Below are 112034 nucleotides of genomic sequence, written 5' to 3'. Positions count from 1 at the left end.
CCCGGTGCGTGCGCAGCCGTTGGCACGACCGGTCCGGGCGTGGCCGAAGGTGGCTTTGTTGAGCGCCGTGCTGGGCGACGAGGGAGAGCTTGCCGAGCTGGCCGTGCGAGCGGGTTATGAGGCCGTGGTGATCGCGGCGCAGGGCGCGGGCCACGTGTCGTTCGGCTTCGCCGAGCGTATCGGCGAGTTGACGCAAAAGGTCCCGGTGGTGATCGCGAGCCGGGCAGCGGGTGGCTCGACGGCGTCGCAAACTTACGGCTACGTGGGGGCGGAAATCGATCTGGTCCGACGCGGGGCCGTGATGTCCGGCTGGCTCTCAGGACTCAAGTCACGGCTGCTCGTGACGGCGCTCCTTGCCTCGGGCGTGGCACCCGGTGCAGTAACGGAGGCCCTGACGAATTGGAGTAAACTCACGCGTCGATAATCCTCACACCACACCGCTTTGAAAAGCACGTCCTCCGCATCTGCCAGCGTGTCCGGCACGTCTGGCCGCCGCCGTCTCACGGCATATCAATATGCCATCGAGACACTGCGCACCGAGATTCTGCAAGGCAAGCTCAAGGCGGGCGACCGCCTGCGGCAGGACGACCTCGCGCGCCGTCTGGAGATGTCGACCACGCCGGTGCGCGAAGCACTGCGCACGCTCGTCTCCGAGGGGCTGGTGTTCTTCGACGTTCATCGCGGCGCGGTGGTGCGTGGTCTGACGGTCGACGACGTCAACGAGCTCTACCGATTGCGAAAGACGCTCGAACCGATGATGGCCGAGCAGGCGATGGCCACGATCAGCGAAGCGGACCTCACGCACGCACAGGCGCTTCACGCGGAAATGCTCGCCACGCAGGATGTCGTGAAATGGACCGAGCTGAATCAGGCGTTTCACGCAGCACTGTGGGCATCGCAGGACGAATCCCGTCTGGCGCATCTCATCAAGACGTTACGCGATGCGTCCGGCCCTTACATTGCGCTGTCGCTGTACATGCGGCCGGTGCACGTCGAAGTCAGTAATCTCGAGCACCAGCAGATGCTCGACGAGTACCGTGCACGCGACGTGGCCGCCGCCAAGCGGCATACGGAAGATCACCTCGACGCCACGCTGCGCATCATCGTCAAGGCCATCGAGCAGAGCGAAGCCGAAGCGGCCGCCAACGACTGATCGCCTCATCGGCGGCCAGGCATCGCCTGCGGCGGTGCCGATCCCTGTTTTTGAAGTGACCTTTTAGCGGAAGATCACCGTCTTGTGGCCGTTCAGCAGAATGCGGTGCTCGGCGTGAAAACGCACGGCGCGCGCAAGTGCCACACACTCCACGTCGCGACCGATGGCGGTCAGTTGCTCCGGGTCCATCGTATGGTCGACGCGCTCGACTTCCTGCTCGATGATCGGACCTTCGTCGAGGTCGGACGTCACGTAATGCGCCGTCGCCCCGATCAGCTTCACACCACGGTCGAACGCCTGATAGTACGGCTTCGCGCCCTTGAAGCTCGGCAGGAACGAATGGTGGATGTTGATGGCGCGACCCGCGAGCTTCTTGCACAGGTCGCTGGAGAGCACCTGCATGTAACGGGCCAGCACCACCAGATCGATGTTGTTGTCTTCGACCAGCTCGAACACCTTGGCTTCCTGCGCAGCCTTCGACTCGGGCGTCGAATTCATGAGCGGCAGATAGTGGAACGGGATGTTGTAGCTCGCCGCCAGTTGGTAGAAATCTTTGTGGTTCGAGACGATCACCGGGATTTCGATGTTCAACTGACCGGTCTTGTAGCGGAACAGCAGATCGTTCAGGCAGTGGCCGATCTTCGAGACCATCAGCATGACGCGCGGCTTGATCGACGCGTCGACCAGTTCCCATTCCATCTCGAACTGCTCGGCCAGCGGCGCAAAGTCACGCTGAAGCGAAGCCAGATCGGTCTGGCCCGGCAGTTGCTGGAAATGCACGCGCATGAAGAAGCCGCCCGTAAAGCGATCGTTGAACTGCGCCGAATCGAGAATGTTGCCGCCGCGCTCGACCAGGAAACCGGCCACCGTGTGGACGATGCCGGGACGGTCCGGGCAGGACAACTTCAGAATGTAGCTATTTTCGATCGGTGCCATGATTGCTCCTGGGCAAAGGCTTGCAATGAGCGTTGCAGTGTTGAAATTCGGTGATGCTGTGATTCGATGCCGGTCGCGTGCGCACTCGGCATTCGGCGCGTTTCGGTACGTTCCGGCGCGGGCTTACTCGTCCGCCGGCTTGAACAGCGCCTCGATACCGGCGCAGTCCTTCACGCGGATCGCGCCTTCGCGCAGCAGGAAGTCGAGGCTCGCGAGGCTTGCGTCGACCGTCATCTTGCCGCGCGCGATCACGTCGCGTACGTCGCCGGCCGAGCACAGCCAGTGTGCGCTCGCCTCGCCGTCCTGATTCTCGGGGACGAACCCGCGCGGCAGCGCAAGATCGTAGACGAAAATCTGCTCGGACTGCACGCCTTCGGGAATTTCCGCGAGGATGTGCAGCGTACGGCCCGGACGCGCTTCGTTGGCCAGATAAGCCGGAATGCCTGCTTCTTCCCAGCACTCCTTGACCAGCGTGTCGCCCACGCCGATGCCGTTGCCGATGCCCCCGGCCGACAGGTTGTCGAGACAGCCCGGATCGGTGGCCTTGAGCACGCTGCGGCGTGCGATCCACATCTTCGGCGCTTCGCCGACGAAGCGAGCGGGCACATAGCCGTTCACATGCACGGCGAACGTGCGCGTACCGAAAAAGCGGGAGGCCGCACGTTCGATCCATGCCAGCGGTGTGTCGTACAGACGCTGCCGGATCGCGTAACGCTCGTTGCGCCAGCCGGTGATGTGTCCCTCGGCGGCGAGGGTTTCGATCACGGGTGCCAGCGCCGCCGTGCGCGCTTCGCACGTATCGTGACGCGGATGAATGCGCACGGCGAGCGAGCTGATCTCGAACACGTCGGGCCAGCGGCACAGCGACTCGACGTCGCTACGGCGAATCCATCCAAAACGCTGCGAACCGATCACGAGCGGCAGATGCGCTCGGTCGTCGAAGCGGCGCGCCGCCGCAATACAAGCAAAAGACATACGTCAGAGACCGGACGCGCGCCAGGCGTTGGCGCACGAAATCGAGGCAAAAGCGGCATTTTACAGAAGCGGCGACGAGTTCGCCCGAAGCGCGGGGTGATGGAGGGCGTTCAGCCCTTCACCCGCTCCCCCTTCGGGTCGTACAGCGCGCGCAGCTGCACCCGGGCATCGAGCAGTTCGCCCGCGAGATCGACCTGATAACGACCGGTCTCGATGTACTCGGTGGACACCGGGCCGTCCGGGTGCGTCAGATAGGCGAGGCCCACGGGGGCGTCGATGGTGTGACCGAAGGCCGCCGACGAGATGAACCCGACCGGCTGACCGTCACGCAACACCGCTTCGCCACCCCACAGCATCTTGTCGCTCGCGCCGTCGAGCGCGACGCTGACGAGACGGCGGCGCACACCCTTCGACTTCGCAAGCTCGACAGCCGTGCGTCCCGTAAAGGCGATGTCGCTCGCGAGCTTGCAGGCGAACGTCAGTCCAGCCTCGACCGGGTTCGCGTCCGGCGTCAGTTCGCGTCCCCACGCGCGATAGCCCTTCTCGATGCGCAATGAGTCGATGGCGTAGTAGCCCGCATCCTTCAACCCGAACGCTTCGCCCGCCGCGTGCAACGTCTCGTAGACACCGACCGCGAATTCGACCGGCACATACAACTCCCAGCCGAGTTCGCCCACGTAAGTCAGACGCGTTGCACGCACCGCCGCGTAGCCGAGATCGATCTCGCGGCTGGTGCCGAACGGGAACGCTTCGTTAGAGAAATCGGCTTTGGAGACCTGCTGCAACAACGCACGCGAGTTCGGTCCCATCAGCGCCAGCACAGCGTACTGGCCGGTGACGTCGACCACGGTACAGCGCGGATCGTCGGGCAGGCTGGCGATGCGTCGCTCCAGATAGTCCATGTCGCGTGTCGTCTGGGCCGAGCCGGTGACCATCAGATACTGGTCCGGGGCGAGGCGCGTGAGCGTGAAGTCCGATTCGTAGCCGCCGCGCTCGTTGAGCATCGCGGTGTAGACAGTGCGCCCCGGGGCGACGGCGACGTCGTTGCTGCATAACGTCTGCAACACGCGCTCAGTGTCGCGTCCCTTGATCAGCAGCTTCGAGAACGAACTCATGTCGAACAGCGCCACAGCGTCGCGGCACGCATGATGCTCCGCCGCGCTCCACGCGTGCCAGTTCTGCTGACCGAAGCTGTACTCGATGCTCGCCTCATCGGGCGACGGCGCGAAGAAGTTCGGCCGCTCCCAACCCATCTTGCTGCCGAAGCATGCGCCCTTCGCCAGCAACGTCGCATACAGCGGCGAGCGGCGGAACGGACGCGCCGTATCGAGTTCGCGATTCGGCCACGGCATGGCGTAATGCAGGCCGAGCGTCTCCTTCACGCGATCGTGCAGCCATGTGTCGTTGCCGTTGAAGCCCGCGAAGCGACGGATGTCGACGGGCCAGAGGTCCATCGTCGGCTCGCCCGCCACGATCCACTCGGCGAGCGCCATGCCCGCCCCACCCGCCGACGCAATGCCCATCGAGTTGAAGCCCGCACCGACGTAGAAATTCCGAAGCTCGGGCGCAACGCCTAGGATGAAGTTGTTGTCCGGCGTGAAGGATTCCGGCCCGTTGTAGAACTGGCGGATCTGAGCCGTCTCCAGCGCGGGCACTCGGATGAGTGCGTTCTCCATGAGGATTTCGAACTGGTCCCAGTCGTCGGGCAACAACTGGAACTCGAAATTCTCCGGAATGCCGTTCATCCCCCACGGCTTGGCGTTCGGCTCGAAACCGCCCATCACGAGACCGCCGACTTCTTCCTTGAAGTAGATGTAGCCGTCGGGGTCTCGCATGACCGGCAGATCGGTGTGCACGCCCGCGATACGGTCGGTGACGATGTAGTAGTGCTCGGCGGAATGCAGCGGTACGGTCACGCCGCACATGCGCCCCACTGCCTTGGCCCACTGACCTGCGCAGTTGACGACGATCTCGGCATCGATGCGGCCGCTCTCGCCGTCCTTGTTCTGCCACGACACCCCTGTCGCCGTACGAATGCCGTTGGGTGACGCCGTGTGAATCTGCGTGATGCGCGTGTTCTCCGCGATGCGCACGCCACGGCTGCGCGCCCCGCGCGCGAGCGCTTGCGTGAGGTCGGTCGGGTTGGCCTTGCCGTCGCCGGGCAGCCACACGGCGCCCACCAGATCGTCAGTACGCATGACCGGCCAGAGTTCGCCTGCTTCGCGCGGCGAAATCACGTCGCATTGCACGCCGTAGGCGCGCGCCACGGCGGCAGTGCGCTTGAGCTGCGTCATACGCTCGGCGCTGCGTGCCACCGACAGCGAACCGCACTGCTTCCATCCCGTGCCAAGCCCGGTTTCCGCCTCCAGCTCGCTGTAGAGCTTCGTGGAATAGCGGATGAGCTTGGTCATGCTTTCCTGCGAACGCAGTTGCCCCACCAGCCCGGCGGCATGCCATGTGGTGCCGCACGACAGTTGTCCCTGCTCCAGCAACACGACATCGGTCCAGCCGAGTTTGGCCAGGTGATAGGCAACGGAACAACCGACGATCCCGCCGCCGACGATGACGACACGGGCATGAGTGGGTAAGGCTGAAGGCATGGATGGACTCCGGAAAGACTTGCTTCGGCCGAAAAGCCGGGCAATGACATGAGCGATGACGCGAGACTACTGAAACTTCAAAATCATTGCAATAATTTGCAACATTACAACACATAATGCAACACAAAATTGACGGACACATTGTCGACATCAATGCGGCGATCACACGTGCGCCAGGCGTCCGCCGACATGCCAACGGCCGTACCACTTGTGTTTGGCGGTCATTTGCGAAAAAATATACGACGTATAAATAATGACGAACCACGCCATGACGACAGCGCACGCTTTCATCGCCACCAGCCTCGACGGCTTCATCGCCCGGCCCGATGGCGACATCGACTGGTTGCTGCAACGCGACGATCCCACCGAGGACCACGGCTACGCTGCCTTCATCGCCGACAAGGACGCCATCGTGATGGGGCGCGGTACGTATGAGAAGGTGCTGACGATGGGCCCCTGGGCCTACGATCTGCCCGTGACGGTGCTGTCGACGCAACTGGCGAACACACCGGTACCCGATGCACTCAAGGGAAAAGTGCGCTTCTCCGACCTGTTGCCGGGCGCGCTGATGCAGGCGTTGGCGCGGGAGAACGTGGGCCGGATCTATGTCGACGGGGGAAAGGTCGTGCAGTCGTTTTTGCGCGAAGGGTTGATCGCAGACATCGTCGTCACGACCGTGCCGGTGCTGATCGGCGCGGGGAGATCGCTGTTCGGCGCATTGTCGGATGACGTCGACTTGCAGTTGATCGACAGCCAGCGCTTTGCGTCGGGATTGGTGCAGTCCACTTATCGAGTCGTTGCGTGAGGCGGCCGCGCGGCAGGCCCGCTCAAGGCACCGGGGTCACGCGAGACGCCATCCTGACGACGGCGCTCACGCTGCTCGACGAGAGCGAAAGTGGTGGAAAGGGACTGAGCATGCGCGCGCTGGCCAATCGGCTCGGCGTCACACCCATGAGTCTTTACCATCACGTCGAGGATTACGCCGGGTTGTTGCGCGCACTGTCGGACACGGTGTATGCCGACGTGCTCAAAGACATCGAAGCGGGCCTCGCGTGTCATGAGGAGGTGCGCGAGATTCTGATCCGGTATCACGCGGCCGTGCGTCGCCATCCACAACTGACGCTCGCGATCTTCGCCACACCCGCGGCGTTTGCCGGTGTGACGCGCGAGATCACCGACCGTCTGACCGGACTGCTGCAAACCATGACGACGGAACCGCTTCTGTGGCGAGACATCCTGATCGATCATGCGCACGGCAGTGGCCTGCCCGTTGCGCGTGACGACGACGCGCCCGCCGCACCGCCACCGGACGATCACGACTATCGGCGAGCGCTCGACTGCCTGCTGTCAGCGCTCGGCCCGCGACGTCAATAAGGCGAGCAGCGAATCGCCCGCCGCTTCGAGCGCGCCGTCGTTGTCGACGACCGAAAGCGGGATGCCCTCGGGCGGCGTCCATGCCACGCTGTGCGCCACACGCTTGTCGAGTGCGTCGCCGGATTCGCGGCCACGCTTCGCCAGACGTTGCGCACGCACTTCCGGGTCGACGCGAATCTCCACCAGATGCAGACGTTCTGCATAGCGTGCGACGACCTGCGCCAGGAATGCACGCGAACCATTCACCACGACATTGGCACCGGCGTGCATCCACGCGTCGATTTCGACACCGATGCCGTAACGGTAATCGTGGCTTTCCCAGTCGAGCGCAAAGCAACCGAGCGAATGCCGCGCCGAAAATTCGGCGTGCGACAACGCGATGTGGTTCTCTCCGTCCGAGGGTGGGCGCGTAATGTAGCGATGCGCGAAGCACACCGGCAAAGCGGGGGACGAAGGAGCGGACGACACGTGATCGAGCTTCGCGCGCGCGTACGCAAGTAACGAATCCTTGCCCGCACCGGACGGCCCCATCACGTAAAACAGACGTGCGCGATTCATGCAGCTTCCCTGAAGGCAAAACGTTCGAACATGACGAAGGGCTCGCCCGGCGTCGGTTGCACGAAGATGGCAAGACTGTCGACGCGCATCGGCCCAAGTGCCTGCACGCGCGGCTGCCACCAGTCGCTGATGACCGTGGCGTCACCCGCCGTCACACGGTCGGAGAGCGTGACGTGAAAACGAAATTCGTCTAACACGTACGGATACCCCCACTGCGCCAGCCACTCGCGCTGACGCGACGTTAGCAGATGCGGATTTCGTTTGGCGAGTTCGGCCTCGTTCATCGGTGCACGCAACGGGTCGAACGCCTGCACGCAATCGGCCGCCAGCGCATTCACCGCCTTCTCGTCGGCAGTGCCTGCCTTGGGGCGCAACGCGACGAAGCCGGGCGACTTGCCACTGTCGGTGCCGATCACATCGGTATGGACCGTCAGATCGAACGGCACATGACGCGCCGCCACCGCCGTTGCGATGCCCGACAGATCGCTCAGTCGCGCTTGCGGCGCGAGCCGCATCGGCGCTTTGAGCGTGGCATGCAATCCGTAGCGTCGCGGATCGGCGGTGAGGTCGTGCAACGAACGCGACAACCCTTCGACTGTCGGCGCATGAAGCACGCGCGCTGCAATCGCATCGCGCCCCAGCCAGCGGCTGCCTTCGTGCCACCAGCACGAGCCGGACGGCGGCGCGTAGTAAATCGCAAAACGTGCCACCGACAAGTCGAGATGCTGTTGCTGCTTCTGCTGCTGTCGATCTGCTTCGTTCATTCTGTTGCCCCCTGCACCACAAGCTGCATACGGTCTGCCGGGAAGTAGGCAATGCCGTATTTGATCGGCTTGCCTGCTTCGTCCACATCCGTACTTTCTACGCTCAGCACAGGCTGCTGACGGTTGATCCCAAGGTGACGGGCAATATCGGCGTCCGGCATACGTGCACCGATGCGGCTCTCGAGACGCGTGTAGTCCTTCACGCCAAAGATAGCGAGCGTGGCGCTGATCGACTCGTGCTCGGCGAACACATCCGGAAAGTCGGGAAAGCGCGACGCCGGAAACCAGTTCTCGCTGTATGCCAGCGGCAGTTCGATGCCCTGAGGATCAAGGCTGCGTCGAGCCAGTTCCAGCCGATAGACCGCTGCGCCCGCACGCAACCCCAGCGCGTGCGCGACGCTGCCTTCGGCCTTGAGCTTGTGTGCGGAAATGATCTGCTGCGCGGTCTTCAGATTGTTCTGCGACAGGTTCTCGGTGAAGCGGGTACGGCGTCCAATCACGTAACCGATGGCGGCCGCTTGCACGAAGGTACCGCGTCCGTGCTCGACGTTCACGAGCCCCTGCTCGGCCAGACCGAGAATCGCGCGGCGCACCGTGTGACGGTTCACGCCGAAGCGCTGCGCGAGATCCGTCTCGCTCGGCAGACGGTCGTCCGGCGAGCCTTCGCCATAACGACGCTCGCCGATTTCCGTGGCCAGAATCTGCGCGATCTGCCGCCAGACCGCAACACCGCCGCCACGTTCGAGTTGTGCTGTCATCAAATTGACACCCCGGAAAGTTGTAATGAGGCCGCGAGCAGTACCCCATCTGAAGTTATTGCGATCATACACACGTCTATACGACTAGACAATTATGCCAATCACATCTCCCGACACCGCCCGTGACGAGGACGCCGCCGCCCAGCAGGAACGGGCGGATCGCGCCAAGTGGCTTGCGTTGTTTGCACGCGCCACGTGCGACGAACTCGACGACGCCATCGCCCGTTGCCCCGACGCCCCGCAATTCATCTGGCTGCGCGCTCCGCAGACCGGCCTCGTGCTGGTGCAGGGCCGTGTGGGTGGCAGCGGCGATCGCTTCAACCTTGGCGAGACGACCGTCACGCGCTGCACGTTGCGTCAGCAGGACGGTGTGGTCGGCACCGGCTATGTGTTGGGCCGCGATGCCGAGCGCGCCGTGCGTGTGGCGCGTCTGGACGCGCTGATGCAAATGCCGCAGCACCGCGGCGTGCTTGCTGCGGGTCCGCTCACCGCAATCTCCGAACGTCTGGCTGCCACCGCAGCGCAGAACGATGCCGACGTGGCCGCCAGCCGCGTCGAGTTCTTCACCATGGTCCGGGAGGCCTGAATGTTGACGGCAACCATGCCCGACTGGTCGGCACTGCAACCCGGTTTCGACGATCCGGTCCACGACGCGCAGGGCGTCTTCCGCGCAGTGCTCGATGCCCTCGCGCGCCCCGGCCAACTGCGTCAGGTCGGCCAGCGTCTCGGCCACAGCGACGAAGCCAGCATCGCTGCGCGCGCCACGCTGCTCGCGCTGGCCGACGCCACGACACCCGTCTGGCTGCAATCACCGCTCGGTGAAGTGGCCAGCGCCCTGCGCTTTCACACGGGGGCACCGTTGCTCAGCGGCGAAGCCGATCTCGCACAAGCGCAGTTCGCGCTGCTGACCGACCCCGCCAGTTGCCCGGCCCTTGAGCGCTTCGCGTTCGGCACGGCTGAATCGCCCGAGCACAGCGCCACGCTGATCGTCGACGTGCCCGCGCTGAGCGTCGGTCACACCGGCAACGGCCTGCATCTTCGTCTGCGCGGCCCGGGCATTCAGACCCACGCGGACGTCACCGTCGGCGGTCTGGACGCCGCCTTCTGGCAGGCACGCGCCGCACTCGCACCGCGCTTTCCCGCTGGCCTCGACCTGTTGATCGCCGCCGGCGACACGGTGCTCGGGCTGCCGCGCACCACGCATGTGGAGGTTTGCTGATGTACGTCGCAGTCAAAGGTGGCGAGCGCGCCATCGAACAATCCTGGGACCTGCTCGCCAAAGCGCGACGCGGCAATCCCGAAGTCCCCGCGCTCACCGTCACGCAGATTCGTGAACAGATGCGTCTCGCCGTCTCCCGTGTGATGAGCGAAGGCGCGTTGTACGACGAAACGCTCGCAGCACTGGCCATCAAGCAGGCCTCGGGCGATCTGGTCGAAGCGATCTTCCTGCTGCGTGCGTATCGCACGACGTTGCCGCGTCTGGGCACCACGAAACCGATCGATACGGCGTCGATGCGTCTGTCGCGCCGCATCTCGGCCACGTTCAAGGACGTGCCCGGCGGTCAGGTGCTGGGGGCCACGTACGACTACACGCAGCGTCTGTTGGACTTCGCGCTGCTGGCGGAAGGCCTTGAAGGCGAGACGTCCGACGCAACGACGCATGCACCGCTGGCTGGCGAAGTTCGTGCGAACGCCGCACCGGCCGCAGCATCGCAGACGTCCACCGTCGCCGAGATCCCGGACGTGCCGCCCATCGCGGCGACCACGCGCGTCACCGACATCATGAAGCGCGACGGTCTGCTCGAACCGCTGAACACCAACGGTGCCGATCCCGAGCCGCACGACCTCGTGCATTCGCCGCTCTTCACACCGGCGTCGCGCACGGCGCGGTTGCAAAACCTCGCACGCGGTGACGAAGGTTTTCTGCTCGCGCTCGGCTATTCGACGCAGCGCGGCTACGGCAACGATCACCCGTTCGCGGGCGAAATACGTCTGGGTCAGGTGTCCATCGAGATCGAACCGGAAGAACTCGGCTTCGCCATCGACATTGGCGAGATCGCGGTGACGGAGTGCCAGATGGTCACGCAGTTCGGTGGCAATCAGGACGTTCCGCCGCAGTTCACACAGGGCTACGGCCTGGCGTTCGGCCACAACGAGCGCAAGGCGATGGCGATGTCGCTCGTCGACCGCGCATTGCGCACGAACGAACTGGGCGACGAAGCCACCTCGCCCGCGCAGCAACAGGAATTCGTGCTGTACCACAGCGACAACGTCGAAGCGTCGGGCTTCGTGCAGCACTTGAAGCTGCCGCACTACGTCGACTTCCAGGCCGAGCTGGAACTGGTGCGCCGTCTGCGCGCCGAGCACGCCGCCAAATACGGCACGAACGGTACAAACGGCACACAGGGCACACAGGGCACGCAAGCAGACGACACCGCTGCACCCGCCGCCCAGAACACTCAGGAGGCTGCATGAACGACGCCGCCACGTTGCAAAACACCGCCCAAGCGTCTACGGCCAGCGCCGCCACGGCCGACGGCTATAACTTCGCGTTCCTCGACGAACACACCAAGCGCATGATCCGCCGCAGCCTGCTCAAGGCTGTGGCCATTCCCGGCTATCAGGTGCCGTTCGGCAGCCGCGAAATGCCGCTGCCGTATGGCTGGGGCACGGGCGGTATTCAGGTCAGCGCCGCCGTGATCGGGGCCGACGACACGCTCAAGGTCATCGATCAGGGCGCGGACGACACGACCAACGCCGTGAACATTCGTCGCTTCTTTGCGCGCACGGCCGGTGTCGCCACCACGACGAAAACGCTTGATGCGACCGTCATCCAGACCCGCCACCGCGTTCCCGAAGTCTCGCTGCACGAAGGCCAGATTCTCGTGTATCAGGTGCCGATGCCCGAACCGATGTTCCGTCTGGAGCCGCGCATCGTTGAGTCGCGCAAGCTGCATGCGCTCGGCGAATACGGCCTGATGCGCGTGCGTCTGTACGAAGACATCGTGCGTCACGGTGCGATCGCCACAACTTACGACTATCCGGTCATCGTCAACGGGCGCTATCTGATGTCGCCCTCCCCGATTCCGAAATTCGACAACCCCAAGCTGCATATGAACCCGGCGCTGCAACTTTTCGGCGCGGGACGCGAACGACGTCTGTACGCGATTCCGCCGTACACGTCGGTCGAGAGTCTCGACTTCGACGACCACCCGTTCGAGATCCAGAAGTGGGACGCGCATTGCGCGCTGTGCGGTGCGACCGACAGCTTCCTCGACGAAGTGATCACGGACGACGAAGGCACCCGCATGTACGTGTGTTCGGACAGCGATTACTGCGGCGACCGCACGTCGGCAAACATGGCAGATGTGGCGCACGCCGCGAAGGAGCGCGCATGAATGCGGTGATGGATTCCATGCAACCCGTCGAACGCCACTCGGCTCCCCTGGACGAACCGCTGCTGCGCGTGGCGGGACTGGGCAAACACTATGGCGAGCGCATCGGCTGCGCCGACGTGAGCTTCGATCTGTGGCCGGGCGAAGTCGTGTGCGTGGTCGGCGAGTCCGGCTCGGGCAAGTCGACGTTGCTTAACGCGTTGGCACTGCGTCATGAGATCGACGCCGGCTCACTCCACTATCGCGGCACCGACGGCGTGCTGCACGACCTGAGCGCACTGGACGAAGCGCACAAGCGTCGTCTGCTGCGTACCGAGTGGGGGTTCGTCGAGCAAAACCCGCGCGACGGGCTGCGCATGAACGTGTCGGCCGGCGGCAACATCGGAGACCGTCTGATGGCGGTCGGTGCGCGTCACTTCGGCGATATCCGCGAGAAGGCGCGTCACTGGATGGCGCAGGTCGAACTCGATCCGGCACGCGTCGATGAGATGCCCGGCGCGTTCTCCGGCGGCATGCAGCAACGTCTGCAAATCGCCCGCAACCTCGTGACCGAACCGCGTCTCGTATTCATGGACGAGCCGACCGCCGGTCTCGACGTCTCGGTGCAGGCGCGACTTCTGGACCTGCTGCGCTCGCTGGTGGAGCGCCTTCATCTTGCCGCCATCATCGTCACGCACGATATCGGGGTGGCGCGACTCATCGCGCATCGCCTGATCGTCATGCAGGCGGGGCGCGTGGTCGAAGCCGGGCTGACCGATCAGGTCCTCGACGATCCGCAACACCCCTACACGCAACTGCTGGTTTCCTCGGTACTGCCCGTATGAACTCCGGAACGAACCTTACTACGTCTGCAACGTCGCTCGGCGGCGCGGCACTCTCGCTCGGCACGCGCGAAGACGACGTCATGCTGCGCGCACAAGGTCTGCACAAGACCTTCCGTCTGCACGCGCAGGGCGGCGCGGCGATTCCGGCACTCGAAGGTGTCGATCTCACGGTGCGTCGCGGCGAATGCGTGGCGCTCGTCGGCCCTTCGGGCTCGGGCAAGAGCACGCTGCTGCGCTGCCTGTACGGCAACTATCTGGCGGGCGAAGGCCGTATCGAGATTCGTCACGATGCCGGTCATGGCGAGCGCTGGGTCGATCTGACGACCGCCGCCGCCCGCGAAGTGCTCTCCGTGCGTCGTACCACGCTCGGCTACGTCAGCCAGTTTCTGCGGGTGATTCCGCGCGTCACCACGCTCGACATCGTGGCGGAGCCGCTGCGACGTCTGGGTCACAGCGACGCCGACGCGGCAGGTCGTGCGCGCGATCTGCTCGCGCGGCTGAACATCCCCGAGCGCCTCTGGTCGCTCGCCCCGGCCACGTTCTCGGGCGGCGAACAGCAGCGCATCAACATCGCGCGCGGGCTGATTGCCGCAGCCCCTGTGCTGCTGCTCGACGAGCCGACGGCGTCGCTCGACGCGCAGAACCGCGCCGTGGTCTCGCAACTGATTACCGAAGCCCGTGCAGCGGGGAGCGCCATCGTGGGCATCTTCCACGACGAGGCGACCCGCGACGAGGTGGCGACGCGAACGCTCGCCATGCGCCCTGTGCTTCGTCCCGCACATTGATCCCCCGGAGTCTGTCCATGCTTATCAAGAACGCTCGCATCGTCACGCCCGACACCACCTTCACCGGGGTGGTCGAGGTCCGCGAGGGTCTCATCCATGCTGTGGAGGAAGGGACGACGCAGTCCACCGAAGCCATCGACTGGGAAGGCGACTATCTGGTGCCGGGGCTTGTCGAGTTGCATACCGACAATCTGGAGAAGCACCTTGCGCCGCGTCCCGGCGTGTACTGGAACACACACGCTGCATTCGCGATTCACGACGCGCAGGTGGCCGCTGCCGGTATCACGACGGTCTTCGACTCGCTGGTGATCGGCGAGCGCGACGCGTCGGGTCTGCGCAGTCGCAAGCTTCAGGCCGAGTGCGGACAAGCGCTGCTCGACACCATCGAAGCGGGGCTGTTCCGCGCGGATCACTTCCTGCATCTGCGCTGTGAAATCGCTACGCAGGACGCCGCCGACACGTTCGCCGATATGTGCGATCACCCGTTGCTGCGTCTCGTGTCGGTGATGGATCACACGCCGGGCCAGCGCCAGTGGCACGACCCGGTGTTGCACCGTCAGTATCACGAGCGCAACGGCAAGGTGCCGGACGCGCAATGGGACGCCATGCTCGCCGATCTGAAGGCGCAGCAGGAGCAGTATGCGATTCCGCATCGCCGCTCGATTGTGGAGATGAGCCGTGCGCGCGGCCTGCCGCTCGCGAGCCACGACGACACGTCGCTCGAGCACGTGGAGGAAGCGGCGCGCGATGGCGTGGCGCTGTCGGAATTCCCGACGACGCTGGTCGCTGCCCGTGCGGCACACGAGAAGTCGATTGGCGTGATCATGGGCGCACCGAACGTGGTGCGTGGCGGCTCGCATTCGGGCAATGTCGCGGCGGCGGATCTGGCACGCGCAGATGTGCTCGACATTCTGTCGTCGGACTATGTCCCGGCGAGCCTGCTGCAAGCGGCGTTCCAGTTGCACAACGACCACGCCGATTGCGGCTGGACGCTCTCGAAGGCCATGCGCACGGTGTCGTGGAATCCGGCGCAGTCGGCGGGTCTGACGGATCGCGGCGGCATCAAGCCGGGTCTGCGTGCCGACATGGTCCGCGTGGCCGTACGCCCCGGCATGCCGCCGATCCCGCGTGAGACGTACATGGTGGGACAGCGGATCGCTTGATGGTGTGAATCGCTGTTGTGGTTCGATGAAAGAAAGGGCGCTTCGGCGCCCTTTCCCTTTACCTCCGAGCGATAGGCAATCTGGTCGCACTTGTCAATGTCAAGGTTGACAGCTTGAAGCGGGCGCGATGCCGTTTCTACACTGAGGTGGCCGAGGTACCTCAACGGACGACGGTGACTGATATCGCGTTACGACGGCTTTCGGCGATCTGACAGGAGAATCGTCATGACATCTCGCAGAATCAGAGGAACGTTCTTATCGCGCTGGGACCGTTCGAACCATTGGAACAAACGAGATCCTCAGACCAAAGGTGATCCCAAGCTTCTAACGGCCCCCTTGATCTCTTACGCATTTGACCCGCCTGCTTTGCCGGACATTCTCATCGACGTACCGCCCTGGGGCATGTTGATGCCCGCCGAGAGTCTCGAAAATGGCGCGCCGTTTTACGCGATCGTCGATGCAACTCACGTACCCAGCGGTACTGAGTTCATCGTGCGCGCGGCCATCGAGAACGGGGCTACCCACGAGGCGCGTTATACCTACTTCGATGTCGTTCCGCCCGACGTCTATATCGAGATGCCTAACGGGTGGTTTTGGCCAGCCATCGGTAAGCACATCGTTGTGGACTTCGATGCCGTGTTTCCGGACGGTGAAACCTTCACAAGTCCACCGACCACGTTCCGCATCCATCCGTTTCTCGAAATCTCGCCGATCCTCTACGAAGGTCTCGGATTTGGGGAACCGCTGGACCCGGATGCGTTTCCAGATGGTCTTGTTGCCACGCTTGATCGCGTGAGAAACATGGAGACATTCCATGAAGCCAACGTCCGCTTTCTTGTTTTCGGGTACACCGAAAACGGAACCCGCAAAGTGATCGCCGCGCGTCAATTCAAAGCCGACGACCTGGGCGTAAATCCACTCAGAGCAACGCTCGAGCCCGCGTTCTACAGCGGGCACTATGAGAGCGGAGAACTCACCGACATCCACATCGAAGCAGAGCTTTACGCGCACATGATTCCGCGACCGGGTCCCTGGGCACAGATGAGATTCCTCCTTGGCACCACAGACATCCTCCCTCCCGGCAAATAACGAAAAAGGGCGCCGAAGCGCCCTTTCTCTTTTCCACAGCGTCCACACTGCGTACTGCTACTGCACCAACAGAGGTTTCGTCAGATCACCATCTTGCGCACGCGGGCCGAGAAGACGTCGATACACGTCACCACGATCACCATGATCACCATCACTGCGCACGTCTGCGCGTACTGGAAGCTGCGAATCACTTCGTAGAGCACCACGCCGATACCGCCCGCGCCCACCATACCCACCACCGACGCCGAACGCACGTTCGACTCGAAGCGGTACAGCGTGTACGAGATCCACAGCGGCATCACCTGCGGCAGCACGCCGTACAGGATTTCGTCGATGGCACGCGCGCCCGTCGCACGCACGCCTTCCACCGGACGCGGATCGATCGCTTCGACCGCCTCGGCGAACAGCTTCGAGAGCGTGCCCGTCGTGTGCACCCACAGTGCGAGCACACCGGCAAACGGACCCAAGCCCACTGCCACGATGAAGAGCATCGCGAAAACCATTTCGTTAATCGCTCGGCACGCGTCGAGCACGCGACGCACCGGCTGATACACCCACGCCGGCACCATGTTCGACGCCGAGAGCAAACCCATCGGAATCGAACAGATGACAGCGAGTGCCGTGCCCCACACCGCGATGTGAATCGTCACGAGCATCTCGTTGACGTACACGCGCCAGTCGCGGAAGTCGGGCGGGAAGAAATCGTGCGCGAACTGGCTCATGTTGCCGGAATCGCGAATCAGGTCGAGCGGGCGCATGTCGGCACCGCTCCACGACCACACCAGGACCAGAAAGAAGATGCCCCAACTGATCAGGGACAGCCACGAACGCTTGGGCGGCTCGCCCGGCAGACGGCCATTGGCAGTGATTGATGCGCTGGTGTTCATGTCGAGTACCACGTGTCATACCGGCGTTGCTGCCACCGGCGAAAATTCGGACCGCTTGGGAGATGGCAAACCCGACATCGGGTTCGCCATCGCTTGAATCGTCTTGCTTCGACCTGCTTCAACCTGCGCACGGGCCTCTGTGACGAAGCGACGCGTAGGTCGATGACTTCGGCTACGAACGACTTACTTCGTCTTGTTCAGCTCTTTGTCGAGCGCGGCCAGCTTGCCGTCGAGGTCAGCCAGTTGCGTCTTCTTCTTGGTGGCGTCGATGTTGGCGTCCGACTCAAGCTGCACCTTCTGCTTGAACAGTTCGAGCTGACGGATCGGCAGCAGCTGAGCATCCGACGACGCGCGGAAACCGCCGTAGTTGTAGATGTTCTTCAGCACTTCCTTCTCGTGCGCGTCCTTGCCGTAGGAGAGGAAGAAGTCGCGGATCTTCTTCTTCGTGCCGTCCGGCAGGTCCTTGCGCCACAGCAGCGGGTCCGACGGAATCAGCGGCGACTTCCAGATCACGTGCACCAGCTTGGCCTTCTCCGGCTGCGTGGCTTCGAGCTTGTTCAGCTCTTCCGTGTTGTTCGTCGCGACGTCGACCTGGTTGTTGATCACAGCCATCAGGTTCGCGCCGTGGTTCGAGCTACGTGCCGTCTTGAAGTACGTGCGCGGGTCGATGTTGTTCTTCGCGAACACGTAGTAACCCGGCACCAGCGTGCCCGACGTCGACGTCGGATCGCCCAGACCGAAGTTGATCTTCTTGCCGTTCTTGATCACGTCGTCGAGCGTCTTGTACGGGCTCGATGCGTTCGAGATCAGCAGCGAGTAGTAGCCTTCGGTGCCGTCGGCGTACATGATCTTCGCGAAGACTTCGCCTTGCGAGCGGTCCACGGCTTCCATCGCGCCCTTGTTGCCCATCCATGCGAGCTGGACCTTATTGAAGCGCATGCCTTCGATCACGCCGGCATAGTCGGTGGCGAAGAACGGCGTCACCTTGATGCCCGTTTGCTTCTCCATATCGTCGATCAGCGGTTGCCAGCGTTGGCGCAGGGCTGCGCTGGAGTCCGTCGAGATGATGCCGAAGTTGATTTCCTGCGCGTGTGCCGCCGCTACCGAGGCGATCATGGCCGCGCCGGCCAGCAGGGTTTTCCACAGTTTCATGAGAGCAAGCTCCTGGTCAGATAAGACTTAAGTGAGGCTTAGGGACATCGAGGTGAGGAATGGGGCTTCCGCGTCGGCCGGTCTTGCTTCGCCAGTCGCCGAGGCTTCGGAGTCTTCCGAGGTTTCGTTCAGCAGTTCGCCTGCTTGCACGCCGTACAGACGACGTAGCAGATCCGGCGTGAGCGCCGAGGACGGGCCGTCGTACACCACGCGGCCCTGATGCAGCGCCACCGTGCGCACGCAGTAGCGCATGGCAACGTCCACCTGGTGCAGCGAGACGACCACCGTCAGCTTGTGATCGCGGTTCATGCGCGCGAGCATGTCCATGACCTTGCGTGCCGACTCCGGATCGAGCGATGCAATCGGCTCGTCCGCGAGAATAATCTTGGCGCCCTGCACGAGCGTGCGGGCGAGTGCTGCGCGCTGCTGTTGACCGCCCGAGAGCGTGCTGGCGCGCTGGAAGGCGAAATCGGCGATGCCGACTTCGGCCAGTGCCGTGAGGGCGGCCTGACGCTCAGCGGTCGTGAAACGGAACATCAGGCTGCGCCACAGCGGCACGCGGGCCAGCAGACCGGTGAGCACGTTGGTGATGACCGGCAGGCGGCCCACCAGGTTGAATTGCTGGAAGACGAAACCGATGTCGCGACGAATCTGACGCACTTCGCGCACGATGCGGCCGTCACGCTGGATCGGACGACCGAGAATTTCGATGCTGCCGGGCTGCTGGTCCGCCGGCACGAAGCCTGCGATGTGACGCATCAGCGTCGACTTGCCCGAGCCGGAGGCCCCGATCAGGGCGATCATTTCGCCCGGCATGACTTTGAGCGCCACTTCGTCGAGTGCACGGCGGCTCCCGAAGGTCTTGGTCAGTCGCTCGATTCGAATCGCTTCGTCCACGGTTCACCTGTGAGTCAGTTCGCCCGTCGGCCCCGATGCTCTGTGACTCGCGACGTCCTCCGTGAGGAGTTGTCGCCCGCATCGCTCGACTAGCTGTTTTGTGGCAATTTGTGCCAAAAGTGAACGCAGTCTAAAAAGCCCCGATGACAAGACAGTGACAATCGATCAGCTTTTTTCCGAACGCCCAAAACCCTTATGCGCTCAATGGCTTGGCAACGTTTTCGGGGCGACGCAATGTGTCGGAGAAAAGCTGACGACGTCAGGATGGGTGACATGATGCAGGGGCGTCGCCGCTGACGTCCGCCAACTTTGTCTACATATTTTTGGCATCCTGACGAACACGTATCGGCAGGAAAAACCACCGCGCAAGGCCGTACGACAAGCCCTTCGCCGTGCGCTCGGTGGCAAAGATTTTCAGGGAGCGAAACGGAGCTTGGCGACGTGTGGCGTGCTGTGGCGACCTAAGGCACACGTGTGCAAACGTCTCGACGAATTGCCGTCGGGGTGACAAGCGGGATGAGGGATGTGAGGAAGACGAGAGACGACCTGTCCGGGCGGACGGATCGGTGATCTCATCGATCCGGCAGGCGCGGATCGATGAGATCGTGGCGTCGGGTCAGGCGATCAGCAACTCCGGACCGCGCGCGCGGAGCTGGGCCAGCATGCTCTTGTGCGGGGCGGCGTCGCTGATGAGATAGCGGGCCGCTTCGAAGTGACGGATACGTACAGGTGTCACGCGACCGAACTTGGTGTGGTCTGCAACGACGGCCGACACGTTCGCACACAGCAGCATACGCGCGCGCAGCTCTGCCGCAGCGCGATTGAAATCGGTGATGCCGCCGTCTTCCGTCACGCCGCCCACTCCGATGAATGCGAAGTCGGCGTGATATTGCGAGATCTGGTTGATGGCATCCCAGCCCTGCACGGCGTCTTCGTTGTCTTGCAACTCGCCGCCGAGCAGCGTCACGCGGTTGTCGTGATGGCGTCCGAGCAGACGCGCGATCTGCCAGTCGTTGGTGTAGATGCGAAGACGGTGTTTGGAGAGCAGCGCCTGCGCCACGGCGCGCGTGGTCGTGCCGTAGTCGATGATGACCGACGCGCCATCGGGCACCAGCTCTGCGGCGCGCACGCCGATGGCGCGCTTGCCAACGGCGTTGACGTTCTCACGCAGCGTCCAGTCGGGCTCACTCCGGTCGGCGGCCAGCGCGCCGCCGTGGGTCATGAGCAGCAGGCCGCGCGCGGCGAGCGTGTTGAGGTCGCGTCGCACGGTCTCGCGCGACACACCCAGCTCCCGCACCAGATCGCTGATCGCCAGCGCCCCGGTCTTGGCAAGTTGTTCGAGCACGTATTGTTGGCGTTGTTCGGCAAGCATGATCGAGCAATATCAGTTGGACTACGAATGACGGGACGACGTCCGCGAAACCGCGAACATCACGTGTCGTGCATTACCCCTGTAACGCGACACGCAATCCCAGACCGATGAAGATCGCACCGGCCACGCGATCGAGCCAGCGCCCCGTCGCCGGACGGCGCTTGAGCCACGTTCCCAGCACGCCCGCAAACCAGCCGTACGCGCTGAACACGACGATGGTCTGCGCCATGAACACGAGGCCGAGGAGCACCATCTGCCAGCCCGGATGGGCGGCGTCGGCACTCACGAACTGCGGCAGGAAGACGAGGAAGAACAGCGTGACCTTCGGGTTGAGCATGTTCGCGAACACGCTCTGACGGAAGACGGCACCGAGCGACTGCGGCCCGGTGTCGTTCGCCAGTGTCAGTGCGCCGCGCGCGCGCAGCGCCTTGATGCCGATCCAGATGAGATAGGCCGCACCGAGCAGCTTGATCGTCTCGAACGCCCACGGCGACGAGCGCAGCACGGCCGCGAGACCCACTGCGGCAATCGTCGTATGGAAAAGACAGCCGAAGGTGAAACCAGCGGCAGCAGCGAGTCCCGCGCGGCGACCCTGCGCAATACCGCGTGCGATCACCTGCATGTTGTCGGGCCCGGGCGCAAGCGTGATCGCCACCGAGGTCAGCAGGAACAGCCAGAGATTGGGCATCGGTGCGTCCGGGTCGGAAAGTCAGAAATGGTTCGGTGCGCTTGGTGGGCTTGGTGGGCCTAGTGGACTCGGAGCGCTCAATGCGCTCAGTGCCCTTCGAACGAGCACAGCAGGAAGAGGTCCAGGCCCGCATCGCGAATCAGCTTCGATCCGCCCAGCTCCGGCAGGTCGACGATGGCCGCGCCCTCGATGACCGTCGCGCCAAGGCGCTCCAGCAGCTTCTTGCCCGCGAGCATCGTGCCGCCGGTGGCGACGAGATCGTCGATCAGCAGCACGCGGTCGCCGGGACCGCAGGCGTCGGCGTGAATCTCGACCGTCGCACTGCCGTATTCCAGCTCGTACTCTTCGGCGACCGTCTGATACGGCAGCTTGCCCTTCTTGCGAATGGGGATGAAGCCGATGTTCAGCTCGTACGCGAGGATCGAGCCGAGGATGAAGCCGCGCGCATCCAGACCTGCAATGTAGTCAGGGCGTTGCGCCATGTAGCGATGCACGAACACATCGATGAGCACCCGCAAAGTGCGCGGGTTCTTGAGCAACGGGGTGATGTCGCGGAACTGCACGCCGGGTGCGGGCCAGTCCGGCACGGTGCGGATCTGGCTTTTGATATAGGCGGCAGGGGACTCGTCGATCTGCACGGGGATCCTTCTTTCGGTACTGATAGGGAACACGCCACATTATGCCAAAAAGGCCCGGCCTCCCTGTGACGGTCGGACTTTGCGTCCGGTTTGGCGTCCGCTGGTGCCTCGCGGGTGCCCTATTCGTGCGCTATTCGTGCCCCAGCAACCGCGTTTCCGCCGCCACCAGCTTTTCGGGCAAGCCGCGCAACACGACAATGTCCTCGGCCATCAGACGCGTCTCCGCCACCGGCTCCACGCCGCGAATGCCGTGTCGGCGGATGGCCGTCACCGTCACCCCGAGTTTGTCCAGCCGAAGCTCGCCGAGCGTGCGTCCCACGGCCGCCGCATTGAGCGTGAGCGGCACCGATTGCAGACGCACCTGCTCGCGCTCGCCCCCTTCGTCCTCGTCGTCCAGCCCGTGGAAGTAGCCGCGCAACAGGCTGTAGCGCTCGTTTCGGGCCTGCGCCACCCGACGCAACACCCGGCGCATCGGCACGCCCATCAGTACCAGCGCGTGCGAGGCGAGCATCAGGCTGCCCTCCACGATTTCCGGAACGACTTCGGTGGCCCCCGCGGCGATGAGGTCGTCGATATGCGTGTCGTCGACGGTGCGAACGACCACAGGCAGCGTCGGCTCCAGCGCCTGCACCTGTGCGAGCACCTTGAGCGCCGCCGGCGTGCTGTCGTAGGTCACCACAATGCCCGCCGCCCGGTGAATCCCCGCCGCGACGAGCGCTTCGCGCCGGGCCGCGTCGCCGAACACCACGGTCTCGCCGGAGCTTGCGGCCTCCATCACGCGATCGGGATCGAGGTCGAGCGCCACGTAGCCGATGCCCTCCTGCTCCAGCATGCGCGCGAGGTTCTGGCCGCATCGGCCGTAGCCGCAGATGATCACGTGTCCCGATGTCTTGATGCTCTGCGTCGCAATCTTCGTCATCTGCAACGACTGCATCATCCATTCGTTGGCGACGAAGCGCAGCGCAATGCGGTCGGCGTTGATGATGAGGAACGGCGCGCACAGCATCGAGAGCAACATGCCCGCGAGCACCGCCTGCGAGAGCGACGGGTCGAGCAGACTCCGGTCGATCACGAGATTGAGCAGCACGAAGCCGAATTCGCCCGCTTGCGCCAGCCCCAGCCCGGTGCGGATCGCCGTGCCCGGCGGGCTGCCGAACAGACGCGCCAGCCCCGCGATGAGCGTGAACTTGACGACCAGCGGCCCCACGAAGAACAGCAAGACCAGCAACGGCTGCTTGAGCACGATCTCCGGATTGAGCAGCATGCCGGTCGTGATGAAGAACAGGCCGAGCAGCACGTCGCGGAACGGCTTGATGTCGTCTTCCACCTGATGGCGAAACGGCGTCTCGGCAATCAGCATGCCCGCAATGAACGCGCCCAGCGCCATCGACAGCCCCAGATGCTCGGTGATGTAAGCGAGGCCCAGCGTGAGCAACAGCAGGTTGAGCATGAAGAGCTCTTGCGAGCGTCGCGCAGCCACGATGTGGAACCAGCGCCCGACCAGCTTCTGCCCAATCCACAACAGCAACGCCAGCGCGCCGGTAATCTTGAGCGCCGCCAGCGAGAGCGCCAGCACGAGCGCCTTCGAGTTACCGCCGAGCGCGGAGATCACAATCAGCAACGGCACCACGGCCAGATCCTGGAACAGCAGCACGCCCATGATGTTGCGCCCGTGCTCCGTCTCCAGTTCGAGCCGCTCGGCGAGCATCTTGGTGACAATGGCTGTCGAGGACATGGCCAGCGCACCGCCCAACGCCACCGAGGCCTGCCACGAGAAGGACCAGAACAGGTTGACGAGTGCACCCAGCCCGACGGCGACGAGCAACGTCCCCAAGACCTGTGAGACGCCGAGCCCGAGCACCACCCGTCTCATGCTCTTGAGCTTGGGCAGTGAGAATTCGATGCCGATGGAGAACATCAGGAAAACGACGCCGAACTCCGCGAGGTACTGCACGCGCTGCGAATCGGCCGCCAGCCCCAGCGCATGCGGGCCGATGACGATGCCCACGCTGAGATAGCCCAGCATCGGCGGCAGGTGGAGCATGCGAAACAGCACCACCCCGACGCAGGCGGCAAACAACAAGACGAGAGTGAGTTCGAGCGGCGATGCCATCAGCTAGAGTCGGTTTCCTGAGTGATTCCGGGTGAGCGGGGTGCGTTGTCTTGCCAATGTCATGCAAGGGCCGTGCCAGATTACGTCCGGGCAACGGCACAGGGCGGGAAACCGAACCGGTTCAGGCGATGTCCCGAATGGCGCTGAGCGGGGCGCGGGGCCAGACGTGGCGCGGCTGTCCTTCGGCGCTACGTCCGTTTTGATATACTCCGCGCATGATAGCGAAAATCAATCCAGGCCGGGCACTAGAGGTCGCCCGGGAGGTGTTGCGCACTGAAGCCGACGCCATCGAACGCGTGTCCGCGCACCTCGACGACAGCTTCTTCGAAGCGGTCTCGCTGCTGCTTGCCTGCCGCGGGCGTGTGGTCGTCACCGGGATGGGCAAGTCCGGCCACATCGGCCGCAAACTCGCCGCCACGTTCGCCAGCACCGGTACCCCCGCATTCTTCGTTCACCCTGCAGAAGCCAGCCACGGCGATTTGGGCATGATCACGGCCGACGACGTCGTCGTCGCCCTGTCCAATTCCGGCGAAACGGGTGAGCTGGTCAGCATCCTGCCGATGATCAAGCGCATCGGCGCGAAGCTCATCGCCATGACCGGCAACGCCGCATCGAGCCTTGGCCGTCTGTCCGACGTGCATCTCGACGCGCACGTCGAGAAGGAAGCCTGCCCGCTGGGCCTCGCGCCCACCGCCAGCACCACGGCTGCCCTCGCGCTCGGCGACGCGCTTGCCGTCACGCTGCTCGACGCACGCGGTTTCGGCGCAGAAGACTTCGCCCGCTCGCATCCGGGTGGCGCATTGGGCCGCCGGTTGCTGACCTTCGTGCGCGATGTCATGCGCACTGGCGACGCCGTGCCGCGCGTGCGCTCCGACGCCAATCTCTCCGACGCCCTGATCGAGATGACCGCCAAGGGTCTCGGCATGACCGCCATCGTAGATGCCGACGATCGCGTCGTTGGTATCTTTACGGACGGCGACTTGCGTCGTTTGTTCAAGCGTACACTCGATTTCACCTCGCTGAAGCTGGCCGACGTGATGAAGGCCGATCCACGCACCATCGACCCGGACAAGCTCGCCGCAGAAGCCGCCGAACTGATGGAACGCTTCGGCATCATGCAGTTGCTCGTGACGGAAAACGGCCGCCTGGTCGGCGCGCTGAACGTCCACGACCTGTTCGCCGCCAAGGTCGTGTGAGTTGTCTGCCCAGAGCCGTCCGCCAATGAGTCATCAGAGTCAAACGAATTCCCCTAATCCCTCCGGCATCGTCTCCTTCGACGCAGCGGCCGCCACGCTTCGCGCGGCGCGTCTGCGCGTCATGGTGTTCGACGTCGATGGCGTGCTGACCGACGGCGGTCTGCGCTATGGCCCGGTGGGTGAAGTCATCAAGACCTTCGATTCGCTCGATGGTCATGGTCTGAAGCTGTTGGGCGAAGCCGGCATCGTCACCGCCATCATCACGGGACGCCAGTCGGATATCGTCGCCAAGCGCGCGGCGGATCTGCGCGTCGCACACGTCTATCAGGGCGTGCACGACAAGCGCACCGCGTTCGAAGACCTGTGCGCCAAAGTGGGCGTGACGGCCGACGTCTGCGGGCATATCGGCGACGACTGGCCCGACCTGCCGGTGCTCACGCGCGTGGGCTTTGCCGCCTGCCCGGCCAATGCGCACATCGAAGTGAAGACACGCTGTCACTGGATCGCGAGCACGCGCGGCGGCGAAGGTGCCGCACGCGAGTTGTGCGACTTCATCTTGCGTGCGCAGGGACGTTACGACGCCCTGCTCGCCGAAGCCATTGCCTGACGCGCCGGGAGAGTCGATCCACCCATGGCCATCCAACGCGTCTCGCCCGCTTCGCTGATCGCGATTGCTGTCCTGGCAAGCCTCGCAGCCGGCACGTACTGGCTCGTGCAGCGCACGCTGCCGTCCGACGCTGACCGCGCGCCGTACGTGAAGCAGCACATTCCCGATTACTACGCCGACGACATGGTGATCTCCATGCTCGCGCCCAACGGGGTGACGCAGTACCGCGTCAACGCCGTTCACATGACGCACTTCGAAGACGACCAGACCACGGCCATGACGATGCCGGCCGTGCGCGCCTTCACGCCCGATCAGCCCGAAGTGACCGCGACGAGCAAGCGCGGTACGCTCAACGCCGATATGTCGATCGTCGATCTGTACGACGACGCGGTCGTGGTGCGTCAGCCGGGGCCGCGCGATCCGGAAATGCGCGCCCTGTCCGAGCACTTCCAGGTGCTCGTGAACGAAGACATCGTACGCACCGAACTGCCGGTTCAGCTGTTCCGCGGATCGTCCGTGATGTATGGCGACGGCATGATTTTCAATAACATCTCGCGCGCCGTACAATTGCTCGGCAATGTTCACGGCACGATCCAGCCGGCGGAACTGGGCGCCAAGCGTCCGACGCCGTCCGGCCAGACCGCAGCGCCTACGGCTCCACGCGCGCCATCTCAGACTCCACAGGGCTCCAAGACCCCATGACCGATCGCCTTTCACTGCGACCCGCCTCTGTATCGCTGCGTGCGCTTCGCGCGCTGGCCGCCGCCTTCGCCGTTCTCGGTGCGCTGGCCGCGCCGCTGGCCCACGCCGAACGCGCCGACCGCGACAAGCCGCTCAACATCGAGTCGGACCACATGAGCTATGACGACCTCAAGCAGGTCAACATCTTCACCGGCAACGTGACGATGACCAAGGGGACGATCCTCCTCAAGGCCGATCGCGTCGAAGTGACTCAGGATCCGGAGGGCTATCAGTACGCCACCGCTTACTACAAGCCGGGCGGCCCGCTCGCGTACATGCGTCAGAAGCGCGACGGCATGGACGAGTACATCGACGGCTGGGGCCAGACCATCTATTACAACGGCAAGACCGAAGTCGCCACGCTCACCACGCAAGCCACGCTCAAGCGTCTGGCCGGCGGCACGAAGGTGCTCGACGAGATTCACGGCAGCGTGATCACGTACGACACCTACAATGAGGTCTACACCGCCAACAGCGGGGCCGATCAGGTCAACCCCAACAATCCGAACGGCCGCGTACGCGCCACGCTCGCACCGCGCAATGCCACGGGCGCCCAAGCACAGGCCCCGGGCGCGGCCAGCAAGCCGGCCGCGGCGCCCAAGGGCGACCTGCCGCCGCTGTCGCCTTCCAAGAACATCGGGAATCCGCGTGAGTAATTCTGCCAATAGCAACGCCTCGACCATCAACCCGGGCGCCGGCCCGGTGGGCAAGCCCAGCGCGCTCGTCGTGCGCTCGCTCAAGAAGCAGTACGGCGCGCGTACCGTCGTCAAGGATGTATCGCTCGACGTGAAGAGCGGCGAGGTCGTGGGTCTGCTCGGCCCGAACGGCGCGGGCAAGACGACGTCGTTCTACATGATCGTGGGTCTGGTGCCCGCCGACGACGGCGAAATCCAGCTCGACGGCAACCTCATCAGCGAACTGCCGATCCACGAGCGCGCCCGCATGGGTGTGTCGTATCTGCCGCAGGAAGCGTCGGTATTCCGCAAGCTCACGGTCGAAGACAACATTCGCGCCGTGCTCGAATTGCAGGTCGATGCGCAGGGCAAGCCCCTCAAGCGCGACGAAATCGAACGCCGCATCGAAGCCCTGCTCGATGAGCTTCAGGTGGGCCATCTGCGCGAGAATCCGGCGATGTCGCTCTCGGGCGGTGAGCGTCGTCGCGTGGAAATCGCGCGCGCCCTGGCTACGCAGCCGCGCTTTATTTTGCTCGACGAACCGTTCGCGGGCGTCGACCCGATCGCCGTGCTGGAAATTCAGCGGATCGTGCGCTTTCTCAAGGACCGAGGCATCGGTGTCCTGATTACCGACCACAACGTGCGCGAGACGCTGGGTATCTGCGATCACGCGTACATCATCAGCGAAGGCTCGGTGCTCGCCGCCGGCACGCCTGACCAGATCGTCGCCGACGAAAGCGTCCGCCGCGTCTATCTGGGCGAAAATTTCCGGATGTAAAGCAGATTTTTCGCATGTAAACCCTGCCTCCGATAGGAGTCAGGGACGGTTCCGTTGGCGTGACAAAGCCTCTACAATGAAGGCGAGACCGCTATGAAACCGACTCTTCAACTCCGCACCTCGCAGCACCTGACCCTCACGCCGCAGTTGCAGCAATCGATCCGATTGTTGCAACTGTCGACGCTCGAACTTCAACAGGAAGTCGAGCACGCCCTCACCCAGAACCCGATGCTCGAGCGCGAGGACGATTGGCTCGCCGGTTCGGTGCGTGTGGGCACGGACGGGTCGCTGCGCAACGAGCGGAGTTCGTCGTCGAGCAGTTCGAACGACAGCGGTCCCGAGGCCGCCAACGGCCACGACGACGCGCGCGAACTCGACGGCGAGACCCGCTTCGACGACAACGCGTCGGATAACGGCAGCGACTGGAGCCTGAACGACTTCGCCCGCTCCGGCAGCGCATCGGACGACGACGACAATGCGCGTCCGCAACTGCACGTCGACCATCCCAACCTCCGCGAACATCTGCTGGCCCAGCTGCGCCTGACCAAGGCCGCGCCGCGCGACCGCGCGTTGGTGGAGTTCCTGATCGAATCGCTGGACGAAGACGGCTACCTCGGCAGCCTGCTCGACGAAATTCAGGCCGAAATGCCCGAAGAGCTGGCGCTCGAAACGGAAGAAATCAACGCGGCACTGGCGCTGCTGCAAAGCTTCGACCCCGCGGGCGTGGGCGCTCGCAGCCCGGCCGAGTGCCTGCGTCTACAGCTCCAGCGACTGCCCGCAAGCGGTGTGCGCACGCTCTCGCTGCGCATCGTCACCGATCACCTGGAACTGCTGGCCGCGCGCGATTACACGCGTCTGCGCCGTCTGCTGGGTGTCGGCGAAGACGGCCTGCGCGCCGCACATCAACTGATTCGCTCGCTGGATCCCTTCCCGGGCGCGGCGTACGGCTCACCTCAGGCCGACTATGTCGTGCCGGACGTGCTGGTACGCAAGCAGGGTAGCGGGTGGACGGCGGAGCTGAATCCGGAAGTGATGCCGCGCCTGCGCATCAACGAGATGTATGCGCGCATTCTCCGAAATAACCGGAACGATCCGGGAACCGGCAACCTCCAACAGCAGTTGCAGGAAGCACGCTGGCTGATCAAGAACATCCAGCAACGCTTCGACACGATCCTGCGGGTGGCGCAGGCCATTGTCGAGCGTCAAAAGAACTTCTTCACGCATGGCGAAATCGGCATGCGGCCCTTGGTTTTACGCGAGATTGCTGATACGCTGGGTTTACATGAATCCACGATTTCACGGGTGACGACGAGTAAGTACATGCTCACTCCATTTGGAACCTTCGAGCTCAAGTACTTCTTCGGATCGCACGTGGCAACGGAAGCCGGAGGCGCTGCGTCATCGACCGCTATCCGCGCACTCATCAAGCAACTGATAGGAGCAGAAGACCCGCAGAGCCCCCTTTCCGATAGCCGTATCGCGGAACTGCTGGCAGAGCAAGGTTTTGTGGTGGCGCGGCGTACTGTCGCGAAGTACCGCGAGGCCATGCGAATCCCCGCAGTGAACTTGCGCAAATCTTTGTAGGACAGTCCTGGTGCGCCATGTTGGCCGCTGGGGCATCACGCCGCAGTGCGACATTGCGTCACGTCAATGGCTCGCACCCTCGCTAGCCAGCGTCAACGTTGACGCGGCCTGCACTTCGGCATTTCAGCAAGGAGAGCAGCTATGAATCTGAAGATCAGTGGACACCATCTCGAACTCACGCCCTCGCTGCGCGAATTTGTCGTCAACAAGCTTAACCGCGTGTTGAATCATTTCGATCAGCTAATCGGTGCCGAGGTGATCCTCTCTGTCGACAAGACCAAGGAGAAGAGCGGACGCCAGATCGCCAGCGTCACGGTGTTTCTCAAGGGCAAGGAAATTTTCGTCGAAAAGTGTGACGAGAATATGTATGCCGCCATCGACAAGCTGATCGACATGCTCGACCGCAAGGTAATGCAGTACAAGGACAAGGTTCAGGATCACGGTCGCGAGGCCATCAAGCACCACGAACTTCCCCCTGAGGCGGAACCGCTGCAATAGCATCGTTCAGGCGTGGTAATCGCATTGGCTGATACTGACGAAAACCCGCAAGGAACCACCCGAGCGCAGATCCGTCTGTTGTAAGTCTGGCATCACCCACCGCGGGGCCGTTGAACGGCCCCTTTTGTATGGTTCGCCCCACTTCCGTGACTTGCCGCGAGCGCGGCGGCGAGTGGTCTATAATGCGAGGTCAATCGGGGGTTGGAGGGCGACTAAACGTTCGCCCGCATTACAAGATGAACCGTTTAGCCAAACTCATACTCGAGTCCAACATCCTGCTTGGACTGTCCGTTACCAGCAAGAAGCGCCTGTTCGAACAGGTCGGCCTCCTCTTCGAGAACAATGCCGGGCTTTCTCGCGCAGTGGTAACCGACAATCTGTTCGCCCGTGAGCGTCTCGGCTCGACGGGTCTTGGCGAAGGCGTGGCGATTCCGCATGGACGCATCAAGGGCCTGAAGGTCCCGGCCGCCGCGTTCATCCGCCTGGAAGAAGCCATTCCGTTCGAAGCCCCCGACGGTCAGCCCGTCTCCCTCCTGTTCGTGTTGCTCGTGCCCGAGCAGGCGACGCAGCAGCATCTCGAAATCCTGTCCGAAATTGCTCAGTTGCTCTCGGACCCCGAGATGCGCAGTATCCTGATCAATGCGCCCAGCGCCAAGGATGTGCATACCGCGCTGACGAACTGGAAGCCCTGAGTCGTCCCGAGTCGTCTGCCCACAGGTACGAATCGCCGCGAACACACACGAATTCCGTAGCTCCCATACCCAACCGAACGAGGCGACGCGGTGGAACTGACCGGCATCAACGCGCAAAGCATTTTCGACGACAACGCCGCGACGTTGCGTCTGTCGTGGCTCACGGGCCATGAAGGTTGGGAGCGCGGCTTCACGCCGGAAAGCGTGGCCACGGCGACTTCCAGCGCCGACCTCGTAGGCCACCTGAACCTCATCCACCCAAACCGGATTCAGGTGCTCGGCGAAGCCGAGCTGCGCTACTACCAGCGTCTCACGGACGAAAACCGCAAGCGCCACATGGGCGAAGTCATCGCGCTGGAACCGCCGTTCCTCGTGGTGGCCGACGGCCTCGAAGCGCCGCCCGATCTGGTGCTGCGCTGTACGCGCTCTTCCACCCCGCTGTTCACCACGCCGCTGTCGACCGCCTCGGTCATCGACAGCCTGCGTCTGTACATTTCTCGTGTTTTCGCACCGCGTTGCACGATGCACGGCGTTTTCATCGACATTCTGGGCATGGGCGTGCTGCTCACCGGCGACTCCGGCCTCGGCAAGAGCGAACTCGGTCTGGAGCTGATCAGCCGTGGGCACGGCCTGGTGGCCGACGATGCAGTCGATTTCGTGCGCCTCGGGCCTGATTTCGTCGAAGGCCGCTGCCCGCCGCTGCTGCAAAACCTGCTGGAAGTGCGGGGTCTCGGTCTGCTCGACATCAAGACGATCTTCGGTGAGACGGCCGTGCGCCGGAAGATGAAGCTCAAGCTGATCGTGCAACTGGTGCGCCGTCCCGATGGCGAATTCCAGCGTCTGCCGCTCGAAGCGCAGACGGTCGACGTGCTGGGCCTGCCGATCAACAAGGTGATTCTGCAAGTGGCCGCCGGGCGAAACCTCGCCGTGCTGGTCGAAGCGGCCGTGCGAAACACGATTCTGCAACTGCGCGGGATCGATACGCTCAAGGACTTCATGGAGCGTCAGCGCCAGGCCATGCAGGACCCGGACGGCATGCAGGGCAAATTGCTCTGAGCGTGCGCCGTCGGTGAATCAGCGGCCTGAAAGCGCTGAAACCGCCGAAACCTTCCGGGTATACCGCTACTTTTGCGTTTTTCTGTCAACGCCGCGCGATTGCGGCGCGTTTTCTAACATGTTGTAATCGCAACGCGGTTCATCCCCGTGCCCGTGCGTCACGACCTTTTGGAGAGACGATCATGAAAAAAGCACTCGCTGCACTGCTTCTGGTATCCCCGCTGCTCGCATCGCCCGTGTTCGCTCAAACGGCCGCCGCCCCGGCATCTGCCCCCAAGGCGACCAACTCCCAACAAGACAAGATGAAGGCTTGCAACTCGCAAGCGACCGGCAAGAAGGGTGACGACCGCAAGGCCTTCATGAAGCAGTGTCTGTCCGCCGGCGGGGCCGCACCGGCCGCCAAGCAGACGCAGCAGGAAAAGATGAAGACCTGCAATACGCAAGCCAGCGGCAAGAAGGGCGACGATCGCAAAGCGTTCATGAAGTCGTGCCTCTCGAACGCGCCGGCAGCCTAAGTTTTACGCCCAGCGTTGACCCGACGGCGCCCCATGCGGGCGCCGTTTTCGCTTGCGGATCGGGATTCTCGAAAACGCAGCGAAAGCAGCAGAAGCGCCCGCGTTTTTGCGCACGCGACACCCGTACGACACAATCGCTTACCATGATGGTTGTATTCGGGAAATGTCATGAAGATCGTACTGATTACCGGCGTATCCGGCTCGGGCAAATCGCTCGCCCTGAACGTCCTCGAGGATGCGGGTTACTACTGCGTCGACAATCTGCCGTCGCGCTTTCTGCCTGAACTCGCCGTCTACCTCGGAACACAGCATTACACGCGCCTCGCGGTCGCCATCGACGCGCGCAGCGGCGGCTCGCTCGCCGAACTGCCGCCGATCATTGGCGGCCTGCGCCGTTTCGGCCACGACGTGCGTGTGCTGTTTCTCAATGCGACCACGCAAACGCTGGTGCAGCGCTTCTCGGAGACGCGCCGCCGTCACCCGCTTTCTGCCGCCAGCGACGACACGCTCTCGGCCACCGGCTCGCTCGTCGAAGCCATCGAGAAAGAGCGCGAGATGCTCAGCAGCGTCACCGAGCTAGGTCACCAGATCGACACCAGCAATCTGCGCGCGAGTGCCTTGCGCCGCTGGATTCGCGAATTCGTCCAGCACGATCAGACCGGCCTCACGCTGATGTTCGAATCGTTCGGATTCAAGCATGGCGTGCCGCTCGACGCCGACCTCGTCTTCGATGTCCGCTCTCTGCCCAATCCGTACTACGACATGCAATTGCGCCCGCTGACCGGACGCGATCAGCCCGTGATCGATTTCCTGTCCGCCATTCCCGAAGTGGACGAGATGATCAACGACATCGGCGCGTATCTGGAAAAGTGGTTGCCGAGCTTCATGCGCGACAACCGCAGCTATCTGACGGTCGCCATCGGATGTACGGGCGGACAGCATCGCTCCGTGTTCATCTCCGAGACGCTCGGCGCGCGCTTTCGCGACGAAGCGAGCGTGCTCGTGCGTCACCGCGAACTCGCCCCCATCGACACGAAGTAAAGGGTCGCCGGCGCGCTCAGGCCGGCAGCGACAACTGACCGTCGCTCACACCGTGCAGCGACAGCGCGTCCGCGATCTTGCGAATCGGTGACGGCAACCCGGCGGCCGCGACACCCTCCCCATCCAGCCATGCACGGTTGGCTTCGTTGATCGATGCCGTCGCTGTTGCCGACGTCGCCGATGACGCGGACAACGTCACCATCCACGGTCGCAAATGCAGTTTGAAGTGCGTGAAGACGTGCGTGAGGCCATGCAGCGGCATGAGCGACTGCACCGCACCGACCTTCGCGCCCAGCGCGGCCGCATGCCCTGTCAGACGCTCGCGCAGTAACGCGTCGTCGGCGTCGCGCGCATCGGTCGGCGGCGTGAGTTCCGGCAGGCTCCACAGCCCCCCCCAGATACCGCTATCGGGACGTCGCTCGAACAACACGCGATCACCTGCGCGGATGACCAGCACGTCGACATAACGCTCCGGCTGCGCCTTTTTCGGTTTGGAGGTCGGCAAGGTCCGCTCGCGTCCCGTCGCATGGGCGACGCAATCGCTGTCGAACGGGCACTCGCCGCAACGCGGCTTGCCGCGCGCACACAGCGTGGCCCCGAGGTCCATCATCCCCTGCGTGTAGGCCGGCAAGTCGCTTTGCGGCAACAGCGATTCCGCCAGCGTCCACATCTCACGCTCGATCTTCGGCGTGCCCGGAAAGCCTTCGATACCGAACACGCGCGCGAGCACCCGTTTGACGTTGCCATCGAGGATGGCGGCGTGTGCGTCGTACGCAAACGCGGCAATGGCCGCCGCAGTGGAACGGCCGATGCCCGGTAGCGTGGCGAGCGTTTCAGGATCTGAGGGAAAACGTCCGCCATGGGTCTCGACGACGACCTGTGCGCAGCGATGCAGGTTGCGCGCGCGCGAGTAGTAGCCAAGGCCGCTCCAGAGCGCCATCACGTCGTCCTGCGGCGCGCTCGCCAGCGCAGCGACATCGGGGAAGCGCTCGAGAAACCGGCCGTAATACGGAATCACCGTGGCGACCTGCGTCTGTTGAAGCATGATCTCCGACAGCCAGATGCGGTAGGCGTCGCGCGTGTTCTGCCACGGCAGATCGTGACGGCCGTGCTCGGCCTGCCAGGCGATCAGGCGCTGCGCGAAAGTGTCCGCGAGCGTGCCTGCGGTGATGTCGTTGGGGGCGTCTTTCATAGCGTTTTCGGGGGAAGCTTTGTGTGCTGCGTTCGAGCGTAGATGAGGATGCCCTTCGTCAAACCAATGTCCAAGCCATCTCCATCCGACATCGACTCAACCTGCGGTGAACACATGCGTTATTTCTGACATTTCGGGCAGAAGAAGGTCGAGCGCTGTCCCTGCACGATCTGCCGGATCGTCGTGCCACACGCGCGACACGGTTGGCCCGCGCGATCGTAGACGAAATACTCCTGCTGGAAATAGCCGCTCTGGCCGTCGCTGCCGACGAAGTCTCGCAACGTGCTACCGCCCTTCTCGATGGCTGCGGCAAGCACCGTCTTGACGGCTTGCGCGAGCTTCTCGGCACGCGGGCGCGACAGCTTGCCCGCCGCCATGCGGGGATGGATGCCTGCGCGAAACAGGCTCTCCGAAGCGTAGATGTTGCCCACCCCCACGACGATGCTGCCCGCGAGCAGCGCCTGTTTGATGGAGACGGTGCGTCCGCGCGTGCCCGCGTAAAGCCATGTGCCGTCGAAGTCGTCGGTCAACGGCTCGACGCCGAGACTGGCGAGCAGCGGATGCAGCAGAACATCGCCCGACGCACGTGGATGGAAGAGGACTGCCCCGAAGCGGCGCGGGTCGCGATAGCGCAGCGCACATCGTTCGAAGACGAGATCGATGTGGTCGTGAATGCCGGCACTCGGCAGCGACTGCGGTTCCGGCATGACGCGCAACGTCCCGGTCATGCCCAGATGCACGAGCAACCAGCCGGGCGCGTATTCGAGCAGCAGGTACTTGCCGCGACGGGTGACACCGATGAGCGTTTCGCCGCGCAGGAGGGCGTCGAGCCCGTCGGGCACCGGCCAGCGCAACGACCCGTTGCGCACATCGATGCGCGCGATACGCGTGCCGGCGACGTGCGGCGCGATACCGCGGCGGGTGACTTCGACTTCTGGGAGTTCAGGCATGCCTGCGAACGTTTGCTGAGGATTTAGACTCTATTGTATCGGGCGCGCTACAATCGCTCGAAACCTGCCGTGGATCCCTATGCCGAACACCCGATTCCAGTCCATTCCCGCCGCTGACCGTACTGCGGAAACCGTGGCACCCGTGGTTTTGCGCCTGCGCGGCGCCCTGGCTCGCGGGGCCTGGGCCGGAGCCACGGCGCTTGGCGTGACCTGCGCCAGCGCAATCATGGCATTCCTGCCATCTTCGAACGCCTTCGCCCAGTCCGGGCCGGCGGCACAGACCGCCCCCAAGGCACCCGCCGCCCCCGCCAGTGCACCGGCCGCCGCGCCCGCCAAGGCGAGCGCACCGGGTGCCGCGAGCGGTGCGAATGCAGACGTCGACAGTGAAGACGTGGCACCGAACGCGAACGTCCCGCGCGAGAAGCTGCCGAACGTTGCACTCAGCAGCGAGATCGTCTTCGAAGTGATGGCCGCCGAATTGAGCCTGCAACAAGGCAATCTGGCCCCCGCTTTCAATACCTACGTCGCCCTTGCCAACCGCACGAAGGATCCGCGCATGGCACGCCGCGCCGTAGAGATCGCACTCGGCGCACGCCAGCTCGGCGACGCGCTGATTGCCGCCAAGCTGTGGCATCAGCTCGACCCGTCGTGGCGTCCGGCGACCCAACTGCTGGCGAGCCTCGAAGTCGGCACCGGCCATCTGGCCGAAGCCGAACCGCTGCTGGTCGACGAACTGAATAAGGTGCCCGAAGCGCGTCGCGGTCAGGCCATTCTCGAATTGCAGCAGATGATAGCCCGCAGTCCGGAGCGCGCCACCGGCATCGACTCGCTCAAGCGCATGCTGGCGAACGACATGCAGCGTCCGGAAGCGCAACTGGCCATCGCCCGCTCGCAGCTCGACGCAGGCGACACCGCCGGCGCACGCACGTCGCTCGAAACCGCACTCAAGCTCAAGCCCGATTACGAAGCTGCGGCCTTGCTCTACGGTCAGATGGGTCCGGCGGAGCGCACCGGCGCGATCGCCAGCCTGAAGTCGTTCCTCGACCGGAATCCGAACGCCAAGGAAGCCCGCTTCGCCTACGCCAAGCTGCTGCTCGCCGACAATCAGCTCGACGCAGCGCAAAAGCAGTTCGAAACGCTGGAAAAGCGTTACCCGCATGAACTGTCGACGCTCATGGCGCTCGCGCTGCTGAACCTGCACGCGAACCATCCGGAACAGGCCGAACAGTATTTGCAGAAGTACGCGACGGAAGCCGAGCAGCAGAACACCGACGGCGCGCAGGCTTACGTCTACCTCGCGCAGATCGCGCAGGACCGCAAGGACTACCCGGCCGCCGACAAGTGGCTCTCGAAGATTCGCGAAGACAGCAACGCCTATCTGCCGGCGCAAATCGGCCGCGCGCAGCTGCTGGCCGATCAGGGCAAGCTCGATGAAGGCCGTGCGCTGCTGCATGGCATCAAGTCGAGCGAGCCGCGTGAGCAGCTTGCGCTCAAGCGTGCCGAATCGGATCTGCTCGTCAAATCGAAGCGTTACGACGATGCGGAGAAGTTGCTCGCCGTCGAAGTCAAAAACCATCCGGACGATGCCGATCTGCTCTATCAGTACGGCATGGTGGCCGAACTGAACAAGCACTACGACGTGATGGAAAAAGCGATGCGTCGCGTGATGGCGTCGCAGCCGGATAACGCGCAGGCATACAACGCCCTGGGCTACTCGCTCACGGAGCGCAATACGCGCCTGCCGGAAGCGCTCAAGCTGCTGCAAAAGGCGTCGTCGCTCTCGCCGGAAGATCCGTACATCATGGACAGCCTCGGCTGGGTGAAGTATCGCCTTGGCGACAAGTCGCAGGCGCTCGAACTGCTGCGCCGTGCCTACGGCATTCAGGCGCAAGCGGAAATCGGCGCGCACCTGGGCGAAGTGCTGTGGGAATCGGGTCAGCAAGACGAAGCGCGCAAGACCTGGCGCGAAGCGCTGAAGCTCGACGGCGACGATGACACGCTGCGCTCGACGATGAAGCGTTACAACGTCGCGCCGTAATGACCGTAATGACGTTAGCGCGCATGGTTGAGAAGGCTCAATTTGCGTCGCGCCCGGCGACACGCCGCGCCGACGCTTCCAGGTTCGTTCGTACAGCCGCCGTCGTGGTGGCTTGCGCGGCGAGCGTCATTGCAACGGGATGCGCCAGCCTCGCGCCGCCGACGCCCATCGAGCCGACCGCCGGCACGAGCGTCGAACACTATCGCGGCCGCTTCTCGGTGCGCTACGAGCAAAACGGCGAAGCGCGCAACACGTACGGCAATTTCGACTGGCAGCAAAACGGCGAGAGCGCCACCGTCCAACTGCTCGACCCGCTGGGTCAGACGCAAGCGATCGTGCGCGAAAATCCGCGCAGTGCATCGCTGGAACTACCGGGCAAGGCACCGCTCACCGGGTCTCGTCTCGAAGATGTCATGCACGATGCGCTCGGTTTCGCACTGCCGGTGGGCGGTCTGCGTTACTGGTTGCGCATGCAGAGCGCGCCGGGGTCGCAAGCGAGCATCGAACGCGATCCGCAGACGCAGCGTCCCACCCATCTGAAGCAGGACGGCTGGACCATCGACTATCAGGCGTATTTCGACGGCACGCCGCTGCGCGTCAAACGTGTCGATCTTTCGCGCGATATCGACGGCTCCCCGCTCGCCGTGCGACTCGTGATCGACGAGTAAGCCGTTCCCCGCCCCTCCCATTCAAAGTCTTCGTTTTTTGCCTTGCCATGTACGAAATCCTGCGTGACTGCCCGGCCCCGGCCAAGCTGAACCTGTTCCTGCACATCGTGGGACGCCGGCCCAACGGGTATCACGAACTGCAAACCGTCTTCCAGCTGATCGACTGGGCCGACACGCTGCACTTCGAGCGCCGCGACGACGGCCAGATCGTTCACACGAATCCGCTGCCCGGCGTGCCGCCTGAGACCGATCTGACGGTGCGCGCTGCGCGCCTGCTGCAAGAACACTGCGGCGTGCGCTTCGGCGTAGATATCGGCATCGAGAAGCGTCTGCCGGCCGGTGGCGGCATTGGTGGCGGCAGTTCGGACGCCGCGACGACGCTGCTCGCGCTCAATCGCATGTGGCAACTCGATCTGCCCCGCGAAACCCTCCAGACACTGGCCCTGAAACTCGGTGCGGACGTGCCGTTTTTCGTTTTCGGCCGTAATGCCTTTGCAGAAGGCCTCGGCGAAGAACTACACGCCGTGGATTTGCCGCAGCACCACTTCCTCGTGGTGAACCCGCGCGTGCACGTCGCGACCAACAAAATATTTACGGATCCCCTGTTGACAAGGGATACGAAGATCGTCACAATGGCGTTCTTTCTTGAGCACGCCAACAAAAACGTGTTCGAAACGGATGAAATCTTCCGTAACGACATGCAGGCGGTTGTCACTCGAGAATACGCGGAAGTCGCTGCTGTGATTGACTGGTTCAGAACCTTCACCACAGCACGTATGACGGGATCCGGTGCTAGCGTGTTTGGTGTATTCGACACGAAAGCAGATGCGGAAGCGGCATGCAAGCGATTGCCAGAGCGCTGGATAGGTCAAGTGACCACTAGCCTGGCCGAGCATCCAATGTTCGCCTTCGCGTAAAAGGGTTTTACTTTGTTGCGTTTCCTACAACGCAGCGAAGGCATCGGTTAGTGTAGGGGAGTCGCCAAGTTGGTTAAGGCACCGGATTTTGATTCCGGCATACGAGGGTTCGAGTCCTTCCTCCCCTGCCAATTTCTTCTGTCGTAAAGTCTCAGCATCCAAACGTCCCGCAGGTAGCCAGATGAGTAGTGATAACCTGATGGTATTCACCGGGAACGCCAATCCCGCCTTGGCCCAAGCGGTCGTCGATACTCTCGGTATCCCTCTCGGCAAAGCCATGGCCAGCCGGTTCTCGGATGGTGAGATTCAAGTCGAAATTCAGGAAAACGTGCGCGGCAAGGACGTCTTCGTCCTCCAGTCGACGTGCGCTCCGACCAACGACAATCTGATGGAACTGATGATCATGGTCGACGCGCTCAAACGCGCTTCTGCCGGCCGGATCACCGCTGCCATCCCATATTTCGGCTATGCCCGTCAGGATCGTCGCCCCCGCTCGGCGCGCGTGGCGATCTCGGCGAAGGTCGTAGCCAACATGCTGCAAATCGCAGGCGTCGAACGCATCATCACGATGGACCTGCACGCCGACCAGATTCAGGGCTTCTTCGATATCCCGGTCGACAACATCTACGCTTCGCCGCTGCTGCTGCAAGACGTGCGCGCGCAGAACCACGAAAACCTGCTGGTGGTGTCGCCGGACGTCGGCGGTGTGGTCCGTGCCCGTGCCCTCGCCAAGCAGCTGCATTGCGATCTGGCCATCATCGACAAGCGTCGTCCGAAGGCCAACGTCGCTGAAGTGATGAACATCATCGGTGAAGTCGAAGGCCGTACCTGCGTCATCATGGACGATATGGTCGACACCGCCGGTACGCTGTGCAAAGCCGCACAAGTGCTGAAGGAACGTGGCGCGAAGAAGGTGTATGCCTACTGTACGCACCCTGTGCTTTCGGGCGGTGCCGCAGCGCGCATCAACGCCTCGGAGCTGGATGAAGTGGTCGTCACCGACACGATCCCGCTGCGCGACGATTCGAAGGGCGGCAAGATTCGCCAACTGAGCTGCGCGAACCTGCTGGCCGAGACGTTCTCGCGTATCCGTCGCGGCGACTCGGTGATGTCGCTGTTCGCGGAATAAGCGTTCGGTAAAATTTTGCGACGGCGCCTGTGTGGCGCCGTTGTTATGTCGGCGGGGAGCCTATCCCCGCCTTTGTCGTTCCTGAAACCCGTGTTTTTCGACGGGAAATTCAGGAAGAAATCGCTGCCTGGTCGCGGGCAGTTCAAGGAGTTGTTATGAAAGTCGTCGCTTTTGAGCGTAATCTGCAAGGTACGGGTGCGAGCCGCCGCCTGCGCAATGCCGGTAAGACCGCAGGCATCGTGTACGGTGGTGAAGCTGCTCCGCAACTGATCGAACTCGATCACAACGCGCTGTGGCACGCCCTGCGTAAAGAAGCTTTCCACTCGTCGATTCTCGAGCTGGAAGTTGCCGGCAAGACCGAACAAGTGCTGCTGCGCGATGTGCAGTACCACCCGTTCAAGCAACTGGTTCTGCACGTTGACTTCCAACGTGTCGACGCGAACAAGCCGATCCACGTCAAGGTGCCGCTGCACTTCCTGGGCGCAGAAAACGCTCCGGCCGTGAAGCTGGCTTCGAACGTGATCAGCCACACGCTGAACGACCTGGACGTTAGCTGCCTGCCGGGCAAGCTGCCGGAATTCCTGGAAGTCGACCTGTCGACGCTGGAAGCTGGCAAGACGGTTCACGCTAAGGACGTCAAGCTGCCCGCCGGCGTGACGCTGACGCTGCACGTCGAGCAGGAAAACCCGGTGGTCGCACAAGCCGTTCAACCGGCTGGCGCTGCTGCTGACGAAGCGGCTGCTTCGGCTGAAGGCGAAACGCCGGCTGCTTAAGCCTCGTTCGCTAGCTTTCAGCGGCGACGCTGGACGCAAGACCCGCCGCGACATCATGTCCGGCGGGTTTTTTTATGGCGGCGCGCATGCCACGATGGCACGTGCCAAGATCCTGATACCGAAATGATCAAGCTGATCGTAGGGCTCGGCAATCCGGGCGCCGAATACACAGCGACGCGTCACAACGCGGGCTTCTGGTTCGTCGACGCGCTGGCGCAGCAATGCGGCGCATCGCTCACCAACCAAAAGAACTTTCACGGCTTCGCCGCGCGTACGCGTGTGGCCGGACAGGAATTGTGGCTGCTTGAGCCGCAGACCTTCATGAACCGCTCGGGGCAGTCGGTCGTCGCACTCGCTCGCTTCTACAAGATCCTGCCGGACGAGATCCTCGTGGTGCACGACGAACTCGATATGCTGCCCGGTACCGCCAAGCTCAAGCGTGGCGGTGGCAGCGGTGGACACAACGGCCTCAAGGACATTGCCGCGCATCTGACGACGCCCGAATTCTGGCGTCTGCGTCTGGGCATCGGGCATCCGCGCACGTTGCAACCGGCGGGCAGCCAGCAGCAAGTCGCGGATTTCGTGCTCAAGCCGCCGCGCAAGGAAGAGCAGGCGCAAATCGACGACGCGATGTCGCGATCGCTCGACATCGTCGACCTGGTCGTCAAGGGTGAGATGGAAAAGGCGATGATGCGCCTTCACGCAACGCCGGGGAAATAACCCGGCGGGTGAGACGTCGAATCGGAAGCGGTACAAGATGAGCGGCCGGGTGCCGCTCATGTCTGGCTAAGTCCGTGGCAAGCCCACGATCAGTCTGAGGCCCTCAGGCCGATTTAGCCGCTTGCAGATGGGTGTACTTCTCCAGCAGCTGCGTGGGCGTTTCGACATGCTCCGGATTGATGGGAATACACTCCACCGGACACACCTGCACACACTGCGGTTCGTCGAAGTGTCCGACACACTCCGTGCATTTGTTCGGATCGATCTCGTAGATCTCGACCCCCATCGAAATTGCGTCGTTCGGGCACTCAGGCTCGCACACGTCGCAATTGATGCATTCGTCGGTAATCATCAGTGCCACTGTTGACTCGCTTTCCTCTGGCCGTTCATTGACTTGCGTGAACCCCGGCGAACGGCAGCCGTCACGGTTCCTGGAACAATTCCTCGATTATACGAAAGTTAGCGGGTATCCACTTGCCGTCGCCGCGCCGGATGCCGCGACGCACCCCGCCCCATGCACCGGTTCGTCCGCCGACCGGCTCACTTTGGTGCACGACGCACCGCCGCGCGGAATGCCTATCAGCGCATTAGCGTGCATTTGCGCACGTCAGTCTCGCGCGCCGCCCCATTTCGACTTCAAGGCCATTGCCAACAACGCGCCCGACCGGCTGGCACGGTTAGTGCTTTATCACTGAGCATCACTGGTCGTACCAGTTCGACCGCTGTGACCTGCGTGCGCTAGTACGTGAGTGCGTCAGTACGTTGTCGCGCGCGCAAGCCCCTTTCACGTCATCGTCGTTGCCTAAAAGCCAAGGAGTTCGAGTCATGCCTGCGTTCCTTCATCAAGCCGGTCGTCGCCGGATGCTGCAAGCGGTTGTCGTTGCGTCGCTGGGAGGTCTCGCGGGCCTCGCACATGCCGATGCCCTCCAGACCATCGCCAAGACCGGTGTCATCCGCATTGCCATCCCGCAGGACTTCCCGCCGTTCGGCTCGATCGGCACCGACCTCAAGGTGCACGGCTACGACATCGACATGGCAGAGCTGATCGGCAAGGAGATCGGTGCCAAGGTCGAACTCGTACCGGTCATCAGCACGAACCGTATCGCGTATCTGACGACGGGCAAGGTCGATGTTGTCATTTCGTCCCTCGGCAAGAATGCCGAACGCGAGAAGGCCATCGATTTCACGAAGGCGTACGCGCCGTTCCCGAAGAGCGTCTATGGTCCGCAAGACATCGCGATCAAGGTGCCCGCCGACCTCGCCAACAAAACCATTGCGGTGACGCGCGGCTCGACGGAAGACCTCGCGCTGACCGCTGTCGCCCCGCCGAGCGCGAACATCAAACGATACGAGGACAACAACGCCACGGCGGCGTCGTATCTCGCCGGTCAGGTGCAGCTCGTGACGCTGGGCAACATCGTGGCGAACGCCGTGCGCGAGAAGAGCAAACAGCGCGCCTTCGATCTGAAATTCCCGGTGGAAGAAACGCCCTGCTACATCGGTGTAGGCAAAGGCGAAACGGCGATGGTGGCGAAGCTGAATGCGATCATCGATAAGGCGAAGGCCGATGGTCGTCTGAACGCCATGTCCGTCAAATGGATGCAGGCACCGCTGCCGAAGGGCTTCTGATGCACATCGCGAACGAATGCGCGCTCAGACAGTCGCTTCGATTCGCGACCTGAACCGCGGCGCGATGCGCCGCTTAAGTAATCGGACTTAAGTAATTACGCTTAAACATGTCCGCAACAAAAAACCCCGCAGTGTCGAGACACGCTGCGGGGTTTTTGCTGACGTCACGCGAAACAACCGGTAACGACGTACGCCTGCTCAGCTCTTCGGCGTCATCTCGCCGACTTTCGTGACCAGCCACTTTTCGACGGACGGGAACACGAACTTGCTGACGTCGCCACCCAGTTGGGCGATCTCGCGCACGATGGTGCCCGAGATGAACTGGTACTGGTCGGACGGTGTCATGAACATCGTCTCGACGTCGGGCAACAGGTAGCGGTTCATACCCGCCATCTGGAACTCGTACTCGAAGTCGGACACGGCGCGCAGCCCGCGCACGATCACGCGCGCCTGATGCTTGCGCACGAAGTCCTTGAGCAGGCCGGAGAAGCCTTCGACGCTCACGTTCGGATAGTGCCCGAGCACTTCACGCGCGATGTCGATCCGCTCTTCGAGCGAAAAGAACGGCTTCTTGTTTCGGCTGTCGGCCACCCCGACCACGAGCTTGTCGAAGATGCCCGCCGCACGGCGGACCAGATCCTCATGGCCTCGGGTCAACGGGTCGAACGTCCCCGGATAGATCGCCACTACCATGCCAACGTCTCCTCGCGGCGGGGGACCGCTGCTGCGTACTTATTCATTGTGGTCTCTAGGTTTTCGGAATCGATTCAAGCAAATGATAATGCACCGCTCCGGCTTTCGCCCGGCGCAGGCACACGAGGCCCAGCTCGGCGAGTGCATCGTCCTCCAGAGGGACATCCGACTCGGCGTAGATCACGCCGTTCGGCGCGAGCAGACGGGCGGCGGGCGCCAGCAGATCGTTCAGCCAGCCACTCGTGAACGGCGGATCGAGGAAAATGACGTCGAAAACCCCGGGCGAGAGTGTGGTTATCAGGCGTCTGGCATCCGCCTGCACGATCTCGATCTGATTGGCATCGAGTTTGGCCTGATTGGCGCGCAACTGACGAATGGCCGCCGCAGCGGACTCGACCAGCAACACCCGCTGTGCGCCGCGCGAAGCGGCCTCGAAGCCGAGCGCACCGCTGCCGGCGAAGGCGTCGAGGCACTGCATGCCCGTCAGGTCCTGTCCGAGCCAGTTGAACAGCGTCTCCCGCACGCGATCAGGGGTCGGCCGCAGACCGTCGCCCGGCGGCACCGGCAGCGGCGTGCGCTTCCACTGACCGCCGATGATGCGGACCTGCTGCGGCGCGCCGCGCGCCACGTTACCTGCACCGGACTTCATGGCGTCCTCCGCAATACGGCTTGACTGGGGGCACCGCTGACGGTGGAAAAATGGGGTCGCGCGCGTCGTTGTGCACGCAGAGAATCCAAAATCATGGCAATTCACGCTACATTGTTGAGGCGAAACATACCACATCGCCCGAGCCTTATGACCCATAGGCCATACCCCATAAGGGACAGCGGCGCGCGGCGGTGCACAAATCCCGGCCGATGAACGTCTGGCTTCGCGACGCAGTCCCAACGTTGATCCACCGTTGTTGCCCGGCCACGCGACAGGAGACCGCAGATCCGCCATGACCGATGCCGCCATCGAGGTAACCGAGCTATGCAAGGCCTATGACGGCCGCCCCGTGGTCGATCACCTGTCGCTACGCGTCGCACCGGGTGAATGCTTCGGCCTGCTGGGCCCCAACGGTGCGGGCAAGACGACCACGTTACGCATGCTGCTGGGCCTCGTTACGCCCGACGCCGGCGAGATCCGGCTCGGCGGCCTGTCCGTCCCGAAGCTGGCACCGCAAGCGCGACGTCGCGTCGGCGTCGTGCCTCAGTTCGACAATCTGGACCCCGACTTCACGGTGCGCGAAAACCTGGCTGTCTTCGGACGTTATTTCGGACTCGCCTCGGCCGATATCAAGGAACGCGTTCCCGCACTGCTGGCGTTCGCCCGTCTCGAATCGAAGGCGGATGCCCGCGTCGCCCAGCTCTCGGGCGGCATGAAGCGACGCCTCACGCTCGCCCGCGCCCTCATCAACAATCCCGACGTGCTCGTGCTCGACGAGCCGACGACCGGGCTCGACCCGCAGGCCCGGCATCTGATCTGGGAGCGACTGAAATCGCTGATGAACGAGGGCAAGACGATTCTGCTCACCACCCACTTCATGGAGGAAGCCGAGCGTCTGTGCCACCGGCTGTGCGTGATCGACGCCGGACGCAAGATCGCAGAAGGCACACCGCCGGAACTCGTAGCGCGCGAAATCGGGTGCGATGTCGTAGAAGTCTTCGGTGACGTTCCGCATGCCCTCCTCGCCAGCCTCGCGCCGTTCGCCGAACGCATCGAGACCAGTGGCGAGACCCACTTCTGCTACGTTCGCGACGCCGTGCCGGTCGTGAATGCCTTGCAGGACCAGCCGGGGGTGCGGTATCTGCATCGCCGGGCCAATCTGGAGGATGTCTTTCTCAAGCTCACGGGACGGGAGATGCGCGATGACTGAGCACGACCCGCGCGACGACACGAACGCCGGGGCTACGACACCCCAGGCAGCCCGCCCTGCCGAAGCGTCGCCCCACGCCACAACTGCGCGCGGGCACCTACCCGTGCAGCCGCCCGACGCGCCTCGCTACCTGCCGGGCGTCACGCCGTGGATGGGTGTCTGGCGACGCAACTTTCTGGTGTGGCGCAAGCTCGCGATTGCCTCGATGTTCGGCAATCTCGCAGACCCGATGATCTACCTCTTCGGCCTGGGCTTCGGTCTCGGCATGATGGTCGGCAACGTCGACGGTACCTCGTATATCGCGTTTCTCGCCGCGGGCACCGTCGGCTCCAGCGTAATGTTCTCCGCGAGCTTCGAGTCGATGTATTCGGGCTTCTCGCGCATGCACGTACAGCGCACCTGGGAGGCGCTGATGCATACCCCGCTGACGCTGGGCGACATCGTGCTCGGCGAGGTCGTCTGGGCCGCCAGCAAAGCCGTGCTCTCGGGCGTTGCGATCCTGCTGGTGGCGAGCGTGCTCGGATACGCGCGCATCGACAGTCTCGCCGTGGTGCTGCCTGCCGTTTTGCTCGCGGGGTTGGCGTTCGCCAGTCTCGCCATGGTAATGACGGCACTCGCGCCGAGCTACGACTTCTTCATGTTCTACCAGACGCTCGTGATGACACCGATGCTGCTGCTCTCCGGGGTGTTCTTCCCGTTGTCGCAACTCCCGGCAGCAGCGCGTCATGTGACGGAGTGGCTACCGCTCGCGCACGCCGTCGCGCTGATTCGCCCCGCCATGCTCGGGCGCGCCATCGACTTGCCGTGGCTGCATGTGGGCGCACTTGTCGCCTACACCGTCGTCGGCTTCTCTGTTGCGCTGGTGCTGTTGCGTCGCCGGATACTTCGATAGCGTTCGTTGGCGTTCATTAGCGTTCGATAGCGAATCCGACACGTCGGCCACAAAGAAAAACGGCACCGGAAATCCCGGTGCCGTTTTTCGTCGAACGTGATCAGACGTGTGAACTACACGCTGTCGTCACTTCACGGGCTTGCTGGCTGCCGGTGTGGCGCTCGGCACCGCTGCGCCGGCGCTTGCCGCACCGAACACATCGCTCGGTCCGACGACGACGGTTGCGAGACGATCCGGCTGCACGTGACGCGCAAACGCGTCCTTCACCTGCGCTGCCGTCACGGCCTCGACCTTGGCGGTCCACGTGTCGAGGTAGTCGAGCGGCAGGTTGTAGAAGCCGATGGCCGCCACGTTCGCCAGCAGTTTGCGGTTGCTGTCCAGACGCAGCGGGAAACCATTGGTCAGGTTGTCCTTCGCTGCCTGCATTTCCTCCGCCGTGGGTCCATCCTGAACGAATCGGGCCAGCGTCTCACGCACGACCTTGAGCGCTTCGGGCGCTTGCTCACGACGTGTCTGCAAGTTGATCTCGAACGGCCCCTCCTGCAACTGCGGCACGAAACCACTCGATACGCCGTACGTCAGACCGCGCTTCTCGCGCACTTCCGCCGTCAAACGCGACACGAAGCCACCGCCGCCCAGCACGTAGTTCCCCACGAGCAACGGGAAGTAGTCGGGATCGCTGCGCGCCATCGACGCCTGCCCGGCCGCAATATGCGCCTGCTCGGCCGGATGCGGCAGATCGAGCTGCACCGCGCTGCGCAGCGCCGCCACCGGCGGCATCGTGGGCGGCGTAACGCCAGCAGGCATGGCGTCCGTCAACTGCGCGACAAGCTTCTCGGCCTGTGCACGGTCAATGTCGCCAACGATGGAGACGACCGCCCGCTTCGGGCTGTACATATCGCGATAGAAGCGCATCAGATCGTCGCGCTTCACGGCGTTGACGCTCGCCACCGTCGGCGTCACGCCATACGGATGGCTGCCGTAGATCGCGCTGCGAAACGCCTTCTCGACAATCGCCTCGGGCTTCGTATCCGACTCGGCAATCGCCGACGACAGACGCGCCGTCTCACGTTTGAGCACGACATCGGGGAACGTGGGATGTTGCAGAAATTGCGCGAGCGTACTCACGGCCGCATCACGTTCGGCCGCCGACGATAGCGTGCGGATGGTGACGGTCGCGGCGTCGCGCCCGGCGCTCGTCGCTTCCATCGCACCCACGTCGGCGAAACGGTCGGCAATCTGCGCCTCGCTCAGCGCGGGATGCCCGCCTGCGGCCGCTGCGCCAGCGTCGAGCAACCCGGCCGTCAGCAACGCCAGCCCGGATTTGCCTTTCGGGTCGTAACGGCTGCCCGCATCGAAATCGATGTTCACGTCGATCATCGGGATCGAGCGGCTCTCCACGAGCATCACCTTGGCACCGGACGGCGCGACCCAGGTCTGGATCGGCAGCGCTGCGCTGGCCGTGAGCGGCAGACCGGCCGCCAGCACGCCAGCGGCTGCGCAAGCCATGACACCCGTTCGCGCGGGCACGGAGAACGCACGCATCAGTGCGGAAATTTTCATCATCGTGTGTGGCCCTCTCAGCGCATGTTCTTCAGGTCTTGCGCCCCTTGGGCGCGGCGCTTGCGTGTCGCCTCGTCGATCGGCTGCGGCACGAGCGTGGCAACCGTCAGCGATTCGTCGCCGAAGTACTTGCCAGCGACCGCCTGCACCTGCGCGGGCGTGACTGCCTTCACCTTTTCAAGCATGCGATCGATCTGACGCCACGAAATGCCCGACATCTCGTTCAGTCCGATTTCCATCGCCTGACCGAACACCGAGTCGCGCTTGTAGATCTGCGACGCCACCACCTGCGCCTTCACGCGCTTGAGCTCCGCTTCCGTTACACCGTGTGCCGCGATGTCGGCGATCTGTGCACGCAGGGCCTTCTCGATCTGCTCCGGCGTCTTCCCCTGCGCAGGGGTCGCGTCCATGATGAAGAACTGCGGGCCGCGCCCCACACCGTCGTAGCTCGCGCCGACGTCGTTCGCAATGCGCTGCTCGCGCACGAGGCGGCTCGTCAGACGCGCGTTACCGTAGCCGTCGAGCACGGCGGAGAGCACCTGCAATGCGTAGACGTCGTCATCCTTCTCGACGTCGTTCAGACGCGGCGCACGCCACGCGAGCATTACGTTCGGGTTCTCGGCCGGCGCTTTCACGAACACGCGGCGCACGCCCAACTGCGCCGGCTCGTTCTGCGGACGGCGCTCCGGCAGCGCATGCGACTTGATGGGGCCGTAGTACTTCTCGGCGAGCGCCTTGACCTGCGCGGGATCGACGTCGCCGCTCACCACGACCACGGCGTTGTTCGGCGCGTACCAGCGCTCGTACCAGTCGCGCGTGTCCTGCACGGTCATGTGCTGGAGATCGTCCATCCAGCCGACGATCGGGCGACGATACGGATTTGCCACGAGCGCGGTGGCCATCAGTTGTTCGTAGAGCAGTGCGCGCGGCTGGTCGTCCGTGCGCAGACGACGCTCCTCCATCACCACCTGAATCTCTTTGGCGAATTCGTCGGCGGAGAGCGTCAGGTTGGCCATGCGATCGGCTTCGAGACGCATCATTTCCGGCAGACGCGACTTCTCCGTCTGCTCGAAGTAGCCGGTGTAGTCCTTGCTCGTGAAGGCGTTCTCGCGGCCGCCGAGGGCAGCGACCTGACGGGAGAACTGGCCCGCGCCGACGGTCTTGGTGCCCTTGAACATCATGTGTTCAAGCGCGTGGGCGACGCCGGTGGTGCCGTTGAACTCGTCGAGCGACCCGGCGCGATACCAGACCACATGGGCGACCGTCGGTGCCCGATGGTCTTCGCGTACGATCAGCCGCAGACCGTTCGAGAGCGTGAATTCCGAAGTGTTATCCGTTGTCTTGCTGCCGCCGGTGTCAGCGGCGTGGCTCAGGCTCATCACACCCGCCAGTGCCAGTCCGGCCAAGGCGTGTCGCCAGCGCATGGTTCCCGTCATGGATCCCCTTTCGCCCATCATGGACGTCGATTCGCGTCTGATAAAATACGTCGCATTTCCCGCGTCGGAAACAACGACCTGCCCATTGTAGGGGGTTTTGTGCGACGCGAATGGCAGGACAAATCATAGTCGCACGCCGATAGCGCGCCCCCACGTCGAGTTCCTCACCCCATGTTCAGTTTCTTCAAGCGCTTCAAGTCGGGCGGCAACAAGGCCGCCGAAACGAGCCCCGCACCGACCGAATCGCCCGAATCCGAAGCGCCTTCCGCAGACGTTTCGCAGACGCAAATTCCGCAGACGTCCGCAGCGCCGCAGCAGCCCGTAAGCCCGCAGGCACACGGCGACACGGCATCGCCGGCACCTGTCACGCCTGCCGCAACCGTCGCGCCTGTTGCACCTGTTGCACCGGCACCTGTCGCGCCGTCCGCCCCCGCAGCCGCGCCGACGCAAGCAGTCCAGCCCACGCAACCGACCACCAGCGCTGCCGAAAATTCGGCGCATTCCGAGCCGACGCGGGTCAATGTCCCAACGGCCCCCACGCCGGTTGCGGCGGCACCAACGCCTGCCCCGCAGCCGACGCCCGCAGCCCCCGTCGTTCAGAGCGCGCCCCTTGAGCCCACCAAGCCCATCGAGCCCGCCAAGCCCGTTGAACCGATCACCCCGGTAGCCCCGCCGCCCGCCCCGGTCGTTGTGACGGACGCGCAAGGCGAAGCCATCGGCGAAATCGTCTCGGCACCGGCCCCCGAACCGGCCGCCAAGCGTTCATGGCTCACCCGCCTGAAGGCCGGGCTGTCGAAGACGAGCGCAGGCATCACGGGCATCTTCGTCGGCGTCAAGGTCGACGAGAACCTGTTCCAGGAGCTCGAAGACGCCCTCCTGATGAGCGACGCAGGCGTGGACGCCACGACCTACCTGATCGACGCCCTGCGCAAGAAGGTCAAGGCCGAGCGCCTGACCGAAGGCGAACAGGTCAAGCGCGCGCTGCACGACCTGCTCGTCGACCTGCTGCAACCGCTCGAACAGAGTCTCGTGCTGGGCCGCGAAGCGCCGATGGTCGTGATGATCGCGGGCGTGAACGGTGCAGGCAAAACGACCAGCATCGGCAAGCTCGCCAAGCACTTCCAGCACTACGGCCAGTCCGTGCTGCTCGCGGCGGGCGATACGTTCCGCGCCGCGGCCCGTGAGCAACTGGCGATCTGGGGTGAACGTAACAACGTCGCCGTCGTCGCGCAGGAAAGCGGCGATCCGGCCGCCGTGGTGTTCGACGCCGTGAGCGCCGCACGCGCCCGCAAGATCGACATCGTGATGGCGGACACGGCAGGCCGTTTGCCTACGCAGTTGCATCTGATGGAAGAGCTCAAGAAGATCAAGCGTGTGCTGGGCAAAGCGGCCGACGGCGCCCCGCACGAGGTGTTGCTCGTCATCGACGCCAACACCGGTCAGAACGCGCTCACGCAGGTCAAGGCCTTCGACGACGCCCTTCAGCTCACCGGTCTCATCGTGACCAAGCTCGACGGCACGGCCAAGGGCGGCATTCTGGCGGCCATCGCCCGTCAGCGCCCGGTCCCGGTGTACTTCATCGGCGTGGGCGAGAAGGTGGAAGACCTGCAACCGTTCTCGGCCCGCGAGTTCGCCGACGCCCTGCTGGGCTAAGCGGCGAACCACGTCGCGAACAACACCGCGAAGCCAACGCATCAAGTCAAACGGCCCGCACACTAACGTGGCGGGCCGTTTGTTTTTCATCTCAGTTGCAGCGTCACATCTGTTGCGCGACGAGTCCCGCGCAAAGCCCCCACATCATGAGGCCGACCACGCCGTCGAGAATCTGCCACGCACGGGCGCGCGAGAAAAGTGGTGCGAGCAGACGTGCGCCGTAGCCGAGCGCCGTGAACCAGAGGACGGACGCGATCATCGCCCCGCCCGCGAACCACATATTGCCGGGCGACGGCTCGCGTGCGCCGATGCCGCCGAGCAGAATCACCGTGTCGAGATAGACGTGCGGGTTCAGTAGCGAGAGCATCAGCACGAGACCGATGGCGCGCTGCCACGACATCTCCTGCATCGCCGCGCGACTACCGTCCGCTTGCAACGCGCCTGCGCCGCGAAACGCCGCACGCCATGCCCGCAAGCCGTAGAGGAACAGGAACGCCGCGCCACCCCACGTCACGATCGTGATGAAACGTGGATAGGCGGCGATCAGACCGCCCATGCCCGCCACGCCTGCGGCAATCAGCGCCATGTCGCAGATCGCGCAGACCGTCACGACGATGCCGACGTGACGTCGCAAAATCCCCTGACGCAAGACGAACGCGTTCTGCGCGCCAATTGCCATGATGAGGCTGGCGCCAAGCGCCATGCCCCGCCAGAAAGCCGGATCGATCATCTAAGGACTTACTCTGCGTCGGGTTGCGCTTCGGGTGCGGCGCGCTGGAACGCTTCGAGCGTCTGGCAATGCGCGTGGATGGCGGCGATGTGCGGGAATTGCGTCATGTCGACCTTGAAGCGATTGGCGTTGTAGATCTGCGGCACGAGGCAGCAGTCGGCCAGTGTCGGCGTGTCGCCAACGACGAACTTGCCGGGCGACGTCTGTGCGGCGAGACGCGCTTCGAGCGCCTTGAACCCTTCCACGATCCAATGCACGTACCACGCGTTCTTCTGTTCTTCCGTCACGCCCATGTCGCGCTTGAGGAAACGCAGCACGCGCAGGTTGTCGATCGGGTGAATGTCGGCCGCGATGTCCAGCGCCAGTGCACGGACCTGCGCACGCGTTGCCGGGTCGGACGGCAGTAGCGCGGGCGTCGGATGCACGTCTTCCAGATACTCGATGATGGCGAGCGACTGATGGATGTTGACGTCGCCGTCAATGAACGTCGGCACCAGCGCATTCGCGTTGAGCGCACGGTAGGCCGGCTTGAGATGTTCGCCACCGTCGCGCACCAGGTGCACCGGCACGATGTCGTAGTCGAGTCCCTTGAGGTTCAGGGCGATACGCACTCGATAGGCCGCAGAACTGCGGAAATAGCTGTACAGCGTGAGCGTGGACATGGGGCTGACCTCGAAATCGAAAATGCGGGAAAACCGAAGATTTGGGGGAGACGCGGCGACCGGGGATCGTGAAGATCCGGTGGGGCCGCAGGCGCGCCCGAACACGAGATGGTACTGCAAGCGCTGGCCCCGATGACACCTGATTGCGTATGATGGATAGCGACTCGCCCACGAACCAGAAGCCGCACTCCACAGATAACCGCGTCATGACCTCTGCCGCCCCCTTTGCCTGCGCCCCACTGCTCAAGATCATCGCCCGCGGTGCGAAAGGCGCGCGCGCGCTGAGCGCCGACGAAACCCGCACGCTGTTCGACGCCATCCTTGCCGACCGGGTCTCGCCCGCCGAGCTGGGCGGTGTACTGATCGCGTACCGCATCAAGGGCGAGACGCCCATCGAACTGCGCGCCATGCTCGACGCCGCGCACGCCACGTTCACCCCGCTCGTCGCCCCGGCCGACGCCCCGCCGCCGGTCCTGCTGCCGAGCTACAACGGCGCGCGCAAACAACCGAACCTCACGCCGTTGCTGGCGCTGCTGCTCGCGCGCGACGGCATCCCGGTGCTGGTGCACGGACAGCATCACAGCGGCGCGAATCGCGTCGGCACGCAGGCGATCTTCGCGGAACTCGGTCACCCCGCGAGCCAATCGGCCGCCGAGGCGGAGGACGCCCTGCGCGCTCGCCGCGTCGCCTATCTGCCGATTGCGGCACTGTCGCCCGCGCTGGAGCGCCTGCTGGAGATGCGTGCGGCGCTCGGCGTGCGAAATTCCGGGCACACCGTCGTCAAGCTTTTGCAGCCGTTCGCCGGACCCGCGCTGCGGCTCGTGAACTACACACATCCGGAGTATCGGGAGACGCTGAGCGAAATGTTCGCTGACGCGGCCAATAGCGCCGCCCCCGGCGTGCTGCTCGCGCGCGGAACGGAAGGCGAGCCGGTCGCGGACGCGCGCCGTCAGGCGGCGATCGACGGATTTTCGAACGGGGAATACCGGTCGTGGCAGGACGCCGAGGAAGGCGCTACCGGCGCACCGCCGTCGCTACCTGCCGCCGACGCCCCGGCCACCGCGCGATGGATCGAAGCAGTACTCGCCGGAGAGATTCCGGTGCCGGCCCCCATCGCGCGTCAGGTCGAATTGATCCGTCAGGCCGTCGGGCTAAGCACGTCATCGACACATTGAAACGAAATACGCGCGCAACGTCGGACAACTCGCGCGGATTTCGTCACAAAATCGAAATATTGCGGAAAAATCCGATATTTCCGGAACATTTTGTCCCGAAACACATCAAATCTTCTGTTTTGGAGAGGACGCCCGGAGAGTACCGGGCGGGTCAGATTTCAGACAGGCGCTGAGCGGCGATTCGGATACGGTCGAATGCTTCAGTCTGCCGACGCCATGCGGGTTGCCTGCCAGGAGATGACAAGCCAGGCTTCGGCCAGCAGCTTGTGCACTGCCGTGTAGGTCATTTGCGACGCGAGCGAACCGGTCGCGGTTTCCAGTTCGACCTTGAGCTTGCCGGTGACGACCACCGTGTCGCCGAACTGGCGGAGTTCCTGCGCTTTCGGATCGACGTCGATGTCGAGGTAACGGCGGCGGCCGGAGCTGATCGCGTCGAGAAATTCGCGCTTGGTCTCGCGTTTGCCATTCGAATGCACGTAGAACAGATCGTCCGCGAGGAGCTTTTCCAGCTCATCGACATCGCCTTCGATCATCGCTTCGAAGCGCGCCGATTCGAGTTGTCGTACCGCGTCAATGTGCTTTCCCGCCATGCTGACCTCCCATCCTTCGCCATCACTTTACGCTCGTGGCTTGGGTTGCAATTTACACCATCCGAGTCACGTTTGCGCCAGTGACTTCTCCCGTTTGACGGGGGGTGCTGGAAAACCCCAAGAAGCCGGAAACTTCCCGTCCGGTAAGGGTTCTAACGTCTTTAGCACTCATCGAAAGAGAGTGCTAAAATGCTTTCCCAGAGGCTAACCAGGAGTCCACCACTTGAGTACTGCCGCCAACAAGCATCCGACGACGCCGGCCACCGGCACGGCGCCGAATTCGCGTGCCCTTGCACTTGCCCCGTCGGCGCTGATGCTGCCGGGCAGTCTGGGCAATATCGACAGCTACATTCAGGCTGTCCATCGCATTCCCCTGCTCACCGCCGAGGAAGAGCAGTCGCTCGCCAAGCGCCTGCGTGAAAACGACGACCTCGAAGCCGCCCGCCAGCTCGTGCTCTCGCACCTGCGTCTGGTGGTCTCGATCGCGCGTAATTACCTCGGTTACGGTCTGCCGCACGCCGACCTGATTCAGGAAGGCAATATCGGCCTGATGAAGGCCGTCAAACGCTTCGATCCCACACAGGGTGTCCGACTCGTGTCGTACGCCATGCACTGGATCAAGGCCGAGATTCACGAATACGTGCTGAAGAACTGGCGCACGGTCAAGGTCGCCACGACCAAGGCCCAACGCAAGCTGTTCTTCAATCTGCGTAGCCAGAAGCAAGGCTTGCAGGCTTTCACGCCGGAAGAGATCGATCAGGTCGCACGCGATCTGAACGTCAAGCGTGAAGACGTCATCGAGATGGAAACGCGCATGTCGGGCGGCGATATCGCCCTCGAAGGTCACAGCGACGACGGCGAAAGCGCGAGCTTCGCCCCCATCGCCTATCTGGCCGACTCCCATCAGGAGCCGACCGCCGTGATCGCCGCACGCGAGCGTGACCATCTGCAAAGCGACGGTCTGCAAACAGCGCTGGGCCGTCTCGACCCGCGCAGTCGCCGTATCATCGAAGCGCGCTGGTTGTCGGTCGCCGACGACGGCAGCGGTGGTGCCACGCTGCATGAACTGGCAGACGAATTCGGCGTCTCCGCCGAGCGTATCCGTCAAATCGAAGTGGCCGCCATGAAGAAGATGAAAGGCGCGTTGCAAGCCTACGCGTAATACCGGGATCGGGTGTCGAAGGCAGCGACAAATTGCCACACGACACCGCGACCCACGTCGACGGAACATCGCCGACAGCCAAGCCCCGTGAAGCCCGAGAGGTTCGCGGGGCTTTTTTATTGGACTTCGAAAGTTCATCCGCCATCTGATCGCGACTTGATGCATCGCAAGGTCTGCTATCGACCCCGTCGATAGAATCGGCTCGTACGTAGCCATGCTGCGTGCGAAGGACGGCCCGGGGGCCGTTCGCCGCGCCGGACCCTTGTCTCGAATCCGCTTCTCATCTGCCGTTGCTCACGACGGCAGATCCGCATCGAACCAGCGTCATCTGCGTGTCATCCGCCCCCGTGCGCTGCGGTTTGACATTTTCAAGCGATAAGGCAAAATGCGCCGAAAGTCGACGCTGTTCCCAACAACACGACTTTCGACGCCAGGAGCCGTCACGGATGGACACCCACTCTCCTAGCAGTCTGAAGCCTCACGCCACGGCATCACCCGCCGCGTCGGCAGTATCGGCCGCAGCGGTCTCGGCCCCGCCGACACCGGCAGCCACGGGCATCCTCGCCTGGATGATCCGACGCTGGCGCACCCGCCCTTCCCGTTTTGCCTTCGAAATCCTGATCGTTTTGGCGATCAAGGTAGTACTCCTGTTCATTCTGAAGCACGCGTTCTTCGACGCTCCAATGGCCAAGCACATGCAATTGCCGCCGGACGTCGTGGCCCGCGCCCTCATCGGGCCGCAGGCTGTCGAAGCGCAGTCCCCCACCAAAAATCAAGGTGTCCGCCATGATCAGTAGCGAAGTCGTCGACCTCTCGCGCTTGCAGTTCGCCATAACGGCGCTGTATCACTTTCTGTTCGTCCCGCTCACACTGGGCCTGTCGTGGCTGCTCGTCATCATGGAATCGGTCTATGTGATGACCGGCAAGCAGATCTACAAGGACATGACCCAGTTCTGGGGCAAGCTCTTCCTGATCAACTTCGCGATGGGCGTGACCACGGGTCTCACGCTCGAATTCCAGTTCGGCACCAACTGGGCCTACTACTCGCATTACGTCGGCGACATCTTCGGTGTGCCGCTCGCGATCGAGGGGTTGATGGCCTTCTTCCTCGAAGCGACGTTCGTCGGCCTGTTCTTCTTCGGATGGAACAAGCTCTCTCGCATCGGCCACCTTGCGACTACCTTCGCAGTGGCCCTCGGCTCGAACCTCTCGGCGCTGTGGATTCTCGTGGCCAACGGCTGGATGAACAATCCGATCGGGGCGCACTTCAACTACGAGACCATGCGCATGGAGCTGAGCAGCATCTGGGAAGTGGTGTTCAACCCGGTCGCTCAGGTGAAGTTCGTGCACACGCTCTCGGCCGGTTACGTGACCGCCGCCATGTTCGTGCTCGGCATCTCCGCGTGGTACCTGCTCAAGCGTCGCGACGTGCCGTTCGCGCTGCGCTCGTTCGCGGTCGCGGCGGGCTTCGGTCTGGCGTCCACGCTGTCCGTCATCGTGCTGGGCGACGAATCGGGCTACACCACGGGTGAAGTACAAAAGGTGAAGCTCGCGGCCATCGAAGCGGAATGGGAGACGGCCAAGCCGCCGGCATCGTTCACGCTGTTCGGCTTCCCGAATCAGAAGGAACAACGCACCGATTACGCGGTGAAGATTCCCTGGGCGATGGGGCTGATCGCCACGCGCTCGGTCGACACGCCGGTCATCGGTCTCACGCAGTTGCGCGACGAGCATAAGGACAACATCAAGCGCGGCATGATCGCGTTCGCGGCCCTCGAAAAGCTGCGCAGCGGCGATACGTCGCCGGCGGTGCGCGCCGAGTTCGACAAGTTCAAGGACGACCTCGGCTACGGCCTGCTGCTCAAGAAGTACACGCCGAACGTCGTCGACGCCACGCCGGAACAGATCCTGATGGCGGCCAACGACACTATTCCGCCCGTGGCGCCCGTGTTCTGGTCGTTCCGCATCATGGTCGGCCTCGGCTTCCTGTTCCTCTTCACGTTCCTCTGGGCGTTCTGGCTGTGCGCACGACGCCGTCTGCTCAAGCCGCGCTCGGCGTGGTTCCTGCGCTGGTGCGTGTGGGCGATTCCTCTGCCGTGGCTCGCCGCCGAGTTCGGCTGGATCGTCGCCGAAATGGGACGTCAGCCGTGGACCATCGCCGGTATTCTGCCGACGCATCTCTCGACGTCGTCGCTGTCGGCCACCGATCTGTACATGAGTCTCGCGGGCTTCATCATCTTCTACACCGCGCTGCTCATCATCGAGATGTTCCTGATGGTGAAGTACGTCAAGCTCGGCCCGTCGTCGCTGCACACCGGCCGCTATCACTTCGAGACGGAAGGGTCGAGCGGCGCCGCGATGGCGGGCGACCGTCCGGCAGCTTCGGTCTGATCGTCAGGGAGACACACATCATGATGATCGATTACACCGTACTCAAGCTGATCTGGTGGGTGCTCGTCGGCGTGCTGCTGATCGGCTTCGCCTTCTTCGACGGCTTCGACATGGGCACCGGCACGCTGCTGCCCTTCCTCGGCAAGACCGACGCAGAACGACGCGTCATCATCAACACCATCGCCCCCACGTGGGAAGGCAACCAGGTCTGGTTCGTGACGGCAGGCGGCGCGATGTTCGCCGCGTGGCCGCTCGTCTACGCCGCCGCCTTCTCGGGCCTGTACTGGGCGCTGCTGCTCGTGCTCTTCGCGCTGTTCCTGCGACCGGTCGGCTTCGACTATCGCAACAAGTTGCCCAGCGCGCGCTGGCGCAACTCGTGGGACTGGGCGCTGTTCGTCGGCAGCACGGTGCCGTCGCTGGTGTTCGGCGTAGCCTTCGGCAACCTGCTGCTCGGCCTGCCGTTCTCGTTCGACAACACCCTGCGCTCGACCTACACCGGGTCGTTCTGGGCCTTGCTCAATCCGTTCGCGCTGTTGTGCGGACTGGTCAGCCTGCTGATGCTGGTCACGCACGGTGCCGCGCACCTTCGCATGAAGGCCGACCCGCTCGTGGCCGAGCGCGCCGGACGCATCATGCGTCTCACCGCATTGGGCACGCTGCTGCTGTTCCTCGTGGCCGGGGTGCTGGTCGCCACGCACGTCGACGGCTTTGCCATCACGCAGATGGGGGCCACCGACTCACCGGCCAACCCGTTGATGAAGCAGGTCACCACCGGCCCGGGCTTGTGGCTCACGAACTATCACACCTATCCGTGGATGATTGCCGCGCCGGTCGTTGCCTGCCTGTGCGCGTTGCTCGCCGCCCTGCTCGCCACGAGCCGCGCGTATGCGTGGACGTTCGTCGTCACCGGGCTGATGATCGCGGGCATCATCCTCACCGCCGGCTTCTCGATGTTCCCGTTCGTCATGCCCTCGGCCACCGCGCCGGGCAGCAGCCTCACGGTCTGGGACGCCACGTCGAGCCAACTCACGCTGCAAATCATGCTGATCGCCGTGGTCGTCTTCCTGCCCATCATCCTGCTCTACACCGGCTGGGTGTATCGCGTGATCCGTGGGCGCGTGACGATCGAGACGGTCAACGACAACCCGCACACGATGTACTGATCAAGGAGTCGCGACATGTGGTACTTCTCTTGGATTCTCGGCCTTGGCCTCGCGCTCGCGTTCGGCATCATCAACGTGATGTGGTTCGAAGCGCATGACGACCTCGAACGTCGCAGTCAGGAAGGCAGTTGAGCCTGACGATGCGGCATCTCGGCTCGTCGTAGAAACAAAAATCGCGCCTCCAGGGGCGCGATTTTTTATGGCGGTGAGATCGTGAGACGAATCGAAGCCTTAGCTCAACAACGTCTTCAGATCCTTGGCCATGGCATCGACCGGCTCGTCCGGACGCATGAACAAGCGCAGTTGCCCGTTCGGATCGAAGACGTAAATCCCGGCGGTGTGATCGATGGTGTAGTTGTTGGGCGTCGAGCCTTCCACCTTGTTGACCACCACGCGGAACGACTTGGTCACTTCCTTGAGCGCGGCGTCATCCGCAGGACGCAGCCCCACGAACGCGGGATTGAACGCGGGCACGTACTGCCCCATCAGCTCAGCCGAATCGCGCTGCGGGTCGACCGTCACGAACAGCACCTGCACGCGCTGGGCGTCGTCCGCACCGAGCTTCTGCATCACCTGATTGAGTTCCGCCATCGTGGTCGGGCAAACGTCCGGGCAATGCGTGTAGCCGAAGAACATCACCACGGCCTTGCCCTTGTAATCGGCGAGCGTGCGTGTCTTGCCCTGCGGGTCCTGCAACGAGAAGTCCTTGGCGAACTCCTTGTTACCGGTGATATCGAGGCTCGTGAACGTCGGCCCTTCCTTACCGCAGGCGGCGAGAAGCACCGTCAGCCCCATCAGCAACATCGCGCGGCGCAACCAGATGACAGCAAGATTCATGAACGAATGACCCCAGAACGTATGGAAAAAACGCCTTCGGAAAATACAACAGGCGCGCCGGCGAAGAATACCGTAACGCGCCTGTCGTCGTGACTCAGCCTGTGACGGGCAAATGCCCCGGAGGTTCAGCCCAGCAGGTAGATCTGCACGTAATGGTCGACCAGCAGCGCCGCGAACAGCAGCGAGAGGTAGACGATCGAATAGCGGAACATCGAGCGCGACAGCTCATCGGAATACTTGCGCCACAGCTTGATCGCGTAACCGAGGAAGATGCCTGAGAGCACCACCGCCGAGACAAGATACAGATAGCCGCTCATGCGATGTGCGAACGGCAGCAGCGACACCGCGAACAGCACCACGCTGTAAAGCAGGATCTGCAGACGCGTGTACTTCTCGCCGTGCGTGATCGGCAGCATCGGCAGCCCCGAGTTCACATAGTCCTGGCGGCGGTAAAGCGCCAGCGCCCAGAAGTGCGGCGGCGTCCAGACGAAAATGATCAGCACCAGAATCCACGCATCGGCCGGCACGACGCCGGTCGCAGCGGCCCAGCCGAGGGCCGGGGGCATCGCACCTGCCGCGCCGCCGATCACGATGTTCTGCGGCGTCGAGGGCTTGAGGATGATGGTGTAGATGAGCGCGTAACCGACGAACGTGCCGAGCGTCAGCCACATCGTCAGGGGATTCGTGAACGTATAGAGCACCACCATGCCGGCGGCACCCAGAATCGTCGAGAAGACGATGATCTGCCACGGCGCAATCTCGCCGCGTGCCGACGGACGCCACGCGGTGCGGCGCATGAGCGCGTCGACGCGTTGTTCGATCAGGCAGTTCACGGCGAAGGCCGATCCGGCGAGCAGCCAGATGCCGATGGTGCCGCCGATCAGCACCTGCCACGGCACCATGCCGCGCGTGGACAGGAACATGCCGATCACGGCACAGAAGACGGCGAGCTGCGTCACGCGGGGCTTGGTCAACGCCCAGTATTGCGCGATACGGCTAGCCGGCGGATGGGGAAGGGTCGTGCTTTTCATACACTCTGAAGGCAATGCGCTACGCCGGGCCAGACGGGGCGCCGAGCGGTGCGGCAGCCGGCTCCGCTGCGGAGAAAGGCTTCTGGCGGGCCGGGACGTCTGCCTGATCTATCAGGCTGGCCGCAATGGGCGCCGCTGCGACTAGGCGGGCGGCGCGAATGCGGTAGTTTAACATGACAAGCAAAAGCAGCAGGACCGCCGCGCCGCCGTTGTGGGCGATGGCATTGAGCAGCGGCCATTGGAAAACGATGTTCGACAATCCGGTCGCGAATTGCACGAGCACCAGTAGAAATACCAGAATCGAGAGCTTTCTGAGCGCGGCATGACGTCGCAGGCGGCTCGCCAGCCACGCCAGATACAGCACCACGACCACGGCAAACGTCCGGTGCACCCAGTGAATCGCCACGAGCGCATCCATCGGAATCACCTCGCCCCCCGCCGTCTTGCCCAGTTCTCGCCATAGCCTGAACCCGTTGTGGAAGTCCATCGACGGAATCCACTGACCCTGACACGTCGGGAAGTCAGTGCATGCCAATACAGCGTAGTTGGTGCTTACCCATCCGCCAAGGGCAATCTGGAAGACGAGCAACGCCAGTCCGATCAGCGCCGCCCAGCGCCAGCGCAAGGCGCCGGCATCGGCCGCAACGCTCGTCAGTGGCATCTGCCGGCATGCCAGCCATGCCAGCGATCCGAGCAAAGTGAGCGCCAACATCAAATGGATGGAGACGATCACCGGTTGCAGCTTCATCGTGACGGTCCACGCACCGAATGCCCCCTGCACACACACGAGCACCAGCAGCCACGTGGCCAGCCACGGCGATTGCTTCAGCTCGCGACGCTTCACCCACGCCATCACCATCAAAGTGATGATGAGCACGCCGACGGCCATCGCGAAGTACCGGTGGATCATCTCGATCCACGCTTTGACGAAGGTCACCGGACCGCTGGGCAGCATCAACTGCGCGGCGTGGATATCGGCATGCGCGGCGAACGGCGACGACGTGCCGTAGCACCCCGGCCAGTCGGGGCATCCGAGACCCGAATCCGTCAGACGCGTGAAGCCGCCGAACATGATCAGGTCGAGCGTGAGAAAGGTCGTCACCCAGGCCAGTTTGCGGTACTTGTTCGCGTCGCGTCGCAGCAGCACCCAGCCGAGCGGCAGCACCGCGATACACAGGCCGATGAAGCCCAGTTCCAGAAGGTAAAGCATCGGTTTTACGTCAGTTCTTCAACATGTCCGGGGCGCACGTGCGCCCCGGGGCCATTCGTTTCAACCATCGTTCGAGGGACATTCCCTCGCCCCATCAACCCGTCCCCGACCACTTCAGCAGTCGCGACAGATCGCTCTTGATCTTGCCCGGATCGGCGTTCTTCGGGAACGCCATCATCAGGTTGCCCAGCGGGTCGACCAGGTAGATGTGATCGCGCAGGCCGGTGCCTTCCTGCGTCGGCAGCCACGAGGCGAGTGCGACGGGATCGGCACGCAGGCGGCGCGTATCGGGATAGGCATCGTCGATCTGTTGCGTCACTTTCGATGCGTCCGTCACCAGCCACAGCGTTTCCACCCGCGTGCGCTCGTTGCCCTGCAAGACGCGGATCTGCCGCATATAGAAGAGCTTGCTGACGCAGTTCTCGTCGCATGTGGCCGTGTCCGCGCTGATCATGAGCCATTTGCCCTTGAGCGACGACAGCGGCAGGTTCTCGCCCGTTTCGTCGTCATGCACGACGAGCGCCGGCAACGGACGCTGCGGTTCGATCAGCTTGCCGTAGGCAGACGTGCCGCCCTGCGGTTTGAACACGTAATACATCAGATACGCCGCCACCGCCGGCGCGGCGCACACCACGAAGAGCAGCACGAGCATGCGCCTCGCACGGCGTCGTTGCACCGGGTCGATGGCAGGACTTCCACGCCGATCCGTACTTACATTTGCACTCATGTTCGCCCTATGCGCGTCTAGCGCAACTTAAGCCCGCGTGAATTTGTTTGTCGCCGTGGCCATGCGGCGACCGCGCTTATACGCCAGACGCAGTCCCAGCAGCGCCAGAATCAGCGACATGCCGAACCACTGCGCCATATAACCATAGTTGCGATCCGCGCCGCTCGCCGGTTGCGGCCAGTCGCGCAGCAGGTGATCGCCCGTGTCGTTCGTCTGCATGATGACGAACGGTTGCAGCGGCAGCGACGTCTCGCGCGCATACGCCGCCACGTCGAGATTCTGACGGATCGACAGCCCCGCCGCCGAGCCGCCGTGGCCCAGTTCGAAGGCGCGCGATGGATCGGGGGCGGCGATGCCTTCCACCGTGACATCGCCCGCCGGCGTCGCATACGGCATGATCGACTCGCGATCGCGCAGGTCCCGTGGCAGCCAGCCTCGATTGACGAGCACCACGTGATCGGGCGCGACTTGCAACGCCATCACTACATAGAAGCCCGGCAGGTCGTTGCGAGGACGATTGTCGAGATACACCACGCGGTTGCGCAGGAAACGGCCTGTGACGCGCACGCGCCGATGGGTCACGTCGTCGAGCGAATAGGCCTGCGCACCGAGCGCGACGACCGGGGCACGCTCGGCATGCTCGATCTGCGCCTGACGCGCGAGACGCATCTGCGCACGCTGGTACTGCCACACGCCAAGCGCTGCGGTAAGCATTACGCCCAGCAGTATCAGCACGGCCGGCACAGGCCGCAGGCCGCGCAAGAGAGTTTTCAACACGTACGTTCCTTGTCCGGCTGCCGCCCGATGTTGCGCAACGCGGACTGCCCACACTGCATTGCAGCGTGCCAGCGCGTGTGCGTTGTCCGATAATGACGAATTCCCGTCATCGGACAGATCATGCGCATCATCGTTGCCATCGCCTTCGTCCTGATTCTCGGCAGTCTGGCGTCCGCATTGTTTTTCATGATGCGGGACAAGGGCCGATCGAATCGCACCGTGCAATCGCTGATGGTGCGCGTCGGCCTGTCGGTGACGCTGTTCCTGCTCATCCTGTTCGCCAACTGGATGGGCTGGATTCACAGCACGGGCATACGATACTGAGTCCCGCGCCGGCCTCCTGCGGCAAATCGCCGCACCCCATCTCTGCCAACCTGCTTTGCTGCGGATAACCTGTACCGACGATCACGGCGGTGGCGTCATGTCGTCACTGCCGGTGTCACGCCGTTTGTGCGACATAAGGCCGCATCCAAATGGAAACGCCGCCGGAATCCGGCGGCGTCCGCGAGGCCTGTTCCGATTTCAACGTCAGAGCCAGTAGACCACGACGTACAGCCCCAGCCACACCACGTCCACAAAGTGCCAGTACCACGCCGCGCCTTCGAAACCGAAGTGATGATCCGGCGTGAAGTGCCCCTTCATCAGACGCACCAGCATGACGGACAGCATGATCGCGCCCAACATCACGTGGAACCCGTGGAAGCCCGTAAGCAGGAAGAACGTCGATCCGTACACGCCCGAGGTCAGCTTGAGGTTCAGTTCGGTGTAAGCGTGGTGGTATTCGTACGCCTGGAAGCCGAGGAACACGAAGCCGAGCACGACGGTGGCGAACAGCCAGAAGATCGCGCTGCCACGATGGTTCGCACGCAATGCGTGGTGCGAGATCGTGAGCGTGACGCCCGAGGTCAGCAGCAGTGCGGTGTTGAGCGTCGGGATCGGCCACGGGCCCATCGTCTCGAACGCATCGACCACGCCCGCCGGGCCGGCGTTCGGCCACACGGCGCTGAAGTCGGGCCACAGCAGCTTGTTATCGAGGTCGCCGAGCCACGGCATGGCCAGCGTGCGGGCGTAGAACAGTGCGCCGAAGAATGCCGCGAAGAACATCACTTCGGAGAAGATGAACCAGCTCATGCCCCAGCGATAGGACACGTCGATGCGTTTGCTGTACAGGCCGCCCTCGGACTCGGCGATCGAGTCGCCGAACCAGCTGCGCAGCACCCACAGTACCCACAGCAGACCGGCCAGCGCCGTCCACGGGGCCCACGATTGTCCGTTGACCCAGGCAGCAGCCGAGCCGAGCACCACCAGCAGGCCGACACTGCAGCTCACCGGGTGACGCGAGGGGGCCGGCACGAAGTAGTACGGCGCCGTTTGGTGTTGACCACTCATTCTTATCTCTCCAGGCTTGGTTCTCTTTGTCTGTACCAATCACGTCGCGAGCCGGATGGCGAGCTTCGCCAGCAACACCAGCGCCACGACGAACAGGATGCCCCCGATCAACCCCGCCACGATCAGATGCACAGGGTTGAGCTGTGCCATATCGCGGTCGTGATCACGCCCCTTGCGCACACCGAAAAACGACCAGAACACCGCACCGATGGTCTGGAAGAAAGACAGCTTGCGCCGGGTCGCCTCCTTCAGGTCATCCATTCCCGCCCTTGCCTCCCCCTATCGCTGCTCCGGTGACTTCGCCAGCCTGGGCACCCGTCGGGGCGTCCGCACGTTGATTGGCGTCGTTCTTGCCGAGATCGAAAAAAGTATAGGACAGCGTGATCGTATTCACATCTTTGGGCAGCTTCGTGTCGACCACGAACACCACCGGAAACTCTTTGGCCTCTCCGGCCCTGAGCGTTTGCTGCGTGAAGCAGAAACACTCGATCTTCTTGAAGTAGCTCGCCGCCTGTGCCGGCGCGTAGCTCGGAATCGCCTGCGCGCGGACTTCATGCGGTTGCTGATTCGCCACTTCGTATTCGATGGTCGCAATCTCGCCCGGATGCACCGTCAGACTGCTCTTCGCCGGTTTGAAGCGCAGCGGTCCCTGCGCATTGGCGTCGAATTCGACGGTGATCGTGCGGCTCTCGTCGACCTGCGAATTGCGTGCGCTGATCTCGGTCGTGCGATCGCCCAACTGGTTGATGCCCACGAGATCGCAGAACGCGCGGTAGAACGGCACCATCGCGTACCCGAATCCGAACATCACCGCGACCAGCAGCAAAAGCTTGCTGAAGGTGCGCACGTTGAGGCGTCGCATGCCAGCCATCAGATACCGCCTAACAATTTGGTCTTGATCATCACGCCGATGAAGAACACCAGCACCACCGAGCCGAGAATCAGCCCGGTGCGCAGGTTTCTCGCCCGCTGTTCAGGACTGAGTGCCATGTTCAATGCACCTTCGGCGGCGTCTCGAACGTGTGGAACGGCGCCGGGCTCGGCACGGTCCACTCCAACCCTTCTGCACCGTCCCACGGCTTGGCTTCGGCAGCCGGGCCGCCACGCCACGTCGGAATCGCGACCCAGAACAGGAAGTACACCTGCATCAGGCCGAAACCGAACGCGCCGATGGTCGCGATCTGGTTGAAGTCCGTGAACTGTGCCGGGTAATCGGCATAGCGACGCGGCATGCCGGCCAGACCCAGGAAGTGCATCGGGAAGAACGTCACGTTGAACGTGATGAGCGAACCCCAGAAGTGGAACTTGCCGCGCCACTCGTTGTACATATGGCCCGTCCACTTCGGCACCCAGTAATAGAACCCGGCGAATAGCGCGAAGAGCGAGCCGGCCACTAACACGTAGTGGAAGTGCGCCACCACGTAGTAAGTGCCGTGCATCTGAATGTCGAGCGGCGCGAGCGAGAGAATCAGGCCCGTGAAACCGCCCATCGTGAACACGAAGAGGAAGCCGACGGAGAAGAGCATCGGCGTCTCGAACGTGAGCGAGCCCTTCCACATCGTGGCGACCCAGTTGAAGACCTTCACGCCCGTGGGCACGGAGATCAGCATCGTCGCGTACATGAAGAACAACTGGCCGGTGACCGGCATGCCCGTCACGAACATGTGGTGCGCCCACACCATGAACGACAGAATCGCGATCGACGCCGTGGCGTACACCATCGAGCTATAGCCGAACAGCGGCTTGCGCGAGAACGCCGGAATCACCTGCGACACGATCCCGAACGCCGGCAGAATCATGATGTACACCTCCGGGTGTCCGAAGAACCAGAAGATGTGCTGATACATGACCGGGTCGCCGCCGCCCGCTGCGTTGAAGAACGACGTACCGAAGTGACGGTCCGTGAGCAGCATCGTGATCGCACCTGCGAGCACCGGCATCACGGCGATCAGCAGGTAGGCGGTGATGAGCCACGTCCACACGAACATCGGCATCTTCATGAGCGTCATGCCCGGTGCGCGCATGTTCAGAATCGTGACGATGATGTTGATGGCACCCATGATCGACGACGCGCCCAGAATGTGCGCCCCGAAGATCGCCAGATCCTGGCCCGGCCCCATCTGCACCGACAGCGGCGCATACATCGTCCAGCCTGCTGCGGTCGCACCACCCGGCACGAGGAACGACGAAATCAGCAGCAGACCGCCCACCGGCAGCAGCCAGAAGCTGAAGTTGTTCATGCGGGCGAACGCCATGTCCGACGCACCGATCTGCAGCGGGATCATCCAGTTCGCGAATCCCACGAACGCCGGCATGATCGCGCCGAAAATCATCACCAGCCCGTGCATGGTGGTGAGCTGGTTGAAGAACTCCGGACGAATGAACTGCAGGCCCGGCTCGAACAATTCCGCACGGATCATCAACGCCATCACGCCGCCCGAGAGCAGCATGACGAACGAAAAGATCATGTACAACGTACCGATGTCCTTGTGATTCGTCGCGAACAGCCAGCGACGCCACCCGTGCGGATGGTCGTGCGCGTGATCGTCGTGACCCGCCACGTGATCGTGAGCGATGGAACTCATACCCAATCTCCTTGCTTCGAACTGGTCGAACGACTTAACTGTTCTTCGCTGCGTCGGCCGCGGCACCGGCGGCATTCGCCGACTTGTTGCCGCGTGCTTCGCGCACCTGTGCCGGCTGAATCACGTCGCCGGTCTTGTTGCTCCACGAGTTGCGCTCGAACGTGATGACGGCCGCAAGCTCCACATCGTTCAGATGCGACCAGTTCGGCATCGCATTCTTGCCATGCAGCACGATGCTGATGTGATCGGCCACCGGGCCCGTCACGATCTTGCCGCCATCGAGCGCCGGGAACGCACCGCCGCCCTTGCCGTTCGGCTGGTGGCACACCGCGCAATTCGAGGCGTAGACCTTCTGACCGCGCTCCATCAGTTCCTGCACGGTGTAGGTCTTGTTCGGGTCGTCTGCCGAAGCGGCCATCTGCTTCTTCTGCGTGTCGACCCACTTGTTGTAATCGTCTTCCGAGACAACCTTAACCACGACCGGCATGAACGCGTGTTCCTTACCGCACAGCTCGGTACAGAAGCCACGGTACTCACCGACCTTCTCTGCCTTGAACCAGGTGTCGCGCACGAAGCCCGGAATGGCGTCCTGCTTGATACCGAAGGCAGGCACGTAGAACGAGTGAATGACGTCGTTGGCCGTGGTGATCAGGCGCACCTTCTTGTTGACCGGCACGACCATCGGGTTGTCGACTTCCTGCAGGTACGTGTTGCTCTTCGGCGCCGTGCCGTCGATCTGGCTGCGCGGCGTCGTGAGCGTCGAGAGGAACTTGATGCCCTCGCCTTCGCCCTTCAGGTAGTCGTAGCCCCACTTCCACTGATAACCGGTCACCTTGATGGTGATGTCGGCGTTGGTGGTGTCCTTCATGGCAACGACGGTCTTCGTGGCGGGCAGCGCCATCAGAATCACGATGATGAACGGCACGACCGTCCAGATCACCTCGACCGTGGTGCTTTCATGGAAATTCGCGGGCTGATGGCCTTTGGATTTGCGGTGCTTGATGATCGAGTAGAACATCACGCCGAACACAGCGATGAAGATCACCAGACAGATGATCAGCATCATGGTGTGCAGGCTGTGAAGCTCTTGCGCGAGTTTCGTGACCGGCGGCTGGAAGTTGAGTTCGTTGACGGCCGGCCCCCCCGGCATGTCTGCGACGTCCGCCGCGATGGCCGGAGCGCCGGCGAGCAGTGAGGCGCTCGCAAGGAAAGCCGCCAAGGCGTGTTTCGTTTTTTTCATAGCTTCCTTACCCAAAATTACCATCCAAATCCTCCCTGGCGGTCGCCCGAGATCGTCTCCATCTCTCTCAGGCCTGTTGGGCAAGACAACGGCGCAGCTCGCGCGCAAACGTTTCGCGGCGATGCGGCGCAAGATAGGCACCGACAGTGACCGAGCGGCTACCCGAGCGCAAGACGATGCGCGTTCGCGGCGGCTTCTCGATGTCGATGCGTACCCAGCGGGGATTGAACTCGAACTGCGTCAACCTCTGTGCTGAACGTTGCTCGACCACAAGGCTCACGGGCGACAACCGAATGACCTCGTAATCTGTGGCATGCCGGGCATGAATGACGAACGCAACGCCCACCACGAGCAAGTCCAGGCCTGTGAACGGCAAGACCAACCACCCACCGCGCCACGCCGCAATCAAGGCAACACCCAGTGAGACGGCGGCCAACGACAGGTAGAACAGGACAAACTGGCGCGGCGATATCGCGCAGTTGCGCTTATGCGTCCATTCCTTCATCGCCGAACCGTTTCCGGTCTCGGAAGAAGAGGCTGCGAGCATCGCCGTCACCCGTGGGGCATTTTGGGTCTTTCATGTCCGACGGCCGGGAACTAGTTGCGTCCGGGCCGCGACAAACTGCCGCATTATAGAACGCGCATTCTCGAAGCGACAACATTGATACCGAGTATTTGGCGCGCCATAGCATCCTCCTGAACTCATTGATGCAAAAGGGAAATCCGGTTAATCCCCTAGCCGGAAATCCCAACGGCCGAGCGACTACGGGATACTCCCTATGCGTCGCACGATTGACACAATGCAACACGCGACGACTCGTTGCGGTGTCCTGAATACCCTGCCAACCGACACATTCGAACGACACATCATCGGCACATCATCGGCTCGCACCGCCTCGTCTTCACATCGACGGCTTCGTTGCGATGCGGGATTCGTCCGATATCCATCAACAGTAGACGCTGTGCCGGATTTCGCGTGCGACGTTATGTCGCGCCCACCTCTGATGCGTCGATGTTGTGGCGACATAGCCTCATCAAGGGGCTTTGCCGCAAAGCTGCGATCCGTTATCGCTTTGGCATTCCGTCGCCGCTGCCACGCGGCGACGCACGGACCACGCACGATGCAGCGAAGCCCGCTGCGCACTGCCATCAGACCCATGCTACAAGCGAAACATGTTCCCTACATCGCTTTGTCATGCGCGCCACGCGTCATCTCTCTCCCCACTCGTTTGCAGACGGTCTCAGCGCCCTGCAGAACGCTTCCGACTTCGACGTCCTGCAAGCGCTGCTCCCTTCGCTTTGCAGCGCGCTCGGCCAGCGCTACTTCAGTTACCGCGGTCACTTCGCATTACCCGACGGCCGTTTCGCAACGCCGCGCCTCGGCAACCTGCCCCGCGTGTGGCAGCAACGTTACGACGCACAACGCTACGACAACGTCGACCCGGTCCTCTCGCTCGCCGCCCGGCAACTCACGCCCGTGGAATGGACGGCTGGACTGTATGCGTCGCCCGAAGCACGACAGTTGCTCGATGAACAGCGCGCTGCCGGGTTGCGCTTCGGCATCACGTATCCGGTCTTCACACCATCGGGGGCATCGGGAACATTGAGTCTGTCTTCATCAAGACGCCCCGCGCATTGCCTGCGGCCATCGACGCCGCATCAGAGTCGACCTCATACGTTGGCTGCACGCTATAACGCGCGGCCAACGCACGATGCCGACGGACCCGACACACATGTGTGGGCGTCGCACGCCGCTGTCGTGCTCGCGGCCCACGTGCATGAAGCGGTGTGGCGCATCGTTCAGCGCGATGCGGCGCAGCGCTGTGCGCCTGCACTGACACCCCGCGAGCGCGAGTGCTTGCGATGGGTGGCATGCGGCAAGACATCGTGGGAAATCGGCCGCATCCTCACACTCTCTGAACATGGCGTCGTCTTCCATCTGCGCAGCGCCATGCGCAAGTTCGAAGTATCGAGCCGCCATCGTGCCGCGAAGATGGCCAGCGACTACGGACTGCTCGACGATGTCGCGGGGCCGCCGCATCAGGAAATCAAAGAGATCACTTTCGCGACGCAAGATCGGCAAGCGTCTTGTAGCGTGTCAACGTGAACGTATCGGTGGCGGCATTCACGAACGCGCCGCCGCCAAGACGCCCCACCGGACTGAGGGCATGCAAGTCGACATGACACGTCACGGGATCGAGCAGCGCGTCGTCTACGTGTGCGGCAAGCACTGTGCCGAGCACGACCCATCCACCGCCGGGTGCCGCACTGATCTCGATGATGTCGCGCACCTCACACTCGAAGGCGACGGACGCCTCACGAACGCGCGGGGGCCGCACCCGCGACGACGGCACCGGCGTCATGCCCGTGAGATCGAATTCCGACTCCCCGGGGGGCAACGGTGCCGCCGAGAGATTCACGGCATCGATGCACGACGTGCTCGCCACGTTCACGACGAACTCCGGCACCGCCTCGATGTTGTGCAGTGTGTCTTTCTTTCGCCTTGGCTGCGGCGGCACTACAGGACAGAACAGCACCGTCATCGGCACACAACACACGCCCATGAAGTACGCGTACGGCGCGAGGTTCGAGCGCCCCAGCGCATCGACCGTACTCACCCACGCAATCGGACGCGGGAGTATCGTGCTCATCATGAAGTTGTAGATGCGCGTCTCGTCCAGCGTCGCCGGGTTCAGTTCCATCGGGTCTCCTTACGCAGTTGCGTTTGGTGATGCGTGATGCATACGGTGCGAGAACGCTCATCCGTCGCTCGCCACCCCGCCCGCGAGTCGCACGATGTCGTTCGCACATCCCCAAGACAAGGTGAAACCACCCCCTCCGTGCCCATAGTTGTGCAGCAAGCGCCTGTACCGCTCGTCCCGGACAACACGCGGCGAATGACGCACCGGACGAAATCCGACGCGCGCATCGATGACACGCAGGGCCGCAACGCCCTCGCAGAGTCGTGTGCACCGATGCACGATGTCATCGATCTGTCGTTGACCGATGACCGTGGATGTCAGGTCGGGCTCTGCCGTGCCGCCGAGGACGATGTCGTCGTCGCGCTCGACGATGTACGTCGGTGCGAAAGGATCAGAGTCATCGATGAAACACCCTTGTACGGCGTCGTCACGCGTGGCTCGCAACACAACCGCGCGCGACAGCGACAAGGCGTCGTCGCCGAACTGGCGACTGCCGAAGCCACAGCAATTCACCACCACCTCGACCTCGTCGAGCAATGACGCCAGACCCTCGACACGACGCGGCACGAACCGCCCGCCCAGTTCAAGGAACATGTTCATCAGATAGCACAGGTAGGTCGATGTGGCGGCGACCGGCACGTCCATGCGGTAGGCGCAGGCGAAGCGCGACGGCACACGCTCCGGCGGCACCCGGCACAGACCGCCGGTGCATTCTGCCCACCAGGGCACGCCGGCGTCGCGTCGAAAATATTCGGTCAACGGCCTCATCCTCACCCCGGACGAAGCATCCGATGACAAGCGATGCATCGTGGCATACGTGTGCCGCGCGCGCGCCAGATAGACGAGATCGGGGGCCTGATAGAACGGATGCCAGATCGCCGCCGCTAACGCCGACGTCGTTTGCGACGGCCCCTCGGCCGCGAGAATGGTGACGCGACAACCCGCCAGCGACATCGCCACTGCTGTCGTCAGCCCACTCACACCCGCGCCTACGACGATGACGTCCATGCCTGACAGCGCACTCATGGGCATGTCCCGCGATGCAAACGGCCATCGTCGCCGGGCGCACGACAATCCGGCAGTACCGCGAGCGGCTCGGCCACGCCATTGAAGGATTGCGGCGACTTCAGTCCGCTACCGGTGCCAAGTAGCACCACGTCCGCCCCCGACGGGATACACCCGCTGGCGACACCCATTTGCAGTGCGGCGTAACCTGCGGCCGTCGACGGTTCATACCAAAGACCGAAGTGTTGTGCGAGCGTGCGCGACGCGGCGGCAATGCACTCGTCGTTCACCACCACACAAGTGCCGCGCGTGGCTCGAAGGGCATGCAGCGCAGCAAAGTGATCTCGCGGTCGACTGACCGAGAGACTGTCGGCCACGGTATTCGGCGCAACGGCCGTGGGCGACACCGGTAACGCCATCGTCTCGTCGTGCGCCGTCCAGTCGCGGGCGATGCTGTCAGAACTGTCGGCCTGTGCGGCCATCAGACGCGGAATCCCCGATGTGATGCCCAGCGCAAACAGGTCGAGAAATCCCGCCGCAATGCCCGACAGAATGTTGCCGTCGCCCGTCGGCACGATGACCCAGTCGGGAACACGCCACGCCATGGCTTCGGCAATCTCGTAGGCACACGTCTTCTTGCCCTCCCGCGTGAACGGGTTCACACCGGTGTTCCGACAGCACACGAGCGTGTCGTCGGCCATTCGTTCGGCAATCTCGAAGGCGTCGTCGTAGGTCCCCCCGATCTCGCAGACGTTCGCGCCGTACGCCCGAATCTGCGCCAGCTTCGCCAAGGGAGTACTCGCGGGCACCACGACTGTTGCGGCCATGGCCTGCGAGGCAGCAATGCACGCGAGCGACGCGCCTGCGTTGCCGGTCGACGCCGTCACTGCGCCCTTGCACCCCACGCTTTTTGCGATGGCCAATACCAGCTCGGTAGCCCGGTCCTTCAGCGAACCACTGGGATTACGCGCTTCGTCCTTGATCCGAAGCCGGACGCCACCATCGTCCCCGCAATCGATCAGGGGGGTTCCGCCGACGCGCAGCCGGCTGCCCCAATGCGCTTCGACGGGTAACAGGGCAACGTATCGCCACATACCCTCCGTCTCACTCTCCTGGAACGCCGTCACGATATCCGTCGCCGACGGCGCGTTTGCATTCGCCTTGCGCTGGATGCGCAGGTTCTGACCACACACGTGGCATCGATAGCGAATCGCCCCCCATGTCTGCGGGGTCGCGCAACGCACGCAGGCATAGCGATAAGAGAACGATGGCATCACGTCAGACTCCCCGGATTCAGCAGATGCGCCATCACGGCGTTTTGCGCATGCAGCCGGTTCTCCGCTTGCCGGAACACCCACGATGCCGGGCTTTCCACGACGTCATCCGACACTTCCTGCCCCCGGTCCACCGGCAAGCAATGGAGATAGCCGGCATTCGGCGCGGCCAGACGCATGATGTCCGCGTCTACGCACCAATCGCGATGTCGTTCGAATACTGCATGCATGCCGGCTTCGTCGACGGCTTCGCCTGAGTGCTGCGGCAAATGGTTCAGGCTGCACCACGACTTGGCGTAGACGGCGTGCGCGCCTGTCACGCCGTCGCGCAAGTCGTGCGTCACGCGAATCCTCGCGCCCGTCTGCCCAGCAAACTGCGCGGCGGCCGCCATGACGTGAGAATCAAGCGCAAACGGCGGCGGATAAGCGAGCGTCACATCCATCCCGGTCTTGACGGCGGCGAGCAGCAGACTTTGCGGCACCGCGACGGGTTTGTGCCAGCTTCCCGAGTAAGCCCAACTGATGCACAGCTTCCGCCCGGTGAGTCCGCCCAGTTGTTCGCGTAGCGTCATCACATCTGCGAGCGCCTGACACGGATGAAACCGGTCGCACTCCATGTTGATGACCGGCACCTGACTCCACTCGGCGAACGCTTCAAGATGCCGGTGTGCCGCGCCGTACACCCAGCCTGCGGGCGCGCCGTACATGCGAATCGCTATCGCGTCGCCGTAGGACGACAGCACCCGCGCGACGTCGGCCACACGTTCTGTCGTGTAGGGGATCTCCGCATCGGGGAGCGCGGGCGTGTAAATCCCTGCGTGCGGATCGAGGACGATGGCGTTCCCTCCCAACCTCGCCAGCCCGGTCTGGAAACTGCTGCGTGTGCGCAGCGACGCGTTGTAGAAGAGAAAGTAGATCGTTCTGTCACGAAGCGCCCCCTCGGTATGCAGGGGATATCGGCGCTTGAACGACAACGCCGCACTCAGTAACGCCCGGTAGTCCGGGGCACTCATCGTCAAATCGGGCGCAAGCCAATGACACGTCACATGTCCCTCCTGATCGCCGTTCCTCAACCTTGTTCGATCTTGCTCAAACTTCCTCATCCGTCTCGCGCGTTGCGAAGACTTCGCGCTTAAGTCCCATCGCGCGACACAATCAAGGTGGCCGCCACCGGCTCGCCTGTTGCGCAAACCGTTCTGCGCATGACAGTCCCAGGCGTTCGAAAAGACGACGTGGCACCCGCGCCGCCTCCATCATCTGCACGCCCACCGCCAACGGATCGATGCTCTCCAGCAGCACCCGATCGGCCTCAGGCTCGCCGAGCCCAATGGCAACGAGATGCTCCCGCCACGTTGCGATCTCGGGTGCAAGAAATGCCATCATCAGGTCCGGCAACAGTTGATCGAGGCATTCGCGCTCATCGACCGAAAGCTCAGGCACCCACTCGCTCGCGAAGTGAACGAACGCTGCCTGATGCCGCATCTCATCGGCACCATGCTCAGAGAGCAGCGTGTGCACCGGCGGGTAAATCTCGTCGCCCGCGCCCGCCTGACGCAATGTTCCCGTAATCAACGTCTCCGTCACCGTCGCCGCGGCAATGCTTGCGACGCCCGCATACGCCGGAGAAGCCGATTCGCACAGAGCCAGCACCCGCGCAACGCTCTGAGAGGTTCGCTTCTCCATGACGTGCCCCGTCACACGCAACATCTGTAATCGGAAGCGCTCCATCATCCAGGTGTGGAAGCCCTCGTCCGTGTAGATCGCCAGCAAGTCGTCGCGACTCACGGCCATGATTTCCGCCCTGTCGAGCATCTGCTCAATGGCCCGGTTGACGATGAACAACTCGACCCGTTCCGTTTTGTTCAGATAGTCTCCGAGACGCAGTGCACTCAACCGCTGCCGCACCGCCTGACCTTGCGCGCAGACTAACGGATGCGTCGCATACGGCATGAGCGACACATTGAAGAACAGATGTCCGGGCAGCAGCGGCGGGAACGGCAACTCCGTAGCACAGCGGGTAACTGCCGCAACCTCTCGCCAAGGTTTCCGCTCAAATGCGGGTGCACTGTGTCCGCCGGAAACACCGTCCGTGCCGATGCGGGACTGCTTATCCGTCATGAGGCATCGATGACGCGACGGGTGCTACGGGATGCGGGGCCAACGACACCAGACTGGCTCGTTCAGGCCCGAGCCCCAGCCCGGCCAAGGGAGCCCCGATGTGACGTTCGATGAAGTCGACAAAGCCGTGCATAGCGGCATCCAGCATCCCTTCCCGTCCCTGGTCGAGCGACTGCTCGGTGAGGCCGGGGTAGACCAGAACATCCGGCATGGCATCCGCTGTCAGGACATCGCGATGTACCCGCATCGGCACGCCCTGATAAGTCGACTTTGCGTAGTGCGAGAGACAGTCCACCTTGTTGAGATACACGCAGTCCACTGCGTGCGTTCTGATGACGTCTCTCAACTGGGCGAGATCGAGCATGCCGATACGGCGGGGCCGCCCGGTGCCCGTTCCGTACTCGGCTGTAAGCATGCGAAGCGCCGTACCGACGTCGAACGGATCGCTGGAGCGAAGCAACGTATCGACGGAAAAACGTGACTGCTCCTCGGCTTTTCCGATGCGCAACCGGGACGCGTCGTGGCAATACTGTGCGGAGCGCTCGCCGCCAAGCTCCGAAGGAAATGGCCCACGTCCCACGCGCGACATGATGGCTTTTGCGACACCGATCGTCCGTCGGTGGTACTTCGGCGAAAGATCGCCGCCCACATACGCGAAGGCTGGTACCGTGTGGCTCGACGTGACATAGGGCTGACTTCCCTCGACGACGTCGAGCAACACCGACTGCGCGCCTTCGAACAACACGCTAGCGCCCGCCTTGACACGATTCGTGAGCCATCCACGATCCACCTGGAGGTACGGGCGCAAGGATGCTGCTACCTGCGGCAAGTCCCTTAGCAGATCGGACATTTCGGCCATCCACGGCGAGGTACCGCCCTCCGCGTTGACCATGCGCGAGAAGACGTTTCGCATCGAAACCACGGCCTCGGATTCGTTCGCGATCAGATCGCCCAGCATCAGATTCACGCGCATATCGTTGCGAACCCGCAAAGCGCGGTCTGCGTAACACGGGCCGATACCGTTACCGGTCGTGCCAATCGTGTCGCCATTGCGACGATCCATCGCAATGTGATGCGGCTGCACCAATGCCGCTCGCGCACTGATGTGAAGTCGTCCTTCAAGGGTGATGCCCATCTCGCGCAATTGACTAATCTCGTCCGCCAACTTCCATGGATTGATGGCACATCCCGAGCCGATATACAGCGTTGTGTGAGGGTGAAATACACCGGACGGCAATTGCTTTAGCGCGATGCGCCCTTGCGGGGTGTCGATGGTGTGACCCGCGTTGGCCCCGCCGTTGAATCGGGCGATCACGTCATACCCGGGAGCGAGGGCGTCGATGATTTTCGCCTTTCCTTCATCGCCATATTGCAGCCCGACGAGGACGTCCGCGAACCCCGCAGGCACGGGCGAAGTATGTTGATCCGATGATGATGAGGGGCAAAATGAAGCGGTGGAAGCTGTGGTCATGCGCGTTGCAAATCAAAGAAAAAGCGGGGGACGGGTGCCTGCTCGGCAGCCAGACACTCGTAGACCCAGCGTCCGACGGCGATGTCGAGAATGCCAAGTCCGAAAGGAGAAAACACGATGGGCCGATTGCGCATCGGCGGCTCGCCGCCGCTCAGCAAGTGCGGCAGTGATGTCGTGACGAAGCGTCGATGGCCCGTCGCGATTTCGGTGAGATGAAGCGACGTCGAGGCGCGCAAGCAATGGTCGATATCGTCGACCACGTTGTGCGACGCCATCACAATCGAAGGCGCGAGATCCCGCAACGACAGATGCAACACGATCGGACAGTGTGCAAACCATTCGGGGTCTTCAATATGCGGAGACACCGCCGTGGTCGTGAAAACGATGATGTCCGAATCGCGAATCGCGATTTCCAGCGACGCTTCGGCGCGAGCCTTCAACCCGATGTGTGTTTCGATTCGACTCGCAAGCGACTCGGCGTATCCGATGCTCAGGTCATGCACCATGACCTCGTCGATGCTCAGCTCCGCCAGTGCCAAACACTCTGCGACATGGCGTGCAATCACCCCCGCGCCGATAAACGCTACACGTCGAGGACGAGATGCGTCGTCACGCGCGAGGCATCGCAGTGCGCTGATGGCACTCGCTGCCGTGCGGGCCGCGCTGATGATGCTCGCTTCCATGCAGGCCATCGGGTATCCCGTCGCTGCATCGTTGAGGATCAGCACCGCAGACGCCCTCGGCACGCCGCGCTCGATGTTCTCCGGGAAACTCGAAATCCATTTGATGCCGGTCACACCCTCGCAGTCTTCGCCGCTTCCACGAATATGCGCTGGCAGCGCGATGATGCGATTGCGCTGCGCGTCGGGAAACCGGAGAAACTGGCTCTCCGGATTCACTGTCTGGCCCCGGTGATGCGCGCGATACGCTGCTTCGACGATCTCGAGAATGGCACGCCTTCCGTGGCGAACGACAGTGTCGATCTGCTCGCCCGTGAACACGCGAAATTGGGGAATGGGGAGTGCGTTCATGACAGCGACGGTGCAACGGTTTCGATGGAAGCGTCAGAAATGCCGGACGCATCGGATTCATCGAATTCATTGGTTACACATGGCGAATCTCCGAAGCACGCCGAGGCCCAGTCACCGTCGTACAGCGTGTCGAGATACTTGTCGCCCATGTCGGGCGCGATAGCGACGACGGTATCGCTTGCCGCAATGTCTACTGCTGAAGCCTGAACGGCATGGAGCACGCTGCCCGTCGATCCACCAGCCAGCAACCCTCGTCGGGCCAGCGTGTGGCACATGCGCAAGGTGTCGGATTCACGGACATGGACGACGACGTCCGGCGGTTCCGAGTCCGAAAGCTCGCTGAGCGGTGGCCTGCAACTCGTGCCGAGCCCCGGGATAAAGCGCGGCCCCGGCGGTCCACCGAACGTGACAGAACCCACCGCGTCGACGGCGACCACGCGCGTTCGCAACCGATGGGTACGGACATAGTGAAGGCAGCCCAACAACGTGCCGGTCGTCCCTGCACCGATGAAAAGGTGATCGACGTCCGGATAGGCCGAGAAGATTTCCGGCGCCGTCCACCGGAAGTGCGCGCGCCAGTTGGCCGGATTCGCATACTGATTGACCCAGATGCACTTCGGGTCGCGCGCAACCTGCTCCCGAATCCACGCGATGCGTGTTGCGAGATAGCCGCCCTGTGCGTCGCGACGGTCGACGCGTACGACACGGGCACCGACCGCCTGCATCGCCCGGATGGCCTGCCGCGATGTATTGGGGTCTGTCACGCATGTGAATCGGTAGCCGCGATTCGCACAAACCATCGCCAGCGCCACACCGAGATTGCCCGACGACGATTCGACGATCTGCGCACCCGGCCGAATCCGATGGGTGGATTCAAGGTCGTCGATCAGTTGCAGCGCAGTCTTGAGCTTGATCGAACCTGCGGCGTTCAGCCCCTCCAGCTTCAGGTGAACGGTGGCCGCGCACAGGCCGTCGATGGCCGTGAAGACGGGGACGGTCGGGCGCAGGAACTCGCCGTCGATACGAAGCACCGTGCGGCCAGTCGCGCCCGCATGACGCGACCGGTCGCATTGCGCACGTTCGACGTCTTGTCGTACCGACAACGTTTCGTGTTGATCGCCCACCGCCCACCTCCCGAGTATTCGCCCGCAAGCAACGCTTGTGCGTGAAGAGGCGCAGGGAGAGATGCCTTCTGTGTCCTGCGCTCAATTCCGCCGTGAAGCGTCATTTAAGCGAACCGGACGAGCGCGGAACACCTGCAAAGTCGTGTAGGACGCAGGCTGCGGCGGCACATCACGCGACCTGTCACGCGACCTATCGCGCTGCGTGGTGCAAGGGGAGTGGGAGATGCTTCGGCATCGGCGGAACACCACCGATGCCGTGCTGGCGAAGGGAAGGAAAAAGCGCTTAACGCGGACGGCCGCCGCGACCGATATCCTGAAGACGCACCACAGCATTGCCTGCGGCGTCTGTCTTCTCGGGAATCTTCCAGGCGTGACCGTAGACGAGTTCGAACGTGAGCGCGATCGTGCCGTCAGGGCCGCGCTGACGCTCCAGCGCCGCTCGCAATGCCGCGAGTCGCGCCCGCCCCGTCAATCCCTGGCGACGCTCAGGCAGCGGGTTCACGCCAAGCAGACGAACGTCGCGCAGCAACGTCTCAGGCGATTCGAACGTCAGCGTCAGGCGCTCCATGTCGGTCACGGGCGTATCGAATCCGCTCGCCACCATCATGTCGCCCAGATCGTGCATGTCCGTCGGTTCCAACGCGTGGGGAAGGCCGTCGACTTCCGCCCACGCGGCGCGCAACTCTCGCAACGTGTCGGGGCCGTAGGCCGAGAACATCAGCAATCCATCCGTCGTCAGCACACGATGCCACTCGGGGATCACGCGATGCGGTTCCCGGTACCAATGGAGCGCAAGGTTCGACCAAACGAGATCGAAGGCACGCGACGCAAACGGCAGCGCGGCGAAATCGGCCTGCACGACCCCGTAGGGAGGGCCGCTACGCAGCAGACGTCGCCAGCCGGTGGTCGCACCCGCCGACGCAGCCGCCTTCGCCATGCCGAACGAAGCATCGAGACCGACGCGGTACGCATCGGGATATCGTTCGCCGAAGCTTTGCAGATCGCCGCCCGTGCCGCAGCCTGCGTCCAGGACGCGTTTGGGTTTGAGCTTGATGTAATCGAGCCGGCTCGCAAGTCGCGACGCCACCTCCCGCATCAGGAAATCGGCGTCCTGCCAGTTCGGCGCGCGACGGTCGAACGCAGTGCGCAAAAAGCGTGCGGAGAACGCAGAGGACGGGTTTTGGGGAGCGTCGGAAGGCTTCATGGGACAGGCGAAAAGACGAGTCGGCAGTATACTCGCTGCTGCCGGAACGCATCGGCCACGCCCGCGCCACGCCCGTGCCTCGCCCGTGTTGCGCCGTCAGTACCGATCCATCGCCCTCTGCTTTTCATCCCGGATATTCGCCGTGCCCATCCTCTCTTCGCTCCTCCTGACGCCGACGCGGCTCGCGAGCGGATTGCTACGCATTGCGCTGCCCGACCATTGCGCGATTTGTCGACGACGCGCGCCGAGGCAGATCTGCGATGCTTGCGCGGTGGCGTTCGACGCGAGCCAGCCCAATGCCGGACCACGCTGCGCACGATGTGCTGTCGCTTTGCGTCCACCGGTTCTGGCATTGGACGGAACGGTTGCACCCACGGCAAATAGTGCGACAATTTGTCGCACCCCAACACCCGCACTCTGCGGACAATGCCTGCGAAACCGCCCTGCATTCGACGCCACGCTGACGCTCGCAGACTACGTTCCGCCGCTCGATACGTTGATGATTCGTCTGAAATACCGCGGTGCCCTGCCGCTCGCACGGGAATTCGGCGAACGCCTCGGCGATGCCTTGCGAGACGTCGGCCCGGCAAGCCACGATCGGGAGGCGATACCGCTCGTTGTGCCCGTGCCCCTGGCACCCTCACGGTTGGCCTCACGAGGCTTCAATCAGGCCTGGGAGTTGGCGCGCGTTGCGGCGCGACGGGCACATCTGCCAGCCAGCGTCGGGATGCTTCACCGGGAGCGAACGACACTGGCGCAACGTCGCTTGTCGCGTGACGCACGCCAGCGCAATCTGCGTGACGTTTTTACCGCTAGCGAGCGCATCGAGGGCCGTCACGTCGTACTGATCGACGACGTGATGACCACCGGCGCCACCTGCGACGCTGCGGCCGCCGCACTCAAGCGTGCCGGCGCCGTCCACGTCCTCGCGGCCGTCGTGCTGCGCACGCCGCCCTCGGCTCACTCAATCAATTAGTCCCCAAACTCATGTTCAACGTCGTTCTCGTCTCGCCCGAAATTCCGCCGAACACCGGCAACGTCATCCGTCTGTGCGCCAATACGGGTGCGCGGTTGCACCTGATCGAACCGCTCGGATTTCCGCTCGACGACGCGCGCATGCGACGCGCCGGGCTCGACTATCACGAGTACGCCGAGATGAAAGTGCATAAGGATTGGGCAGCATTTCTCGCCGCCGAAGCCCCCGATCCGACGCGCATGTTCGCGCTAACCACACGCGGGTCGCGTCCCTTCGGCGAGTTGTCGTTCGCACCAGGCGACTGGTTCGTCTTCGGCTCAGAAACGCGGGGACTGGACCCCGACCTGCTCGACACGTTCGCCATGACGCAACGTGTGCGTCTGCCGATGCGCCCCGGCAACCGGAGTCTCAATCTCTCGAATACCGTCGCCGTCGTCGTTTTCGAGGCGTGGCGTCAGCAGGATTACGCTGGCGGGTCCTGATTCGCGAGTTCGCGCTGGTACAGGGCGAGCATTGCCGTGTCGAAGCATACGAACTCAACGTGTTCGATGCGGGGGAAATGGGGTAACGCATCGCTCACAGTGAAGACGGCGAGCGGCACGGCAAGCTCCGGCGGGTAGCCGTACACGCCGCAGCTGATCGCCGGGAACGCCACGCTCCGGCACCCCTGTTCGGCCGCCAGACGCAAACTTTCGCGGTAGCAACTCGCGAGTTGTGCGGGTTCGTCGCTTGCGCCGCCGTGCCAGACCGGGCCAACCGTATGGATGACGAACTTTGCCTGGAGACGAAAACCCGGCGTGAGCTTCGCCTGTCCAGTCGGGCAACCGTGGAGCTTGCGGCAGGCGTCCAGAAGCGCTGGGCCTGCGGCGCGGTGAATCGCACCGTCGACGCCACCACCGCCGAGCAGCGATTCGTTCGCGGCATTGACGATGGCATCGAGCGTGGATTGCGTGATGTCGCCCTGCGAAGCGTGCAGGTGACGCAGGTGTCGATGAGGAAGCGCAACTTGCGACATGGGCATCTCTCCCTTGTAGCGAGTGTCGACGGCAGAAGGTCGTCGGCGGAGGAACGGGCTATCCGCCGTTAGCCGTCAGACGAACGACTGGAGAGTCCGGTAAAACTTCATGGGCTGTGTCGGACACGCTCAGTCCTGCGAGGCACCGTCTTCACGCTCCGCGCGGGCGTCGCGACGCAGCAACGCTTCCACCGCAGCACGCGCCGGGAGCCCGTCGAACAGCGTTGCGCAGACCGCGTCCGTAATCGGCGTCTCGACGCCATGCGCGCGCGCCAGATCGCGTACCGCACGCGCACATCGTACGCCTTCGGCGACATGACCCAGCGACGCCAGCACCTCATCGAGCGACTTGCCCGATGCGAGCTGCAAACCAACAGTGCGGTTGCGTGACAGATCGCCGGTCGCGGTCAGGATCAGATCGCCCATGCCGGTCAGCCCCATGAACGTCTCGGGCTTGCCGCCCAGCGCAACGCCCAGCCGGGTCATTTCAGCCAGACCGCGTGTAATCAGCGCCGCGCGGGCATTGAGTCCCAGACCTAGGCCATCGCTCACGCCAGTCGCAATCGCGAGTACGTTTTTCACGGCCCCGCCGACTTCGACACCCACGAGATCGTCACTCGAATAAATGCGCAACGCGCCGAAGTGGCACGCAGCGATCGTCAATTCGCAAAGGGACGGGACCGCGCTCGCAATCGTCAGCGCAGCGGGCAAGCCCTTGGCGACTTCACGCGCGAAACTCGGCCCGGAGAGCGAACCGCCGGCGACGGCGGGAAAAACGTCCGTCACAATCTGATGCGGCAGCAGACCCGTGTCCGCTTCAAAACCCTTGCATAACCAGACGAGGTTTTTCGGCGCTTCGGTGGCCTTGGCCATATGGCCGGCCAGTGCGCGCAACCCGGCGACGGGGACGGCGGCAACGCACAAAGCGTGATCGCCAGCACCATGCGCCATCGCCGTCTCGAAATCGCTTTCGAAACGCAGACGGGGAGATAAGGGGGAACCGGGAAGGTAGGCGGAATTCTCGTGCGTGGCGGTCAGTTGCTTCACGAGCGCGGTGTCGCGCGCCCACAGAACGACGTCATGGCGCGCTGCCATGTGACTCGCCATCGCGGTGCCCCAGGCACCAGCACCGAATACGGCAATTTTCATGTGGAGATCTCGACGCAGCGGCCGGTCAGCGTACCGGCCACGGCGTCGAAGCAGCGCAAGCGCTTAGTGGGTCTGGGCGGACGAGCCGTCAGGCATCACGATGCCCGGGGCCGGCGTCTCGCCGTTGGCCGCTTGTTGCTCGGCCAGTTGTGCCAGACGTTGCTCGTAGAGCGCCTGGAAGTTCACTTCTGCCAGATGGATCGGCTGGAAGCCGGCGCGGCTGATGGTATCGGCCACGTTGGCGCGCAGGTACGGGTAGACGATCGTCGGGCAGGCGATACCGATGAGCGGATCGAGTTGCTCGACCGGCACGTTGCGGATTTCGAAAATCCCGGCTTGCTTACCTTCGACCAGGAACGCCACCTTGTCCTTGATCTTGGCCGTCACCGTGGCGATCACGGCGACTTCGAAGATTTCCTCGGCCAGGCGCTCGGCAGCGACGTCCAACTGCACTTCAACGGTCGGCATCTCCTGCTCGAGGAAGATCGCGGGCGAATTCGGCTGCTCGAGCGACAGATCTTTCAGGTAGGCGCGCTGGATGCTGAAAAACGGCTGATTCTGGTCGGACATTTCGTTTCCTTGGAATTGAGACAGCCGCGCAATCACGCGGCTGGGCGACTATTTTGCAGGCGGTATCAGGCAGCTTGCAAGAGCGGAACGAGACCACCGGCACGATCGAGTGCCGACAGATCGTCGTAACCGCCAATATGACGCTCGTCGATGTAAATTTGCGGTACGGTGCGACGCCCCGTGCGCGACATCATTTCTTCGCGGCGGGCCGGCTCCTTGTCGATCAGGATCTTCTCGATCTCCTGAACACCGCGCTGACGCAGCAAGCGCTCCGCCATCTGGCAATACGGGCACACTTGCGTGCTGTACATCACGATCTTCGGCATGACTGCAACTCCTTGATTACTTGACCACCGGCAAACCGGCTTCCTGCCAGGCAGCAACGCCGCCCTGGAGGCTGAACGCCTCAGCATAACCAAGATTGCGAAGGAGCGTCTGAGCGCGCGCCGAGCGTTGGCCGCTCTTGCACACGATCAGAACCGGGGCAGCCTTGTTCTTGATGACGCCCGCGACCTTTTGCTCCACGTCGTCGAGCGGCACGTTGCGTGCAGACGGCAGGTGGCCAGCGGCAAATTCCTCAGCCGTGCGCACATCGAGCACCACGGCGCCCTTACGGTTGATGAGCTGCGTTGCTTCCACGGTCGACAGACCGCGACCGCCGCGCTTGAATACCGGCCAGGCCAGCATGCCGCCCGAAACGAGGGCAATCGCGATCAGCGCGAGGTTGGTGTAATCGGCAAAGAACTTCACAAACCACCTGAAAAATATCAAAAGAATCCGATCATTATAAAATATTCCGTGATTGCGCCGACGGGTCTCGTTGCCAATCGTTGCGCCGGGCGTCGGCGGCTCCCTTTGCGAAGCCCCGAACGTCACCGCGAAGTGACGCCAAACCCTTACCGGGCGTGGCTCCGCCCGATGCAACGAACCGCCCCAGCTCCGCCGGCTGCCCCCGCTTTCCTACTCTGACTGAAGTTTGCTTATGTACAAGCTCGTTCTCATCCGCCACGGCGAATCGACGTGGAACAAAGAAAACCGCTTCACGGGATGGGTCGACGTCGACCTGACCGAAAAGGGTGTCGCCGAGGCCAGCCAGGCCGGTAATCTGCTCGCCGAAGCCGGCTTCAAATTCGATCTCGCTTACACCTCGGTGCTCAAGCGCGCTATCCGCACGCTCTGGCACGTGCAGGACGCCATGGACCAGATGTGGATTCCGGTGGTCCACAGCTGGCGTCTGAACGAGCGTCACTACGGTGCGCTCGCCGGCCTGAACAAGGCGGAGACCGCCGCGAAGTATGGTGACGATCAGGTCCACGTGTGGCGTCGCAGCTACGACACGCCGCCGCCGCCGCTGGCTGCGGATGACGAACGCAGCTCGTACAACGATCCGCGTTACGCCAAGCTCAAGCGCGAAGAGATTCCGCTCACCGAGTGCCTGAAAGACACCGTGGCGCGCGTACTGCCGCTGTGGAACGAGTCGATCGCCCCGGCCGTGCGTGCCGGCAAGCAAGTGCTGGTGGCCGCGCATGGCAACTCGCTGCGCGCCCTCATCAAGCACCTCGACAATATTTCGGACGACGACATCGCCGGCCTGAACATCCCGAACGGCACGCCGCTCGTGTATGAACTGGACGCCGACCTCAAGCCGATCCGTCACTACTATCTGGGCGATCAGGACAAGATCGCCGGCGCACTGGCTGCTGTCGCCGCGCAAGGCAAGTCGAAGTAAGTCTCAGCTAATGGCTGACGGCTGCGACGCACGCTTTCGGGCAAGCGTCGCAGCCCCCCTCCCTGGCATTCCCGCCATCTTCCGGTCATCTCGTTCCCGCCTCGCTAGGCATTTTCCCCACGCGCTTGTCGACTCCAGTAATACGCGGTAACACGAATTCCGCACCGCCCTTGCGTCTGCACGCGGGCTGGCGAACGACGGCGCGAGCACGTCCCACCGGCGAAAGCGACGCGCTATCGGGCGACGTTCGACGAAATTCGCCGTGCTACATCGCCTGGAACGGAACTTTTCGTCGAACCACTCAGGAAAAGTCCCTGTCGAATGGGCAATGTCCCGCCTGCGGGCAAACGGTTATACTTCGCCAAAGTGCGCGCGCCCATTGGCGTGCGCCCCAAAATTCCGGGAATTCCACGCCTATATGCGCCAAACCCTCAAACACATCGGCCTGATCGTGCTGGGCCTCGCGACCGGTGCGGCTGCCACCCTCGCGTTCTCGCAGGCATCCGCCCAAAGCGCTACCACGCCGTTGCCGCTCGAACAGCTTCGTCTGCTGGCCGAAGTGTTCGGCCAGATCAAGCGTGAATATGTCCAGCCGGTCGACGACAAGAAGTTGCTGACCGCTGCCATCAAGGGGATGGTGTCGAGCCTCGATCCGCATTCGTCGTATCTCGACAAGGAAGAATACAAAGAACTCCAGGAACAGACCCGTGGCCGCTTCGCCGGTCTCGGCATCGAGATCTCGCAGGAAGACGGCCTCGTGAAGGTCATCTCCCCGATCGAAGACAGCCCTGCGTTCAAGGCCGGCCTGAAGCCGGGCGACCTGATCACCCGCATCGACGACAAGCCCGTACGTGGCATGACGCTCGATCAGGCGGTCAAGCGCATGCGCGGCGCGCCGGGCAGCAAGGTCACGCTGACGATCTTCCGCAAGTCGGAAGAGCGCACGTTCCCGGTCTCGATCGTGCGTGCCGAGATTCGTGTCCAGAGCATCAAGGGCAAGCTGCTCGAACCGGGTATCGGTTACGTGCGCATCACCAGCTTCCAGGAACGCACCGTGCCGGATCTGGCCAAGAAGCTCCAGGAACTGGCCAAGGACCAGCCGCTCAAGGGCCTGATCCTCGACCTGCGTAACAACGGCGGCGGCATTCTCCAGTCGGCTGTCGGCGTGTCCGCTGCGTTCCTGAAGGAAGGCGCTGTGGTCGTGTCCACCAACGGTCAGATCGAAGACGCCAAGCAGACGTACAAGGCGACCTTCGACAACTACCGTCTGTCGGCCAGCCCGGAAGATCCGCTCAAGGGCGAAGCCCCGATCTGGAAGACGGTGCCGATGGTCGTACTGGTGAACGCATACTCGGCTTCCGCCTCGGAAATCGTGGCCGGCGCACTGCAGGACTCGAAGCGCGCCATCATCATGGGCAAGACGACGTTCGGCAAGGGCTCGGTTCAGACCGTGCGCCAGATGGGTCCGGACACGGCACTGCGTCTGACCACGGCGTACTACTACACGCCGAGCGGCCGCTCGATCCAGTCCATCGGTATCAAGCCGGACGTGCCGGTCGACCAGAATCCGAAGGGTGATCCGGACGACGTGCTGGTCACGCGTGAAATCGATTACCAGAACCACCTGCACAACACGCAAACGCCTGACGAGCAGAAGGAAATCGACGCACGCGAAGCCCGCCGTCTGGAAGAACTGCGCCGCCTCGAAGAAGAGAACGCGAAGAAGACGCCGGAAGAGCGCAAGAAGGAACGCGAAGAACGTCTGCCGGATCTGGGCAGCGCCGACGACTTCATGCTCCAGCAGGCCATCCACCAGATCAAGGGTGAGCCGGTCCAGCGCACGAAATCGCGCCTCGAAGCCAACGCCGGCCCGCTGCCGAAGGACGCCTCGAAGGCCGCAGCACCGGCGGCCGGTGCCAAGACGGATCCGAAGACGGACACCGTCGTGCCGGCCAAGCCTGCGGACAAGAAATAAGCAACGGCTTTACACTACAAACCGTGCCCGCGAAAGCCGGCACGGTTTTTTTATCCCTTTCCGTTTTGCGATGAACGACGATCAGCTGCTGCGTTACTCCCGCCATATCCTGCTCGACGAACTCGGTATCGAGGGTCAGGAGCGCCTGCTAGCCGCGCACGCGGTCATCGTCGGTGCCGGTGGCCTCGGCTCGCCCGCAGCGCTCTATCTGGCGGCGTCGGGCGTCGGACGCATCACACTGATCGACGACGACACCGTCGACCTCACCAATCTTCAACGTCAGATTCTTCACGATACGCAGAGCGTCGGACAGCCGAAGGTCGAATCCGGTCGCGAGCGCATCGCGCGCATCAACCCAGGCGTGGTCGTCGACGTCATCAACGAACGCGTGGACGAAGCCCGCCTGACGACACTCGCACGCGGTGCCACCGTCGTGCTCGACGGCTCGGACAACTTCGCGACGCGTCACGCGGTCAACCGCGCCTGCGTCGCCGCTGGCGTGCCGTTGGTCTCGGGCGCAGCACTGCGCTTCGACGGACAGATCAGCGTGTTCGACGTGCGCAACGACGCGTCGCCCTGCTATGAATGCATCTTTCCGGCAGACGAGCCGTTCCCCGAACAGGCTTGCGCCACGATGGGTGTGCTCGCACCGCTCGTCGGCATCATCGGCAGCATGCAGGCCGCCGAGGCGATCAAGCTGATCACCGGCATCGGCACGCCGCTCGTGGGCCGTCTTCAGATGCTCGATGGCCGCAAGATGAGTTGGCACACCATGCACTGCGCCCGCAACCCGGAATGTAAAGTCTGCGGACAGCGACACTGATTGCTTGGGGAATGGCTGAGGGCGCTACCGGCGGCATCCTAAATTTTGGCCGCGCACCACCCTATCGATCAGCGCAAAAGAAAAAGCGGACGCTTCCTCACGGGAGCGTCCGCTTTTGCGTCGTGCAACGCACGTCGGTCGAATCAGGCCACGGCAAGTCTCGCCAGCGCAGCCTGCATTTCCTCGGGCTCGGTCGCGGCGAGCAGTTCCTGCACCGGCCGCTCCAGATCCGGCAGATGCGCGCGCAGGATCTCCTGCTTGACCTGAAGCAACTGGCTCGGGTGCATGGAAAACTCGCGCAACCCCATACCGAGCAGCAGACGCGTCGCCGTCGGATCTCCCGCCATTTCGCCGCAGACGGCGACCGGCACGCCGAACGCGTGGGCCTCGCGAATCGTCATGGCGATGAGACGCAGCACCGCCGGGTGCAGCGGATCGTAAAGATGCGCGACAGCGTTGTCGGCACGATCGATGGCCAGCGTGTACTGAATCAGGTCGTTCGTGCCGATGGACAGGAAGTCGAGCCGCTTCAGGAACATGGGCACGGTGAGGGCGGCGGCCGGCACCTCGATCATCGCGCCGAGCTTCACGTTCGGGTCATAGAGCAGGCCAGCGGCGTCAAGCTGTGCTTTCGCTTCGCGCACGAGTTCGAGCGTCTGATCGATTTCCTGCGCGTGGGCCAGCATCGGAAACAGGATCTGCACCTTACCGAACGCCGACGCCCGCAGAATCGCGCGCAACTGCGTAAGGAACATGCGCGGCTCCGACAGACTCCAGCGAATCGCGCGCAGCCCCAACGCCGGGTTCGGCGCGGTTTCGTACGTCTCGTGGCTATCCAGCGGCTTGTCGGCCCCCACGTCGATGGTCCGGATCGTGAGCGGCAGACCGTGCATCGTCTCCACTGCGCGCTTGTACGCCTCGAATTGCGCCTCTTCCTCCGGCGCTTCCTCCTCGTTCATGAAGAGGAACTCGGTGCGGAACAATCCCACGCCGACCGCGCCCGCATCGACGGCCGTCTTGGCGTCTTCCGGCAATTCGATGTTGGCGAACAGCTCGATGGGCGTGCCGTCGATGGTTTGTGCCGGGGAGTGCTTCAAGCGCTGCAAGCGACGCTCTTCCAGCGCACGCTCGCTTTGCCGGTAGCTGTACTCTTCGAGCACGATCGGTGCCGGGTCGACGATGACGATGCCGTGATCGCCGTCGATGATGATGACGTCGTCCTGTTTGACGAGCAGGCTCGCCTGCGCCACGCCGACCGCAGCCGGAATGCCGAGACTGCGGGCCACGATGGCCGTGTGCGACGTCTTGCCGCCGAGGTCCGTGACGAAGCCCTTGAACGTCTGCGACTTGAATTGCAGCATGTCCGCCGGGGCGATATCGCGAGCCACGACGATCATGTCGTCGCGTGGCGTCTCGGCCACGACGTGGCGAATGCCGGGCGCGCCGGCCAGTGCCTTGAGCACACGCTCCGTGACTTGTTCGATGTCGGCGCGACGCTCGCGCAGATACTCGTCTTCGATGTCCTCGAAACGCGCAACGAGCACTTCGAGTTGCGTCGTCAGCGCCCACTCCGCGTTGTAGCGACGCTCGCGAATGAGCTTGACGACAGCGTCGACCAGCAACGTATCGTTCAGAATCAGGGAGTGAACATCGAGAAACGCACCCATCTCGCCGGGCGCGTCATCGGGCAGTTCTTCCTTGAGGGTGTCGAGTTCCTGCTGGACAGTCGCCTGAGCGCTTTGGAAGCGCGCGACTTCGTCGTCGATCTGGCTGGGATCGAGCAGGTAGTGCGGGACATCGAGCGTGGCGGGCGCGAGCAAATAAGCGCGTCCGATCGCGATGCCGCGGGAAACGGGAATGCCGTGCAGGGTGAAAGACAAGGAAGTCTCCCCAGTTCAGAGGCGGTGATTCGACCGAATTCTGTGTGTATTACTGCCCTCGGGACAGCGAGTGGCGGTGCGGCGACAGCACGGCCTGCAAGATGCCGGTGTGCTGCAAGATGCGGCGCGCCTGCCGACGCCACATCACTTCCGCAAGGCCTTATTCCCCTTCGCCGAACTTGTTCGCGATGAGGTCGAGGATTTCCTGCATGGCCTGAGCCTCATCCGAGCCTTCGGTCTCGACTTCCACCGTCGAGCCGATGCCGGCCGCCAGCATCATGACGCCCATGATGCTCTTCGCGTTGATACGCCGACCGTTCCGGGTCAGCCAGACCTCACTCTGAAATTTCGCCGCCAGTTGCGTCAGCTTTGCGGATGCCCGGGCATGCAAGCCCAATTTATTTACGATCGTCGTTTCTTGTCGAAGCATGTTTCAGTGTGACGTAGTGTGTGTGGCCGGCGCACCCGCGCCGACTTCCAGAATACCTTTAGATCCGCCCGAAAGCACCTTCTCCGCCAGCGTATCGAGCGGCACCGAGCGGTAGCACACCGCTTTGATGAGCATCGACAGGTTGACCCCCGCGAGCACGCGCACTTTCGGACCCACCAGTTGCGCCGCCACATTCGACGGCGTCGCGCCAAACAAATCGGTGAGGACCAGCACGCCGTTCTCTTCACGCAATTGCGCGAGGCGTTCTTTTGCGACGTCTACGAGCGCCGCCGTGTCCTGGTCAGGGACTACGTCGATCGCGCCGATGCGCGACGGACAACCGCCGTAGATGTGCGAAACGCACTCGCGAAGGGCCGAAGCCAGCGGTGCGTGGGCAATGATCAGAATTCCAGCCATGATGCTAGGCACGCCGGGCGCCGAGAGTGTTCGGGATACAAACACAACGACGAACGCGAACCTGTCGATTTTGGGATTCTTATTTTAGCAGGCGCGCCAAAATCCCGAATTAACCCTGAAATTTCATCGGGTTAGGGGCCGTCCCAAGCGGGTTCTCCGCAGGGCCGACCCGAAACACGCTAGTTCTGCGCGGCATTTCCGCGCGTCGTCGCGCGTTGCCACGACTTAGACGTCTCAGACCGCCAGTTCCAGTGCGTCGATGAACATCTTCGGCACGTCGAAACCGGTCTGATCGGTGATTTCCTGGAAACACGTCGGGCTCGTGACGTTCACTTCCGTGAGGTAATTGCCGATGATGTCGAGCCCCACGAGCAGCAGGCCGCGTTGCCAGAGCACCGGTGCCAGCGTCTCGGCGATCTCACGGTCACGTGCCGTCAGGTCGCGCGCTTCGCCCAGGCCACCGGCCGCGAGATTGCCGCGCACTTCGGTGCCTTGCGGAATCCGTGCGAGCGAATGCGGCACGACTTTGCCGCCGATCACGAGCACGCGCTTGTCGCCCAGCTTGATATCGGGGATGAAGCGCTGCGCCATGACCGAGCGTGCGCCGTTCTCTCCCAGCATTTCGATGACCGAGCCGAGGTTGCGCTCGTCCGGACCGATACGGAAAACGCCCGTGCCGCCCATGCCGTCGAGCGGCTTGTAAATGACGTCGGCATGTTCCGCGTGAAAAGCGCGCAGACGTGCGGGGTCGCGCGTGACCAGCGTGGGTGCGACGAACTGTCCGAATTCGGCGATCGCCAGCTTTTCGGAATGATCACGAATCGCGCTCGGCTTGTTGAACACGCGAGCGCCGGCGCGCTCGGCAATCTCAAGCAGCCACGTGGAGTTGATGTACTCCATATCGAACGGCGGGTCCTTGCGCATGATCACCGCGTCGAACTTGGTGAGCGCCGCCACGTGCGTGTCGACGACCTCGTACCAAACGTCGGCGTCGCCCGTCAGACGAATTTCTTTCACGCGCGCATCGACCGTAGCGCCTTGCCATGCCATCTCGTGCGGCTCGCACGCAAAAATGCGGTGCCCGCGACGTGCGCCCTCGCGCATCATCGAGAACGTGGTGTCCTTGTAAATCTTGAACTGGTCGAGCGGGTCGGCGATAAAGAGAATCTGCATCGATCGGCGGGAGTCTTGGGGGTTCGGATGCACACACCGCAAGCTGCGGCGACAGGCGTCTATTCTAGCCGAGGCGTCGTTTTGCCGCTGCGCAGTCCGAGGAGCAGCGACGCGTCGCGCACCGGATCCAGCCGTGCCCGCATGAGCGAAAGATGTGTCTTGAGCGTCTGCACACCAATCGCGCAGGCTTCGCGCGTTTGCGTACGCGATTGGCCCGCCAGCAAGCGCATCGCGATCTCCCGCTGCACGGGCGTGAGCGCCGTGTCCCACAAACGCTGCAACAGGCGGATGGCGGGCGGCACAGCCAAATGCAACGAGATGCGCACGCGCTCCGTGGCGCGCCCGCCCATGCCGCAGAGATGGGTGGCGTGCAGGTGTAACGTGCCGCCCGGCACCGGCAACGCCGTACTGATTTGCGCCCCCGGGACGGCCGCGCCGGACATTCCACAAGGATGGAGCGTCAACTCGTCGGCCAGCCGCTGGCAAGCCTGCACGACCACGCAAGCGTCGGGCCATGCGCGCCCCGGCACCAACTGCCAGACGCGGCGCATAAGTGTCAACGCGGCGGGGTCGGCCCACTCGGGCTGACGGCGGTGCCACACGAGCGTGCCCGATACGTCGGCACAGAGGGTCCCCGCCCCATCGGCGGCGGGCAGCATCGCACTCGCCGCAGACGCGAGCGGTGGGAAATATGGACGCTCGGGCACTTTGGCAAACTCGGCGGCCGCCGTCTCGAACGCCGCAACTTCCCGCGCGGTGAACGCCTCTCGCGCCGCGTTGCGCGACACGAGCAGCCGCAACGCGCCGAGAGGGGGGGGCGGCCCTATCGGACTGGCCCCCTCGCTCCCGGGGGAAGGCATCGGTTGCTGACGTTCGTCGGCCATGCGACTCGCGGGCAGCAGGTAGGCATCGAGCAAATCGCCATCCGCCAAACAGGCCTCAAGCGCCGGCGGACGGTGAAGGTGGCTCGGCAGCGACAATCGCCTCGTTGCGCCGGAACGCTTACGTGCGTGCCCGTAAAGCACCCCACCGGGATTCGGCGAGTGAGTCGACAGATGCGTCGGCCAACGACTCGGCGACTGTCGCAACTCGGCCGCAGGCCGCATCGACCAACCGCACGACGCCAACCGCTCACACGCCGATAGCGGCGCTTGCGGCGCGTACCCACACGTGACGTTCTCGCCACCGGACGGATCGCACGCCCCATTCGCACAATTCGCACCGTCCGCCGCATGACACCAGAGCGCGGCAACGCTGTCGGCCGAGAGCCCTACGCGTAACGTCTCCAGCCACAGCGGCAGGTAGCCGAGTGTGGGGACCGGCAATTGATGTAGCTGGCGAAGGCACGCGCGCAAGTCCCCCGGCACTCCCATGCGTCTCCCAATCAAAGGTCGTTCCGGGGAAATTTCCTATTCCACCTGAACACAGACGGACATCCCCCATTCGGGGGATGTTTGTTGCGTCAAACGGTCGCATCATCGCTTCATTGCTGACGCGAACCGGAACGGATCGGGACAGTACACCGATACGGGAAGTGAAGGGGATGCGCAGGGAGCCAGTTTGCGGGGAGAACCGCCCAGGGAAACCCCGATTTCCGGTCGTTGCATGAGGCGACCGGTAAATGTGACGCCCGGCTAGTCGGGGGGCCAGCCGGGCGTCTTTTTCTTTTCGCTTCTCGTGACGAGAGGCGCCTGAGACCACCGTCAAACGGACGTCGTCTCACGCCAAATTCAGAAACTTCTCAATGCGACGCCGAAACCCGCCGAAACCGATAGCGCGCGGCAAGCTGTCACTCGCCGCGCGGCGCAACCTGTCGCATTGCGCGACACCGGCAGGGATCGATCAATACGTTTCGGGATCCGGATCGGTGCGTTCCAGTTCGACCGACGCCGCCAGCAGCGCCAGACGCGCCACCACACCGTACATATAGAAGCGATTGGGCGGTGCTGCCCCCGGCTTCGCGTGGACGTCCGGCAGCGCCGTATGTTCGAACGCGAGCGGCACGAAATGCATGCCGGGGGCGTTGAGGTTTTCGTCGGTGCCGCGCCCGGTATGGACCCGGTAGAAGCCGCCCACCACGTAGCGATCGATCATGTAGACGACCGGCTCCGCCACCGCTTCGTTGATGCGCTCGAACGTGTAGACGCCTTCCTGCACGATGAAGTCGTGCACTTCGAGCCCTTCCTTCACCACGCTCATCTTGGTGCGCTCGCGGCGATTCAGGTTCTTCAGCTCGGCGGCGTCGCGCACCATCATCACGCCCATGCCGTCGGTGCCGGCATCGGCCTTGATCACGACGAACGGCTTCTCGGTGATCCCGTACTCGCGATACTTCTTGTTGATCTTCTTGAGCACCGCATCGACGGTATCGGCAAGCTTCTCCACGCCGACACCTTCGTCGAAATCCACGCCCTCGCACTTCGCGAAGTACGGATTGAGCATCCATTGATCGACGTCGATCATCTTGGCGAATTTCTTGACGATATCGTCGTAGGCCGAAAAGTGCTGGCTCTTGCGACGCACCGCCCAGCCGGCGTGCAGCGGCGGCAGCAGATATTGCTCGTGCAGATTTTCGAGAATCGGCGGAATGCCCGCCGACAAATCGTTATTGAGCAGAATCGAGCAGGGATCGAAGTTCTTGAGCCCCAGACGACGCGGCGTGCGCTCCAGCGGCTCGATCACGACATGCTGTCCGTCAGGCAGCTCGATGGTCGTCGGCTCGGTAATGTCGTCCGACACACTGCCCAGACGCACATTCAGCCCGGCGTGACGCATGATCGTCGACAGCCGCGCGATGTTCTGCAAATAGAACGAGTTACGCGTATGGCGTTCGGGAATCAGCAGCAGGTTCTTCGCATCGGGGCAAATCTTCTCGATGGCGGCCATGGCGGCCTGCACAGCGAGCGGCAGCACTTCGGGTGCCAGATTATTGAAGCCGCCGGGGAAGAGATTGGTATCGACGGGAGCGAGCTTGAAGCCGGCATTTCGCAGGTCGACCGAACAGTAGAACGGCGGCGTATGTTCCTGCCACTCAAGCCGGAACCAGCGCTCGATGGCGGGCGTCGCATCGAGGATCTTCTTTTCCAGGTCGAGCAAAGGGCCTTTCAGGGCCGTGACGAGATGCGGAACCATGCTTCTCTCATATCCAGATGGAATATCGATTGTAGAGCATACGCCCAGCGCCCCCGCCGTTCGCCATGCCCCGGGAAGGGGCACCGGGACGCGAGGCCAGCGTTGCAGGAACACCGTCCATCAGACGACGATTTCCGGCGTGCGAGCACGCGTCGACAACGTTTATGGGGAGCGCGGCGCGATGCCGCGGTGAGAAGACATGGGGGCAAAACCGAAAATCACAAGCGCGGGGACGATTTCCGGCCGCGCCGAAAAAAACGGGCACCGTCTGGGTGCCCGCGCAATGCCGGGGCCGGCTGTCCGACCGGCTTCCGGCAACTCCTCTCGCGTCGCCCGGGACGGGCCGTCTGGCCGATGCCAGCGAGTCCTTGCCGACTTGCTGACGTTCCCGGGCTTTCCCCGGACGGAAACCGGGGCTAAACGGTGCGATGAGACAGATGTAGTTGAGGCGAAGTCCGTTGCTTCAGTTGTCGAATCAGTTGCTGAATCAGTTGTGATAGGCCGATTCGCCGTGCGAGGTGATGTCCAGACCTTCGCGCTCTTCGTCTTCCGGCACACGCAGACCCAGCACGATGTCGGCGATCTTGAAGGCGATGAAGGCGACGACCCCCGACCACACGAGCGTGGTCAGCACGCCCTGGAACTGAATCCAGACCTGGCCCGCAATCGAGTAATCCGGTGCCACCTTGTTGGCGACGTAGTCATAGATGCCCGTGCCGCCGAGCGACGGCGAAGCGAACACGCCCGTCAGAATCGCGCCGAGCATACCGCCCACGCCGTGCACGCCGAACACGTCGAGCGCGTCGTCGGCCTTGAGCAGGCGCTTCAGACCGTTCACGCCCCACAGGCACACCAGACCGGCGATCAGGCCGAGCACGATTGAGCCCATCGGACCGACGAAGCCAGCGGCCGGCGTCACTGCCACCAGACCGGCCACGGCACCCGACGCACCACCCAACATCGACGGCTTGCCCTTGCCGATCCACTCACCGGCCGTCCACGAAAGCGTGGCAGCGGCAGTCGCGAGCAACGTGTTGACGAAGGCAAGTGCAGCACCGCCGTTCGCTTCCAGACCCGAACCGGCGTTAAAGCCGAACCAGCCGAACCAGAGCAGCGAAGCACCGATCATCGTCATCGTGAGCGAGTGCGGCTTGAAGGCTTCCTTACCGAAGCCGACGCGCTTGCCGACCATGTACGAACCCACGAGACCTGCGATAGCTGCGTTGATGTGCACCACCGTGCCGCCAGCGTAGTCGAGCGCGCCCTTCTGGAACAGCCAGCCGGCGTGTGCGTTGGCCGCATCAGCCGCCGCCGCATCGATGTATGCATCCGGACCGGCCCAGAACCAGACCATATGCGCCATCGGCAGGTACGAGAACGTGAACCAGATGACGGTGAACAGCAGCACGGCCGAGAACTTGGCGCGCTCGGCGAACGCACCGACGATCAGCGCGCAGGTAATCGCGGCGAACGCAGCCTGGAACGCCATGTAGGCGTACTCCGGCACATTCACGCCCTTACTGAAAGTGGCCGCGACAGAGTCTGGCGTCATTCCCTTGAGGAACAAGCGATCGAAGCCACCGAAGAACGCCCCGCCTTCGGTGAACGCGATGCTATAGCCGTAGATCGCCCAGAGCACGACCACCAGCGAGAAGATGATGAAACACTGCATCAGCACGGAGAGCATGTTCTTCGAGCGGACCAGACCGCCGTAGAACAGGCCCAGACCGGGCAGCGTCATGAGAATCACGAACGCGGTGCAGGTCAGCAACCAGGCCGTGTCGCCCTTGTTCGGCGGCACGGGAGCCGCCGCAGGCGCGGCCGGTGCAGCGGCTTGCGCAGCGGGTGCAGGCGCGGCCGCCGGCGTTGCGGCAGCCGCTGCGGGAGCGGGTGCTGCGGACTGCGAAGCGGCGACAGGCGCCGAGGCGTCCTGAGCGAGCGCGGCGCTGGCGCCGAGGCCCACGACACCCGTGAAGGCGGCGGCGAGCAGGAGTTTGGCAAGTAGTTTTTTCATGATTGTTGTCTCTTATGTGGGACCTTTACAGCGCGTCTTCGCCGGTCTCTCCAGTACGGATACGGACCACGTGCTCGACGTTGGACACGAAAATCTTGCCGTCGCCGATCTTGCCGGTACGGGCCGCCTGCTCGATGGCGTCGATCGCCTGATCGAGCAAGGCGTCGCCGATTACCGCCTCGATCTTCACCTTCGGCAGAAAGTCGACGACGTACTCTGCGCCCCGATACAGTTCGGTATGGCCCTTCTGGCGGCCGAAGCCTTTGACTTCGGTCACCGTAATCCCTGCCACGCCGATGTTCGAGAGGGCTTCACGCACCTCGTCGAGCTTGAAGGGTTTCACAATTGCGGTAATCAGCTTCATGATGAGTCGCTCCTTAGAATGTCTTCGACAACCCTACGACGACCGTCGCCTTGGAAAGCACTTTGCCGGAATTCGCGGCGGTGTAGTACTTCTCGTCGGCGTTCGTATCGACGTAGGAGACCGACACGCTGAAGTTCTTGCCCAGATCCTTCGTCAGGCCGATCTTCCAGTCGGTGTAGCTTGCGGCGCTGAAGTTGTGCACCCACTGATGACCCACGTGTCCCACGGCCGAGAGACCCCAGAAGCCGATGTCGTAGGTGCCCGTCAGATCGAGATAGCCGCTGTTGGTCGTGTCCTGACCGTCAGGGCTCGTGAGCCCGAACAGACGGGTCATCGAGTGCGAATACTTCAGCGTGATGGTTTTCCAGCCCACGGCGGCATACAACTCAAACGTATGCGGACGCGCATAGAACTGGCCGGACGGATAAGTGCCCGGGTAGTAGTACTGCAGACCACCGAAATCGACCGTCCAGTCGGGGATGATTTCCTTCTTCCATCCACCGTAGAAATCCATCTCGATGGGTGCGCTAACGGCGGAATTGCCATCCGAAATCCAGCTGATGTTCGACGCCCACACGCCGGCGTACAGGCCGGACTCGTGTGCAATATCGAAACCACCCTGAATTGCCGGGCGCTTGGCCGTTTGCGAAATGCCGCGGAAGCGGTAATCCGAGAACAGCCCGACGTTGGCGGTAATCGTCAGCGGTTCGGCGGCAGCCGCAGCTGCGTCGGCCGGCGGTGCTGCGGGTGCTGCTGCCGGTGCGGCGCCCTCAGCGGCCGCTTGCGCAAATGCGCCGGCAGATGCCGCCATTGCACCAAGGAACACAAAGCCAGCCATCGCAGTTGACACTTTTCTCATCACTTTCCCCTTAAGTTGACGTTTCACGTCTTAGTACAGCGTGCGGCAGGTTCTGAACTGGGTAGAGCAACTCCCGTGCCAGGTCCTTCGACCGCGTATGCTGCGACGCGCAAGATACGAATTTCGGGATAAAAAATTGGCAAAATTCCGGGGGATGTGAGGCGTGCAAACGACAGACCAGGCATAACAAAGCGCGGTAATTCGAGTCAAAAGCGCAGGCGACTGCCGCTGGCCGGGCCGCTTGGGTGGCTGGGCGCAAAAAACGGTGTTAGAGTTGCGCCAACATTGAGGGGCCGTGCCGGAATGCACCACGTTGCACCGGTCTGGCCAGCACGACGAAGCACGTTGACGGTGCAGGCACCACATCGGTGCAAAGAAACGACGAGAGGAAGGCTTATGAAACCGAACGAGATCCTGCAAGACATGCAAGCCAAGGTGAGCGAGATGCTCAAGCAATCGCCCGCCAAGGATATCGAGCGCAACGTCAAAAGCCTGCTGGGTCAGGGTTTCACCAAACTCGATCTGGTGACGCGCGAGGAATTCGACGTGCAGGCGCAAGTGCTCGCCCGCACGCGCGAAAAGCTCGAAGCGCTGGAAAAGCGCGTGGCCGAGCTGGAAGGCCAGCGCAGCGAAGCGCAAGACTGACGATCCGAAGGGGGCGCGAAAGCGCCCCTTGTACTTTTGGAGGTTCAACAACTGTCTCCCGGCACGAGACGCGTGCTTCTTCGTTCCTCCCGGATTCCTGATTGACAATCGGAATCTTCTTAGCCGCCTCACAGATTCGTCCGGTGAGACGGCATCGCCGATCTGAAAACCCTTCCCCATCCCTTCCTATGCACCGATAAGGCGTTGTGCCTTGCGGGGCGCTGCAGCGACCATCGACGGCATCGATGCAACACGCCGTGCGCGTTGCGAACTCACAGGGGAAGTCATGTCGTTGGCAGTTGTCAGCAGTCGCGCGATCACAGGAATGGCCGCTCGCCCGGTCACAGTCGAGGTGCATCTGGCAAATGGGCTACCCGGGTTGTCGCTCGTTGGCCTACCGGATACCGAAGTCAAGGAAAGCCGTGAGCGGGTTCGCTCCGCCTTACAGAACAGTCATTTCGAATTCCCCGCACGACGCATCACCGTCAATCTGGCCCCTGCCGATCTGCCTAAGGCGTCTGGATGCTTCGACCTCCCCATCGCGCTCGGCATTCTTGCCGCAAGTGGTCAGTTACCGGAAAGGGGTCTGCGAACGCATGAGTTCGCCGGAGAGTTGTCATTGACAGGGGAGTTACGGCCGGTCCGTGGCGGACTTGCAATGGCGAGTGCGATGGCCAACGCGCCGTCGCCCCGTTCACTCGTGCTACCCACGAGTAGCGCGCAGGAGGCAGCGCTGGTGGAGGAAGCGACGATTTATGGTGCGCGTACATTGCTCGACGTCTGCGCCCATCTCGCCGAGCCGGATGTCGCTGTGCCACTAACGCGCGCGTCGGTCCCATACGAACTCGCCGCAGCCGCCCACGCCGCCGCGGACGCGCCCAACATGTTCGATATCAAAGGTCAGGAACAAGCTAAGCGTGCCCTCGAAGTCGCGGCAGCTGGCGGGCATCACATCCTGTTCTATGGTCCACCTGGGACGGGGAAGTCGATGCTTGCAACAAGGCTCTCAGGGCTGCTTCCGCCGTTGAGTAAATCAGAAGCAGTGGAAGCTGCAACGTTGGCGAGTCTGAGCGCAAACGGATTCGATATGCGGCACTGGGGACGTCGCCCTTTTCGCGCACCGCATCACACGGCGTCAGCAGCGGCACTGGTCGGCGGCGGGAGTGGACCCCGTCCGGGAGAAATCAGCTTGTCGCATCGCGGTGTGCTCTTCCTTGATGAATTACCCGAGTTCCAGCGACGCGTGCTGGAAGTACTCCGAGAACCGATGGAGTTGGGCCACGTGACAATCTCGCGCGCAGGCGGACAAGCCACATTCCCCGCGGCGTTCCAACTGGTGGCAGCGATGAATCCTTGTCCTTGCGGCGATCTGGGTCATCCGTCGCGAAGCTGCCGCTGCACGAGCGAGGCCGTAACGAGGTATCGCAATCGTCTTTCCGGACCGTTGCTGGATCGCATCGATCTTCATGTGGAAGTCCCCGCTCTCAGTCCGGAAACGTTCTCGATGCCTGCCACTGGCGAACCTAGCGAGGTTGTCGCTTGCCGTGTGAGTCAAGCGCGAGAGCAACAGCTATCGCGTCAGGGGCAGTTGAATTGCAGTTTGTCGAACCGAGCCCTGGATGAACAATGCCCGTTGCGCCCTGAAGCACAAGATGTGCTGCTCCGGGCGGTGACGCAACACCATTGGTCAGCGCGTACCTACCATCGCGTGCTACGCGTCGCCCGAACGGTGGCGGATCTCGCGGGGTGCGATGCGATCGAGTCACATCATGTGGCCGAGGCGGTGCAGTACCGCGAAGCGCCGGACTAACTGTGAGTGCTTTCGGTCACTCCAGCGTGAACGAATCCAGAAACTGGTCGACTTGTTCCTTGCCGGGGGCCTTCGTCGCCATGACAACGACCTGATAGACGTGATTGCCGCGTCCGACGAAGCGGGCCGAGACGTACCGTTCGGCTTTGTCGCTCGCCATGCCTTGTGCGGAGACCGCCATGCCGGGAAGGGACGGCGCGTCGCCAGCCTGACGCACCATCACTTGCGAGGGCGTCGCCTGGCTCTCGCTCACGTTGGCGAGCAGACCGTGACGCAGCTCGTCGACAACGGTCTGGCGCAGCGAAGCGTCATCGCTGGGCAGCGTGACCACACCCACGGCAAAGAGCGCAGCGTCGACACGGGCGGCCTGCATGCGCATCGGCAACGGCCCGGAGGCGAACTTCACCTCGCGTTCGTCTTGCGTGGGCTTGGCGGGATAGGTCACGGCATACGCGCCATCCTTGTCGTGGACCTCACGCCAATCGTAGCGAGGGGAGCACGCGGCCATCACGATGGTCGCGGCAAGCAGAGCGCAGACACGGACAACGCGGTTCATAGACGTCAGAGCGGTTGAAGAAAGGGAAGCCGCCATTATCCGCCATGCGGCGCGGCAGGCAAAACGGTGTGGCGCGGTTCCCGGTATCATCGGCGGCATGACATCCATCCGCGCGAAAACATCCCTTACCTCAACGGCCAGAGCTGCCCCGGCGGCCCCGGCAGCCCCTGCTTTGTCGCAGCAGGCGATGGGACGTGCGCGAACATTGAAGTCACTGATCGCCAGCGCAGTGATCACGCTGCCGATCATGATGCCGATTGCAGTTCTGGCCTCACCAGCCACACAGGGCGCCGACGACAGCTTCGGCCAGTCGGTTACACACCCGACTTCCGCCGCCTCGACGCTCGTTCTCGCGCAGGCAACCGGCGTCACCTATCCGCATGAGGGGGTTGCGGCAAAACCGCTCGATAGCAGGACCGCCGCTAAACAGCAGGCGGCCGTGCCGCTCGCGACCGATTTCGCGGCGCACGCACGTCGTGCAGCCGCACTCGATGCGCCGCTGATCGTACTCGTGTCGCTGCGCGATTGCGTCTACTGCGGCCCGATCCGTCAGCGCGAGTTGGCCCCGCTCGTACGCAGCGGCAAATACGAAGTGCGCGAAATCGGCATGGACAGCACAACGCCCGTGCGCGATTTCGACGGCACGACGACCACCGGCGTTGCGTGGGCGCGTGCCCATGGCGTCAAGGTGTCGCCGACGGTTTTGTTCCTCGATACCAGCGGACACCCGGTCGCAGACCCGTTGATCGGCGCAGGTCTGCCAGACTTCTACGGCGCGTATCTCGACGACGCTATCGCCCGCGGACGCGCCCGTCTGCCCCCGGGCAGCGGCACCACGACGCGCTGAGATTCAGAGTAGAATCGTTGGCAAATCAAGGGCGGATCGACGTCAAAACGACGGATCTCTGCCCCCCACCGAACTCCATTACCCACACGGCTGTGTCATGAGCGCTACGACCTCCCGCAAGTCTCCCCTCGGCAAGATCCTCGCCGTCGTGGTTATCGCCGCAGTGGCGATTGCCGCGTACTTCACGTTCGCCGGTCAGAAGCGCGCGCCCGAAGCGACGTTCACGCTGCTCTCGGGTCAGAAGCTCGGCACCGAACAACTCAAAGGCAAGGTTTATCTGGTCAACTTCTGGGCGACGAGCTGCGTCACGTGCATGAAGGAAATGCCGACGATGGTGAAGACGTATGAGAAGTACAAAGGCCAGGGGCTGGAGTTCGTCGCAGTGGCCATGAGCTACGACCCGCCGATGTACGTGATGAACTACGCGCAGTCGCGTCAGTTGCCGTTCAAGGTCGCAATGGACTCCGACGGCAGCGTCGCCAAGCAATACGGTAACGTCCAGCTCACGCCGACGACGTTCGTCGTGGATCGCAACGGCAAGGTGCTCAAGCAATACGTCGGCGAGCCGGAGTACGCGGAACTCAACAAGCTGATCGAGACGGCACTGGCGAAGCAAGCCTGACGCTCGCCACCAGTTGCCAACAAAAAAGCGCCCCGCAGGGCGCTTTTTGTTTTCCGGACCACACCAGCGCACGAATGCCGTGCGAATGCCGTACGAATGCACCCACCACCGTGCAACCGTCTGCACCCATCACCGCCCGTCGCCACCCTCGCCGTGCCCGCGCGTATGCAGGCCATAGCGTTTGAGCTTTTCGTACAGCGTCGCTTTCGGCACATGTAACGCCTCAGCCGTCGCCGCCACGTTGCCCTTGCTGTGCTCCAACGCTTCCTGAAGCACGGCGCGCTCGAACCGTTCCACCTGCTCCTTGAGCGGCAGGGGCGCGAGCGACTCGCCTTCTGGCGCACTCGCCACACCCAGCACGAGACGGTCGGCCGCGTTGCGCAACTCGCGCACGTTGCCCGGCCAGTCCGACTGCAACAACTCCTGACGCATCCGGTCCGACACCACCGGCGCAGGGCGTCCGTAACGCACCGCCGCATCGAGCATGAAGTGTTCGAACAGCGGCAGGATGTCCTCGCGACGCTCGCGCAACGGCGGCAGCGCAAGCGTCACCACATTTAGACGATAGTAGAGATCGCGACGGAACGTCCCCTCACGCACGAGCGCTTCCATATCGCCCTTGGCAGCCGCCACCACGCGGCAGTCCACGCGAATCGACTGGTTCGAACCGAGGCGCTCCAGCACGCCGTCCTGCAACACGCGCAGCAGCTTCACCTGCAACGCGGCGGGCATGCTCTCGATCTCGTCGAGAAACAGCGTGCCGCCCGACGCATGCTCAAGCTTGCCGATACGACGCTTCGCCGCACCGGTAAACGCACCGACCTCATGGCCGAACATCTCGCTCTCGAAGATCGCCTCGGGCAGCGCCCCGCAGTTCAGTGCGACGAACGGCGCATCGCGGCGACGCGACAACTCGTGCAAACTGCGTGCGACCAGCTCCTTGCCAGTGCCGGTGTCGCCGTTGATGAGCACCGGGGCATCCGTCATGGCGACGTTAGCGATGAGCGTGCGCAGCGTCTCCATCGACGGGCTGCGTCCGATGATGCGCGAGGCGCGTCCGCCCTGCTCCGCCAGCTCACGGCGCAGCGCCTGGTTCTCCAGCATCAGCTTGCGCGTTTCCAGCGCGCGCTTGGCCGACTCGATCAAACGGTCCGGCGCAAAGGGCTTCTCGATGAAGTCGTACGCACCGTCGCGAATGGCTTGCACCGCCATCGAAATATCGCCATGACCGGTGACGAGAATGACCGGCACTTCCGGCGCGTGCTGACGCAGATGCGTGAGCAATTCGAGCCCGCTCATGCCGATCAGACGAATGTCCGACACGACAATACCGGCGAAGTCCGGCGTGATGCGCTCGCGCGCCGCCTCGGCCGAGGCGAGCCCAAAGGCATCGAGCCCGGCGAGTTGCAGGCTTTGCAGCGTGGCACGCCGCACGAGTTCGTCGTCTTCGACAAATAGGATCTGGAGGTTCTTGTACATCATGCGATTGTCGCGCCGGTGCGTTGCACGCGGCGCAGCGTCACGAGAAATTCAGCCCCACCGCCCGGAACGTTGCGGGCGACCAACTGGCCGCCGTTCTCTTGTGCGATGGATGACGAAATTGCGAGTCCGAGCCCCATGCCCTGACCGCCCTCCTTGGTACTGAAAAACGGCTCGAACAGACGCGGCATATGTGCCTCCGAAATGCCCGGCCCGTTGTCGCGCACGTAAATGCGCGCCCACAGGTCGTCCGCGTCCACATCGATCCATATCGACGGTGAGGACGGTGAGGCTTGCGGGTTAGCCACCCCCACCACCGCGTCGATGGCGTTACCCACCAGATTGATCAACACCTGTTCGAGACGCAAGCCCTCGCACGCGACCTGCACATCGTCCAGGCCACGCGCGAACGTGGTCGTCACGTGAATACCGGCCAGACGCCCGCGCAGCAGCATCAACGTATTGTCCAGCGCGCGCTGCACCGAGGCTTCCATATCGCCACGTCGCGCGCGCCCCGCAAAGAGGCGCAACTGCCCGGTGATCTTGCCCATGCGGTCGGTGAGCGACGCAATGGCTTCGAGGTTCTCCTGCGCGGCGTCGTACTCCCGGCGCTCGATCAGCACGCGCGTGTTGTCCGAGAAACTGCGCAGCGCCGAGAGCGGCTGGTTAAGTTCATGCGTGATGCCGGCAGCCATCTGCCCCAGCGCCACGAGTTTCGATGCCTGCACGAGTTCGCTCTGCGCCTCGCGCAATTCGTGTTCGGTGCGCGAGCGCTCCTGCACTTCCGTCTGCAAACGCTCGTTGGCGGATTGCAGATCGGCCGTGCGTTCGGCCACACGCTCGCCCAGTTCGGCATAGGCGGACTGCAACAGTTCACGGCTCTTGAGCATGTCGCGCACGCGCTGACGCCGCTGATTCCACGCCACCCCCAGCAAACAAGTGAACGCCGCCAGACACGCCGCGGCCACGGCCGCAATCCGTGCGTTGGCGATCACCTGATCGAGCGGCGCGAAGTACATGAGCGTCCAGTCCGGCTCGCCCAACTTGCGCTGCACGGCGAGAAAGCGCCGGTTCTTGCCCGCGCCCCTTCCGTCATGCACCGTCACGACCTCGCCGTCGGTGTCGAGTCGTTCGTCCTCGCTCCACGCGAGCGGCGTGACGTTCTGGTTGTAATACTGACGCGTGCTGTCGAGCGCCGCCTTCACGTCAGGCGCGAGCGGCGTGAGCGAACGATACTGCCAGCGCGGCTCGGACGACAGGAAGATCACGCCATGGTCGTCGGCCACGACAACGGGTTCGGAGGCATCCGCCCCCGCGCGCTGAAACCACTCCAGATTCAGCTTTACCACGACCACGCCGTGGATCTGGCCGTCGACGAGAATCGGCTGAGAGACGAAATACCCCGGCTCGCCGGACGTGGTCCCCACGCCGTAGAAACGGCCGAATGCGCCTTTGATGGCGTCGATGAAATACGGACGGAAGCGATACTCCTGTCCGACGAACGTGGCCTTCTCGCGCCAGTTGCTCGCGGCGAGTGCCAGACCATTGGCGTCGATCACATACGCTGCCGATGCCTTGGCGCGTTGATTGACGTCGAACAGATAATCGTTGGCCCGCTGCACGACTGCCTTGTCTTTCGGATTGAGCAACAGGTCGTGCACGTACGGATGCAGCGAGAGCAGATACGGAAGAAATTCGTAGCGGTCGACGGTGCTGCGCAGGCTGCCTGCGTAACGCTCGACACGCGCGCCGGCGTTCACGCGCAGGTCGGCCACACCCCGCTGCCAGCTCAGGGAGTACGTCAACCAGCAAAACAGGACACTCGCCAGCAACATGACGACGATCCATGACCAACGGCGCATCGGGACAGTCCTCTCGAGATCGATGGGGACTTCGTCGCGCCGATGGCCCACTGCGTCCTTACCGTCCTTATGGCTCACGGGCGCAGCGGCACCTTGAGGTGCGTGACTGCCGTGGGCGTGGCGGGCGCGGATCGTGTTGTCGTGCGGGGTGGCCATTGGGGCACAGGGTGTTGCGTGAGGTGCTGAAGGACCACCGGGCGGCGAAGCTCAGGCGCTATTGTGCCTGTGCCGCGCCGCCCGGTGGCGAACGTACGGTTGATGCAGGTTGGCAGGGACTCCGCTAAGCGGTCGACAGTATCGCGCGAGACACGTCACGCGCAACACCGCTCGCCCCTGCCGCCAGCCCTTAGGCCAGCTCCGGACCTTGCTTGCCCGACATGGCGTCGTTCAGCTTCTTGCGGTCCAGTTCCTTTTCCCAGGCCGACACGACGATCGTCGCGACACCGTTGCCGCAGATGTTCGTCAGTGCACGGCATTCGCTCATGAAGCGGTCGATACCGAGAATCAGCACCATCCCTGCGACCGGGATCGTCGGGATCACGGCCAGCGTTGCCGCCAGCGTGATGAAGCCTGCGCCGGTCACGCCCGAAGCGCCCTTCGACGTCAGCATCGCCACGGCGAGCAGCGTGAGCTGTTGGCCCCAGGTCAGGTCGATGTTCGTCGCTTGTGCGATGAACAGCACGGCCATCGTCATGTAGATGTTCGTGCCGTCGAGGTTGAACGAGTAACCGGTCGGGATCACGAGACCCACCACCGACTTCGAGCAACCGGCCTTTTCCATCTTTTCCATCAGGTGCGGCAGCGCGGCTTCCGACGAGCTCGTACCCAGCACGATCAGCAGCTCTTCCTTGATGTACGCGAGGAAGCGGAAGATCGAGAAGCCGGTGAACTTGGCGATCAGACCCAACACGACGATCACGAACAGGAACGACGTCAGGTAGAACGTACCCATCAGCTTGGCGAGCGGCACCAGCGAAGCGATACCGTACTTGCCGATGGTGAAGGCCATCGCACCGAAAGCGCCCAGCGGAGCGACCTTGGTGATGATGTGCACGACGCGGAAGAGCACGCCCGACACGCTGTCGATCCAGCCCGTCACCACGCGACCACGCTCACCGATCATGCCCAGCGCAGCGCCGAACAGGATAGCGATCACGAGAATCTGAAGGATTTCACCCTTGGCGAACGCGTCAGTGATCGTGTTCGGAATCAGGTGCAGCAGGAAGTCGGTGAACGTGTCGCCGTGTGCAGCCTTCGCGGCGTAGCCGGCGATGGCCTTCGGATCGAGCGTGCTGATGTCGACGTTGAAGCCAGCGCCCGGCTTGAGCACGTGCGTGGCAACGAGACCGATCACGAGCGCGAGCGTCGAGACGACTTCGAAGTAGATCAGCGCCTTACCGCCCACGCGACCGACCTTCTTCATGTCTTCCATGCCGGCAATACCGGTCACGACCGTACAGAAGATCACCGGACCGATGATCATCTTGATGAGCTTGATGAACGCGTCACCAAGCGGTTTCATCTCGACGGCCAGATCGGGCCGGAAGTGCCCGAGCAGAATGCCGACGACAATGGCAAACAGCACCTGCACGTACAGGATGCGGTAAAAGGGTTTTTTGGTCTGGGTTTGCATGTTGTTTCCTCTTCAGGCGGCGGGGCAAGCCACCGCCCTTCTTATTAATCCGCGGTGACGCCGCGAATCTCGCTTTGCGCAAAGCGCATTTGCTCCTCCATCACCATCTGGGCCAGCTCCTTCTTCAATTCATTGAATTCGCTGCCTGCCGTGTCGCGCGGACGGGGTAGTTCGATGACCACGTCCCGCTTGACCGTGCCCGGCCGGTACGTCATGACGACGACCCGGTCGGCCAGATAGATCGACTCCTCGATACTGTGTGTGACGAAAATGATCGTCTTCCTGAATTCCTCCCAAATGCGCAGCAGCTCGTCCTGCAACGTGCGACGCGTGAGGGCGTCGAGCGCACCGAACGGCTCGTCCATGAGCATGATCGGACTGTCGAGCGCGAGCACGCGGGCAATCGCCACGCGCTGACGCATACCGCCCGAGAGATCGCGCGGATAGCGGTCGCGAAACTCGCGCAGATTGAGCTTGCCGAGCAGCAGGTTCACGCGCTCGTTGATCTCGGCGCGCTTCATGCCCTTGATTTCGAGACCGAACGCCACGTTCTGCGCCACGGTCATCCAGGGGAACAGTGCGTACTCCTGGAACACCATGCCGCGATCCGGGCCCGGTTCGGCAGCAGCGTCGGCACGACCGTCGATGCGAATCGCACCCGAAGTCGGTTGCACGAAGCCGGCGAGCGCGTTGAGCAGCGTCGACTTGCCGCAACCCGACGGGCCGAGCAGGCAGACGAACTCACCCGCGTTGATGTTCAGGTCGATGTCCTTGAGCGCGTCGACGACGCCGCCGGGAATCGGGAACTGTTTGTTGACGTGATCGATTTGAATCAGCATGTCGGTCGTCTCCTCACTTCGTTTCCAGACCACGGTGCCACTTGAGCAGGTGGTTGTTGAGACGATCCATGCCGAGGTCGATCACCAGACCGAGCAGACCGATGGTCAGCATCCCGGCGATGATCTTGTCCGACCACATGTACTCGCGCGCTTCCAGAATGCGATAACCCAGACCGTTGTTCACCGCGATCATCTCGGCCACGATCACGACGATAAACGCCGTGCCGATACCGATGCGCACGCCCGACAGGATGTAGGGCGTCGCCGCCGGCAAAATCACGCGGCGGAAGATCGTGAGCTGACCCGCGCCGAGGTTGCGCGCGGCACGCAGATAGATGCCGTCGACGTGACGCACACCGGCGATCGTGTTCATCAGCACAGGGAAAAACGCGCCCAGCGCGATCAGGAAGAACGCGGGGGGATTGCCCAGACCGAACCAGAGAATGGCGAGCGGAATGTACGCGATCGGGGGAATCGGACGCACCACCTGCACCAGCGGGTTGAACAGGCCGTAGACACGCGTACTCGTGCCCATGAGCAGACCGAGCGGCAGCGCAATGCCTGCGCCCACGATGAAGCCCATGATCACGCGGTAAAGGCTATGCGTGGCATCCATGAGCAATTCGCTCGATTCGAGCCACGCACCGAAGCCCTCGGCCATCGCCACGGTCGGTTTGAGGTATTGCCACCACTTGGTCACGACGGCGAGCGGCGACGGGAGAATAATCGGGTTGATCCAGCCGAGGCCGGTGACGATCTGCCAGATCACCACAACCGCGACCGGAATCAGCACGCCGCGCATCATGCGCGCGGCGCGTGAAGCACCCGAATGGGGGAGCACTGCGGACATCCGTTCGCCTCGCCTTACTTGATGTTCAGCTTGGTTTTCGCCTTGGCGAGCAGGTCGAGCTTGACCCAGTCTCCCGCCTGCGGCACCGGATCCTGCAACTTGCCCACGCCGTACTTCTTCATCAGGTCGGTCGTGAGTTGCACGTGCGAGAGGCTCAGGTCGTAGCTATACGGCGAGTTGCCGATGGCGTCCGTGAAGTCCTGCTCCGTGATCTGGTTCTTGAACATGTCCTCGCGAACGTACTTCTCGGCCGCCTTCGGGTTCTTGATGAAGTAATCGGTCGCTTCGACGAACGCATACATCAGACGTTGGGCCACGTCCGGCTTTTCTTTATAGAGCTTCTCGGTGATCACGAGCGCACGCACCGGCTCGCCGATGGGCGTGTCGTACGGCTTGAGCATTTCCACGCCGAAGCCCTTGTTGATGGCTTGCGAGGCTTGCGGCTCCGACTGGCACATCGCGTCGATGCTGCCGGCGGCCAGTGCCTGATTCAGATCGGCGAAGGCCATGAACATGATCTGCACGTCCTTGCCCGGCTGATCCGACCACGTCAGACCGGCCTTCGCCAGTTCTGCGTACAGAATCATTTCCTGCGCACCGCCACGGGCCACACCCACCTTCTTGCCCTTGAGGTCGGCCACCTTGGTGACCGGCAGTCCCTTCTTCGCCACGAGACGCACGCCGCCCTTGGCAAAACCGGCCACCGCGTAAATCGGTGCGCCCTGAGCGCGACCTGCGATAGCGGCGTCAAGCGCGCTTGCCGACACGTCGATCTGACCGGCCACGATGGCCGGCATGATGTCCACGCCCTTGGCGAACATCCGTTCCTCGATCTTCAGGCCGTACTTCGGTCCAATCACTTTCATGTACGACACAGCGCCGTAGTGGGCGAACTTCAGGTTCCCCAGACGCACCAGATCGTCGGCAAAAGCGTGTAGCGAAACTGCACACAGCGCAGCGGCGGCAAGGCATTGCTTGAACATAAGGTCTCCTCTCTTATTAGAACGGCTTGCTCTGGGTTTCCGGATTTCCAACGGGAATTCGGAAACTGCGGCAGCACGCGCGTTAGAAAGCAAGTCTTATGCCATCAATACAAGTTGTTGATTTTATTGTGGGAAGTTGTGGAAAACCCGATGCTCACTTATACGGAAAACCGGAAAGCAAGCACAGAT

Annotated in this window: 114 protein-coding genes, 1 tRNA gene and 1 pseudogene (1 of these 116 running past the window's edge); 51 read left to right on the top strand and 65 right to left on the bottom strand. The window is 63.1% G+C overall.

Annotated features, from left to right (window positions below; all coding sequences use genetic code 11):
* Together PAQ31011_RS08685 and PAQ31011_RS08680 are read left to right on the top strand one after the other, a co-directional pair.
* Positions 1-424, top strand: partial view of an asparaginase gene (locus PAQ31011_RS08685; RefSeq protein WP_150575416.1) — the 3' portion only. 587 nt of this gene lie to the left of the window's left edge; only the last 424 of its 1011 coding nucleotides appear in the window; its start codon lies off the left edge, out of view; the stop codon is at positions 422-424.
* Between the two features lie 18 nt (positions 425-442).
* A complete protein-coding gene (locus PAQ31011_RS08680; protein WP_150575415.1) occupies positions 443-1153 on the top strand; it encodes a GntR family transcriptional regulator in 711 nt (236 codons plus the stop codon).
* Positions 1154-1216: 63 nt separating this feature from the next.
* Here the strand turns inward: PAQ31011_RS08680 and purU are convergent, their stop codons facing one another.
* The 3 genes from purU to PAQ31011_RS08665 all read right to left on the bottom strand — a co-directional run bounded on the left by purU (position 1217) and on the right by PAQ31011_RS08665 (position 5664).
* Entirely contained in the window at positions 1217-2089 is an 873-nt protein-coding gene (gene purU / locus PAQ31011_RS08675) for a formyltetrahydrofolate deformylase (RefSeq protein WP_150575414.1), read from the bottom strand.
* A 123-nt stretch (positions 2090-2212) separates the two neighbouring features.
* Positions 2213-3064, bottom strand: coding sequence for an NUDIX hydrolase (locus PAQ31011_RS08670; protein WP_150575413.1), 852 nt, complete (start codon positions 3062-3064; stop codon positions 2213-2215).
* A 110-nt stretch (positions 3065-3174) separates the two neighbouring features.
* The gene (locus tag PAQ31011_RS08665) at positions 3175-5664 is read right to left on the bottom strand and encodes a GcvT family protein (RefSeq protein ID WP_150575412.1); all 2490 of its coding nucleotides are present in this window, start codon (positions 5662-5664) and stop codon (positions 3175-3177) included.
* A 268-nt stretch (positions 5665-5932) separates the two neighbouring features.
* Between PAQ31011_RS08665 and PAQ31011_RS08660 the strand changes: the two genes are divergently transcribed.
* Complete coding sequence (locus tag PAQ31011_RS08660) at positions 5933-6469, top strand: dihydrofolate reductase family protein (protein WP_150575411.1); 537 nt, start codon at positions 5933-5935, stop codon at positions 6467-6469.
* Entirely contained in the window at positions 6466-7038 is a 573-nt protein-coding gene (locus PAQ31011_RS08655) for a TetR/AcrR family transcriptional regulator (protein ID WP_150575410.1), read from the top strand. Before PAQ31011_RS08660 ends, PAQ31011_RS08655 begins: the two co-directional genes overlap by 4 nt.
* Here PAQ31011_RS08655 and phnN read toward each other — a convergent pair.
* From phnN to phnF, 3 genes are read right to left on the bottom strand one after another with little or no spacing between them, the layout of a single operon-like run.
* Positions 7012-7596 (bottom strand): phosphonate metabolism protein/1,5-bisphosphokinase (PRPP-forming) PhnN, encoded by a 585-nt coding sequence (gene phnN / locus PAQ31011_RS08650; protein ID WP_150575409.1) that lies wholly within the window; start codon positions 7594-7596, stop codon positions 7012-7014. The genes PAQ31011_RS08655 and phnN overlap by 27 nt on opposite strands.
* Complete coding sequence (locus tag PAQ31011_RS08645) at positions 7593-8360, bottom strand: DUF1045 domain-containing protein (RefSeq protein ID WP_150575408.1); 768 nt, start codon at positions 8358-8360, stop codon at positions 7593-7595. The genes phnN and PAQ31011_RS08645 overlap by 4 nt, the downstream gene beginning before the upstream one ends.
* The gene (gene phnF / locus PAQ31011_RS08640; RefSeq protein WP_150575407.1) at positions 8357-9118 is read right to left on the bottom strand and encodes a phosphonate metabolism transcriptional regulator PhnF; all 762 of its coding nucleotides are present in this window, start codon (positions 9116-9118) and stop codon (positions 8357-8359) included. The genes PAQ31011_RS08645 and phnF overlap by 4 nt, the downstream gene beginning before the upstream one ends.
* A 94-nt stretch (positions 9119-9212) precedes the next feature.
* Between phnF and phnG the strand changes: the two genes are divergently transcribed.
* From phnG to PAQ31011_RS08600, 8 genes are all read left to right on the top strand, one after another.
* Positions 9213-9704 (top strand): phosphonate C-P lyase system protein PhnG, encoded by a 492-nt coding sequence (gene phnG, locus PAQ31011_RS08635; protein ID WP_150575406.1) that lies wholly within the window; start codon positions 9213-9215, stop codon positions 9702-9704.
* A complete protein-coding gene (phnH, locus tag PAQ31011_RS08630) occupies positions 9705-10337 on the top strand; it encodes a phosphonate C-P lyase system protein PhnH (protein WP_150575405.1) in 633 nt (210 codons plus the stop codon).
* A complete protein-coding gene (locus tag PAQ31011_RS08625; RefSeq protein ID WP_150575404.1) occupies positions 10337-11593 on the top strand; it encodes a carbon-phosphorus lyase complex subunit in 1257 nt (418 codons plus the stop codon). The genes phnH and PAQ31011_RS08625 overlap by 1 nt, the downstream gene beginning before the upstream one ends.
* Entirely contained in the window at positions 11590-12516 is a 927-nt protein-coding gene (locus PAQ31011_RS08620; RefSeq protein ID WP_150575403.1) for an alpha-D-ribose 1-methylphosphonate 5-phosphate C-P-lyase PhnJ, read from the top strand. Before PAQ31011_RS08625 ends, PAQ31011_RS08620 begins: the two co-directional genes overlap by 4 nt.
* 17 nt (positions 12517-12533) lie before the next feature.
* Positions 12534-13337 (top strand): phosphonate C-P lyase system protein PhnK, encoded by an 804-nt coding sequence (gene phnK, locus PAQ31011_RS08615; RefSeq protein WP_217424849.1) that lies wholly within the window; start codon positions 12534-12536, stop codon positions 13335-13337.
* 80 nt (positions 13338-13417) lie between these two features.
* The gene (gene phnL / locus PAQ31011_RS08610) at positions 13418-14122 is read left to right on the top strand and encodes a phosphonate C-P lyase system protein PhnL (RefSeq protein ID WP_246179489.1); all 705 of its coding nucleotides are present in this window, start codon (positions 13418-13420) and stop codon (positions 14120-14122) included.
* Between the two features lie 17 nt (positions 14123-14139).
* The gene (locus PAQ31011_RS08605) at positions 14140-15285 is read left to right on the top strand and encodes an alpha-D-ribose 1-methylphosphonate 5-triphosphate diphosphatase (RefSeq protein ID WP_150575400.1); all 1146 of its coding nucleotides are present in this window, start codon (positions 14140-14142) and stop codon (positions 15283-15285) included.
* A 225-nt stretch (positions 15286-15510) separates the two neighbouring features.
* Entirely contained in the window at positions 15511-16374 is an 864-nt protein-coding gene (locus tag PAQ31011_RS08600; protein WP_150575399.1) for a hypothetical protein, read from the top strand.
* Between the two features lie 80 nt (positions 16375-16454).
* On the opposite strand, the gene phnE is transcribed toward PAQ31011_RS08600, so the two are convergent.
* The 7 genes from phnE to PAQ31011_RS08565 all read right to left on the bottom strand — a co-directional run bounded on the left by phnE (position 16455) and on the right by PAQ31011_RS08565 (position 24121).
* Positions 16455-17261 (bottom strand): phosphonate ABC transporter, permease protein PhnE, encoded by an 807-nt coding sequence (gene phnE, locus PAQ31011_RS08595; RefSeq protein ID WP_150575398.1) that lies wholly within the window; start codon positions 17259-17261, stop codon positions 16455-16457.
* Between the two features lie 183 nt (positions 17262-17444).
* Positions 17445-18413: a phosphonate ABC transporter substrate-binding protein gene (phnD, locus tag PAQ31011_RS08590; protein WP_150575397.1), complete on the bottom strand. Its 969-nt coding sequence runs from the start codon at positions 18411-18413 to the stop codon at positions 17445-17447.
* Positions 18414-18440: 27 nt separating this feature from the next.
* Positions 18441-19310, bottom strand: a complete 870-nt coding sequence (gene phnC, locus PAQ31011_RS08585) for a phosphonate ABC transporter ATP-binding protein (protein WP_150575396.1) — start codon at positions 19308-19310, stop codon at positions 18441-18443.
* 616 nt (positions 19311-19926) lie between these two features.
* A complete protein-coding gene (locus PAQ31011_RS08580; protein ID WP_039395533.1) occupies positions 19927-20682 on the bottom strand; it encodes a DeoR/GlpR family DNA-binding transcription regulator in 756 nt (251 codons plus the stop codon).
* A 73-nt stretch (positions 20683-20755) separates the two neighbouring features.
* A complete protein-coding gene (locus PAQ31011_RS08575; RefSeq protein WP_150575395.1) occupies positions 20756-21370 on the bottom strand; it encodes a LysE family translocator in 615 nt (204 codons plus the stop codon).
* An 86-nt stretch (positions 21371-21456) separates the two neighbouring features.
* A complete protein-coding gene (locus PAQ31011_RS08570; protein ID WP_084009576.1) occupies positions 21457-22008 on the bottom strand; it encodes an adenine phosphoribosyltransferase in 552 nt (183 codons plus the stop codon).
* Between the two features lie 130 nt (positions 22009-22138).
* On the bottom strand, positions 22139-24121 hold the full coding sequence (locus tag PAQ31011_RS08565; RefSeq protein ID WP_150575394.1) for a monovalent cation:proton antiporter family protein: 1983 nt from the start codon (positions 24119-24121) through the stop codon (positions 22139-22141).
* Between the two features lie 215 nt (positions 24122-24336).
* Between PAQ31011_RS08565 and PAQ31011_RS08560 the strand changes: the two genes are divergently transcribed.
* The 11 genes from PAQ31011_RS08560 (at position 24337) to rapZ (ending at position 33503) form a co-directional block, all read left to right on the top strand.
* Positions 24337-25317 (top strand): KpsF/GutQ family sugar-phosphate isomerase, encoded by a 981-nt coding sequence (locus PAQ31011_RS08560; protein ID WP_039395525.1) that lies wholly within the window; start codon positions 24337-24339, stop codon positions 25315-25317.
* Between the two features lie 25 nt (positions 25318-25342).
* Positions 25343-25924, top strand: coding sequence for a KdsC family phosphatase (locus PAQ31011_RS08555; protein ID WP_150575393.1), 582 nt, complete (start codon positions 25343-25345; stop codon positions 25922-25924).
* A 24-nt stretch (positions 25925-25948) separates the two neighbouring features.
* The gene (gene lptC / locus PAQ31011_RS08550; RefSeq protein ID WP_150575392.1) at positions 25949-26626 is read left to right on the top strand and encodes an LPS export ABC transporter periplasmic protein LptC; all 678 of its coding nucleotides are present in this window, start codon (positions 25949-25951) and stop codon (positions 26624-26626) included.
* A complete protein-coding gene (gene lptA / locus PAQ31011_RS08545) occupies positions 26623-27321 on the top strand; it encodes a lipopolysaccharide transport periplasmic protein LptA (RefSeq protein WP_150575391.1) in 699 nt (232 codons plus the stop codon). Before lptC ends, lptA begins: the two co-directional genes overlap by 4 nt.
* Positions 27322-27346: 25 nt before the next feature.
* Positions 27347-28117: an LPS export ABC transporter ATP-binding protein gene (lptB, locus tag PAQ31011_RS08540; protein WP_046293335.1), complete on the top strand. Its 771-nt coding sequence runs from the start codon at positions 27347-27349 to the stop codon at positions 28115-28117.
* 93 nt (positions 28118-28210) lie between these two features.
* On the top strand, positions 28211-29701 hold the full coding sequence (locus tag PAQ31011_RS08535) for an RNA polymerase factor sigma-54 (RefSeq protein ID WP_150575390.1): 1491 nt from the start codon (positions 28211-28213) through the stop codon (positions 29699-29701).
* Positions 29702-29842: 141 nt separating this feature from the next.
* Positions 29843-30199 carry a ribosome hibernation-promoting factor, HPF/YfiA family gene (hpf, locus tag PAQ31011_RS08530; RefSeq protein WP_039395515.1) on the top strand — a complete coding sequence of 119 codons (357 nt, stop codon included), beginning with the start codon at positions 29843-29845 and terminating at the stop codon, positions 30197-30199.
* A 236-nt stretch (positions 30200-30435) separates the two neighbouring features.
* Positions 30436-30891, top strand: a complete 456-nt coding sequence (ptsN, locus tag PAQ31011_RS08525; RefSeq protein WP_150575389.1) for a PTS IIA-like nitrogen regulatory protein PtsN — start codon at positions 30436-30438, stop codon at positions 30889-30891.
* Positions 30892-30981: 90 nt separating this feature from the next.
* Positions 30982-31947 carry an HPr(Ser) kinase/phosphatase gene (gene hprK, locus PAQ31011_RS08520; protein ID WP_039395509.1) on the top strand — a complete coding sequence of 322 codons (966 nt, stop codon included), beginning with the start codon at positions 30982-30984 and terminating at the stop codon, positions 31945-31947.
* A 182-nt stretch (positions 31948-32129) separates the two neighbouring features.
* Entirely contained in the window at positions 32130-32462 is a 333-nt protein-coding gene (locus PAQ31011_RS08515; protein ID WP_150575388.1) for a PsiF family protein, read from the top strand.
* 168 nt (positions 32463-32630) lie between these two features.
* Positions 32631-33503 carry an RNase adapter RapZ gene (gene rapZ, locus PAQ31011_RS08510; protein ID WP_150575387.1) on the top strand — a complete coding sequence of 291 codons (873 nt, stop codon included), beginning with the start codon at positions 32631-32633 and terminating at the stop codon, positions 33501-33503.
* A gap of 16 nt (positions 33504-33519) precedes the next feature.
* Here rapZ and mutY read toward each other — a convergent pair whose 3' ends face one another.
* The gene (gene mutY / locus PAQ31011_RS08505) at positions 33520-34695 is read right to left on the bottom strand and encodes an A/G-specific adenine glycosylase (protein WP_150575386.1); all 1176 of its coding nucleotides are present in this window, start codon (positions 34693-34695) and stop codon (positions 33520-33522) included.
* 119 nt (positions 34696-34814) lie between these two features.
* Complete coding sequence (gene mutM, locus PAQ31011_RS08500; protein ID WP_150575385.1) at positions 34815-35645, bottom strand: bifunctional DNA-formamidopyrimidine glycosylase/DNA-(apurinic or apyrimidinic site) lyase; 831 nt, start codon at positions 35643-35645, stop codon at positions 34815-34817.
* A 226-nt stretch (positions 35646-35871) separates the two neighbouring features.
* On the opposite strand from mutM, the gene PAQ31011_RS08495 reads away from it, so the two are divergent.
* The 7 genes from PAQ31011_RS08495 to pth all read left to right on the top strand — a co-directional run bounded on the left by PAQ31011_RS08495 (position 35872) and on the right by pth (position 41890).
* Entirely contained in the window at positions 35872-37683 is a 1812-nt protein-coding gene (locus PAQ31011_RS08495; protein WP_246179446.1) for a tetratricopeptide repeat protein, read from the top strand.
* A gap of 23 nt (positions 37684-37706) precedes the next feature.
* On the top strand, positions 37707-38351 hold the full coding sequence (locus PAQ31011_RS08490) for an outer membrane lipoprotein LolB (RefSeq protein WP_150575383.1): 645 nt from the start codon (positions 37707-37709) through the stop codon (positions 38349-38351).
* A gap of 47 nt (positions 38352-38398) precedes the next feature.
* Positions 38399-39268, top strand: coding sequence for a 4-(cytidine 5'-diphospho)-2-C-methyl-D-erythritol kinase (ispE, locus tag PAQ31011_RS08485; protein WP_150575382.1), 870 nt, complete (start codon positions 38399-38401; stop codon positions 39266-39268).
* Between the two features lie 54 nt (positions 39269-39322).
* Positions 39323-39399, top strand: a tRNA-Gln gene (locus PAQ31011_RS08480).
* Between the two features lie 50 nt (positions 39400-39449).
* Entirely contained in the window at positions 39450-40397 is a 948-nt protein-coding gene (locus PAQ31011_RS08475) for a ribose-phosphate pyrophosphokinase (RefSeq protein ID WP_039395490.1), read from the top strand.
* 155 nt (positions 40398-40552) lie between these two features.
* The gene (locus PAQ31011_RS08470) at positions 40553-41170 is read left to right on the top strand and encodes a 50S ribosomal protein L25/general stress protein Ctc (RefSeq protein ID WP_150575381.1); all 618 of its coding nucleotides are present in this window, start codon (positions 40553-40555) and stop codon (positions 41168-41170) included.
* A gap of 123 nt (positions 41171-41293) precedes the next feature.
* Positions 41294-41890, top strand: a complete 597-nt coding sequence (pth, locus tag PAQ31011_RS08465) for an aminoacyl-tRNA hydrolase (RefSeq protein ID WP_150575380.1) — start codon at positions 41294-41296, stop codon at positions 41888-41890.
* A gap of 103 nt (positions 41891-41993) precedes the next feature.
* Here pth and PAQ31011_RS08460 read toward each other — a convergent pair whose 3' ends face one another.
* Positions 41994-42251, bottom strand: a complete 258-nt coding sequence (locus tag PAQ31011_RS08460) for a YfhL family 4Fe-4S dicluster ferredoxin (protein ID WP_039395480.1) — start codon at positions 42249-42251, stop codon at positions 41994-41996.
* A 500-nt stretch (positions 42252-42751) separates the two neighbouring features.
* On the opposite strand from PAQ31011_RS08460, the gene PAQ31011_RS08455 reads away from it, so the two are divergent.
* Positions 42752-43519 carry a transporter substrate-binding domain-containing protein gene (locus tag PAQ31011_RS08455; RefSeq protein ID WP_246179487.1) on the top strand — a complete coding sequence of 256 codons (768 nt, stop codon included), beginning with the start codon at positions 42752-42754 and terminating at the stop codon, positions 43517-43519.
* Between the two features lie 198 nt (positions 43520-43717).
* Here PAQ31011_RS08455 and coaD read toward each other — a convergent pair whose 3' ends face one another.
* Together coaD and rsmD are read right to left on the bottom strand one after the other, a co-directional pair.
* Positions 43718-44212 carry a pantetheine-phosphate adenylyltransferase gene (gene coaD / locus PAQ31011_RS08450; protein ID WP_150575378.1) on the bottom strand — a complete coding sequence of 165 codons (495 nt, stop codon included), beginning with the start codon at positions 44210-44212 and terminating at the stop codon, positions 43718-43720.
* Between the two features lie 55 nt (positions 44213-44267).
* Entirely contained in the window at positions 44268-44861 is a 594-nt protein-coding gene (gene rsmD / locus PAQ31011_RS08445) for a 16S rRNA (guanine(966)-N(2))-methyltransferase RsmD (protein ID WP_150575377.1), read from the bottom strand.
* A gap of 292 nt (positions 44862-45153) precedes the next feature.
* Here rsmD and nodI point away from each other — a divergent pair, with 292 nt between their 5' ends.
* Positions 45154-46071, top strand: coding sequence for a nodulation factor ABC transporter ATP-binding protein NodI (gene nodI, locus PAQ31011_RS08440; protein ID WP_150575376.1), 918 nt, complete (start codon positions 45154-45156; stop codon positions 46069-46071).
* Complete coding sequence (locus PAQ31011_RS08435) at positions 46064-46963, top strand: ABC transporter permease (protein ID WP_281349988.1); 900 nt, start codon at positions 46064-46066, stop codon at positions 46961-46963. Before nodI ends, PAQ31011_RS08435 begins: the two co-directional genes overlap by 8 nt.
* 126 nt (positions 46964-47089) lie before the next feature.
* On the opposite strand, the gene PAQ31011_RS08430 is transcribed toward PAQ31011_RS08435, so the two are convergent.
* Together PAQ31011_RS08430 and PAQ31011_RS08425 are read right to left on the bottom strand one after the other, a co-directional pair.
* The gene (locus PAQ31011_RS08430) at positions 47090-48529 is read right to left on the bottom strand and encodes a M16 family metallopeptidase (RefSeq protein WP_246179445.1); all 1440 of its coding nucleotides are present in this window, start codon (positions 48527-48529) and stop codon (positions 47090-47092) included.
* A 14-nt stretch (positions 48530-48543) separates the two neighbouring features.
* Positions 48544-49962, bottom strand: a complete 1419-nt coding sequence (locus PAQ31011_RS08425) for a M16 family metallopeptidase (protein WP_150575375.1) — start codon at positions 49960-49962, stop codon at positions 48544-48546.
* 171 nt (positions 49963-50133) lie between these two features.
* On the opposite strand from PAQ31011_RS08425, the gene ftsY reads away from it, so the two are divergent.
* Complete coding sequence (gene ftsY / locus PAQ31011_RS08420; protein WP_217424848.1) at positions 50134-51615, top strand: signal recognition particle-docking protein FtsY; 1482 nt, start codon at positions 50134-50136, stop codon at positions 51613-51615.
* A gap of 103 nt (positions 51616-51718) precedes the next feature.
* On the opposite strand, the gene PAQ31011_RS08415 is transcribed toward ftsY, so the two are convergent.
* Together PAQ31011_RS08415 and maiA are read right to left on the bottom strand one after the other, a co-directional pair.
* On the bottom strand, positions 51719-52345 hold the full coding sequence (locus PAQ31011_RS08415) for a LysE/ArgO family amino acid transporter (protein ID WP_150575374.1): 627 nt from the start codon (positions 52343-52345) through the stop codon (positions 51719-51721).
* Between the two features lie 8 nt (positions 52346-52353).
* Complete coding sequence (gene maiA, locus PAQ31011_RS08410) at positions 52354-53007, bottom strand: maleylacetoacetate isomerase (RefSeq protein WP_150575373.1); 654 nt, start codon at positions 53005-53007, stop codon at positions 52354-52356.
* A gap of 206 nt (positions 53008-53213) precedes the next feature.
* Here maiA and ybiB point away from each other — a divergent pair, with 206 nt between their 5' ends.
* Entirely contained in the window at positions 53214-54182 is a 969-nt protein-coding gene (gene ybiB, locus PAQ31011_RS08405) for a DNA-binding protein YbiB (protein WP_150575372.1), read from the top strand.
* 200 nt (positions 54183-54382) lie between these two features.
* On the opposite strand, the gene PAQ31011_RS08400 is transcribed toward ybiB, so the two are convergent.
* Complete coding sequence (locus tag PAQ31011_RS08400; protein ID WP_039395446.1) at positions 54383-54772, bottom strand: nuclear transport factor 2 family protein; 390 nt, start codon at positions 54770-54772, stop codon at positions 54383-54385.
* A 313-nt stretch (positions 54773-55085) separates the two neighbouring features.
* On the opposite strand from PAQ31011_RS08400, the gene rpoH reads away from it, so the two are divergent.
* The 5 genes from rpoH (at position 55086) to cydX (ending at position 59620) form a co-directional block, all read left to right on the top strand.
* Positions 55086-55934, top strand: a complete 849-nt coding sequence (gene rpoH / locus PAQ31011_RS08395; RefSeq protein WP_246179485.1) for an RNA polymerase sigma factor RpoH — start codon at positions 55086-55088, stop codon at positions 55932-55934.
* A gap of 446 nt (positions 55935-56380) precedes the next feature.
* Entirely contained in the window at positions 56381-56731 is a 351-nt protein-coding gene (cydP, locus tag PAQ31011_RS08390; protein WP_150575370.1) for a cytochrome oxidase putative small subunit CydP, read from the top strand.
* Complete coding sequence (locus tag PAQ31011_RS08385) at positions 56721-58325, top strand: cytochrome ubiquinol oxidase subunit I (RefSeq protein WP_150575369.1); 1605 nt, start codon at positions 56721-56723, stop codon at positions 58323-58325. The genes cydP and PAQ31011_RS08385 overlap by 11 nt, the downstream gene beginning before the upstream one ends.
* A gap of 26 nt (positions 58326-58351) precedes the next feature.
* Positions 58352-59488, top strand: coding sequence for a cytochrome d ubiquinol oxidase subunit II (cydB, locus tag PAQ31011_RS08380; RefSeq protein ID WP_150575817.1), 1137 nt, complete (start codon positions 58352-58354; stop codon positions 59486-59488).
* Positions 59489-59503: 15 nt separating this feature from the next.
* Positions 59504-59620 carry a cytochrome bd-I oxidase subunit CydX gene (gene cydX / locus PAQ31011_RS08375; RefSeq protein ID WP_042114280.1) on the top strand — a complete coding sequence of 39 codons (117 nt, stop codon included), beginning with the start codon at positions 59504-59506 and terminating at the stop codon, positions 59618-59620.
* A 99-nt stretch (positions 59621-59719) separates the two neighbouring features.
* Here the strand turns inward: cydX and PAQ31011_RS08370 are convergent, their stop codons facing one another.
* The 5 genes from PAQ31011_RS08370 to PAQ31011_RS08350 all read right to left on the bottom strand — a co-directional run bounded on the left by PAQ31011_RS08370 (position 59720) and on the right by PAQ31011_RS08350 (position 64007).
* Entirely contained in the window at positions 59720-60325 is a 606-nt protein-coding gene (locus PAQ31011_RS08370; RefSeq protein ID WP_150575368.1) for an SCO family protein, read from the bottom strand.
* A gap of 125 nt (positions 60326-60450) precedes the next feature.
* Positions 60451-61356 carry a heme o synthase gene (gene cyoE / locus PAQ31011_RS08365; RefSeq protein WP_150575367.1) on the bottom strand — a complete coding sequence of 302 codons (906 nt, stop codon included), beginning with the start codon at positions 61354-61356 and terminating at the stop codon, positions 60451-60453.
* A gap of 19 nt (positions 61357-61375) precedes the next feature.
* Complete coding sequence (locus tag PAQ31011_RS08360; RefSeq protein WP_150575366.1) at positions 61376-62566, bottom strand: COX15/CtaA family protein; 1191 nt, start codon at positions 62564-62566, stop codon at positions 61376-61378.
* A gap of 94 nt (positions 62567-62660) precedes the next feature.
* Positions 62661-63293 carry an SCO family protein gene (locus PAQ31011_RS08355; RefSeq protein ID WP_150575365.1) on the bottom strand — a complete coding sequence of 211 codons (633 nt, stop codon included), beginning with the start codon at positions 63291-63293 and terminating at the stop codon, positions 62661-62663.
* A gap of 27 nt (positions 63294-63320) precedes the next feature.
* Positions 63321-64007: an SURF1 family protein gene (locus PAQ31011_RS08350; RefSeq protein ID WP_425495097.1), complete on the bottom strand. Its 687-nt coding sequence runs from the start codon at positions 64005-64007 to the stop codon at positions 63321-63323.
* Between the two features lie 183 nt (positions 64008-64190).
* Here PAQ31011_RS08350 and PAQ31011_RS08345 point away from each other — a divergent pair, with 183 nt between their 5' ends.
* Complete coding sequence (locus PAQ31011_RS08345) at positions 64191-64394, top strand: twin transmembrane helix small protein (protein ID WP_039395424.1); 204 nt, start codon at positions 64191-64193, stop codon at positions 64392-64394.
* Positions 64395-64598: 204 nt separating this feature from the next.
* Here the strand turns inward: PAQ31011_RS08345 and PAQ31011_RS08340 are convergent, their stop codons facing one another.
* The 7 genes and pseudogenes from PAQ31011_RS08340 to PAQ31011_RS08315 form a co-directional block, all read right to left on the bottom strand.
* Entirely contained in the window at positions 64599-65459 is an 861-nt protein-coding gene (locus tag PAQ31011_RS08340; RefSeq protein WP_150575364.1) for a cytochrome c oxidase subunit 3, read from the bottom strand.
* A 39-nt stretch (positions 65460-65498) separates the two neighbouring features.
* A complete protein-coding gene (locus tag PAQ31011_RS08335) occupies positions 65499-65720 on the bottom strand; it encodes a DUF2970 domain-containing protein (RefSeq protein WP_150575363.1) in 222 nt (73 codons plus the stop codon).
* Positions 65713-66330 carry a cytochrome c oxidase assembly protein gene (locus PAQ31011_RS08330; RefSeq protein ID WP_150575362.1) on the bottom strand — a complete coding sequence of 206 codons (618 nt, stop codon included), beginning with the start codon at positions 66328-66330 and terminating at the stop codon, positions 65713-65715. The genes PAQ31011_RS08335 and PAQ31011_RS08330 overlap by 8 nt, the downstream gene beginning before the upstream one ends.
* Positions 66330-66449, bottom strand: a complete 120-nt coding sequence (locus tag PAQ31011_RS26560; RefSeq protein WP_211279338.1) for a cytochrome oxidase small assembly protein — start codon at positions 66447-66449, stop codon at positions 66330-66332. Before PAQ31011_RS26560 ends, PAQ31011_RS08330 begins: the two co-directional genes overlap by 1 nt.
* Before the next feature lie 2 nt (positions 66450-66451).
* Entirely contained in the window at positions 66452-68044 is a 1593-nt protein-coding gene (ctaD, locus tag PAQ31011_RS08325) for a cytochrome c oxidase subunit I (RefSeq protein WP_150575361.1), read from the bottom strand.
* A gap of 46 nt (positions 68045-68090) precedes the next feature.
* Positions 68091-69308 (bottom strand): annotated as a pseudogene (gene coxB / locus PAQ31011_RS08320) (cytochrome c oxidase subunit II); the annotation flags it as partial.
* 43 nt (positions 69309-69351) lie between these two features.
* On the bottom strand, positions 69352-69831 hold the full coding sequence (locus PAQ31011_RS08315; RefSeq protein ID WP_150575359.1) for a DUF2244 domain-containing protein: 480 nt from the start codon (positions 69829-69831) through the stop codon (positions 69352-69354).
* A gap of 648 nt (positions 69832-70479) precedes the next feature.
* Between PAQ31011_RS08315 and PAQ31011_RS08310 the strand changes: the two genes are divergently transcribed.
* On the top strand, positions 70480-71391 hold the full coding sequence (locus PAQ31011_RS08310) for an autoinducer binding domain-containing protein (RefSeq protein WP_174990023.1): 912 nt from the start codon (positions 70480-70482) through the stop codon (positions 71389-71391).
* Here the strand turns inward: PAQ31011_RS08310 and PAQ31011_RS08305 are convergent.
* The 9 genes from PAQ31011_RS08305 to PAQ31011_RS08265 form a co-directional block, all read right to left on the bottom strand.
* On the bottom strand, positions 71342-71986 hold the full coding sequence (locus tag PAQ31011_RS08305; protein WP_150575357.1) for a flavin reductase family protein: 645 nt from the start codon (positions 71984-71986) through the stop codon (positions 71342-71344). The genes PAQ31011_RS08310 and PAQ31011_RS08305 overlap by 50 nt on opposite strands.
* A 57-nt stretch (positions 71987-72043) precedes the next feature.
* Positions 72044-73012: an FAD-dependent oxidoreductase gene (locus PAQ31011_RS08300; RefSeq protein WP_174990021.1), complete on the bottom strand. Its 969-nt coding sequence runs from the start codon at positions 73010-73012 to the stop codon at positions 72044-72046.
* On the bottom strand, positions 73009-74265 hold the full coding sequence (locus tag PAQ31011_RS08295) for a threonine synthase (protein ID WP_150575355.1): 1257 nt from the start codon (positions 74263-74265) through the stop codon (positions 73009-73011). The genes PAQ31011_RS08300 and PAQ31011_RS08295 overlap by 4 nt, the downstream gene beginning before the upstream one ends.
* The gene (locus PAQ31011_RS08290; protein ID WP_174990020.1) at positions 74265-75278 is read right to left on the bottom strand and encodes an ornithine carbamoyltransferase; all 1014 of its coding nucleotides are present in this window, start codon (positions 75276-75278) and stop codon (positions 74265-74267) included. Before PAQ31011_RS08290 ends, PAQ31011_RS08295 begins: the two co-directional genes overlap by 1 nt.
* A gap of 142 nt (positions 75279-75420) precedes the next feature.
* Positions 75421-76383, bottom strand: a complete 963-nt coding sequence (locus tag PAQ31011_RS08285) for a diiron oxygenase (RefSeq protein WP_150575353.1) — start codon at positions 76381-76383, stop codon at positions 75421-75423.
* Positions 76373-77854, bottom strand: coding sequence for an adenylosuccinate synthetase (locus PAQ31011_RS08280; protein ID WP_150575352.1), 1482 nt, complete (start codon positions 77852-77854; stop codon positions 76373-76375). Before PAQ31011_RS08280 ends, PAQ31011_RS08285 begins: the two co-directional genes overlap by 11 nt.
* A complete protein-coding gene (gene sbnB, locus PAQ31011_RS08275) occupies positions 77851-78885 on the bottom strand; it encodes a 2,3-diaminopropionate biosynthesis protein SbnB (protein ID WP_150575351.1) in 1035 nt (344 codons plus the stop codon). Before sbnB ends, PAQ31011_RS08280 begins: the two co-directional genes overlap by 4 nt.
* Positions 78882-80009: a 2,3-diaminopropionate biosynthesis protein SbnA gene (gene sbnA / locus PAQ31011_RS08270; RefSeq protein WP_246179443.1), complete on the bottom strand. Its 1128-nt coding sequence runs from the start codon at positions 80007-80009 to the stop codon at positions 78882-78884. Before sbnA ends, sbnB begins: the two co-directional genes overlap by 4 nt.
* A 283-nt stretch (positions 80010-80292) precedes the next feature.
* Positions 80293-81213, bottom strand: a complete 921-nt coding sequence (locus PAQ31011_RS08265) for a methyltransferase domain-containing protein (protein ID WP_150575350.1) — start codon at positions 81211-81213, stop codon at positions 80293-80295.
* A gap of 499 nt (positions 81214-81712) precedes the next feature.
* Here PAQ31011_RS08265 and PAQ31011_RS26330 point away from each other — a divergent pair, with 499 nt between their 5' ends.
* A complete protein-coding gene (locus PAQ31011_RS26330) occupies positions 81713-82189 on the top strand; it encodes a ComF family protein (RefSeq protein ID WP_174990017.1) in 477 nt (158 codons plus the stop codon).
* Positions 82190-82200: 11 nt separating this feature from the next.
* Positions 82201-82671 carry a tRNA (uridine(34)/cytosine(34)/5-carboxymethylaminomethyluridine(34)-2'-O)-methyltransferase TrmL gene (gene trmL, locus PAQ31011_RS08255; RefSeq protein ID WP_150575348.1) on the top strand — a complete coding sequence of 157 codons (471 nt, stop codon included), beginning with the start codon at positions 82201-82203 and terminating at the stop codon, positions 82669-82671.
* Here the strand turns inward: trmL and PAQ31011_RS08250 are convergent.
* From PAQ31011_RS08250 to PAQ31011_RS08230, 5 genes are all read right to left on the bottom strand, one after another.
* A complete protein-coding gene (locus tag PAQ31011_RS08250; RefSeq protein ID WP_150575347.1) occupies positions 82653-83204 on the bottom strand; it encodes an O-acetyl-ADP-ribose deacetylase in 552 nt (183 codons plus the stop codon). The genes trmL and PAQ31011_RS08250 overlap by 19 nt on opposite strands.
* Before the next feature lie 129 nt (positions 83205-83333).
* Entirely contained in the window at positions 83334-84353 is a 1020-nt protein-coding gene (locus tag PAQ31011_RS08245) for an NAD(P)H-dependent glycerol-3-phosphate dehydrogenase (protein ID WP_150575346.1), read from the bottom strand.
* Positions 84354-84416: 63 nt separating this feature from the next.
* Positions 84417-84923 carry a protein-export chaperone SecB gene (gene secB / locus PAQ31011_RS08240; RefSeq protein ID WP_039395381.1) on the bottom strand — a complete coding sequence of 169 codons (507 nt, stop codon included), beginning with the start codon at positions 84921-84923 and terminating at the stop codon, positions 84417-84419.
* 65 nt (positions 84924-84988) lie between these two features.
* Complete coding sequence (gene grxC / locus PAQ31011_RS08235; protein ID WP_039395378.1) at positions 84989-85249, bottom strand: glutaredoxin 3; 261 nt, start codon at positions 85247-85249, stop codon at positions 84989-84991.
* 16 nt (positions 85250-85265) lie between these two features.
* Positions 85266-85673, bottom strand: a complete 408-nt coding sequence (locus PAQ31011_RS08230) for a rhodanese-like domain-containing protein (RefSeq protein ID WP_150575345.1) — start codon at positions 85671-85673, stop codon at positions 85266-85268.
* A 232-nt stretch (positions 85674-85905) separates the two neighbouring features.
* On the opposite strand from PAQ31011_RS08230, the gene gpmA reads away from it, so the two are divergent.
* The 3 genes from gpmA (at position 85906) to PAQ31011_RS08215 (ending at position 89450) form a co-directional block, all read left to right on the top strand.
* Positions 85906-86652, top strand: a complete 747-nt coding sequence (gene gpmA / locus PAQ31011_RS08225; protein WP_039395373.1) for a 2,3-diphosphoglycerate-dependent phosphoglycerate mutase — start codon at positions 85906-85908, stop codon at positions 86650-86652.
* Positions 86653-87070: 418 nt separating this feature from the next.
* Positions 87071-88627, top strand: coding sequence for a S41 family peptidase (locus tag PAQ31011_RS08220; protein ID WP_150575344.1), 1557 nt, complete (start codon positions 87071-87073; stop codon positions 88625-88627).
* 70 nt (positions 88628-88697) lie between these two features.
* Positions 88698-89450 (top strand): HesA/MoeB/ThiF family protein, encoded by a 753-nt coding sequence (locus tag PAQ31011_RS08215; protein ID WP_150575343.1) that lies wholly within the window; start codon positions 88698-88700, stop codon positions 89448-89450.
* Between the two features lie 143 nt (positions 89451-89593).
* Here PAQ31011_RS08215 and ptsP read toward each other — a convergent pair whose 3' ends face one another.
* The 9 genes from ptsP to PAQ31011_RS08170 all read right to left on the bottom strand — a co-directional run bounded on the left by ptsP (position 89594) and on the right by PAQ31011_RS08170 (position 99719).
* Positions 89594-91330 carry a phosphoenolpyruvate--protein phosphotransferase gene (ptsP, locus tag PAQ31011_RS08210; RefSeq protein ID WP_046290626.1) on the bottom strand — a complete coding sequence of 579 codons (1737 nt, stop codon included), beginning with the start codon at positions 91328-91330 and terminating at the stop codon, positions 89594-89596.
* Between the two features lie 160 nt (positions 91331-91490).
* Positions 91491-91760 (bottom strand): HPr family phosphocarrier protein, encoded by a 270-nt coding sequence (locus PAQ31011_RS08205; RefSeq protein WP_150575342.1) that lies wholly within the window; start codon positions 91758-91760, stop codon positions 91491-91493.
* A 3-nt stretch (positions 91761-91763) separates the two neighbouring features.
* A complete protein-coding gene (locus tag PAQ31011_RS08200) occupies positions 91764-92177 on the bottom strand; it encodes a PTS sugar transporter subunit IIA (protein WP_046290624.1) in 414 nt (137 codons plus the stop codon).
* Positions 92178-92411: 234 nt separating this feature from the next.
* On the bottom strand, positions 92412-93350 hold the full coding sequence (gshB, locus tag PAQ31011_RS08195) for a glutathione synthase (RefSeq protein WP_150575341.1): 939 nt from the start codon (positions 93348-93350) through the stop codon (positions 92412-92414).
* 59 nt (positions 93351-93409) lie between these two features.
* Positions 93410-94723: a helix-turn-helix transcriptional regulator gene (locus tag PAQ31011_RS08190; protein WP_150575340.1), complete on the bottom strand. Its 1314-nt coding sequence runs from the start codon at positions 94721-94723 to the stop codon at positions 93410-93412.
* A 469-nt stretch (positions 94724-95192) separates the two neighbouring features.
* Positions 95193-96482, bottom strand: a complete 1290-nt coding sequence (gene gshA / locus PAQ31011_RS08185) for a glutamate--cysteine ligase (RefSeq protein ID WP_150575339.1) — start codon at positions 96480-96482, stop codon at positions 95193-95195.
* Positions 96483-96969: 487 nt separating this feature from the next.
* Entirely contained in the window at positions 96970-98496 is a 1527-nt protein-coding gene (gene amt, locus PAQ31011_RS08180) for an ammonium transporter (protein ID WP_150575338.1), read from the bottom strand.
* Positions 98497-98521: 25 nt separating this feature from the next.
* Entirely contained in the window at positions 98522-98860 is a 339-nt protein-coding gene (locus tag PAQ31011_RS08175) for a P-II family nitrogen regulator (protein WP_010804740.1), read from the bottom strand.
* Positions 98861-98873: 13 nt separating this feature from the next.
* Positions 98874-99719, bottom strand: coding sequence for a TorF family putative porin (locus PAQ31011_RS08170; protein WP_150575337.1), 846 nt, complete (start codon positions 99717-99719; stop codon positions 98874-98876).
* Positions 99720-100115: 396 nt separating this feature from the next.
* Here PAQ31011_RS08170 and PAQ31011_RS08165 point away from each other — a divergent pair, with 396 nt between their 5' ends.
* Positions 100116-100364: an accessory factor UbiK family protein gene (locus PAQ31011_RS08165; RefSeq protein ID WP_046290617.1), complete on the top strand. Its 249-nt coding sequence runs from the start codon at positions 100116-100118 to the stop codon at positions 100362-100364.
* Positions 100365-100650: 286 nt separating this feature from the next.
* The gene (locus tag PAQ31011_RS08160; protein WP_150575336.1) at positions 100651-102174 is read left to right on the top strand and encodes a YifB family Mg chelatase-like AAA ATPase; all 1524 of its coding nucleotides are present in this window, start codon (positions 100651-100653) and stop codon (positions 102172-102174) included.
* Positions 102175-102190: 16 nt separating this feature from the next.
* Here PAQ31011_RS08160 and PAQ31011_RS08155 read toward each other — a convergent pair whose 3' ends face one another.
* Positions 102191-102730, bottom strand: a complete 540-nt coding sequence (locus PAQ31011_RS08155; RefSeq protein ID WP_150575335.1) for a hypothetical protein — start codon at positions 102728-102730, stop codon at positions 102191-102193.
* 205 nt (positions 102731-102935) lie between these two features.
* On the opposite strand from PAQ31011_RS08155, the gene PAQ31011_RS26720 reads away from it, so the two are divergent.
* Both PAQ31011_RS26720 and PAQ31011_RS08145 read left to right on the top strand, forming a co-directional pair.
* Positions 102936-103577: a thioredoxin domain-containing protein gene (locus PAQ31011_RS26720; protein ID WP_246179442.1), complete on the top strand. Its 642-nt coding sequence runs from the start codon at positions 102936-102938 to the stop codon at positions 103575-103577.
* 97 nt (positions 103578-103674) lie between these two features.
* On the top strand, positions 103675-104199 hold the full coding sequence (locus PAQ31011_RS08145) for a TlpA disulfide reductase family protein (protein WP_039395336.1): 525 nt from the start codon (positions 103675-103677) through the stop codon (positions 104197-104199).
* Positions 104200-104328: 129 nt separating this feature from the next.
* Here PAQ31011_RS08145 and PAQ31011_RS08140 read toward each other — a convergent pair whose 3' ends face one another.
* From PAQ31011_RS08140 to PAQ31011_RS08115, 6 genes are all read right to left on the bottom strand, one after another.
* Positions 104329-105678, bottom strand: a complete 1350-nt coding sequence (locus tag PAQ31011_RS08140) for a sigma-54-dependent transcriptional regulator (RefSeq protein ID WP_150575813.1) — start codon at positions 105676-105678, stop codon at positions 104329-104331.
* Entirely contained in the window at positions 105678-107696 is a 2019-nt protein-coding gene (locus PAQ31011_RS08135) for a sensor histidine kinase (protein WP_150575334.1), read from the bottom strand. Before PAQ31011_RS08135 ends, PAQ31011_RS08140 begins: the two co-directional genes overlap by 1 nt.
* A gap of 190 nt (positions 107697-107886) precedes the next feature.
* Positions 107887-109173 carry a dicarboxylate/amino acid:cation symporter gene (locus PAQ31011_RS08130; protein WP_150575333.1) on the bottom strand — a complete coding sequence of 429 codons (1287 nt, stop codon included), beginning with the start codon at positions 109171-109173 and terminating at the stop codon, positions 107887-107889.
* Positions 109174-109217: 44 nt separating this feature from the next.
* Entirely contained in the window at positions 109218-110012 is a 795-nt protein-coding gene (locus PAQ31011_RS08125) for an ABC transporter ATP-binding protein (RefSeq protein ID WP_095178512.1), read from the bottom strand.
* Positions 110013-110025: 13 nt separating this feature from the next.
* On the bottom strand, positions 110026-110862 hold the full coding sequence (locus PAQ31011_RS08120) for an ABC transporter permease (RefSeq protein ID WP_217424847.1): 837 nt from the start codon (positions 110860-110862) through the stop codon (positions 110026-110028).
* A 14-nt stretch (positions 110863-110876) separates the two neighbouring features.
* Positions 110877-111845 carry an ABC transporter substrate-binding protein gene (locus PAQ31011_RS08115; protein WP_150575332.1) on the bottom strand — a complete coding sequence of 323 codons (969 nt, stop codon included), beginning with the start codon at positions 111843-111845 and terminating at the stop codon, positions 110877-110879.
* Positions 111846-112034 lie beyond the last annotated feature (189 nt).

This window comes from Pandoraea aquatica (genome assembly GCF_902459565.1).
In the GTDB taxonomy this organism is placed as follows: domain Bacteria; phylum Pseudomonadota; class Gammaproteobacteria; order Burkholderiales; family Burkholderiaceae; genus Pandoraea; species Pandoraea aquatica.
The sequence above is the reverse complement of the archived record's forward strand: the minus strand, read 5'-3'. Positions and strand labels throughout refer to the sequence as shown.

Bases quoted from the DNA above. Each gene is read 5' to 3' on its own strand.
- grxC (WP_039395378.1), bottom strand. From the start codon at position 85,249: ATGCCGAAGATCGTGATGTACAGCACGCAAGTGTGCCCGTATTGCCAG.
- hpf (WP_039395515.1), top strand. From the start codon at position 29,843: ATGAATCTGAAGATCAGTGGACACCATCTCGAACTCACGCCCTCGCTG.
- PAQ31011_RS08330 (WP_150575362.1), bottom strand. From the start codon at position 66,330: ATGGCTGGCATGCGACGCCTCAACGTGCGCACCTTCAGCAAGCTTTTG.
- PAQ31011_RS08205 (WP_150575342.1), bottom strand. From the start codon at position 91,760: ATGCTTCGACAAGAAACGACGATCGTAAATAAATTGGGCTTGCATGCC.
- PAQ31011_RS08145 (WP_039395336.1), top strand. From the start codon at position 103,675: ATGAGCGCTACGACCTCCCGCAAGTCTCCCCTCGGCAAGATCCTCGCC.
- PAQ31011_RS08115 (WP_150575332.1), bottom strand. From the start codon at position 111,845: ATGTTCAAGCAATGCCTTGCCGCCGCTGCGCTGTGTGCAGTTTCGCTA.
- PAQ31011_RS08340 (WP_150575364.1), bottom strand. From the start codon at position 65,459: ATGAGTGGTCAACACCAAACGGCGCCGTACTACTTCGTGCCGGCCCCC.
- PAQ31011_RS08315 (WP_150575359.1), bottom strand. From the start codon at position 69,831: ATGCTCGCAGCCTCTTCTTCCGAGACCGGAAACGGTTCGGCGATGAAG.
- phnD (WP_150575397.1), bottom strand. From the start codon at position 18,413: ATGAAACTGTGGAAAACCCTGCTGGCCGGCGCGGCCATGATCGCCTCG.
- PAQ31011_RS08645 (WP_150575408.1), bottom strand. From the start codon at position 8,360: ATGAACGAAGCAGATCGACAGCAGCAGAAGCAGCAACAGCATCTCGAC.
- phnG (WP_150575406.1), top strand. From the start codon at position 9,213: ATGCCAATCACATCTCCCGACACCGCCCGTGACGAGGACGCCGCCGCC.
- phnK (WP_217424849.1), top strand. From the start codon at position 12,534: ATGCAACCCGTCGAACGCCACTCGGCTCCCCTGGACGAACCGCTGCTG.
- PAQ31011_RS08310 (WP_174990023.1), top strand. From the start codon at position 70,480: ATGCGCGCCACGCGTCATCTCTCTCCCCACTCGTTTGCAGACGGTCTC.
- lptA (WP_150575391.1), top strand. From the start codon at position 26,623: ATGACCGATCGCCTTTCACTGCGACCCGCCTCTGTATCGCTGCGTGCG.
- PAQ31011_RS08435 (WP_281349988.1), top strand. From the start codon at position 46,064: ATGACTGAGCACGACCCGCGCGACGACACGAACGCCGGGGCTACGACA.
- PAQ31011_RS08625 (WP_150575404.1), top strand. From the start codon at position 10,337: ATGTACGTCGCAGTCAAAGGTGGCGAGCGCGCCATCGAACAATCCTGG.
- PAQ31011_RS08490 (WP_150575383.1), top strand. From the start codon at position 37,707: ATGGTTGAGAAGGCTCAATTTGCGTCGCGCCCGGCGACACGCCGCGCC.
- ptsN (WP_150575389.1), top strand. From the start codon at position 30,436: ATGAACCGTTTAGCCAAACTCATACTCGAGTCCAACATCCTGCTTGGA.
- PAQ31011_RS08280 (WP_150575352.1), bottom strand. From the start codon at position 77,854: ATGACCACAGCTTCCACCGCTTCATTTTGCCCCTCATCATCATCGGAT.
- PAQ31011_RS08560 (WP_039395525.1), top strand. From the start codon at position 24,337: ATGATAGCGAAAATCAATCCAGGCCGGGCACTAGAGGTCGCCCGGGAG.
- maiA (WP_150575373.1), bottom strand. From the start codon at position 53,007: ATGTCCACGCTCACGCTGTACAGCTATTTCCGCAGTTCTGCGGCCTAT.
- nodI (WP_150575376.1), top strand. From the start codon at position 45,154: ATGACCGATGCCGCCATCGAGGTAACCGAGCTATGCAAGGCCTATGAC.
- PAQ31011_RS08335 (WP_150575363.1), bottom strand. From the start codon at position 65,720: ATGGATGACCTGAAGGAGGCGACCCGGCGCAAGCTGTCTTTCTTCCAG.
- PAQ31011_RS08475 (WP_039395490.1), top strand. From the start codon at position 39,450: ATGAGTAGTGATAACCTGATGGTATTCACCGGGAACGCCAATCCCGCC.
- PAQ31011_RS08125 (WP_095178512.1), bottom strand. From the start codon at position 110,012: ATGCTGATTCAAATCGATCACGTCAACAAACAGTTCCCGATTCCCGGC.
- PAQ31011_RS08190 (WP_150575340.1), bottom strand. From the start codon at position 94,723: ATGGGAGTGCCGGGGGACTTGCGCGCGTGCCTTCGCCAGCTACATCAA.
- PAQ31011_RS08515 (WP_150575388.1), top strand. From the start codon at position 32,130: ATGAAAAAAGCACTCGCTGCACTGCTTCTGGTATCCCCGCTGCTCGCA.
- coaD (WP_150575378.1), bottom strand. From the start codon at position 44,212: ATGGTAGTGGCGATCTATCCGGGGACGTTCGACCCGTTGACCCGAGGC.
- PAQ31011_RS08265 (WP_150575350.1), bottom strand. From the start codon at position 81,213: ATGAAGCCTTCCGACGCTCCCCAAAACCCGTCCTCTGCGTTCTCCGCA.
- PAQ31011_RS08535 (WP_150575390.1), top strand. From the start codon at position 28,211: ATGAAACCGACTCTTCAACTCCGCACCTCGCAGCACCTGACCCTCACG.
- lptC (WP_150575392.1), top strand. From the start codon at position 25,949: ATGGCCATCCAACGCGTCTCGCCCGCTTCGCTGATCGCGATTGCTGTC.
- PAQ31011_RS26330 (WP_174990017.1), top strand. From the start codon at position 81,713: ATGATTCGTCTGAAATACCGCGGTGCCCTGCCGCTCGCACGGGAATTC.
- PAQ31011_RS08425 (WP_150575375.1), bottom strand. From the start codon at position 49,962: ATGACGGGAACCATGCGCTGGCGACACGCCTTGGCCGGACTGGCACTG.
- sbnB (WP_150575351.1), bottom strand. From the start codon at position 78,885: ATGAACGCACTCCCCATTCCCCAATTTCGCGTGTTCACGGGCGAGCAG.
- phnL (WP_246179489.1), top strand. From the start codon at position 13,418: ATGCTGCGCGCACAAGGTCTGCACAAGACCTTCCGTCTGCACGCGCAG.
- PAQ31011_RS08575 (WP_150575395.1), bottom strand. From the start codon at position 21,370: ATGCCCAATCTCTGGCTGTTCCTGCTGACCTCGGTGGCGATCACGCTT.
- PAQ31011_RS08670 (WP_150575413.1), bottom strand. From the start codon at position 3,064: ATGTCTTTTGCTTGTATTGCGGCGGCGCGCCGCTTCGACGACCGAGCG.
- purU (WP_150575414.1), bottom strand. From the start codon at position 2,089: ATGGCACCGATCGAAAATAGCTACATTCTGAAGTTGTCCTGCCCGGAC.
- PAQ31011_RS08360 (WP_150575366.1), bottom strand. From the start codon at position 62,566: ATGCTTTACCTTCTGGAACTGGGCTTCATCGGCCTGTGTATCGCGGTG.
- ctaD (WP_150575361.1), bottom strand. From the start codon at position 68,044: ATGAGTTCCATCGCTCACGATCACGTGGCGGGTCACGACGATCACGCG.
- cydP (WP_150575370.1), top strand. From the start codon at position 56,381: ATGGACACCCACTCTCCTAGCAGTCTGAAGCCTCACGCCACGGCATCA.
- PAQ31011_RS08355 (WP_150575365.1), bottom strand. From the start codon at position 63,293: ATGAGTGCAAATGTAAGTACGGATCGGCGTGGAAGTCCTGCCATCGAC.
- amt (WP_150575338.1), bottom strand. From the start codon at position 98,496: ATGAAAAAACTACTTGCCAAACTCCTGCTCGCCGCCGCCTTCACGGGT.
- PAQ31011_RS08160 (WP_150575336.1), top strand. From the start codon at position 100,651: ATGTCGTTGGCAGTTGTCAGCAGTCGCGCGATCACAGGAATGGCCGCT.
- PAQ31011_RS08165 (WP_046290617.1), top strand. From the start codon at position 100,116: ATGAAACCGAACGAGATCCTGCAAGACATGCAAGCCAAGGTGAGCGAG.
- PAQ31011_RS08295 (WP_150575355.1), bottom strand. From the start codon at position 74,265: ATGCCATCGTTCTCTTATCGCTATGCCTGCGTGCGTTGCGCGACCCCG.
- PAQ31011_RS08620 (WP_150575403.1), top strand. From the start codon at position 11,590: ATGAACGACGCCGCCACGTTGCAAAACACCGCCCAAGCGTCTACGGCC.
- PAQ31011_RS08495 (WP_246179446.1), top strand. From the start codon at position 35,872: ATGGCATTCCTGCCATCTTCGAACGCCTTCGCCCAGTCCGGGCCGGCG.
- PAQ31011_RS08580 (WP_039395533.1), bottom strand. From the start codon at position 20,682: ATGCTTGCCGAACAACGCCAACAATACGTGCTCGAACAACTTGCCAAG.
- secB (WP_039395381.1), bottom strand. From the start codon at position 84,923: ATGTCCGACCAGAATCAGCCGTTTTTCAGCATCCAGCGCGCCTACCTG.
- PAQ31011_RS08305 (WP_150575357.1), bottom strand. From the start codon at position 71,986: ATGGAACTGAACCCGGCGACGCTGGACGAGACGCGCATCTACAACTTC.
- PAQ31011_RS08290 (WP_174990020.1), bottom strand. From the start codon at position 75,278: ATGAGTGCCCCGGACTACCGGGCGTTACTGAGTGCGGCGTTGTCGTTC.
- gshA (WP_150575339.1), bottom strand. From the start codon at position 96,482: ATGGTTCCGCATCTCGTCACGGCCCTGAAAGGCCCTTTGCTCGACCTG.
- PAQ31011_RS08215 (WP_150575343.1), top strand. From the start codon at position 88,698: ATGAACGACGATCAGCTGCTGCGTTACTCCCGCCATATCCTGCTCGAC.
- PAQ31011_RS08600 (WP_150575399.1), top strand. From the start codon at position 15,511: ATGACATCTCGCAGAATCAGAGGAACGTTCTTATCGCGCTGGGACCGT.
- phnF (WP_150575407.1), bottom strand. From the start codon at position 9,118: ATGACAGCACAACTCGAACGTGGCGGCGGTGTTGCGGTCTGGCGGCAG.
- PAQ31011_RS08605 (WP_150575400.1), top strand. From the start codon at position 14,140: ATGCTTATCAAGAACGCTCGCATCGTCACGCCCGACACCACCTTCACC.
- gshB (WP_150575341.1), bottom strand. From the start codon at position 93,350: ATGCAGATTCTCTTTATCGCCGACCCGCTCGACCAGTTCAAGATTTAC.
- PAQ31011_RS08345 (WP_039395424.1), top strand. From the start codon at position 64,191: ATGCGCATCATCGTTGCCATCGCCTTCGTCCTGATTCTCGGCAGTCTG.
- PAQ31011_RS08400 (WP_039395446.1), bottom strand. From the start codon at position 54,772: ATGGCGGGAAAGCACATTGACGCGGTACGACAACTCGAATCGGCGCGC.
- PAQ31011_RS08455 (WP_246179487.1), top strand. From the start codon at position 42,752: ATGCTGCAAGCGGTTGTCGTTGCGTCGCTGGGAGGTCTCGCGGGCCTC.
- PAQ31011_RS08470 (WP_150575381.1), top strand. From the start codon at position 40,553: ATGAAAGTCGTCGCTTTTGAGCGTAATCTGCAAGGTACGGGTGCGAGC.
- trmL (WP_150575348.1), top strand. From the start codon at position 82,201: ATGTTCAACGTCGTTCTCGTCTCGCCCGAAATTCCGCCGAACACCGGC.
- PAQ31011_RS26560 (WP_211279338.1), bottom strand. From the start codon at position 66,449: ATGGCACTCAGTCCTGAACAGCGGGCGAGAAACCTGCGCACCGGGCTG.
- PAQ31011_RS08135 (WP_150575334.1), bottom strand. From the start codon at position 107,696: ATGGCCACCCCGCACGACAACACGATCCGCGCCCGCCACGCCCACGGC.
- phnE (WP_150575398.1), bottom strand. From the start codon at position 17,261: ATGAACACCAGCGCATCAATCACTGCCAATGGCCGTCTGCCGGGCGAG.
- PAQ31011_RS08250 (WP_150575347.1), bottom strand. From the start codon at position 83,204: ATGTCGCAAGTTGCGCTTCCTCATCGACACCTGCGTCACCTGCACGCT.
- PAQ31011_RS08370 (WP_150575368.1), bottom strand. From the start codon at position 60,325: ATGAATCTTGCTGTCATCTGGTTGCGCCGCGCGATGTTGCTGATGGGG.
- gpmA (WP_039395373.1), top strand. From the start codon at position 85,906: ATGTACAAGCTCGTTCTCATCCGCCACGGCGAATCGACGTGGAACAAA.
- PAQ31011_RS08120 (WP_217424847.1), bottom strand. From the start codon at position 110,862: ATGTCCGCAGTGCTCCCCCATTCGGGTGCTTCACGCGCCGCGCGCATG.
- ftsY (WP_217424848.1), top strand. From the start codon at position 50,134: ATGTTCAGTTTCTTCAAGCGCTTCAAGTCGGGCGGCAACAAGGCCGCC.
- PAQ31011_RS08555 (WP_150575393.1), top strand. From the start codon at position 25,343: ATGAGTCATCAGAGTCAAACGAATTCCCCTAATCCCTCCGGCATCGTC.
- phnH (WP_150575405.1), top strand. From the start codon at position 9,705: ATGTTGACGGCAACCATGCCCGACTGGTCGGCACTGCAACCCGGTTTC.
- PAQ31011_RS08140 (WP_150575813.1), bottom strand. From the start codon at position 105,678: ATGTACAAGAACCTCCAGATCCTATTTGTCGAAGACGACGAACTCGTG.
- rpoH (WP_246179485.1), top strand. From the start codon at position 55,086: ATGCTGCCGGGCAGTCTGGGCAATATCGACAGCTACATTCAGGCTGTC.
- mutM (WP_150575385.1), bottom strand. From the start codon at position 35,645: ATGCCTGAACTCCCAGAAGTCGAAGTCACCCGCCGCGGTATCGCGCCG.
- PAQ31011_RS08430 (WP_246179445.1), bottom strand. From the start codon at position 48,529: ATGATGAAAATTTCCGCACTGATGCGTGCGTTCTCCGTGCCCGCGCGA.
- PAQ31011_RS08220 (WP_150575344.1), top strand. From the start codon at position 87,071: ATGCGCCAAACCCTCAAACACATCGGCCTGATCGTGCTGGGCCTCGCG.
- rapZ (WP_150575387.1), top strand. From the start codon at position 32,631: ATGAAGATCGTACTGATTACCGGCGTATCCGGCTCGGGCAAATCGCTC.
- PAQ31011_RS08660 (WP_150575411.1), top strand. From the start codon at position 5,933: ATGACGACAGCGCACGCTTTCATCGCCACCAGCCTCGACGGCTTCATC.
- ispE (WP_150575382.1), top strand. From the start codon at position 38,399: ATGTACGAAATCCTGCGTGACTGCCCGGCCCCGGCCAAGCTGAACCTG.
- PAQ31011_RS08200 (WP_046290624.1), bottom strand. From the start codon at position 92,177: ATGGCTGGAATTCTGATCATTGCCCACGCACCGCTGGCTTCGGCCCTT.
- cydX (WP_042114280.1), top strand. From the start codon at position 59,504: ATGTGGTACTTCTCTTGGATTCTCGGCCTTGGCCTCGCGCTCGCGTTC.
- PAQ31011_RS08385 (WP_150575369.1), top strand. From the start codon at position 56,721: ATGATCAGTAGCGAAGTCGTCGACCTCTCGCGCTTGCAGTTCGCCATA.
- PAQ31011_RS08415 (WP_150575374.1), bottom strand. From the start codon at position 52,345: ATGATCGATCCGGCTTTCTGGCGGGGCATGGCGCTTGGCGCCAGCCTC.
- pth (WP_150575380.1), top strand. From the start codon at position 41,294: ATGATCAAGCTGATCGTAGGGCTCGGCAATCCGGGCGCCGAATACACA.
- PAQ31011_RS08245 (WP_150575346.1), bottom strand. From the start codon at position 84,353: ATGAAAATTGCCGTATTCGGTGCTGGTGCCTGGGGCACCGCGATGGCG.
- mutY (WP_150575386.1), bottom strand. From the start codon at position 34,695: ATGAAAGACGCCCCCAACGACATCACCGCAGGCACGCTCGCGGACACT.
- PAQ31011_RS08565 (WP_150575394.1), bottom strand. From the start codon at position 24,121: ATGGCATCGCCGCTCGAACTCACTCTCGTCTTGTTGTTTGCCGCCTGC.
- PAQ31011_RS08130 (WP_150575333.1), bottom strand. From the start codon at position 109,173: ATGCAAACCCAGACCAAAAAACCCTTTTACCGCATCCTGTACGTGCAG.
- PAQ31011_RS08350 (WP_425495097.1), bottom strand. From the start codon at position 64,007: ATGCTTACCGCAGCGCTTGGCGTGTGGCAGTACCAGCGTGCGCAGATG.
- PAQ31011_RS08285 (WP_150575353.1), bottom strand. From the start codon at position 76,383: ATGACGGATAAGCAGTCCCGCATCGGCACGGACGGTGTTTCCGGCGGA.
- PAQ31011_RS08175 (WP_010804740.1), bottom strand. From the start codon at position 98,860: ATGAAGCTGATTACCGCAATTGTGAAACCCTTCAAGCTCGACGAGGTG.
- rsmD (WP_150575377.1), bottom strand. From the start codon at position 44,861: ATGAAGTCCGGTGCAGGTAACGTGGCGCGCGGCGCGCCGCAGCAGGTC.
- PAQ31011_RS08300 (WP_174990021.1), bottom strand. From the start codon at position 73,012: ATGAGTGCGCTGTCAGGCATGGACGTCATCGTCGTAGGCGCGGGTGTG.
- phnN (WP_150575409.1), bottom strand. From the start codon at position 7,596: ATGAATCGCGCACGTCTGTTTTACGTGATGGGGCCGTCCGGTGCGGGC.
- ybiB (WP_150575372.1), top strand. From the start codon at position 53,214: ATGACCTCTGCCGCCCCCTTTGCCTGCGCCCCACTGCTCAAGATCATC.
- PAQ31011_RS08665 (WP_150575412.1), bottom strand. From the start codon at position 5,664: ATGCCTTCAGCCTTACCCACTCATGCCCGTGTCGTCATCGTCGGCGGC.
- PAQ31011_RS08170 (WP_150575337.1), bottom strand. From the start codon at position 99,719: ATGAGAAAAGTGTCAACTGCGATGGCTGGCTTTGTGTTCCTTGGTGCA.
- PAQ31011_RS08155 (WP_150575335.1), bottom strand. From the start codon at position 102,730: ATGAACCGCGTTGTCCGTGTCTGCGCTCTGCTTGCCGCGACCATCGTG.
- cyoE (WP_150575367.1), bottom strand. From the start codon at position 61,356: ATGAAAAGCACGACCCTTCCCCATCCGCCGGCTAGCCGTATCGCGCAA.